Source organism: Pantoea sp. SGAir0418 (assembly GCF_043529865.1).
Genome location: NZ_CP027911.1, coordinates 401,494 through 515,988 on the forward strand (window position 1 = coordinate 401,494; position 114,495 = coordinate 515,988).

Annotated in this window: 107 protein-coding genes, 4 tRNA genes and 1 other RNA gene (2 of these 112 cut by a window edge); 64 read left to right on the plus strand and 48 right to left on the minus strand. The window is 57.7% G+C overall.

Annotation, left to right across the window (positions count from 1 at the left end; all coding sequences use genetic code 11):
• The 3 genes from mscM to rsgA form a co-directional block, all read right to left on the minus strand.
• Positions 1-708 carry the start of a miniconductance mechanosensitive channel MscM gene (mscM, locus tag C1N84_RS01870; protein WP_127834644.1) on the minus strand. 2,628 nt of this gene lie to the left of the window's left edge, so the window shows 708 of its 3,336 coding nt (coding positions 1-708); the start codon lies at positions 706-708; the stop codon falls past the left edge of the window.
• Between the two features lie 17 nt (positions 709-725).
• Entirely contained in the window at positions 726-1,622 is an 897-nt protein-coding gene (gene asd / locus C1N84_RS01875) for an archaetidylserine decarboxylase (protein WP_021508134.1), read from the minus strand.
• Positions 1,623-1,715: 93 nt separating this feature from the next.
• Positions 1,716-2,765 (minus strand): small ribosomal subunit biogenesis GTPase RsgA, encoded by a 1,050-nt coding sequence (gene rsgA / locus C1N84_RS01880; RefSeq protein ID WP_325971535.1) that lies wholly within the window; start codon positions 2,763-2,765, stop codon positions 1,716-1,718.
• Between the two features lie 102 nt (positions 2,766-2,867).
• Here rsgA and orn point away from each other — a divergent pair, with 102 nt between their 5' ends.
• The 4 genes from orn (at position 2,868) to C1N84_RS01900 (ending at position 4,170) form a co-directional block, all read left to right on the plus strand.
• The gene (gene orn, locus C1N84_RS01885) at positions 2,868-3,416 is read left to right on the plus strand and encodes an oligoribonuclease (protein WP_021508132.1); all 549 of its coding nucleotides are present in this window, start codon (positions 2,868-2,870) and stop codon (positions 3,414-3,416) included.
• Between the two features lie 236 nt (positions 3,417-3,652).
• A tRNA-Gly gene (locus C1N84_RS01890) sits at positions 3,653-3,728 on the plus strand.
• A gap of 91 nt (positions 3,729-3,819) precedes the next feature.
• A tRNA-Gly gene (locus C1N84_RS01895) sits at positions 3,820-3,895 on the plus strand.
• A 199-nt stretch (positions 3,896-4,094) separates the two neighbouring features.
• Positions 4,095-4,170 (plus strand) — tRNA-Gly (locus C1N84_RS01900).
• Between the two features lie 431 nt (positions 4,171-4,601).
• Here the strand turns inward: C1N84_RS01900 and queG are convergent.
• Complete coding sequence (gene queG / locus C1N84_RS01905; protein WP_104188193.1) at positions 4,602-5,741, minus strand: tRNA epoxyqueuosine(34) reductase QueG; 1,140 nt, start codon at positions 5,739-5,741, stop codon at positions 4,602-4,604.
• On the opposite strand from queG, the gene nnr reads away from it, so the two are divergent.
• The 15 genes from nnr (at position 5,740) to C1N84_RS01980 (ending at position 23,760) form a co-directional block, all read left to right on the plus strand.
• Positions 5,740-7,257 carry a bifunctional ADP-dependent NAD(P)H-hydrate dehydratase/NAD(P)H-hydrate epimerase gene (gene nnr, locus C1N84_RS01910; RefSeq protein WP_264441921.1) on the plus strand — a complete coding sequence of 506 codons (1,518 nt, stop codon included), beginning with the start codon at positions 5,740-5,742 and terminating at the stop codon, positions 7,255-7,257. The two genes, queG and nnr, sit on opposite strands and share 2 nt — an antisense overlap.
• Positions 7,258-7,260: 3 nt before the next feature.
• Positions 7,261-7,737, plus strand: a complete 477-nt coding sequence (gene tsaE, locus C1N84_RS01915) for a tRNA (adenosine(37)-N6)-threonylcarbamoyltransferase complex ATPase subunit type 1 TsaE (protein ID WP_059012451.1) — start codon at positions 7,261-7,263, stop codon at positions 7,735-7,737.
• Positions 7,734-9,392, plus strand: a complete 1,659-nt coding sequence (gene amiB, locus C1N84_RS01920) for an N-acetylmuramoyl-L-alanine amidase AmiB (RefSeq protein WP_394541703.1) — start codon at positions 7,734-7,736, stop codon at positions 9,390-9,392. The genes tsaE and amiB overlap by 4 nt, the downstream gene beginning before the upstream one ends.
• Before the next feature lie 42 nt (positions 9,393-9,434).
• Positions 9,435-11,294 carry a DNA mismatch repair endonuclease MutL gene (gene mutL, locus C1N84_RS01925; protein WP_264441923.1) on the plus strand — a complete coding sequence of 620 codons (1,860 nt, stop codon included), beginning with the start codon at positions 9,435-9,437 and terminating at the stop codon, positions 11,292-11,294.
• Complete coding sequence (gene miaA / locus C1N84_RS01930; RefSeq protein ID WP_031280158.1) at positions 11,287-12,228, plus strand: tRNA (adenosine(37)-N6)-dimethylallyltransferase MiaA; 942 nt, start codon at positions 11,287-11,289, stop codon at positions 12,226-12,228. The genes mutL and miaA overlap by 8 nt, the downstream gene beginning before the upstream one ends.
• 110 nt (positions 12,229-12,338) lie before the next feature.
• Positions 12,339-12,653: an RNA chaperone Hfq gene (gene hfq, locus C1N84_RS01935; protein ID WP_010618006.1), complete on the plus strand. Its 315-nt coding sequence runs from the start codon at positions 12,339-12,341 to the stop codon at positions 12,651-12,653.
• Between the two features lie 80 nt (positions 12,654-12,733).
• Positions 12,734-14,014, plus strand: coding sequence for a ribosome rescue GTPase HflX (gene hflX, locus C1N84_RS01940; RefSeq protein WP_021509763.1), 1,281 nt, complete (start codon positions 12,734-12,736; stop codon positions 14,012-14,014).
• 79 nt (positions 14,015-14,093) lie between these two features.
• Positions 14,094-15,329 carry an FtsH protease activity modulator HflK gene (gene hflK, locus C1N84_RS01945; RefSeq protein WP_021509762.1) on the plus strand — a complete coding sequence of 412 codons (1,236 nt, stop codon included), beginning with the start codon at positions 14,094-14,096 and terminating at the stop codon, positions 15,327-15,329.
• A gap of 3 nt (positions 15,330-15,332) precedes the next feature.
• Complete coding sequence (hflC, locus tag C1N84_RS01950) at positions 15,333-16,337, plus strand: protease modulator HflC (protein ID WP_021509761.1); 1,005 nt, start codon at positions 15,333-15,335, stop codon at positions 16,335-16,337.
• A 57-nt stretch (positions 16,338-16,394) separates the two neighbouring features.
• Positions 16,395-16,595 carry a DUF2065 domain-containing protein gene (locus tag C1N84_RS01955; RefSeq protein ID WP_031280157.1) on the plus strand — a complete coding sequence of 67 codons (201 nt, stop codon included), beginning with the start codon at positions 16,395-16,397 and terminating at the stop codon, positions 16,593-16,595.
• Between the two features lie 175 nt (positions 16,596-16,770).
• Positions 16,771-18,069 (plus strand): adenylosuccinate synthase, encoded by a 1,299-nt coding sequence (locus tag C1N84_RS01960; RefSeq protein ID WP_104188201.1) that lies wholly within the window; start codon positions 16,771-16,773, stop codon positions 18,067-18,069.
• 195 nt (positions 18,070-18,264) lie between these two features.
• Entirely contained in the window at positions 18,265-18,708 is a 444-nt protein-coding gene (gene nsrR, locus C1N84_RS01965; RefSeq protein ID WP_021509758.1) for a nitric oxide-sensing transcriptional repressor NsrR, read from the plus strand.
• Positions 18,709-18,724: 16 nt separating this feature from the next.
• Positions 18,725-21,163 (plus strand): ribonuclease R, encoded by a 2,439-nt coding sequence (rnr, locus tag C1N84_RS01970; RefSeq protein ID WP_058771339.1) that lies wholly within the window; start codon positions 18,725-18,727, stop codon positions 21,161-21,163.
• 138 nt (positions 21,164-21,301) lie between these two features.
• The gene (gene rlmB, locus C1N84_RS01975) at positions 21,302-22,036 is read left to right on the plus strand and encodes a 23S rRNA (guanosine(2251)-2'-O)-methyltransferase RlmB (protein ID WP_021509756.1); all 735 of its coding nucleotides are present in this window, start codon (positions 21,302-21,304) and stop codon (positions 22,034-22,036) included.
• A gap of 95 nt (positions 22,037-22,131) precedes the next feature.
• Positions 22,132-23,760: an isovaleryl-CoA dehydrogenase gene (locus tag C1N84_RS01980; RefSeq protein WP_264441924.1), complete on the plus strand. Its 1,629-nt coding sequence runs from the start codon at positions 22,132-22,134 to the stop codon at positions 23,758-23,760.
• Here C1N84_RS01980 and bsmA read toward each other — a convergent pair.
• Positions 23,734-24,060: a biofilm peroxide resistance protein BsmA gene (gene bsmA / locus C1N84_RS01985; RefSeq protein ID WP_021509754.1), complete on the minus strand. Its 327-nt coding sequence runs from the start codon at positions 24,058-24,060 to the stop codon at positions 23,734-23,736. The two genes, C1N84_RS01980 and bsmA, sit on opposite strands and share 27 nt — an antisense overlap.
• Positions 24,061-24,115: 55 nt before the next feature.
• Positions 24,116-26,047, minus strand: coding sequence for a methyl-accepting chemotaxis protein (locus tag C1N84_RS01990; RefSeq protein WP_058759865.1), 1,932 nt, complete (start codon positions 26,045-26,047; stop codon positions 24,116-24,118).
• Positions 26,048-26,206: 159 nt separating this feature from the next.
• Here C1N84_RS01990 and yjfP point away from each other — a divergent pair, with 159 nt between their 5' ends.
• The gene (yjfP, locus tag C1N84_RS01995; protein ID WP_021509752.1) at positions 26,207-26,956 is read left to right on the plus strand and encodes an esterase; all 750 of its coding nucleotides are present in this window, start codon (positions 26,207-26,209) and stop codon (positions 26,954-26,956) included.
• A 51-nt stretch (positions 26,957-27,007) separates the two neighbouring features.
• Here yjfP and C1N84_RS02000 read toward each other — a convergent pair whose 3' ends face one another.
• Positions 27,008-27,214 (minus strand): hypothetical protein, encoded by a 207-nt coding sequence (locus C1N84_RS02000; RefSeq protein WP_021509751.1) that lies wholly within the window; start codon positions 27,212-27,214, stop codon positions 27,008-27,010.
• Between the two features lie 386 nt (positions 27,215-27,600).
• Between C1N84_RS02000 and rpsF the strand changes: the two genes are divergently transcribed.
• Genes rpsF through rplI form a run of 4 tightly spaced genes read left to right on the plus strand, consistent with a single transcriptional unit; the run spans position 27,601 to position 29,041 of the window.
• Complete coding sequence (rpsF, locus tag C1N84_RS02005; RefSeq protein ID WP_021509750.1) at positions 27,601-27,996, plus strand: 30S ribosomal protein S6; 396 nt, start codon at positions 27,601-27,603, stop codon at positions 27,994-27,996.
• 6 nt (positions 27,997-28,002) lie between these two features.
• Positions 28,003-28,320 (plus strand): primosomal replication protein N, encoded by a 318-nt coding sequence (gene priB / locus C1N84_RS02010; protein WP_031280155.1) that lies wholly within the window; start codon positions 28,003-28,005, stop codon positions 28,318-28,320.
• Between the two features lie 4 nt (positions 28,321-28,324).
• Positions 28,325-28,552 carry a 30S ribosomal protein S18 gene (gene rpsR / locus C1N84_RS02015; protein ID WP_000135199.1) on the plus strand — a complete coding sequence of 76 codons (228 nt, stop codon included), beginning with the start codon at positions 28,325-28,327 and terminating at the stop codon, positions 28,550-28,552.
• Between the two features lie 39 nt (positions 28,553-28,591).
• Complete coding sequence (gene rplI, locus C1N84_RS02020) at positions 28,592-29,041, plus strand: 50S ribosomal protein L9 (protein WP_021509748.1); 450 nt, start codon at positions 28,592-28,594, stop codon at positions 29,039-29,041.
• A 55-nt stretch (positions 29,042-29,096) separates the two neighbouring features.
• Here the strand turns inward: rplI and C1N84_RS02025 are convergent, their stop codons facing one another.
• Complete coding sequence (locus C1N84_RS02025) at positions 29,097-29,756, minus strand: OapA family protein (protein ID WP_150360361.1); 660 nt, start codon at positions 29,754-29,756, stop codon at positions 29,097-29,099.
• 184 nt (positions 29,757-29,940) lie between these two features.
• Here C1N84_RS02025 and fklB point away from each other — a divergent pair, with 184 nt between their 5' ends.
• Entirely contained in the window at positions 29,941-30,561 is a 621-nt protein-coding gene (gene fklB, locus C1N84_RS02030) for an FKBP-type peptidyl-prolyl cis-trans isomerase (protein WP_021509746.1), read from the plus strand.
• A 34-nt stretch (positions 30,562-30,595) separates the two neighbouring features.
• Here fklB and C1N84_RS02035 read toward each other — a convergent pair whose 3' ends face one another.
• On the minus strand, positions 30,596-32,554 hold the full coding sequence (locus C1N84_RS02035) for a bifunctional 2',3'-cyclic-nucleotide 2'-phosphodiesterase/3'-nucleotidase (protein ID WP_238561435.1): 1,959 nt from the start codon (positions 32,552-32,554) through the stop codon (positions 30,596-30,598).
• 281 nt (positions 32,555-32,835) lie between these two features.
• Here C1N84_RS02035 and cysQ point away from each other — a divergent pair, with 281 nt between their 5' ends.
• Positions 32,836-33,582 (plus strand): 3'(2'),5'-bisphosphate nucleotidase CysQ, encoded by a 747-nt coding sequence (gene cysQ, locus C1N84_RS02040; RefSeq protein WP_021509744.1) that lies wholly within the window; start codon positions 32,836-32,838, stop codon positions 33,580-33,582.
• A 31-nt stretch (positions 33,583-33,613) separates the two neighbouring features.
• Here the strand turns inward: cysQ and C1N84_RS02045 are convergent, their stop codons facing one another.
• Complete coding sequence (locus C1N84_RS02045) at positions 33,614-34,171, minus strand: YtfJ family protein (RefSeq protein WP_058759862.1); 558 nt, start codon at positions 34,169-34,171, stop codon at positions 33,614-33,616.
• A gap of 313 nt (positions 34,172-34,484) precedes the next feature.
• Between C1N84_RS02045 and C1N84_RS02050 the strand changes: the two genes are divergently transcribed.
• Positions 34,485-34,691 carry a DUF1107 domain-containing protein gene (locus tag C1N84_RS02050; protein ID WP_031280153.1) on the plus strand — a complete coding sequence of 69 codons (207 nt, stop codon included), beginning with the start codon at positions 34,485-34,487 and terminating at the stop codon, positions 34,689-34,691.
• 56 nt (positions 34,692-34,747) lie between these two features.
• Here C1N84_RS02050 and C1N84_RS02055 read toward each other — a convergent pair whose 3' ends face one another.
• Positions 34,748-36,091: a hemolysin family protein gene (locus C1N84_RS02055; protein WP_021509741.1), complete on the minus strand. Its 1,344-nt coding sequence runs from the start codon at positions 36,089-36,091 to the stop codon at positions 34,748-34,750.
• Positions 36,092-36,545: 454 nt separating this feature from the next.
• On the opposite strand from C1N84_RS02055, the gene C1N84_RS02060 reads away from it, so the two are divergent.
• Genes C1N84_RS02060 through C1N84_RS02070 form a run of 3 tightly spaced genes read left to right on the plus strand, consistent with a single transcriptional unit; the run spans position 36,546 to position 42,408 of the window.
• A complete protein-coding gene (locus tag C1N84_RS02060) occupies positions 36,546-38,285 on the plus strand; it encodes an autotransporter assembly complex protein TamA (RefSeq protein WP_058759861.1) in 1,740 nt (579 codons plus the stop codon).
• Entirely contained in the window at positions 38,282-42,052 is a 3,771-nt protein-coding gene (locus C1N84_RS02065) for an autotransporter assembly complex protein TamB (protein ID WP_264441926.1), read from the plus strand. Before C1N84_RS02060 ends, C1N84_RS02065 begins: the two co-directional genes overlap by 4 nt.
• A gap of 2 nt (positions 42,053-42,054) precedes the next feature.
• Positions 42,055-42,408 (plus strand): gamma-glutamylcyclotransferase family protein, encoded by a 354-nt coding sequence (locus tag C1N84_RS02070; protein WP_031280151.1) that lies wholly within the window; start codon positions 42,055-42,057, stop codon positions 42,406-42,408.
• A gap of 80 nt (positions 42,409-42,488) precedes the next feature.
• Here the strand turns inward: C1N84_RS02070 and ppa are convergent, their stop codons facing one another.
• The 3 genes from ppa to C1N84_RS02085 all read right to left on the minus strand — a co-directional run bounded on the left by ppa (position 42,489) and on the right by C1N84_RS02085 (position 44,050).
• Positions 42,489-43,019: an inorganic diphosphatase gene (ppa, locus tag C1N84_RS02075; RefSeq protein ID WP_021509737.1), complete on the minus strand. Its 531-nt coding sequence runs from the start codon at positions 43,017-43,019 to the stop codon at positions 42,489-42,491.
• 100 nt (positions 43,020-43,119) lie between these two features.
• Positions 43,120-43,569, minus strand: a complete 450-nt coding sequence (locus C1N84_RS02080; protein ID WP_021509736.1) for a DUF441 domain-containing protein — start codon at positions 43,567-43,569, stop codon at positions 43,120-43,122.
• A gap of 67 nt (positions 43,570-43,636) precedes the next feature.
• On the minus strand, positions 43,637-44,050 hold the full coding sequence (locus tag C1N84_RS02085) for a lysozyme inhibitor LprI family protein (RefSeq protein WP_058759859.1): 414 nt from the start codon (positions 44,048-44,050) through the stop codon (positions 43,637-43,639).
• 172 nt (positions 44,051-44,222) lie between these two features.
• On the opposite strand from C1N84_RS02085, the gene C1N84_RS02090 reads away from it, so the two are divergent.
• A complete protein-coding gene (locus C1N84_RS02090; protein WP_264240755.1) occupies positions 44,223-45,782 on the plus strand; it encodes a methyl-accepting chemotaxis protein in 1,560 nt (519 codons plus the stop codon).
• Between the two features lie 97 nt (positions 45,783-45,879).
• Here the strand turns inward: C1N84_RS02090 and C1N84_RS02095 are convergent, their stop codons facing one another.
• The gene (locus C1N84_RS02095) at positions 45,880-46,170 is read right to left on the minus strand and encodes a helix-turn-helix domain-containing protein (RefSeq protein WP_021509733.1); all 291 of its coding nucleotides are present in this window, start codon (positions 46,168-46,170) and stop codon (positions 45,880-45,882) included.
• A 91-nt stretch (positions 46,171-46,261) separates the two neighbouring features.
• On the opposite strand from C1N84_RS02095, the gene C1N84_RS02100 reads away from it, so the two are divergent.
• A complete protein-coding gene (locus tag C1N84_RS02100; RefSeq protein ID WP_021509732.1) occupies positions 46,262-46,525 on the plus strand; it encodes a helix-turn-helix domain-containing protein in 264 nt (87 codons plus the stop codon).
• A 178-nt stretch (positions 46,526-46,703) separates the two neighbouring features.
• On the opposite strand, the gene fbp is transcribed toward C1N84_RS02100, so the two are convergent.
• Positions 46,704-47,711 carry a class 1 fructose-bisphosphatase gene (gene fbp, locus C1N84_RS02105; RefSeq protein WP_021509731.1) on the minus strand — a complete coding sequence of 336 codons (1,008 nt, stop codon included), beginning with the start codon at positions 47,709-47,711 and terminating at the stop codon, positions 46,704-46,706.
• A gap of 168 nt (positions 47,712-47,879) precedes the next feature.
• Here fbp and mpl point away from each other — a divergent pair, with 168 nt between their 5' ends.
• Positions 47,880-49,235: a UDP-N-acetylmuramate:L-alanyl-gamma-D-glutamyl-meso-diaminopimelate ligase gene (mpl, locus tag C1N84_RS02110; RefSeq protein WP_058759858.1), complete on the plus strand. Its 1,356-nt coding sequence runs from the start codon at positions 47,880-47,882 to the stop codon at positions 49,233-49,235.
• A 248-nt stretch (positions 49,236-49,483) separates the two neighbouring features.
• Here the strand turns inward: mpl and yjgA are convergent, their stop codons facing one another.
• Positions 49,484-50,026 (minus strand): ribosome biogenesis factor YjgA, encoded by a 543-nt coding sequence (gene yjgA / locus C1N84_RS02115; RefSeq protein WP_058759857.1) that lies wholly within the window; start codon positions 50,024-50,026, stop codon positions 49,484-49,486.
• A gap of 115 nt (positions 50,027-50,141) precedes the next feature.
• Between yjgA and pmbA the strand changes: the two genes are divergently transcribed.
• The 11 genes from pmbA to C1N84_RS02170 all read left to right on the plus strand — a co-directional run bounded on the left by pmbA (position 50,142) and on the right by C1N84_RS02170 (position 59,680).
• Positions 50,142-51,482: a metalloprotease PmbA gene (gene pmbA, locus C1N84_RS02120; RefSeq protein WP_058771332.1), complete on the plus strand. Its 1,341-nt coding sequence runs from the start codon at positions 50,142-50,144 to the stop codon at positions 51,480-51,482.
• A gap of 72 nt (positions 51,483-51,554) precedes the next feature.
• The gene (cybC, locus tag C1N84_RS02125; RefSeq protein ID WP_394541704.1) at positions 51,555-51,941 is read left to right on the plus strand and encodes a cytochrome b562; all 387 of its coding nucleotides are present in this window, start codon (positions 51,555-51,557) and stop codon (positions 51,939-51,941) included.
• A 263-nt stretch (positions 51,942-52,204) separates the two neighbouring features.
• Positions 52,205-52,543: a glycine dehydrogenase gene (locus tag C1N84_RS02130; RefSeq protein ID WP_010617110.1), complete on the plus strand. Its 339-nt coding sequence runs from the start codon at positions 52,205-52,207 to the stop codon at positions 52,541-52,543.
• 19 nt (positions 52,544-52,562) lie between these two features.
• Positions 52,563-52,919 carry an SFCGS family glycine-rich protein gene (locus C1N84_RS02135; RefSeq protein ID WP_021509727.1) on the plus strand — a complete coding sequence of 119 codons (357 nt, stop codon included), beginning with the start codon at positions 52,563-52,565 and terminating at the stop codon, positions 52,917-52,919.
• Between the two features lie 2 nt (positions 52,920-52,921).
• Positions 52,922-53,218, plus strand: a complete 297-nt coding sequence (locus C1N84_RS02140; RefSeq protein WP_021509726.1) for a DUF4312 family protein — start codon at positions 52,922-52,924, stop codon at positions 53,216-53,218.
• Between the two features lie 25 nt (positions 53,219-53,243).
• Positions 53,244-54,020 (plus strand): DUF4311 domain-containing protein, encoded by a 777-nt coding sequence (locus tag C1N84_RS02145; protein WP_021509725.1) that lies wholly within the window; start codon positions 53,244-53,246, stop codon positions 54,018-54,020.
• Between the two features lie 12 nt (positions 54,021-54,032).
• Positions 54,033-54,680: a DUF4310 family protein gene (locus C1N84_RS02150; protein ID WP_021509724.1), complete on the plus strand. Its 648-nt coding sequence runs from the start codon at positions 54,033-54,035 to the stop codon at positions 54,678-54,680.
• Positions 54,681-54,772: 92 nt separating this feature from the next.
• The gene (locus tag C1N84_RS02155) at positions 54,773-55,906 is read left to right on the plus strand and encodes an amidohydrolase/deacetylase family metallohydrolase (protein ID WP_264441927.1); all 1,134 of its coding nucleotides are present in this window, start codon (positions 54,773-54,775) and stop codon (positions 55,904-55,906) included.
• On the plus strand, positions 55,890-57,011 hold the full coding sequence (locus tag C1N84_RS02160) for a DgaE family pyridoxal phosphate-dependent ammonia lyase (RefSeq protein ID WP_125309919.1): 1,122 nt from the start codon (positions 55,890-55,892) through the stop codon (positions 57,009-57,011). The genes C1N84_RS02155 and C1N84_RS02160 overlap by 17 nt, the downstream gene beginning before the upstream one ends.
• Positions 57,008-57,745, plus strand: a complete 738-nt coding sequence (locus tag C1N84_RS02165) for a 2-dehydro-3-deoxy-phosphogluconate aldolase (RefSeq protein WP_264441928.1) — start codon at positions 57,008-57,010, stop codon at positions 57,743-57,745. The genes C1N84_RS02160 and C1N84_RS02165 overlap by 4 nt, the downstream gene beginning before the upstream one ends.
• Before the next feature lie 24 nt (positions 57,746-57,769).
• Complete coding sequence (locus C1N84_RS02170; RefSeq protein ID WP_021509720.1) at positions 57,770-59,680, plus strand: BglG family transcription antiterminator; 1,911 nt, start codon at positions 57,770-57,772, stop codon at positions 59,678-59,680.
• Positions 59,681-59,886: 206 nt separating this feature from the next.
• Here C1N84_RS02170 and C1N84_RS02175 read toward each other — a convergent pair whose 3' ends face one another.
• A complete protein-coding gene (locus C1N84_RS02175; protein WP_021509719.1) occupies positions 59,887-60,786 on the minus strand; it encodes a LysR family transcriptional regulator in 900 nt (299 codons plus the stop codon).
• 129 nt (positions 60,787-60,915) lie between these two features.
• Here C1N84_RS02175 and C1N84_RS02180 point away from each other — a divergent pair, with 129 nt between their 5' ends.
• Positions 60,916-61,617 (plus strand): pirin family protein, encoded by a 702-nt coding sequence (locus tag C1N84_RS02180; protein WP_264441929.1) that lies wholly within the window; start codon positions 60,916-60,918, stop codon positions 61,615-61,617.
• A gap of 30 nt (positions 61,618-61,647) precedes the next feature.
• Here C1N84_RS02180 and dolP read toward each other — a convergent pair whose 3' ends face one another.
• From dolP to C1N84_RS02200, 4 genes are read right to left on the minus strand one after another with little or no spacing between them, the layout of a single operon-like run.
• Positions 61,648-62,220 carry a division/outer membrane stress-associated lipid-binding lipoprotein gene (gene dolP, locus C1N84_RS02185; protein WP_021509717.1) on the minus strand — a complete coding sequence of 191 codons (573 nt, stop codon included), beginning with the start codon at positions 62,218-62,220 and terminating at the stop codon, positions 61,648-61,650.
• 14 nt (positions 62,221-62,234) lie between these two features.
• Positions 62,235-62,822: a DnaA initiator-associating protein DiaA gene (gene diaA / locus C1N84_RS02190; RefSeq protein ID WP_021509716.1), complete on the minus strand. Its 588-nt coding sequence runs from the start codon at positions 62,820-62,822 to the stop codon at positions 62,235-62,237.
• 14 nt (positions 62,823-62,836) lie between these two features.
• Complete coding sequence (locus C1N84_RS02195; protein ID WP_264441930.1) at positions 62,837-63,232, minus strand: YraN family protein; 396 nt, start codon at positions 63,230-63,232, stop codon at positions 62,837-62,839.
• A complete protein-coding gene (locus C1N84_RS02200; RefSeq protein ID WP_264441931.1) occupies positions 63,190-65,235 on the minus strand; it encodes a penicillin-binding protein activator in 2,046 nt (681 codons plus the stop codon). The genes C1N84_RS02195 and C1N84_RS02200 overlap by 43 nt, the downstream gene beginning before the upstream one ends.
• Positions 65,236-65,297: 62 nt before the next feature.
• Between C1N84_RS02200 and rsmI the strand changes: the two genes are divergently transcribed.
• The 4 genes from rsmI to mdtI all read left to right on the plus strand — a co-directional run bounded on the left by rsmI (position 65,298) and on the right by mdtI (position 67,798).
• Complete coding sequence (gene rsmI / locus C1N84_RS02205; protein WP_264441932.1) at positions 65,298-66,161, plus strand: 16S rRNA (cytidine(1402)-2'-O)-methyltransferase; 864 nt, start codon at positions 65,298-65,300, stop codon at positions 66,159-66,161.
• Between the two features lie 33 nt (positions 66,162-66,194).
• Positions 66,195-66,571, plus strand: an RNA gene (gene rnpB, locus C1N84_RS02210) — RNase P RNA component class A.
• Between the two features lie 560 nt (positions 66,572-67,131).
• Positions 67,132-67,482 carry a multidrug/spermidine efflux SMR transporter subunit MdtJ gene (mdtJ, locus tag C1N84_RS02215; protein ID WP_394541705.1) on the plus strand — a complete coding sequence of 117 codons (351 nt, stop codon included), beginning with the start codon at positions 67,132-67,134 and terminating at the stop codon, positions 67,480-67,482.
• Complete coding sequence (gene mdtI / locus C1N84_RS02220) at positions 67,469-67,798, plus strand: multidrug/spermidine efflux SMR transporter subunit MdtI (protein ID WP_264441933.1); 330 nt, start codon at positions 67,469-67,471, stop codon at positions 67,796-67,798. Before mdtJ ends, mdtI begins: the two co-directional genes overlap by 14 nt.
• Before the next feature lie 74 nt (positions 67,799-67,872).
• On the opposite strand, the gene C1N84_RS02225 is transcribed toward mdtI, so the two are convergent.
• The 9 genes from C1N84_RS02225 to exuR form a co-directional block, all read right to left on the minus strand.
• Positions 67,873-68,847, minus strand: coding sequence for a glutathione S-transferase family protein (locus tag C1N84_RS02225; protein WP_264441934.1), 975 nt, complete (start codon positions 68,845-68,847; stop codon positions 67,873-67,875).
• An 81-nt stretch (positions 68,848-68,928) separates the two neighbouring features.
• Entirely contained in the window at positions 68,929-69,339 is a 411-nt protein-coding gene (locus C1N84_RS02230) for a DoxX family protein (RefSeq protein WP_010618799.1), read from the minus strand.
• A gap of 206 nt (positions 69,340-69,545) precedes the next feature.
• The gene (locus C1N84_RS02235) at positions 69,546-69,830 is read right to left on the minus strand and encodes a YqjK-like family protein (protein WP_010618800.1); all 285 of its coding nucleotides are present in this window, start codon (positions 69,828-69,830) and stop codon (positions 69,546-69,548) included.
• Entirely contained in the window at positions 69,827-70,222 is a 396-nt protein-coding gene (locus C1N84_RS02240) for a phage holin family protein (protein ID WP_021312955.1), read from the minus strand. Before C1N84_RS02240 ends, C1N84_RS02235 begins: the two co-directional genes overlap by 4 nt.
• Before the next feature lies 1 nt (position 70,223).
• Positions 70,224-70,529, minus strand: a complete 306-nt coding sequence (locus tag C1N84_RS02245) for a DUF883 family protein (protein ID WP_021509708.1) — start codon at positions 70,527-70,529, stop codon at positions 70,224-70,226.
• Between the two features lie 34 nt (positions 70,530-70,563).
• A complete protein-coding gene (locus C1N84_RS02250; RefSeq protein WP_031280146.1) occupies positions 70,564-70,938 on the minus strand; it encodes a DUF1090 domain-containing protein in 375 nt (124 codons plus the stop codon).
• A 173-nt stretch (positions 70,939-71,111) separates the two neighbouring features.
• Positions 71,112-71,480 (minus strand): EnvZ/OmpR regulon moderator MzrA, encoded by a 369-nt coding sequence (gene mzrA, locus C1N84_RS02255; protein WP_031280145.1) that lies wholly within the window; start codon positions 71,478-71,480, stop codon positions 71,112-71,114.
• Positions 71,480-72,154 (minus strand): DedA family protein, encoded by a 675-nt coding sequence (locus C1N84_RS02260; protein ID WP_021509705.1) that lies wholly within the window; start codon positions 72,152-72,154, stop codon positions 71,480-71,482. Before C1N84_RS02260 ends, mzrA begins: the two co-directional genes overlap by 1 nt.
• A 335-nt stretch (positions 72,155-72,489) precedes the next feature.
• On the minus strand, positions 72,490-73,242 hold the full coding sequence (gene exuR / locus C1N84_RS02265; RefSeq protein WP_058776394.1) for a transcriptional regulator ExuR: 753 nt from the start codon (positions 73,240-73,242) through the stop codon (positions 72,490-72,492).
• A gap of 298 nt (positions 73,243-73,540) precedes the next feature.
• On the opposite strand from exuR, the gene C1N84_RS02270 reads away from it, so the two are divergent.
• Both C1N84_RS02270 and C1N84_RS02275 read left to right on the plus strand, forming a co-directional pair.
• On the plus strand, positions 73,541-74,989 hold the full coding sequence (locus tag C1N84_RS02270) for a tagaturonate reductase (protein WP_264441935.1): 1,449 nt from the start codon (positions 73,541-73,543) through the stop codon (positions 74,987-74,989).
• Positions 74,990-74,993: 4 nt separating this feature from the next.
• Complete coding sequence (locus tag C1N84_RS02275; RefSeq protein WP_264441936.1) at positions 74,994-76,484, plus strand: UxaA family hydrolase; 1,491 nt, start codon at positions 74,994-74,996, stop codon at positions 76,482-76,484.
• A 46-nt stretch (positions 76,485-76,530) separates the two neighbouring features.
• On the opposite strand, the gene sstT is transcribed toward C1N84_RS02275, so the two are convergent.
• The 3 genes from sstT to C1N84_RS02290 all read right to left on the minus strand — a co-directional run bounded on the left by sstT (position 76,531) and on the right by C1N84_RS02290 (position 80,208).
• Positions 76,531-77,766: a serine/threonine transporter SstT gene (sstT, locus tag C1N84_RS02280; RefSeq protein WP_346303596.1), complete on the minus strand. Its 1,236-nt coding sequence runs from the start codon at positions 77,764-77,766 to the stop codon at positions 76,531-76,533.
• Positions 77,767-77,994: 228 nt separating this feature from the next.
• Positions 77,995-78,966: a TerC family protein gene (locus C1N84_RS02285; protein ID WP_021509700.1), complete on the minus strand. Its 972-nt coding sequence runs from the start codon at positions 78,964-78,966 to the stop codon at positions 77,995-77,997.
• 255 nt (positions 78,967-79,221) lie between these two features.
• Positions 79,222-80,208 carry a Gfo/Idh/MocA family protein gene (locus tag C1N84_RS02290; RefSeq protein WP_136546458.1) on the minus strand — a complete coding sequence of 329 codons (987 nt, stop codon included), beginning with the start codon at positions 80,206-80,208 and terminating at the stop codon, positions 79,222-79,224.
• Between the two features lie 137 nt (positions 80,209-80,345).
• On the opposite strand from C1N84_RS02290, the gene C1N84_RS02295 reads away from it, so the two are divergent.
• Positions 80,346-82,034, plus strand: coding sequence for a chloride channel protein (locus C1N84_RS02295; protein WP_059009867.1), 1,689 nt, complete (start codon positions 80,346-80,348; stop codon positions 82,032-82,034).
• Here the strand turns inward: C1N84_RS02295 and C1N84_RS02300 are convergent.
• Positions 82,031-82,531: a M48 family metallopeptidase gene (locus tag C1N84_RS02300; protein WP_021509697.1), complete on the minus strand. Its 501-nt coding sequence runs from the start codon at positions 82,529-82,531 to the stop codon at positions 82,031-82,033. The genes C1N84_RS02295 and C1N84_RS02300 overlap by 4 nt on opposite strands.
• A gap of 81 nt (positions 82,532-82,612) precedes the next feature.
• Here C1N84_RS02300 and rlmG point away from each other — a divergent pair, with 81 nt between their 5' ends.
• Positions 82,613-83,731: a 23S rRNA (guanine(1835)-N(2))-methyltransferase RlmG gene (gene rlmG, locus C1N84_RS02305; protein WP_264441938.1), complete on the plus strand. Its 1,119-nt coding sequence runs from the start codon at positions 82,613-82,615 to the stop codon at positions 83,729-83,731.
• Here rlmG and C1N84_RS02310 read toward each other — a convergent pair whose 3' ends face one another.
• The 4 genes from C1N84_RS02310 to C1N84_RS02325 all read right to left on the minus strand — a co-directional run bounded on the left by C1N84_RS02310 (position 83,732) and on the right by C1N84_RS02325 (position 90,658).
• The gene (locus tag C1N84_RS02310; protein WP_264441939.1) at positions 83,732-85,738 is read right to left on the minus strand and encodes an NADPH-dependent 2,4-dienoyl-CoA reductase; all 2,007 of its coding nucleotides are present in this window, start codon (positions 85,736-85,738) and stop codon (positions 83,732-83,734) included.
• A 318-nt stretch (positions 85,739-86,056) separates the two neighbouring features.
• Positions 86,057-86,680 (minus strand): response regulator transcription factor, encoded by a 624-nt coding sequence (locus C1N84_RS02315; RefSeq protein WP_021509694.1) that lies wholly within the window; start codon positions 86,678-86,680, stop codon positions 86,057-86,059.
• 99 nt (positions 86,681-86,779) lie between these two features.
• Positions 86,780-90,457 carry an ATP-binding protein gene (locus C1N84_RS02320; protein WP_264441940.1) on the minus strand — a complete coding sequence of 1,226 codons (3,678 nt, stop codon included), beginning with the start codon at positions 90,455-90,457 and terminating at the stop codon, positions 86,780-86,782.
• Positions 90,458-90,484: 27 nt separating this feature from the next.
• Complete coding sequence (locus C1N84_RS02325) at positions 90,485-90,658, minus strand: hypothetical protein (protein ID WP_158252665.1); 174 nt, start codon at positions 90,656-90,658, stop codon at positions 90,485-90,487.
• A 299-nt stretch (positions 90,659-90,957) separates the two neighbouring features.
• Between C1N84_RS02325 and C1N84_RS02330 the strand changes: the two genes are divergently transcribed.
• The 4 genes from C1N84_RS02330 to C1N84_RS02345 all read left to right on the plus strand — a co-directional run bounded on the left by C1N84_RS02330 (position 90,958) and on the right by C1N84_RS02345 (position 95,033).
• Positions 90,958-91,659 carry a response regulator transcription factor gene (locus C1N84_RS02330; protein WP_058759838.1) on the plus strand — a complete coding sequence of 234 codons (702 nt, stop codon included), beginning with the start codon at positions 90,958-90,960 and terminating at the stop codon, positions 91,657-91,659.
• 169 nt (positions 91,660-91,828) lie between these two features.
• Complete coding sequence (gene idnD, locus C1N84_RS02335) at positions 91,829-92,860, plus strand: L-idonate 5-dehydrogenase (RefSeq protein ID WP_262257050.1); 1,032 nt, start codon at positions 91,829-91,831, stop codon at positions 92,858-92,860.
• 9 nt (positions 92,861-92,869) lie between these two features.
• On the plus strand, positions 92,870-93,634 hold the full coding sequence (idnO, locus tag C1N84_RS02340; protein WP_262257052.1) for a gluconate 5-dehydrogenase: 765 nt from the start codon (positions 92,870-92,872) through the stop codon (positions 93,632-93,634).
• Positions 93,635-93,713: 79 nt separating this feature from the next.
• Complete coding sequence (locus C1N84_RS02345) at positions 93,714-95,033, plus strand: gluconate:H+ symporter (RefSeq protein WP_058771315.1); 1,320 nt, start codon at positions 93,714-93,716, stop codon at positions 95,031-95,033.
• Between the two features lie 31 nt (positions 95,034-95,064).
• Here the strand turns inward: C1N84_RS02345 and C1N84_RS02350 are convergent, their stop codons facing one another.
• Entirely contained in the window at positions 95,065-95,775 is a 711-nt protein-coding gene (locus tag C1N84_RS02350; RefSeq protein WP_264441942.1) for a polyphenol oxidase family protein, read from the minus strand.
• A 109-nt stretch (positions 95,776-95,884) separates the two neighbouring features.
• On the opposite strand from C1N84_RS02350, the gene C1N84_RS02355 reads away from it, so the two are divergent.
• From C1N84_RS02355 to C1N84_RS02370, 4 genes are all read left to right on the plus strand, one after another.
• The gene (locus tag C1N84_RS02355; RefSeq protein WP_132464582.1) at positions 95,885-96,694 is read left to right on the plus strand and encodes a 5'-nucleotidase, lipoprotein e(P4) family; all 810 of its coding nucleotides are present in this window, start codon (positions 95,885-95,887) and stop codon (positions 96,692-96,694) included.
• A 580-nt stretch (positions 96,695-97,274) separates the two neighbouring features.
• A complete protein-coding gene (locus tag C1N84_RS02360; protein WP_159378467.1) occupies positions 97,275-97,916 on the plus strand; it encodes a carbonic anhydrase in 642 nt (213 codons plus the stop codon).
• The gene (locus tag C1N84_RS02365) at positions 97,913-99,388 is read left to right on the plus strand and encodes a SulP family inorganic anion transporter (RefSeq protein WP_201449178.1); all 1,476 of its coding nucleotides are present in this window, start codon (positions 97,913-97,915) and stop codon (positions 99,386-99,388) included. Before C1N84_RS02360 ends, C1N84_RS02365 begins: the two co-directional genes overlap by 4 nt.
• A 292-nt stretch (positions 99,389-99,680) precedes the next feature.
• Positions 99,681-101,105, plus strand: a complete 1,425-nt coding sequence (locus C1N84_RS02370; RefSeq protein WP_394541706.1) for a GGDEF domain-containing protein — start codon at positions 99,681-99,683, stop codon at positions 101,103-101,105.
• Between the two features lie 16 nt (positions 101,106-101,121).
• On the opposite strand, the gene ddlA is transcribed toward C1N84_RS02370, so the two are convergent.
• A complete protein-coding gene (ddlA, locus tag C1N84_RS02375; RefSeq protein WP_264441944.1) occupies positions 101,122-102,216 on the minus strand; it encodes a D-alanine--D-alanine ligase in 1,095 nt (364 codons plus the stop codon).
• A gap of 269 nt (positions 102,217-102,485) precedes the next feature.
• Between ddlA and C1N84_RS02380 the strand changes: the two genes are divergently transcribed.
• Genes C1N84_RS02380 through C1N84_RS02390 form a run of 3 tightly spaced genes read left to right on the plus strand, consistent with a single transcriptional unit; the run spans position 102,486 to position 107,895 of the window.
• Complete coding sequence (locus tag C1N84_RS02380) at positions 102,486-104,798, plus strand: type I secretion system permease/ATPase (RefSeq protein ID WP_394541707.1); 2,313 nt, start codon at positions 102,486-102,488, stop codon at positions 104,796-104,798.
• On the plus strand, positions 104,795-106,036 hold the full coding sequence (locus tag C1N84_RS02385) for an HlyD family type I secretion periplasmic adaptor subunit (RefSeq protein ID WP_058759830.1): 1,242 nt from the start codon (positions 104,795-104,797) through the stop codon (positions 106,034-106,036). Before C1N84_RS02380 ends, C1N84_RS02385 begins: the two co-directional genes overlap by 4 nt.
• A gap of 5 nt (positions 106,037-106,041) precedes the next feature.
• Positions 106,042-107,895: a TolC family protein gene (locus C1N84_RS02390; RefSeq protein WP_264441945.1), complete on the plus strand. Its 1,854-nt coding sequence runs from the start codon at positions 106,042-106,044 to the stop codon at positions 107,893-107,895.
• Here C1N84_RS02390 and C1N84_RS02395 read toward each other — a convergent pair.
• The 7 genes from C1N84_RS02395 to C1N84_RS02425 all read right to left on the minus strand — a co-directional run.
• Positions 107,892-109,037: an MFS transporter gene (locus tag C1N84_RS02395; protein ID WP_264441946.1), complete on the minus strand. Its 1,146-nt coding sequence runs from the start codon at positions 109,035-109,037 to the stop codon at positions 107,892-107,894. The genes C1N84_RS02390 and C1N84_RS02395 overlap by 4 nt on opposite strands.
• Positions 109,034-109,567: a TetR/AcrR family transcriptional regulator gene (locus C1N84_RS02400; protein ID WP_104188237.1), complete on the minus strand. Its 534-nt coding sequence runs from the start codon at positions 109,565-109,567 to the stop codon at positions 109,034-109,036. Before C1N84_RS02400 ends, C1N84_RS02395 begins: the two co-directional genes overlap by 4 nt.
• 127 nt (positions 109,568-109,694) lie before the next feature.
• Complete coding sequence (locus C1N84_RS02405) at positions 109,695-110,021, minus strand: HipA domain-containing protein (protein WP_394541708.1); 327 nt, start codon at positions 110,019-110,021, stop codon at positions 109,695-109,697.
• A gap of 1,210 nt (positions 110,022-111,231) precedes the next feature.
• Positions 111,232-111,951, minus strand: a complete 720-nt coding sequence (locus C1N84_RS02410) for an HNH endonuclease (protein WP_264441947.1) — start codon at positions 111,949-111,951, stop codon at positions 111,232-111,234.
• Positions 111,944-113,131, minus strand: coding sequence for an AAA family ATPase (locus C1N84_RS02415; RefSeq protein ID WP_264441948.1), 1,188 nt, complete (start codon positions 113,129-113,131; stop codon positions 111,944-111,946). Before C1N84_RS02415 ends, C1N84_RS02410 begins: the two co-directional genes overlap by 8 nt.
• Positions 113,132-113,485: 354 nt before the next feature.
• Positions 113,486-113,561 (minus strand) — tRNA-Ile (locus tag C1N84_RS02420).
• A 199-nt stretch (positions 113,562-113,760) separates the two neighbouring features.
• A protein-coding gene (locus C1N84_RS02425; RefSeq protein WP_264441949.1) for an SDR family NAD(P)-dependent oxidoreductase crosses the window boundary here: on the minus strand, positions 113,761-114,495 show its 3' portion. Its footprint extends 48 nt past the window's final position; 735 of the gene's 783 nt are visible here — the last part of the coding sequence; its start codon lies off the right edge, out of view; its stop codon occupies positions 113,761-113,763.

Consider the following 114,495-nt stretch of genomic DNA (forward strand, 5'->3'; position numbering starts at 1 on the left):
GCGCTGGTTGTTGAGCTGATTGCGCAGCGCCTGCAGATAGTTATCCAGCTGGGTGGCTTTGCGCTGATGCACTTCCGCGCGCATGCGCGCCAGCTCCTGACGGTTATTGGCGGACAGCTGCGCCAGCTCCAGCTCATCTACCCGCGCTTTACTGGCAGCGCTCTCGGTCTGACGCGCATAAATCTGCGCCTGTGCCAGCGGGGTAGCGGCAGCCGCCACGCCCTGTGCGCGCCGTTCGCTTTCGGTCATGGCGCGCCGCGCATCGGTCTGCTGCTGCGGCAGCTGCGACAGAGAATCGCTGATTTCGCGGGCGCGATCCTGCTCCTGCTGCGCCTGGCGGCTCTCCTCCAGCAGCTGGCTGCTAACCTGCAGGATCTCCTGATCCAGCTCGGCATTGCTCATGTTGCTACGCACCGGCTTGCTGCTGTCGGTCAGCGTGGCGATTTGCTGACGCAGCTCGCGGGCCAGCCGCGGGAAATCATCGATTACCTGCTGATACTGTTTCGCCCGTTCCAGCGAGTCGTCGCGTTCGGACAGGAAGTTAATTGCTGCTTCCAGCGCCTGCACCTGTTCGGCCTGGCTGGGCGAGCTTTTCGCGGATTTCGCCGTTTCCAGATCTTGTTTCAGCTGGCTGGCGGGTGGAACGGTGGCGGCAAAGACGGTGCTGCTGAGCACCAGGCTCAGCAGCAGAAAAAGAGAGGCGCGCACGGCGGTGTTTCCCGGAATTAGTCGATGAGCGGAGCGCTGTCGCCGGGCTGCGGCAGGGCGATAGCCAGCGGCTGACCCAGGCGGGTTTTGCTTTCGGCTTCAAGGCTTTCAGCCAGCTTAACGCGGTTCGGCGCAAACAGGTTGATCACCGTCGAGCCCAGCTTAAAGCGGCCCATCTCCTGACCTTTCAGCAGCACGACCGCGCCATCATGATCGGCCGATGGGTAGCGCCAGCGTTTGATCACCCCTTCGCGCGGCGGCGTCACGGTGCCGGCCCAGACGGTTTCGATGCTGCCGACGATGGTGGCGCCCACGAGGATCTGCACCATCGGGCCGTGATCGGTATCGAATACGCAGATCACGCGTTCGTTACGGGCAAACAGGTTCGGGATGTTGCGCGCGGTCAGCGGGTTAACCGAGTAGAGATCGCCCGGCACGTAGATCATTTCGCGCAGGATGCCGTTACACGGCATGTGCACGCGGTGGTAGTCGCGCGGCGCAAGGTACGTGGTAACGAACTCACCGTCGACAAATTTTTCCGCCAGATCGTCATTGCCGGCCAGCAGCGCCTGCAGCGAGTAGGTGTGGCCTTTGGCCTGGAAGATCTGATCGCCAGCAATACGGCCCAGCTGGCTGATGGCGCCATCCGCTGGCAAGGCCAGCAGCGAAGCGTCCGGATCGATAGGGCGTGCCCCCTCTTTTAACGGGCGTACAAAGAAGTCATTAAAGGTGCGGTAGCTGCCGGTGTGCGGCTTGCTGGCTTCCGCCATATCCACTTTGTAGAACCAGACAAAAATGTCGATGACCGCTTTGGTCAGCCAGCCAGCGCGGCGGCTGGCGCCCCAACCGGCGAGCTCGGTCAGCGCTTTTTTAGGCAGAATGTGATTCAGGCCGAGTTTAAAACGATCAAACACCGTTGCCTCCTGGCTTAATAACGTTTGGTTTACACAAAAGGGGGCGGATTGTAGCAGCGCCCCGGTCAGTTGGCGAATGTGCCGTTGTACCCGTTAATCTTCGCTGGCGGAAAAGTTTTTACGCGTTTTTACCTGCGCCATACTCTCCAGAATACGGTGGTAGTTATCGAAGCGTGAAATGTCGATGATACCGTTCTCCACCGCTTCGCGGATGGCGCAGCCCGGGTCGTTGTCGTGCTTGCAATCGCGGAACTTGCAACCGCCGAGAAACTCTCGGAATTCGACAAATCCCTGGGTAATTTGTTCCGGCTCCAGATGCCACAAACCGAACTCGCGTACGCCGGGTGAATCGATGACATCACCGCCGTGCGGGAAGTGATACAGCCGTGAGGCGGTAGTGGTGTGCTGGCCGAGGCCGGACACGTCCGACACATCATTGGTCAGGATCTCATCACCTGCCAGGTCGAGGCCGAGCAGGTTGTTCAGCAGGCTGGATTTGCCCACGCCGGACTGGCCGGCAAAAATGCTGACGCGGCCGGTAAGCGCCGCTTCCAGATCCTTCAGTCCGTCTTTGGCGCGGCTCGACACCATCAGTACGCGATAGCCAATGTGGCGGTAGATATCCATCTGCTCGTCGACAAACGCCCGCGCGTCCTCATCCAGCAGATCGGTTTTATTCAGAACCAGCAGCGGCTCCACGCCAAGCGTTTCGCTGGCCACCAGATAACGATCGATAATGTTAAGCGACAGCTCCGGCAGGATCGCCGACACAATAATGATCTGATCAATGTTGGCGGCGATCGGTTTCACGCCGTCATAGAAGTCCGGGCGCGTCAGCACCGTCTGGCGCGGGTGCACGGCTTCAACAATACCTTTGCCACCGTTTTCGCCGGCGGCGCGCCACACTACGCGGTCACCGGTGACCAGCGAGCGAATAGTGCGGCGAATATTACAGCGATGCACCTCGCCGGCGCTGTCTTCCACATCCGCGTGCATGCCAAAGCGGCTGATTACTACGCCCTCAGAGGCTTCACCAAACAGGCTGTCGTCCGGTTCCGGCTTTTCGTTCCGTTGCTGCAGACGACGCTGATGGTTGGCGCTGACGCGACGTTGTTGACCCTTCGACAATTTATTTTTGCTCACGCATCCTCTCACGCTTTCGCCAGGCTTCGCCCCGCTGGGCAAAACGTCTATGATACACCTTAATTCAGGCTAATGACGACTTTGGCAACAGGCGGGAAATGCATGACAGCGGGAAATGAAAACAATCTGATTTGGATCGACCTGGAAATGACCGGACTGGATCCGGAGCGCGATCGCATTATTGAGATCGCCACCATTGTAACGGACGCCAACCTCAACATTCTGGCCGAAGGTCCGGTACTGGCGGTGCATCAGTCCGATGCGCAGCTGGCGCTGATGGATGACTGGAACGTGCGCACCCACACCAATAGCGGGCTGGTTGCGCGCGTAAAGGCCAGCCAGCATGACGATCGTGCGGCGGAGCAGGCGACGATTGCGTTTCTGCAGCAGTGGGTTCCGGCCAACACCTCACCGATTTGCGGCAACAGCATTGGCCAGGATCGCCGCTTCCTGTTTAAGTACATGCCGGAGCTGGAAGCCTATTTCCACTACCGCTATCTGGATGTCAGCACGCTGAAAGAGCTGGCGCGCCGCTGGAAGCCAGAGATTCTGCCAGGCTTTAAAAAGGCCGGTACGCATCAGGCGCTGGACGACATTCGCGAGTCCATTGCCGAGCTGGCCTACTACCGCGAGCACTTCCTGCAGCTGTAAATCAACGCGGGTGCGCAGGAAAGCAGCAGTTTGCCGATTAAAACAGCAAACGCGCGCAAAGCGCAAAATTTTGCTTTGCAACGCTTGCGGCGGGAAGGATTTCTCGTATAATGCGCACCCCGTACCGGTGAAGAATTTACAGCAGGTACGGAGCAGTAAAAGTAACAAATGTTCTGAATCAGGTAGTTCAGTTGCGCTAAGGCGGTCAGCGCCGCAGCAGATTGAAAGACAATGATGCGGGAATAGCTCAGTTGGTAGAGCACGACCTTGCCAAGGTCGGGGTCGCGAGTTCGAGTCTCGTTTCCCGCTCCAGAACGTGCAATAAAAAGTAATGCATCAGAATCAAGGATTTCAGCCGCGTCCAGGCCGTTAACGCCGCAGCGCAATGAAAGACGACGATTATGCGGGAATAGCTCAGTTGGTAGAGCACGACCTTGCCAAGGTCGGGGTCGCGAGTTCGAGTCTCGTTTCCCGCTCCAGTCTCTGTTGCAGTACGCCATCCAAATCACGGATTTAGTCTTTTTGCGGTTGTTGTGACTTAAGAATGCCGGTACATAATCGAGTATTTGAGTTTGCAACAAGGCGGCAACTGAGCGAATCCCTGGGAGCTTACACGAGTAAGTAACCTGGGTGAGCGAAGGCAGCCAACGCCGTGGCAGACTAAAATACGAAGATTATGCGGGAATAGCTCAGTTGGTAGAGCACGACCTTGCCAAGGTCGGGGTCGCGAGTTCGAGTCTCGTTTCCCGCTCCAGATTTTCATATTCACTAAAGTTATTTGCCCCCGGGCACAATCAGACATACAACTGCTGCAGTCGTTTTACCTGTGCGGTTCCGTTTGTTATCTGGAAATTTTGCACGCCGCGTGAGTGCCGAGGATGTCTGCGTCTGTTGCAGTAATCTTACAGGTTATCCACAATGCGCCCGCAACGTGCTGACGGCGTTTTACCCTATCTGCAAAACCGTTTTGAACAGAGTTATCCACAAGCTCTGGACAAGCCCCTGCGCGCAAAACCCGACGTAAATGTTTACAGTAATTATCTAACCCTATGTTTTTTATTGGGTAAATGATATTTCAGACTGTGAATGCCCCTTTTAGACGAAATAACGATCCACGTCACTATTCGGGGAAATAATTTTATTCACAGCATGTGGAAAAGCATAATATCCTGCGCGATTGCTCAATCATGCATCACGCGGTAACCCTTTCTCGACGGCGCGCACCAGCCGCTGCTGCTGTGCCGATTGCACCTCTACCACCTGCGCCGCGCGCTTTTGCCGCTGCTGCGCTATCGCCCAGTCAATGTGCTCATCCAGCAGCGGATGTTCACCGCGCCGCTGTTCTAATGCCGTGAGATTCGCGGGTGCCCAGGGCGCATTACCCAGCGCCACCGCTACGTTACGCAGCCAGCGCAGATGGCCGATGCGGCGAATGGCGGAGCCTTCCGTGACGCGCAGAAAACGGGCTTCATCCCAGCCGAACAGTTCGACCAGCTGCGGCGCGTGTAGCACCGCGCGCGGCGAAAAATCCTCTTCGTCGGTCAGCTGACCATAGCGATTCCACGGGCAGATCAGCTGGCAGTCGTCACAGCCGTAAATGCGGTTGCCGATCAGCGGGCGCAGCGCTTCGGGAATGGCGCCTTCCAGTTCAATGGTGAGATAGGAGATGCAGCGGCGCGCATCGACGACATAAGGTTCGACGATGGCGCCGGTCGGGCAGATGGTCATGCAGGCGACGCAGCGGCCGCACTGCTCTTGCTGCGGCTCATCCACCGGCAGCGGTAGATCAATCAGCAGTTCGCCGAGGAAAAACCACGAACCGGCTTCGCGATTCAGCACCAGCGAATGTTTGCCGGTCCAGCCAAGTCCGGCTTTGACGGCAATCGGCCGCTCCAGAATTGGCGCGGAGTCGACAAACGGACGAAAATTGAGTTCGCCGCAGTGGGCCTGGATTTTTTCTCCGAGCTTTTTCAGTCGATTGCGCAATACTTTGTGGTAATCGCGGCCCAGCGCGTAGCGGCTGACATAACCCAGCTGCGGGTTTTTTAACGTGCTGGCAAACGCGGCTTTGGCCGGAAGATAGTTCATGCGTACGCTGATCACGCGCAGCGTGCCGGGCAGCAGTTCATGCGGACGGGCGCGCATCATGCCGTGACGCGCCATCCAGTCCATCTCGCCGTGATACTGTTTCTCCAGCCACTGCTGCAGTTTCGGCTCTTCGGCGCTCAGGTCGGTATCGCAAATACCCACCTGCTGAAAGCCGAGTTCGCGCCCCCACTGTTTAATCTGTTGAGCGAGCTGTTGAAGATCGAGAGGGTATGACATGAGAGACCAGGCAATTGAAGCAAACGCACGCAGTTTACCACACTCTGTCTGGCCTGCGCAGGCCATGCCGCAACTGGAGTGCGACGCCGCCGATAGCCTGGGCCTGACGCTGTATGAACTGATGCAGCGCGCCGGGCAGGCCAGCTATGAACGGATTCGCCAGCAGTGGCCGCAGGCGCAGCACTGGCTGATTTTATGCGGCCACGGTAATAACGGCGGCGATGGCTACGTGGTGGCGCGGCTGGCGCATGCCGCCGGGCTGAGCGTGACGCTGCTGGCCTGTGACAGCGAACGTCCGCTGCCGGAAGAAGCACAGCAGGCGCGCGACGGCTGGCTGGCGGCGGGCGGCATAATTCATGCCGCCGACGCTGCCTGGCCGGAACACATCGACGTGATTGTTGATGCGCTGCTGGGCACCGGGCTGAATCGCGCGCCTGCCGCGCCTTATCAGTCGCTGATCGAACAGATCAATGCGCACGCCGCGCCGGTGTTTGCCGTCGATATCCCTTCCGGGCTGGTGGCGGCGACCGGCACCACGCCAGGGGCGGCGGTCGTGGCGGACTGTACGTTAAGTATGATTGCGCTGAAGCCCGGTCAGCTCACCGGCAAAGCGCGTGACCACGTCGGCGTGCTGCATTGCGCGACGCTTGGTCTGGACGCGTTTCTGGCTGGCGAGCCGGCGCCGATTCATCGCTACGCTGCAGCGGATTTACCGCGCTGGCTGAAGCCGCGTAAAGCCACCTCGCACAAAGGCGATCACGGCCGTTTGCTGGTGGTTGGTGGCGACAGCGGCACGGCCGGCGCGATCCGCATGACCGGCGAAGCGGCGCTGCGCAGCGGTGCCGGGCTTGTGCGGGTGTTAACGCATGAAGATAATATTGGTCCGATTCTCAGCGCACGACCGGAGCTGATGGTGGATGCCCTGAGCGACGCGCGGCTGGACGACGCGCTGGCGTGGGCGGATGTCATCGCCATCGGCCCCGGTCTTGGCCAGCGTGAATGGGCTCAGAAGGCACTGAAAAAGGTGGCACTGAGTGAAAAGCCGATGCTTTGGGATGCTGATGCGCTTAACCTGCTGGCAATCAATGCAGATAACCGTCAGAATCGCATCATTACGCCGCATCCCGGCGAGGCAGCACGCCTGCTCGGGGTGAAAACCGCAGAGATTGAGAGTGACCGCTTACACGCCGCGCAGACCCTGGCAAACCGCTACGGCGGCGTGGTGGTGCTGAAAGGTGCTGGTACGGTAATTGCCAGCGCGACGGGCGACATGGCGATTGCGGATGTCGGCAATGCAGGCATGGCGTCCGGCGGTATGGGCGATGTGCTGAGCGGTATTATCGCCGCCCTGTTGGGCCAGCAGGCCACGCTGTTTGACGCCGCCTGTGCGGGCTGTGTCGCGCACGGTGCCGCGGCGGATGCGGTAGCGCGACAGCGCGGGACGCGCGGCATGTTAGCCACTGATTTGTTCGCACTGCTGTGGCAGTTTGTTAATCCAGAGATGATCCAACAATAAAGCATGAAGACCTGTGTTATTCCTTTGCCCGATGAGGCGGCAACCCTGAATCTGGGTGCGCAACTGGCCCGCGTTTGCAGCAGCGCGGTGGTGATCTATCTGTATGGCGATCTGGGTGCCGGTAAAACCACCTTCAGCCGCGGCTTTTTGCAGGCGCTTGGCCATCAGGGCAACGTCAAAAGTCCAACCTATACGCTGGTTGAGCCCTATCAGCTGGGCGACCGCAGTCTGTACCATTTCGATCTCTATCGCCTCGCCGACCCGGAAGAGCTGGAGTTTATGGGCATCCGTGACTACTTCAGCGGCGACGCGCTGTGCCTGGTTGAGTGGCCGCAGCAGGGCGCGGGTGTGCTGCCAGAGCCGGATCTGGCACTGACGCTAAGCTACGTTGCCAGCGCGCGCGCAGCGGAAATCAGCGCGCATTCGCCGCTGGGCGATACGCTGCTGCAGCAGTTTCAGCAGGGCAGGGAACCGGCATGATGTCACGCGTTACCGGGATGATGCTCGCCCTGCTGTGTCTGTTCTCCTCGTCGGCGCTGGCCGCGACACTATCGGATATCAAAGTCGATAACGGCGACAGCCAGGCGACGGTGACCCTGAGCTTCAACGGCCAGCCGGTGTATGGCTTCTTTCCGCTGCACAACCCGAACCGGGTGGTGCTGGATATTCGCCAGAGCGGCAATATTCAGGGGCTGCCGCTCAACTTTAGCGGCGAAAACATCGTTAAACGGATTCGTAATAGCCAGCCGAAGGATAAGCAAAGCATCCGGCTGGTGTTTGAGCTGACCCAGGCGGCGAAAACGCGCGCCAGTACGCAGCGCGACGGCAATCAGTACCGCGTGGTCTTCACCATCAGCGGCACCCAGCCGGCCAGACGCACCACCGCGGCGGCACCGGTGACGCGTGCGCGCCAGAGCGACAGCGCCACAACCAGCCAGGGCAATCCGTTCAACGCCAATCCGGTGACGGCGGTGACCAGCAGCAACACCACGGTACGTCCGGGCGGTGCTGTCAGCCGTAATGATGCGGTGATCGTGGCGATTGATGCCGGACACGGCGGTCAGGATCCTGGCGCGTCGGGCCAGCACGGCTTACATGAAAAGAATGTCACCATCGCCATCGCGCGGAAGCTCAAGGCGCTGATGGATCAGGACCCGATGTTTAAACCGGTGCTGACGCGTAACGGCGACTACTTTATTTCGGTGATGGGCCGTTCCGAGGTGGCGCGTAAAGAGAACGCTAACCTGCTGGTATCGATTCACGCCGACGCCGCACCGAATCACTCTGCTACCGGGGCTTCGGTTTGGGTGCTGTCCAACCGTCGCGCCAACAGCGAAATGGCTAATTGGCTGGAGCAGAAAGAGAAACAGTCTGAGCTGCTGGGCGGCGCGGGCGATCTGCTGGCGAACAGCCAGGCCGATCCCTACCTGAGCCAGGCGGTGCTGGATCTGCAGTTTGGCCATTCACAGCGCGTCGGCTATGACGTGGCGGTTAAAGTGCTGCAGCAGCTGCGCGGCGTAACGCCGTTGCACAAACGTCTGCCGGAACATGCCAGCCTCGGCGTGCTGCGTTCGCCGGACATCCCTTCTTTACTGGTTGAAACCGGCTTTATCAGTAACGCCGGGGAGGAGCGGCTGCTAGGCAGCAGCGCGTATCAGGAAAAGATTGCCCAGTCGATTTACAAAGGACTGCGTAACTATTTCCTCGCGCATCCGCTGCAATCGGTCCCAAAGGAGGAAAACCGGCCGCTGGATCGCGCACCAGCGGTTAGCGTCGCCAGCAACCCGGCCACCGGCACCGTGCAGTATACCGGTGCTACCCAGCGCCATACCGTGACGCGCGGCGAGACGCTATCCGGCATTGCCGCGCGATACGGTGTCAGCATGGCAACGCTGCGCGAGCTGAATAACCTGAAGCGCGATGTGGTGTGGGTCGGCCAGCGGCTGAAAGTGCCGGCCGGTTCCGGCGTCAGCACCGCGGCCAGCCGTCCGGCGCGGCACAAAGTGGTGCGCGGTGATTCGCTGACGGCGATTGCCGCGAAGTACGGCGTCAGCCCGAAAGCCATCATGCAGGCGAATAACATGAAGTCGAGCAACGTAATGCTGGGGCAAAATTTAAAGATTCCACAATCCTGATGAGGGGCTGCGCGCAGCCCATACCTGATAAGGATCACCACCATGCCAATACAGATTTTACCGCCTCAGCTGGCGAACCAGATTGCCGCTGGCGAAGTGGTTGAGCGCCCGGCCTCGGTCGTAAAAGAGCTGGTGGAAAACAGCCTTGATGCCGGAGCGACGCGCATTGAGGTCGATATTGAGAAGGGCGGTGCAAAGCTAATCCGCATCCGCGACAACGGCTGCGGCATTGCCAGAGATGAACTGGCGATGGCGCTGGCCCGCCACGCCACCAGCAAAATCGCCTCGCTGGATGATCTGGAGGCGATTGTCAGCCTCGGCTTTCGCGGCGAAGCGCTGGCGAGTATCAGCTCGGTGTCGCGCCTGACGCTAACGTCGCGCACTGCCGATCAGCAGGAAGCCTGGCAGGCCTATGCCGAAGGGCGCGATATGGCGGTGACGGTCAAACCCGCCGCCCACCCGGTGGGGACCTCGCTGGAAGTGCTCGATCTGTTCTACAACACGCCTGCCCGCCGAAAATTCATGCGCACCGAAAAGACCGAGTTCACCCATATTGATGAGGTGATTCGCCGCATTGCGCTGGCGCGTTTCGACGTTGCGATTTCGCTGACGCACAACGGCAAGCTGGTGCGTCAGTATCGCGGCGTGACGCAGGAGGCGCAGCGCGAGCGGCGTCTGGGCGCCATCTGCGGGACGCCTTTCATGCAGCACGCGCTGCGCATTGACTGGCAGCACGACGATCTGGCGCTGCGCGGCTGGGTGGCCGATCCGGCGGGGTCGCGTCAGGTTACCGACCTGCAGTACTGCTACGTTAACGGTCGCATGATGCGCGATAAGCTGATTAATCACGCCATCCGCCAGGCCTATCAAACCCAGCTCGGTGAAGATCAGCAGCCAGCCTACGTGCTGTATCTGGAGATTGACCCGCACCAGGTGGATGTCAACGTGCATCCCGCGAAGCATGAGGTGCGTTTTCATCAGTCGCGTCTGGTGCATGACTTTATCTGGCAGGGCGTGATGAGCGTGCTGCAGGCCAGTCGCAGCGCCGAATTGCCGCTGGCCCATGCCGAAGAGCCGCCGCCGCAGTGGCAGCCAGAGAACCGCCAGGCCGCCGGGGCGAATCACTTTGCCCAGCCGGCAACCGGTGCGCGCAGCGGTGGCAGCGCGGCATCCGGCGGCACGGGCGGCCAGTGGCAGCCGAAAGAGCCGGGCTATCGCGCGCGTGAAGGGGCGGTTTATCAGCAGCTGATAAAAACGCCGGCGGCGGAAGCGCCACGCGCACCGGCCGCTGAACCCGCGCCCGCGCCACGCCCGGCACCCGCGCGTGAAGCGCCGCTGGCCGCCCACACGCAAAGTTTTGGCCGGGTGCTCAGCGTGATACGCGAGCGCTATGCGCTGCTGGAGCGCGGGGAGACATTGCAGCTGCTGTCATTAAGCGTGGCGGCGCGCTGGCTCAAACAGGCCCAGTTGCAACCCGGCGATGAGGGGCTCAAACCGCAGCCGCTGCTGATCCCGGTACGGCTGAAAATCGCTCACGAAGAGTTAAGCGTGATTGACGCCCAGTCGGCGCTGTTAAGCCAGATGGGCATTGATTTACAACGGGAAGGACAGCATGTGACGCTGCGCGCTGTCCCTTTACCGTTACGAACACAAAATTTACAAATCTTGATTCCAGACCTGTTAGGCTATCTCGCCCGGCAGCAAGAGGTTTCTGCTTCCGCACTGGCCCAGTGGCTGGCGCGACGCGACGATGCGGCAGAACCTCACTGGAATCACTCGCAGGCGATCACGCTGCTGGCAGAGCTCGAACGGCTCTGTCCGCATCTGCTGAAATCGCCGCCTTCAGGTCTGTTACAGACCCTTGAGATTGAGAGCGCGCTAAACGCGTTGAAGCATGAGTGAACTGAACCAGGCTAGCCGGCCAAAGGCAATTTTTTTGATGGGGCCGACCGCCTCCGGTAAGACGGCATTAGCCATTGCGTTGCGTCAGCAACTTCCGGTGGAACTTATTAGCGTTGACTCTGCCTTAATCTATCGCGGGATGGATATTGGCACGGCGAAACCGTCGGCACAGGAGTTGGCGCAGGCACCCCATCGCTTGCTGGACATTCGCGACCCGGCGGAGAGCTATTCCGCTGCTGAGTTTCGTCGCGATGCGCTGGCAGAAATGGCGGAGATTACCCAAAAAGGTAAGATTCCGCTGCTTGTTGGTGGAACCATGCTTTACTTCAAAGCGTTGCTGGAAGGATTGTCGCCGCTGCCCTCGGCCGATCCGGAAGTGCGTCAGCGAATAGAGCAAATGGCGGCGGAAAAAGGCTGGGAAGCCCTGCACCGCCAGCTGTGTGAAATCGATCCGGTCGCCGGTAGTCGTATTCATCCGAATGATCCGCAGAGACTTTCGCGAGCACTGGAAGTTTTTTTTATTTCGGGTAAAACTTTAACGGAACTGACAAAAACGGCCGGTGAAGCGTTACCCTACGATGTGTACCAGTTTGCTATCGCTCCGGCGAGCCGTGAACTGTTACACCAGCGCATCGCGTTGCGTTACGACCAGATGTTAGCGTCAGGTTTTGAAGCGGAGGCTCGGGCACTGTTTGCACGAGGTGATTTGCATACGGACATGCCTTCCATTCGCTGTGTTGGTTACCGTCAGATGTGGTCTTATCTGTCTGGCGAAATCGATTACGACGAAATGGTTTATCGGGGAATTTGCGCCACCCGGCAGCTCGCTAAACGCCAGATGACCTGGTTACGTGGCTGGCCCGACGTCCACTGGTTAGACAGTGACGCGCCAGAATTAGCGCGTAATGCGGTGCTTCAGGTTGTTAGTGCGTAGCAGGGATGATTGTGTACAATTGGTCCGTTATCGTGCGCAAATTTTTACGCAGTTTTTCTGAACCACGGTTCACAAAGTAACAAACAACAAGCATATAAGGAAAAGATAGAATGGCTAAGGGGCAATCATTACAAGACCCGTTTTTGAACGCATTGCGTCGTGAACGTGTACCGGTTTCGATCTATTTGGTGAATGGTATTAAGCTGCAGGGACAAATTGAATCCTTTGATCAGTTCGTCATTCTGTTGAAAAACACGGTAAGCCAGATGGTGTATAAGCACGCCATCTCTACAGTGGTTCCTTCTCGTCCGGTTTCGCACCATAGCAACAACGCGGGCGGCAGCGGTGGCAGTAACTACCACCATGGCGGAAGCAACCAGGGCGCTCAGTCGCAGCCACAACAAGACGGCGATAACGCAGAGTAATTCTGCACGGCCGTAAAGCCAGGGCTGGGGAGCGAGTGCGTTTTCCCGTCCTGGTTATTTTATTTTAGCGAGGTTATAGCTTGTTTGACCGTTATGATGCCGGTGAGCAGGCCGTACTGGTACACATCTGGTTCTCCCAAGACAAAGAGCTGGAAGATTTGCAGGAGTTTGAAACTCTTGTCTCTTCTGCGGGCGTCGATGCGCTGCAAGTGATTACCGGCAGCCGTAAAGCGCCACATCCCAAATATTTTGTCGGTGAAGGAAAGGCAGTTGAAATTGCCGATGCGGTGAAAGCGAGTGGAGCATCGGTCGTTTTATTCGATCATGCCTTATCCCCTGCTCAGGAACGTAATCTTGAGCGGCTGTGCGAATGTCGCGTAATCGATCGCACCGGCTTAATTCTCGATATTTTTGCCCAGCGCGCCCGTACCCATGAAGGGAAATTGCAGGTCGAGCTGGCACAGTTACGCCATCTTGCCACCCGTCTGGTGCGCGGATGGACTCACCTTGAGCGGCAGAAAGGCGGTATCGGCCTGCGTGGACCGGGTGAAACCCAGCTGGAAACCGACCGTCGTTTACTGCGCGGCCGCATCAGCCAGATTCTGTCCCGCCTTGAACGCGTGGAAAAACAGCGTGAGCAGGGACGTCAGGCGCGCGCGAAAGCCGATGTGCCGACCGTCTCCCTGGTGGGCTACACCAACGCCGGCAAATCCACCCTGTTCAACGCCATTACTTCAGCCAACGTGTATGCTGCCGACCAGCTGTTCGCCACGCTGGACCCGACGCTGCGCCGCCTCAACGTGGCCGATGTCGGCGAAGTGGTGCTGGCGGATACGGTAGGCTTTATCCGTCACCTGCCGCATGACTTAGTGGCGGCGTTTAAAGCCACCCTGCAGGAAACCCGTCAGGCGTCGCTGCTGCTGCACGTGATTGACGCCGCGGATTTGCGCGTCAATGACAACATCGACGCCGTAAACGAAGTGCTGGCAGAGATTGAAGCCGATGAGATTCCGGTGCTGCTGGTGATGAACAAGATCGATATGCTGGATGGCTTTGAGCCGCGTATCGATCGCGACGAAGAGAACCGGCCGACGCGCGTGTGGCTGTCGGCGCAGAGCGGTGCCGGTTTGCCGCTGCTGTGGCAGGCGCTGTCCGAGCGCTTAGCCGGTGAAGTGGCGCAGTATGATTTACGTCTGCCGCCGGAAGCGGGCCGCCTGCGCAGCCGCTTCTATCAGCTGCAGGCGATTGAAAAAGAGTGGAATGAAGAAGATGGCTGCGTAGGTTTGCAGGTGCGAATGCCGATTGTTGACTGGCGCCGCTTGTGCAAGCAGGAACCGCAGCTCGCCAGCTATATTGTTTGACCGTTGCCCAACTCATTTACCCCAAGACGTGCCCGGCACGTGGCAGGGTAAACTTATATACAATAAATGGAGTAGAGACATGGCGTGGAATCAGCCCGGAAATAACGGACAGGACCGCGACCCGTGGGGAAGCAGCAATAACCAAGGCGGCAACTCTGGGGGAAATAAAGGAGGTCGCGATCAGGGACCTCCTGATCTGGATGATATCTTCCGTAAGCTGAGTAAAAAACTCGGCGGACTGGGCGGTGGCAAACAGAGCGATAACGGCCAGCGCAGCGGCGGCAGCGGTGGCAAACTGGTTGGCATTGTCGCCGTGGCGGCAGTGGTCATCTGGGCAGCCAGTGGTTTCTACACCATCAAAGAAGCGGAGCGCGGGGTCGTGACGCGTTTCGGCAAATTCAGCCATCTGGTTGAGCCTGGCCTCAACTGGAAACCGACCTTTATCGATCAGGTGCGGGCCGTCAACGTCGAAGCGGTGCGTGAGCTGGCGGCATCTGGCGTGATGCTGACTTCGGACGAGAACGTGGTGCGCGTGGAGATGAACGTGCAGTACCGCGTGACCGATCCGGAGCGCTACCTGTATGCGGTGACCAGTGCCGATGACAGCCTGCGTCAGGCTACTGACAGCGCGCTGCGCGGCGTGATTGGCCGCTCGACCATGGACCGTATCCTCACCGAAGGCCGTACCGTCGTGCGTAGCGATACCCAGCGTGAAATCGACGAAACCATTCGTCCTTACAACATGGGTATTACGCTGCTTGACGTCAACTTCCAGGCGGCGCGTCCACCGGAAGAGGTCAAAGCCGCGTTTGACGATGCGATTGCCGCCCGCGAAAACCGCGAGCAGTACGTGCGTGAAGCTGAAGCGTACGCCAACGAAGTGCAGCCGCGTGCAAACGGCCAGGCGCAGCGTATTCTTGAAGAGGCGCGAGCCTACAAAGAGCGGACTGTGCTGGAAGCGCAGGGTGAAGTGGCGCGGTTCGCGCGTCTGCTGCCGGAGTACAAAGCCGCACCGCAGATCACCAAAGAACGTCTCTACATTGAAAGCATGGAGCGCGTGCTCAGCCATACCCGCAAAGTGCTGGTTAACGACCGCGGCAATAGCCTGATGGTGCTGCCGCTGGATCAGCTGATGCGTGGCGGCCAGGCAGGCGGCCAGAGCGGTCAGAACAATGCCAATCTGATGAAGTTACCGTCGTCACCGGGCAGCAATGCCGGCCGCGGCGACACTTCATCCTACAGTCCGGACAGCATCATGGATCAGCGTCGCGCCAATGCGCTGCGTAACGATACCCAGCGCGAAGGGAGGGAGTAATCGATGCGTAAGCCAATCATCGCCGTAATTATTGTTGTTCTGGTGGTGCTGTACGCCTCACTGTTCGTGGTGCAGGAAGGCCAGCGCGGTATCGTGCTGCGCTTTGGTAAAGTGCTGCGTGATGATGAGAACAAGCCGCAGGTGTACGCACCGGGCCTGCACTTCAAGATTCCATTTATTGAAACCGTGAAGTCGCTGGATGCGCGCATCCAGACCATGGATAACCAGGCGGATCGTTTCGTCACCAAAGAGAAGAAAGACCTGATTGTGGACTCTTACATCAAGTGGCGCATCAGCGATTTCAGCCGTTACTACCTCGCGACTGGCGGTGGCGATGTATCTCAGGCGGAAGTACTGCTGAAACGTAAGTTCAGCGACCGTCTGCGTTCAGAAATGGGCCGTCTTGATGTGAAAGATATCGTCACCGACTCGCGTGGCCGTCTGACTACCGACGTACGCGATGCGCTGAACACCGGCAGTGCCGGCAATGACGACGAAGTGCAGACGCCAGCCGCTGACGATGCGATTGCCAGCGCGGCTGCCCGCGTTGAGCGCGAGACCAACAGCAATGAGCCAGCGCCAAACCCGAACAGTATGGCGGCGCTGGGTATTCAGGTGGTCGACGTGCGCATCAAGCAGATCAACCTGCCGACCGAAGTGTCGGACGCGATCTACAACCGTATGCGCGCCGAGCGTGAAGCGGTAGCACGTAGCCAGCGCTCACAGGGTCAGGAAGAGGCGGAAAAACTGCGCGCCCAGGCCGATTATCAGGTAACCCGTACGCTGGCAGAAGCGCAGCGTCAGGCGCTGATCAGCCGTGGTGAAGGGGATGGTGAAGCGGCCAAGCTGTTCGCCGACGCTTTCAGCCAGGATCCTGATTTCTACGCCTTTATCCGCAGCCTGCGTGCCTATGAGAACAGCTTCGCGGACAATCAGGACGTGATGGTGCTGAGCCCGGATAGCGATTTCTTCCGCTATATGAAGGCGCCAACTAACGTCTCGCGTTAATAACTGTTATAACCTTGAGGCCGACACTGATGTCGGCCTTTTTTTTGGGAAAACAGAATGAACACAACCGTCTGGATGGCGCTGGCTTTGGTGCTGGTGCTGGAGGGATTAGGACCGATGCTGCTGCCGCGCCTGTGGCGTCGCATGATTCTGGCGATGACGCAGTTACCGGACCGTATACTGCACCGTTTTGGCGGCGGGCTGGTGGTGGCGGGCGTGGTGATTTACGCCATGCTGAGCACGCACGCGAATGGCTGAGCAAAAATCTGCGCGCTGCCGCCCGGCTAAATTGTGTCTGCTGCAGAGCATTGCCCCCAACATGTTGTAGTGATCAAAACTCAGGCAAAAAACAGCGCAATCGTATGCTAAAAGTGCTGAAAGAGTGAAAATCCGATGGTAGAATCCATTTTTAAGCAATCGGTGATTTTAGAAAATGGGTAAGAACGTCGTCGTACTGGGCACCCAATGGGGTGATGAAGGTAAAGGTAAGATCGTAGACCTTCTGACTGAACGCGCGAAATATGTTGTGCGTTACCAGGGTGGCCACAATGCAGGCCATACACTTGTCATCAACGGTGAGAAAACCGTCCTCCACTTAATTCCCTCTGGCATCCTGCGTGAAAACGTCACCAGCATCATTGGTAATGGTGTTGTGCTGTCGCCTGAAGCCCTGATGAAAGAGATGAACGGTCTGGAAGCGCGCGGTGTGCCGGTACGTGAACGTCTGCTGATCTCTGAAGCTTGTCCGCTGATTCTGCAATACCATGTGGCGATGGACCTGGCGCGTGAAAAAGCGCGCGGTGCCAAAGCTATCGGTACCACCGGTCGTGGTATCGGCCCAGCCTATGAAGATAAAGTTGCCCGTCGCGGTCTGCGCGTCAGCGACCTGTTCAACAAAGAAACCTTCGCCGTGAAGCTGAAAGAGATCGTTGATTTCTACAACTTCCAGCTGGTGAACTACTACAAAGAAGATGCAGTAGACTACGATAAAGTGCTGAGCGATGTACTGGCGGTGGCCGACATCCTGACCGGCATGGTCGTCGACGTGTCTGAACTGCTGGACGGCGCACGTAAGCGTGGCGACCTGATCATGTTCGAAGGCGCACAGGGTACGCTGCTGGATATCGACCACGGTACGTATCCGTACGTGACTTCGTCCAACACTACTGCTGGTGGCGTGGCGACCGGTTCAGGTATCGGTCCACGTTACGTGGATTACGTGCTGGGCATCGTCAAAGCTTACTCCACCCGCGTCGGTGCCGGTCCATTCCCGACCGAACTGTTTGATGAAACCGGCGAGTTCCTCTGTAAGAAAGGTAACGAGTTCGGTGCCACCACCGGCCGTCGTCGTCGTACCGGCTGGCTGGATGCGGTTGCAGTGCGCCGCGCGGTGCAGATCAACTCCCTGTCCGGCTTCTGCATGACCAAACTGGACGTGCTGGATGGCCTGAAAGAGGTGAAAATCTGCGTCGGTTACCGTATGCCGGATGGCCGCGAGATGACCACCACTCCGCTGGCGGCAGAAGGCTGGGAAGGCATCGAGCCGATTTATGAAACTCTGCCGGGCTGGAGTGAAAACACCTTTGGTGTTAAAACACTGGAAGGCCTGCCGCAGGCAGCACGTGATTACATAAAACGTGTTGAAGAAGTGACTGGCGTGCCGATTGATATTATTTCAACCGGTCCCGACCGTAGTGAGACCATGATTCTGCGCGATCCGTTCGACGCTTAATCACGTTTTGCAGGCCGGACACTGTCCGGCCTTCGTTTATCTGCTCTTTGACTCCGCTCACTTCATTTTTTCCTGCTGGTTTCGGGAGTTGCAGGAAAAAAGCGCTCCGGGTTTTCCACACTGGTTTATCATCAATGTTAATCGAAGCGCTCACGGGCGTTATAACAACAATATCGATGATTCACTGAGGTACATGTGCAGCTAACAAGTTTTACCGATTTCGGTCTGCGCGCCCTGATTTACATGGCGACATTGCCGCAAGGTCAGCAGACCAACATTACCGAAGTCACCGATACCTACGGGGTATCGCGTAACCATATGGTTAAAATCATCAATCAACTGAGCCGGGCCGGCTTTGTTGCCGCGACACGCGGTAAAAACGGCGGAATTCGTTTAGGCATGGACCCGGAAAAAATCGTCATTGGCGATGTCGTGAGAAAAATGGAGCCTTTGCAGCTGGTAAACTGTAAAGAGTGTGCGATAAATCCCGCCTGTCGCCTGCGTAGCGCGCTGAATAATGCGGTCCAGCTGTTCCTGCAGGAACTGGATAAATATACGCTCGCCGACCTGGTGCAAAACAACGATTCGCTTTACCACATCTTATTGTCCGAACCGCCGGTGGCAATTCCACATAAATGACATCGGAGGAACCGTAATGTCAAAAGATCCCTTTCAGGATAGAGAAGCTGAAAAGTACGAAAATCCTATTCCCAGTCGGGAATTTATCCTCGCGCTATTAGAAAAGCGTGAAAAGCCGGCGAGCCGCGAAGAGATCGCCGAAGAGTTAAACATCACCAGCGAAGATCAGCTTGAAGCGCTGCGTCGCCGCCTGCGCGCCATGGAGCGTGACGGCCAGCTGGTGTTCACCCGTCGCCAGTGCTACGCCCTGCCGGAGCGTCTGGATTTACTGCGCGGTAAAGTGATTGGCCATCGCGATGGCTACGGCTTCCTGCGCGTTGATGGTCAGAAAGATGACTTCTACCTCTCGGCTGAGCAGATGAAGTTCTGCCTGCACGGTGATGTCATCCTCGCCCAGCCGGGCGGCTCCGACCGCAAAGGGCGGCGTGAAGCGCGCGTGGTACGCGTGCTGGAACCGCGCAACAGCCAGATTGTTGGCCGCTACTTCACCGATGCCGGCACCGGCTTCGTGGTACCGGACGACAGCCGTCTGAGTTTTGACATTCTGATCCCGGCGGAAGAGACGCTGAATGCGCGCATGGGATCGGTGGTTGTGGTGGAGATCGTGCAGCGCGCGACGCGCCGCAGCAAAGCCATCGGCAAAATTACTGAAATTCTCGGCGACAACATGGGCACCGGTCTGGCCGTGGATATGGCGCTGCGCACCCATGAAATTCCCCACTCATGGCCGGAAGAAGTCGAGAAAGAGATTTCCAGACTGAAAGAGCAGGTACCAGAATCGGCGAAAAAAGGCCGCGTCGACCTGCGTGAACTGCCGCTGGTGACCATCGACGGTGAAGACGCGCGTGACTTCGATGACGCCGTTTACTGCGAGAAAAAACGCGGCGGCGGCTGGCGCCTGTGGGTAGCAATTGCCGACGTCAGCTATTACGTGCGTCCCGGCACCGCGCTGGATAACGAAGCGCAGCAGCGCGGCACCTCGGTCTACTTCCCGTCGCAGGTGATACCGATGCTGCCGGAGATCCTCTCGAACGGCCTGTGCTCGCTCAATCCGCAGGTGGATCGCCTGTGCATGGTGTGCGAGATGACCATCTCGGCCAGCGGTAAACTCACCGGCTTCAAACATTACGAAGCGGTGATGAACTCACATGCGCGTCTGACCTACAACAAAGTGTGGAGCATTCTGCAGGGCAACCCGGAGCTGCGTGAACAGTATGCGGCGCAGGTGAAGCACCTCGAAGAGCTGCACCGCATGTATGAGGTGCTGGAAACCGCCCGCGAACAGCGCGGTGGCATCTCGTTTGAAACCGACGAAGCCAAATTCATCTTCAACGCTGAGCGTCGCATTGAGCGCGTGGAGCGCACCGTACGTAACGATGCGCACAAGCTGATTGAAGAGTGCATGATTCTGGCCAACATCGCCTCCGCGCGTTTCGTTGAGAAACATCAGGAGCCGGCGCTGTTCCGCGATCACGATCGCCCGAGCGAAGACAGCATCACCAGCTTCCGTACCGTGCTGGGCGAGCTGGGCCTCAGCCTGCCGGGTGGGTCGAAACCGCAGCCGATCGATTATGCCGATCTGCTGACGCAGATTGCCGACCGTCCGGATGCTGAAATGCTGCAAACCATGCTGCTGCGTTCGATGAAGCAGGCGGTGTACGATCCGGAAAACCGCGGTCACTTTGGCCTGGCGCTGGCGTCGTATGCGCACTTTACCTCGCCGATCCGTCGCTATCCGGATCTGCTGCTGCACCGTGCCATCAAGTACCTGCTGGCTAAAGAGCAGGGCACGGTAAAAGGCAACACCACGCCAACCGGTGGTTATCACTACGATATGCAGCAGATGCTGCAGCTGGGTCAGCACTGTTCGATGACCGAACGCCGTGCCGACGAAGCGACGCGCGATGTGGCCGACTGGCTGAAGTGCGACTTTATGCAGGATCAGGTGGGTAACGTATTCAACGGCGTGATCTCCAGCGTGACCGGCTTTGGCTTCTTTGTTCGCCTCAACGATCTGTTCATTGATGGCCTGGTGCACGTCTCCACGCTGGACAATGATTACTACCGCTTCGATCCGGTGGGCCAGCGTCTGATTGGCGAATCCGGCGGTCGCACTTACCGTCTGGGTGATGCGGTGGAAGTGCGCGTTGACGCGGTGCACATGGATGAGCGCAAGATCGATTTCGCGCTGATCTCCAGCAAACGCGTACCGCGCGGTGAAGGAAAAACCGCGCGCGAGCGTGAGAAGCGTGGCGGCAAGCCACCGGCGAAGCGGCGCCGCGACGCGGGTCGCAAGGGCAACTTTGAGCCGGACGCCGCTTTCCGCGGTGAGAAGCAACCGCCTGCGGCGAATAAAAGCGAGAAAAAAAGCAAAAAAGTCTCCGAAAAAACCCGTAAAATCGCCGCCGCAACCAAGGCGAAGCGCGCAGTGAAGAAGAAGGCCAGCGAAGCCTGATGGCCTCTTCACCCGCCAGCGGCCAGGTGCGTCAGCGCTGACGCACCTTGCTCAACCCTGTTTCGCAGGCTGCGCCCCAACGCGCAGCCTGATTAATGTTCTGTATTCAACGATTTACATCCAACCTTGAGCAAAGTAATGAGTGAAATAATTTTTGGCATTCACGCCGTGCAGGCGCTGCTGGAGCGTGATCCCCAGCGTTTTCAGGAAGTCTTTATCCTTAAAGGCCGCGATGATCGCCGCCTGCAGCCGCTGATCGCCGCACTGGAAGCTCAGGGAATTGTGATTCAGCTGGCCAACCGCCAGTGGCTCGACGGCCAGGTCGAAGGCGGCGTGCACCAGGGCATCGTGGCGCGCGTTAAGCCGGGTAAAAACTATCAGGAAGGCGATCTGCCGGATCTGCTGGCCTCACTGGATCAGCCGTTCCTGCTGATTCTGGATGGCGTCACCGATCCGCATAACCTGGGTGCCTGCCTGCGCAGCGCCGATGCGGCGGGTGTGCATGCGGTGATCGTGCCGAAAGACCGTTCGGCACCGCTCAACGCCACGGCGAAAAAAGTCGCCAGCGGGGCGGCGGAAAACGTGCCGCTGATTCGCGTCACCAATCTGGCGCGCACCATGCGTCTGCTGCAGGAGTACAACGTCTGGATCGTCGGCACGGCCGGTGAAGCAGACCACACGCTGTATCAGAGCAAAATGACCGGCGCGATGGCGCTGGTGATGGGTGCGGAAGGAGAAGGCATGCGCCGCCTGACGCGCGAACACTGCGATGAGCTGATCAGCATCCCGATGGCCGGCAGCGTCTCTTCCCTCAACGTTTCGGTGGCCACCGGCGTTTGTCTGTTCGAAGCGGTGCGTCAGCGCCAGGCGTGATCGCCGCCGCAAAACCTCAGCTGTACCAGGCATAACTGCACATCCTCTCCATACTTATAGCCACATCAGTACGGGCAACAGGAGAGGAGAGTGCCATGGCCTGGACCACTCACAGCGTATTCAATCAACCATCTCCGCTCAGCAACAGCAATCTCTTCACCGGCGACAGCGCGCTGTGCGATGCGGTAGTGCGTGAAGGGGCCGGCTGGGACCGCGAATGGCTGGCGTCCGTCGGCCTGCAGCTCGGTAGCGCGGAGTCACTGGAATTAGGTCGCCTGGCCAATGCGCAGCCGCCGGAGCTGCTGCGTTACGACGCGCGCGGTGAGCGACTCGACGAGGTGCGCTTTCATCCTGCCTGGCATCTGCTGATGCAGGGCGTGTGCGCCAGCCGGTTACATAACCTGAGCTGGCAGCCTGACGTGCAGGGCAGCGCCATGGTGGCGCGCGCGGCGCGTTTCATTCTGCATGCGCAGGTGGAAGCCGGTTCACTTTGCCCGGTAACCATGACTCACGCCGCGATCCCGCTGCTGCAAACCCATCTGCCCGCTCCCTACGCCGACTGGCACGATCGGTTGCTGAGCGATCGGTATGATGCGCATCATCTGCCCGGCAGCCAGAAGCGCGGCCTGCTGATTGGCATGGGCATGACGGAGAAGCAGGGCGGCACCGATGTGCTGAGCAACACCACACGCGCCGAACCGCCTGGCACGCGTACGCCGGGCGAACCCTGGCGCATCACCGGCCACAAATGGTTCTTCTCGGTGCCGCAAAGCGACGCGCACCTGATTCTGGCGCAGACCGCCGCCGGGCTGAGCTGCTTCTTTCTGCCGCGCCTGCTGCCGGACGGCACGCGCAACGCCATTCGTCTTGAACGCCTGAAAGACAAGCTGGGCAACCGCGCCAGTGCCAGTGCCGAAGTGGAGTTTCAGGATGCCTTCGGCTGGTTGATGGGTGAGGAGGGCGATGGCGTGCGGCTGATCCTGAAAATGGGCGGTATGACGCGCTTTGACTGTGCGCTCGGCAGCCACGGCCAGATGCGACGCGCGCTGGCGATAGCGCTGCATCACGCCGGTCAGCGCCAGGTGATGGGCAAAAACCTTAGCGATCAGCCGCTGATGCGCGCGGTGCTGGCGCAGCAGGCACTGCAGCTGGAGGGACAAACCGCACTGCTGCTGCGTCTGGCGCGCGCCTGGTCAACGCCAGCCAGCGCGCATGAACGGCTGTATGCACGCCTGTTCACTCCGGCGGCCAAGTTCGTGATCTGCAAAGCCGGTATGCCGTTTGTGGCTGAAGCCATGGAGGTGCTGGGCGGCATTGGCTACTGCGAAGAGAGTGAACTGCCGCGCCTGTATCGCGAGATGCCGGTGAACAGCATCTGGGAGGGCTCGGGTAACGTGATGTGCCTGGATGTGCTGCGTGTACTGGGACGGCATGCGGAGGTGCTTAGTATGCTGCAGGATGAGTTTGATGCAGTGAAGGGCAGCAATCGCCACTTCGATCGCTGCTGGCGTCAGCTGCGGTTGCAACTCGGCAACCTGCGCGAAGAGCAGGGACGGCAGGTCAGCGATATGCTGATTCGGCTGGCGAGTGCCGCGGTGCTGCTGAAAGCGGCAGAACCGCCGCTGGCGGACAGCTGGTGCGCGCGTTATCTTTCATCGCGCCCGGCACAGGCGCTGAGTGATGATCTGAGCGCACGCTTACTGCAGCGTGCTACTGCCGCCTGAGGGCGCGCCGTACAGAATGGCGGTGGCATACCAGAAGCCAGGCATGGTGGTCTCATCGACCATCAGGATCTGATAGTAAACCGCACCGCTCTGATTGGCGCGTGCAGCGATTGCACGCTGCACATCATCCGGCGAGCCGCGTGAATGGGCGCTGACGGTGCCAAGCTTCGGCAGGCCATAGCTTTGCGCGCGGGTGATCTCCTGCGCCTGAGTGGTGGGCGCTGGCGGGGGTTGTGGCGTGGTGTGCAGTGCGGCACAGCCGCTCAGCAGCAGGCCCAGCAGCAGAATAAGCGTACGCATGGTGGCTCCGGAAAACAGGCAGATGACTCAAGTGTAAGCCATCTGCCCCGGCTCATCAGTCGTTGAGGCGGAAAATACTCACCAGCTGGGTCAGATGATGGCCTTTCTGACTCAGGTGCTGCGCCGTGTGCTCGGACTGGTTAATCATGTCGCTGCTCTGATGGGTCGCATGGCTGATGTGGTTCATCGCCAGATTGACCTGACCAATGCCCGCGGCCTGCTCCTGGGCGGCGATATTGATTTCCCCCATCAGGGTTTTCACCTGTTCGATATGGCTGACAATATGGCTCATGGCGTCACGCGTTTGTTCCGAGAGCGCATGGCCGGCGGCCACTTTGTCGATCGAACTGGCGATCAGCCCGTCAATCTCCTTCGCCGCATTGGCGCTGCGCTGCGCCAGTGCACGCACTTCCGCAGCGACAACCGCGAAGCCTTTGCCGTGCTCACCGGCGCGCGCCGCCTCAACCGCAGCGTTGAGTGCCAGAATATTGGTCTGGAAGGCAATCGACTCGATCACGTGGGTAATGTCGGCGATGCTCTGAGAGGCAATGCGAATCTCCGCCATGGTCTCTACCGAGCGCGCCACGGTGCTGCCGCCCTGGCTGACGGTGCTGGCGGCTTCACCGACCAGCGCCATCGCCTGACGCACGTTAGCGGCGGTTTGCGCCACGGTTGCGCCAAACTGCTCCATGCTGGCCGAGGTCTCTTCAACGCTGCTCGCCTGGCGGCCAATCTGCTCGCTGATGCTGGAACTGCTGGCCGCAATGGTGTCGGTGCCGTCGCTGATCTCACGCGCGGCGGCGCGTACCTGGCCTACCACTTTCTCCAGGCCGTCGCCAATGCCGTTAATCGCGCTCACCAGCTGGCCGATCTCGTCGCGGCGTGCTGAGTCGAGGTGCGCCTGCAGATTACCTGCCGCATATTGCTCGGCCAGATGGATCACCTGCTGCAGCGGCCGGGTAATGGCGCGCCGGCTATACAGCACAAAGCCAATGGCAAAGGCGAGCACCAGCGCCAGGCCAATCAGCATAAACAGATTGCGGCTGTGGGTGATCGGTGCCAGCAGGCTGGCGCGGCTGACTTCACCGGCGATAATCCAGTTCCAGCCCGGCAGTTGCTGCCACGCCAGCAGGCGGGTTTCGCCCTGATGCGCGATCTCCAGCAGGCCGTGCGGCTGCGTCAGGATCTGCTGCTGTACGCTGCGATCCCAGTCCGGCAGCTTGCCTTCTGACTGACGGGCAAACAGATACTGGCCCTGTGCGCTGCCCGGCGTGCCGTTCAGCACGAAGAAGCTGCCGCTGTCGCCGAGACGTCGCGCCAGCACTTTCTCTCGCATCAGCGCGTACTGTTTATCAATCTGCACGCCAACAAACAGAATGGCGATCACTGCGCCGCTGTCGTCCTGCACCGGCTGGTATTGGGTGATGTAGCGATGGCCGAACAGCGTCGCCAGGCCGCGATACACTTCGCCCTTATTCACGCTGCGCCACGCCGCGCTGCTGCGATCAAGCTGGGTGCCCACCGCGCGGCTGCCATCCTCTTTCTTTAGTGAGGTCGCGATGCGAATGTAATCCTCGCCGTCGCGCACAAAAATGGTGGAGACTGCACCGGTACGATCGAGAAAATCGTCCACGGCGATCTGATCGAGGTTGAGGGTTTTCAGCCCGGCACGCAGCGTCGGCGTGCTGAACGATCCCACCTGAATGCGTGAGCTGTCGTCACGGCTGAATCGCTTGGGTAAAAAGCTCTGAAACAGCCGGGTATAGTTCGCCACTTCTTCCGATAAGGTCGCGTTAAACATCGTGGCCATTTCATTAATGCCGAGCACCTGGTTTTGCATATCGTCGACAGCCAGCTGCTCCAGCTGGCGCGCGGCGTTATGGCTGAGCGTTAACGTCAGGGCAAACAGCACGATTGCCACACTGAAAGACGTCAATACAGACAGCTTAATTCCGAGACTCATGGCGCTGAGAGAGAGACGCTTCATAAAGTACCTTTAATAAATAACTGGAGGGGTACAGGATCAACGGCAAAATGCGGCAAATGTTTAGGGCAGAAATTAATCGAAATAAATGTGATGTGGCTCGCGTTTTGGCCGGCAGCACGTACACTGAGACCAGTGATAATCATTCTCAACGGAGACGGTATGATTGAGTTGGCAACGGAGAACCTGGCGGGCATTGAGTGTATTCACGCGGCACCGGCCGGACAGCGGCTGGCGCGCTTACCCACCATCCTGTTTTATCACGGCTTTACCTCATCGAAAGAGGTGTACAGCTACTTTGCCGTGGCGCTGGCACAGGCCGGTTTCCGTGTGGTGATGCCGGATGCAGAGATGCATGGCGCGCGCTACAACGGTGATACCGACGCGCGCATGACGCACTTCTGGGAGATTTTGCGCCAGAACATCGATGAAGTGCCGCTGCTGGAAGCAGCGCTGCGCGACAACGATTGGGTGGCGGATGAGCGTTTCGCCATTGCCGGCGCCTCAATGGGCGGCATGACCGCGCTGGGCGCGATGGCGCGCTATCCACACCTGCACAGCGTTGCCTGTCTGATGGGCTCCGGCTACTTCATGCAGCTCAGTCAGACGCTGTTCCCGCCGCTGGTGGCGCACACGCCAGAGCAAAAAGCGGCGTTACAGGCGCGGCTGGCCCCGCTGGCAGCCTACGATCCCTGTCAGCAGCTGGCGCAGCTGGCTAACCGGCCGCTGCTGTTATGGCACGGTGAAGCGGATGAAGTCGTACCGTTTGCCGAAACGGTACGACTGGAGAAGGCGTTGCGCGAGGCGCAGCTAGACAGTCGGCTCACTTTTCTGGCAGAAAAGCAGATCGGGCACAAAATCACGCCGCCAGCGCTCACCGCGCTGGTCAGTTTCTTTAAACATCATTTGTAAAACGGAACGGGCTGGCGGCGCGGAGCACGCCAGCCCTAAAGACAGGCCGGACTACAGTTGTGACGACAAGCGGTCGGCGGCGCTGGTGTTCGCGCTGACCGGGTTACCGCCTGGCGCATCCAGCCGGTTAACGTAGACATAGCCTGAAGCCGCTTTGCTGCTGTTACTTCTCATCTGCAGCGCCTGGTCAGCGGAGCTGGCAAGAGCGGGGGTAGACAGGAAGAGACCCAGTAAAGTGGCGATAATGACAGCTTTCATAATCGACTCCTCACTCCAGGGATTTCACTCTCAGGCGCGCTGATTAAGCCAAACCGTTGCGCCTGTAGAGAGTTTAGTTCTTCACCAGTACGACGCCAGATCGTCATGCTGAACGCCTCGTTCAGGGATTTTGAACAATCTCTGACTAACCTGCTGAATCTCAATCCTTAGCACGAAAGGTGTCCCCGCCTGGCACGGCAGCGACAATTTGATGAATTGTGCGCTTGAGTTTCCCCGGCGAGGTCAGTATGATTACGCGTCAATTTTTCAGCTGCATTCAGAGGTGTGTTTCATCTTTTGGGTGATTCGCAACCTATAACGTTCCTTGCTTCCGTGGGCCGCAGCTGACCCTGACAGGAGGCTGAATAATCCGTAAGGAGCTATCGATGCGTCATTACGAAATCGTATTTATGGTCCATCCTGACCAGAGCGAGCAGGTTCCGGGCATGATCGAGCGTTACACTGGTGCTATCACTGGTGCACAGGGCACGATCCACCGTCTGGAAGACTGGGGTCGCCGTCAGCTGGCTTACCCGATCAACAAACTGCACAAAGCACACTACGTTCTGCTGAACGTAGAAGCACCGCAGGAAGTGATCGACGAGCTGGAAACTAACTTCCGCTTCAACGACGCCGTTATCCGCAGCATGGTTATGCGCGTTAAGCACGCGGTAACTGAAGCTTCTCCGATGGTTAAAGCGAAAGACGAGCGTCGTGAGCGCCGCGAAGACTTCGCTAACGAATCGGCAGAAGACTCAGATGCTGGGGATTCTGAAGAGTAATCCACGATGACGGCCAATCGGCTGCGCCTGTCTGGCACCGTGTGCAAGACGCCAGTTCGAAAAGTCAGTCCGTCAGGGATTCCTCACTGCCAGTTCGTGCTTGAGCATCGTTCTGTGCAGGAGGAAGCCGGGTTTCACCGGCAAGCCTGGTGTCAGATGCCGGTGATTATCAGCGGCAGCGCCCATCAGGCGATTACTCAACATATAACGGTCGGCACGCAACTCACACTCGAAGGTTTTATTAGCTGCCATCAGGCACGCAATGGCCAGAGCAAACTTGTGTTACATGCCGAGCAGATTGAATTGATAGATTCTGGAGACTAGCCAAATGGCACGTTATTTCCGTCGTCGCAAGTTCTGCCGTTTCACCGCGGAAGGCGTTCAAGAGATCGATTATAAAGATATCGCAACGCTGAAAAACTACATCACTGAAAGCGGCAAGATTGTTCCAAGCCGTATCACCGGTACTCGTGCAAAATACCAGCGTCAGCTGGCTCGTGCTATCAAGCGCGCGCGTTACCTGTCTCTGCTGCCGTACACTGATCGTCATCAGTAATCGGCAACTGTCCATTAACGACTTTAAGAGGATAAGGTAATGCAAGTTATTCTGCTTGATAAAGTAGCAAACCTGGGCAGCCTGGGTGATCAGGTTAACGTTAAAGCGGGCTACGCTCGTAACTTCCTGGTTCCACAGGGTAAAGCTGTTCCTGCTACAAAGAAAAACGTTGAGTTCTTCGAAGCGCGTCGCGCTGAACTGGAAGCCAAACTGGCTGACGTTCTGGCTGCTGCTAACGCACGTGCAGAGAAAATCAATGCACTGGGCACCGTTACTCTCGCGTCTAAAGCAGGCGACGAAGGTAAACTGTTCGGTTCCATCGGTACCCGCGACATCGCTGATGCAGTTACTGCAGCTGGCGTTGAAGTGGCGAAGAGCGAAGTTCGCCTGCCAAACGGCGTTCTGCGCACCACCGGTGAGCACGAAGTTGACTTCCAGGTTCACAGCGAAGTATTCGCGAAACTGGTTGTGAATGTAGTAGCTGAGTAATTTTTTACTTAGTTTGAAAGCGCCGGCCTTGTGCCGGCGTTTTTGTTTCTGTTGCTTACTGCGCGCGGATAAAGCTGCCGTCCGGCTGGCGGGTAAACAGCACCGGACCGTTACTGCTCTCGACCGTTAAGCCGGTCACCACGCCCTGCGCGTTCTGACGAATCTTCACCTGCTGACCACTCTGCAGCGCGCTCAGCGGCTGCCCATCGCCTTCCACCCGCGCCATGGCAAACACATCATTGACCGGCAGATTATTGTCACGGAACAGCTGCGCCAGCGTCTGGCCCGAGGCCACGGTATAGCTGTGCCATTCGCCCTGGGCATCACTCTTTGGCGTCGTATTCTGCGGCGGCTGCGCATTGTTATCGTAGATTTCCGCCTGCATCGGCACCTCTTTGCCGCTGCTCTCTGCCGGACGTTCCACCGGATACTGCGGTGTGCTGGCAGGCCAGAGAAACGCCAGCAGCATCACCAGCAGGGCAATAACGATACCGCGTCGGTGCAGCGGCGGCAGCGGATCCATCCAGCGTACGTTATCCAGCAGATGCCAGATGCGCTGCAGCACAGCGGGTATACGCGACGGGGTTTCAGAAGCCATTCTTTCCTCCTCCTCGCTGGCGGTCGTGACGCGCCTGTCAGGCAGCCAGCGTTGCAACCGGGAAAATAAGGTACGCGGTGCGCGCGTCCTGCGACGTCGTGGGGCGATTTGGCCCATGGATGCTCTCTTGTTCTATAGTATTGGCAAAGCGGGCGCGAAGTGCCTGCCAGCATTGAAAAATTTGACCTGCATATTGTTTCTCTTTCCCCGGGAAATGTCATCCGCGGCGCGCGAGATTTTACGCCAGCCGCCTGCGCTGTTATGCTGCCGGTTCTATTTTCTCCGGGATTAAGGAAACAAGATGACGACCCCTTCATTTGACAGCGTCGAATCACAAGCAAGTTACGGTATCGGTTTACAGGTTGGTCAGCAGCTGCAAGAGTCTGGACTGCAGGGTCTGCAGCCAGAAGCGCTGCTTGCGGGCCTGCGCGACGCGCTGGAAGGGAACTCACCGGCAGTTCCGGTTGACGTGGTACACCGTGCGCTGCGTGAAGTCCACGAGCGTGCCGAAGGCGTACGTCGTGAGCGCGTCGAAGCCATGGCGGCCGAAGGTCAGCAGTTCCTCGAGCAGAATGCACAGCGTGAAGGCGTGAGCAGCACCGAATCCGGCCTGCAGTTCAGCGTCATCACCCAGGGCGATGGTCCGATCCCATCACGTCAGGATCGCGTACGCGTGCACTACACCGGTAAGCTGATTGACGGCACCGTGTTTGATAGCTCCGTTGCCCGTGGCGAACCGGCTGAATTCCCGGTCAGCGGCGTGATTGCTGGCTGGATTGAAGCGCTGACCCTGATGCCGGTTGGTTCGAAGTGGGAGCTGGCCATTCCGCACAATCTCGCTTACGGCGAGCGCGGCGCGGGTGCCTCTATCCCGCCATTCAGCACCCTGATTTTCGAAGTCGAGCTGCTGGAAATCCTGTAATAAACAGCGGGCGCCGTGTCTGGCGCCCCTGTCACTACTTCTTCTCTGCCTGCTTCTGTAAATCCACCTGCCAGATTGCAAAGCCCGTTTCATCACTGCCGACGGCTTTCATCGGATAATCAGCATACTTCTCAATAAACTGCGTGGCTTTTGCGCCCGGCGCGGTCTCAAAGCGAATATCCAGCGGCGTTGCACTGGCGATCGGTGCCAGCCGCCAGTTGTGATCGGCCTGTGGCTGCACCGCGCCGTGGGCGCGGGTTTCGCTGCTGATGTAGGCGGCCACCACCGAGCGGTTCTCATCCGGCGAGGCAAAGGCGACATACTGCTCGCCGGTACCGGCAAATTTGCCGCCCCAGGCACGGTAATTATTGGTGGCAACGAGGAAGGTCGCTTTGGGATCGATCGGTTTGCCCTGCCAGCGCAGATCCTGAATACGTGATGCCGCCGGGTTAATCAGCTGGCATTCGGCGTCGTAGCGCGCCGGTTGCGTCACATCGATCTGATACTGCACGCCGTCGATCACATCAAAATTGTAGGTGCGGAAATCCCAGTTGATCAGCGACTGCGGCTGACGACGATGCACGTCGATCTGATTAAACTGCGCCGCCGAGCACTCCAGCCACTCTTTCACCTGCGCGCCGCTGACTTTCATCACCACCAGCGTATTCGGGTAGAGATAGAGATCGGCGGCATTACGGAAGGTAAGATCGCCTTTTTCCACTTCAACGTAGCTGGCCGGATCGTTCTTACGGCCGCCGGCTTTAAACGGTGCCGCTGCCGAGAGCACCGGTAAGCGGCCCAGATCGGGATCGCCCTGAATGAAGCGTTCGACGTAAGCACGCTGCGCATTATTGACGATCTGCACGGTGGGATCGTCCTGCACCAGCGACAGATAGCTGTACATCACATCCGCCGACTTGCCGATCGGTTTTGCCACAAATTCACGCGTAGCGCGATGATCGTCGGCCAGCACTTTCACCAGATCGGCATCTTCCGCCGCCAGCGATTTTTTCGCTACCGCATCGTAAACTGGCCGTGCCTCGGCTTTACCCTGGGTCACCTGCCAGTTGCCGCCGTCATTTTTCAGCACCAGGTCAACCACGCCGAGATGATCGCCCCACATGCCGGGCATCACCGCCGGTACGCCGTTAAGCGTGCCCTGAGCGATATCCGCGCCTTTAATCGCCGCAAACTCTTTGCCGGGAAACACCGCGTGCGCATGGCCGAACATGATGGCATTGATACCTGGCACCTGACTGAGGTAATACACCGAGTTTTCCGCCATGGCATGGTACGGCTCACTGCTCAGACCGGAGTGCGGAATAGCGATGATTATTTCAGCACCTTTTGCGCGCATTTCCGGCACATAGCGCTTCGCTGTCTCGGTGATGTCATCAACGCGCACTTTACCCTGCAGATTGTTGCGATCCCACACCATAATCTGCGGTGGTACGAAGCCGATATAGCCGATTTTCAGCGTATGCGGCTTGCCGTCGCGGTCTTTTACCGTGGTTTCTTTAATTAAATAGGGGGTAAACAGCGGTTTGCCACTGGTTTCATCGATAACGTTGGCGTTGATGTAGGGAAAACGTGCCCCGGCAATCGCCTGCTGCAGATAGGGCAGGCCGTAGTTAAATTCGTGGTTGCCGAGATTGCCTACCGCGTAATCCAGCGTATTAAGGGCTTTATACACCGGATGGATTTCACCCGGCTGCAGGCCTTTGGCCGCCATGTAATCGCCCAGCGGGCTGCCCTGAATAATGTCGCCGTTATCCACCAGCACGCTGTTTGCTACTTCGCCGCGCGCCTGCTGGATAAGCGTGGCGGTGCGCACCAGGCCAAACTTTTCGGTCGGCGTGTCTTTGTAGTAATCGAAATCCATCATGTTGCTGTGCAGATCGGTAGTTTCCAGAATGCGTAAATCCACCGTGGCAGCCTGCACCGTGGCGGCTGCAACGCACAGTGCCAGTAACGACATGCTCGCTTTGAACATGGCTTGCTCCTTGTTCGCTTTAATGGGCCTCTCAAAATAATGTAAAACCATGACGAATTATCATTTCAATTTGTGATGGGGCTCGGGATTTTGCCTCTTTCCTGCGTAAGCTGACGGAGTGCCTGCCATTCAGCATTGCGCCATAGCCGCCACGACCGAACTATGATATTGATAATCAAAGCGAATACGCTTAGCTGCGGCTGTCACAGCGCACCTGCTAAAATATCTGGAGACGGGCTGCCGGGGTTTCAGCGGCAGCATCAGCCGAAATGAGGTGAACAATGTTAGATAAAATTTGCCAGCTGGCGCGCAGCGCAGGCGATGCCATTATGCAGGTCTACGATGGCGCACAACCGCTGGACGTGACGCGTAAATCGGATGATTCACCGGTCACGGCGGCCGATCTGGCGGCACATCAGGTTATCGTGCAGGGCTTAGCGGCGCTGACGCCTGACGTGCCGGTGCTGTCGGAAGAGGATCCACCCGGCTGGGATGTGCGTCAGCACTGGCAGCAATACTGGCTGGTCGATCCGCTCGACGGCACCAAAGAGTTCATCAAGCGTAACGGCGAGTTCACGGTCAATATCGCGCTGATTGAGCACGGCAAACCGGTGCTGGGCGTGGTGTACGCGCCGGCGCTGGGGGTGATGTATTCTGCGGCCGAAGGCAAAGCGTGGAAAGAAGAGGGCGGCCACACCACGCAGATCCACGTACGTGAAGCGCGACCGCTGCTGGTGGTAGTGAGCCGTTCGCACGCTGATAAAGACGAAGAGCTGAAAGAGTATCTGACCCAGCTGGGCGAGCACCAGACCACCGCTATCGGCTCCTCGCTCAAGTTCTGCCTGGTGGCAGAGGGCAAGGCGCAGCTCTATCCGCGCTTCGGGCCGACCAATATCTGGGATACCGGTGCCGGCCATGCGGTAGCCATTGCCGCTGGCGCGCACGTGCATGACTGGCAGGGCAAAACCCTCGACTACGCGCCGCGCGAGTCGTTCCTGAATCCGGGCTTCCGCGTCTCGCTGTTCTGATACGCTATGCGCGCCACCCGCTGTGGCGCGATCACGCCTGCAGCAGCTGATGGATCAGTTTCATCGCCTGCTGCACTTCATCCTGCGTCAGCGGACCGTCTTTGGCGTAACGCACATGGCCGGTCTTATCCAGAATCACAATTGCCGAACCGCCTTTCTCCAGCTGCCACGCCTTGCGCGCGTTGCCGTTGCTGTCGACAATGAACTGCGACCACGGATATTGCTGTTTATTGCTCTCAATGCTGCTGCGCACAAACATCCCGGTGCCGGGAATGGCATCATCGGTATTGACCACCGTGGTGGTCTGATAGCGGTCGTGCGGCAGCTGGGCGGCTTTGATGGCTTCAATCAGCGCGGCGTTCTGTTCTTTGGCTGACGAGCGTCCGGCAATATGCAGGATGACCCGCACTTTGCCACTCAGCTGGGCGCTGTTCCAGGGCTGGTAGCGAAACTTCTCCTGCTGATACAGCAGTTCTCCTTTGTCGTTAACGCCGACTGCCGGTACGCGTTCGCCAACCTTAAACGCGTGGGCTGAGGCAAGGCTGGGCAGCAGCAGCGCCAGGGCTATCACGGAATGTGCCAAACGCATGGTAATGCTCCTTAGTGATCCGACCAGTTATTCATGTTTTTGCAATATTAGGCGTGGATGATGCGCCTGTCGCGATGAGATAGCAGCTTTGTAACCCATGCCACAATTCCTTAACCAATGAAGGTTTATACTGGATTTTGTGATCGTTATGACAGAGTTCTCTGTAATGATGTGTCAATTCAGTAAAAAATCCATTTTTTCGGAACATCGGCAAGGAATCATGTTCTATAGTTATGCCTCATTTGCGCTTCAAGGGCTCGTACCGAATTTGGCAATGGCGAAGCGTATTACATCTGTTCAGGAGTTAAACAGCATGAAGATCTTCCAGCGCTATAATCCGCTGCAAATTGCGAAATATGTAAAGACGCTATTTAAAGGAAGGTTGTACATCAAGGATGTTGGCGCGTTTGAGTTCGACAAAGGCAAAGTCATGTTGCCGCGCGTCAAGGATAAACAGCACCTTAGCGTGATGTCAGAAATCAACCGCCAGGTGCTGCGGCTGCAAGCCGAGTACAACTAAGCAAAAGAAAGGGCGCCGCTGGCGCCCTGAATCTTTCTGTAACCGCACGATCACTGCTATGCGGCAGGCCCTTCAGACTCATCCAGCGTACTCTTCGACACATTCAGCACCGGCGGGCGGTCATCAATGCGCGTCACCAGCAGCTGGTCGATGCGGTAGCTGTCGATATCCACCACCTCGAATTTGTAGCCGGAGAATTTGACGAAATCGGTGCGTTTGGGGATCTTACGCAGCATATACATCATGAAGCCGCCGATGGTCTCGTAGTTGCCGGACTGCGGGAACTCGTCGATATCCAGCACGCGCATCACGTCATCAATCGGCGTACCGCCTTCCACCAGCCAGGAGTTCTCGTCACGCGCTACAATCTGCTCTTCCAGCCCCTGACCGACCAGATCGCCCATCAGCGTGGTCATCACGTCGTTAAGCGTGATAATCCCGACCACCAGCGCATATTCGTTCATGATCACCGCGAAGTCTTCGCCGGCGGTTTTAAAACTCTCCAGCGCCTCTGACAGCGTCAGCGTATCCGGCACAATCAGCGCCGAACGAATCTGCACGCCGCTGTTGAGCGTCATGCTCTGGTTGCCCAGCACGCGCAGCAGCAGCTCTTTGGAATCAACGTAACCGACGATATGGTCGATATCGCCGTCGCACACCAGAAACTTCGAATGCGGGTGTTGCGCGATTTTGGTTTTCAGGCTGGTTTCGTCTTCGTGCAGATCGAACCACACGATATTTTCACGCGAGGTCATGGACGAAGGCACGGTGCGTGATTCCAGCTCAAACACGTTCTCGATCAGCTCGTGCTCCTGCTTGCGCAGCACGCCGGCCAGCGCGCCCGCTTCTACCACCGCGTAAATGTCATCTGAGGTGATGTCATCTTTACGCACCATCGGCAGCTTAAAGATGCGAAAGAACACGTTGGCCAGGCCATTGAACAGCCATACCAGCGGGCGGAAAACCAGCAGGCAGAAGCGCATCGGATTGATGATGCGCAGCGCGATGGCTTCCGGCGCGATCATGCCGACGCGTTTTGGCGTCAGGTCGGCAAACAGAATAAACAGGCTGGTGACGATGGTGAAGGAGCAGATAAAGCTGAGCTGATCCGCCAGTTCCGGCTCCATAAAGCGGTTGAACAGGCTGCTGAAGGCGGGCGAAAACGCCGCATCGCCGACGATACCGCCGAGAATCGCGACGGCGTTGAGGCCAATCTGTACCACGGTGAAGAACATGCCAGGCTGTTCCTGCATCTTCAGCACGCGCTGCGCGTTGATGTTGCCTTCATCGGCCAGCAGTTTCAGTTTGATCTTGCGGGCAGCCGCCAGCGAGATCTCCGACAGAGAAAAAAATGAACTGATTACGATCAGTAAAAGAATGACAAGCAGGCTATCAAGCATAAAAGATCCGTTGGGTTAATCACTTGTCATTTTTGGCCTGGGCAGCGCGAAGAGGCGTACATCCGGTACTTACCCGTCAAACAGGGCTATCCGTGCCAAAAATGTCTGCGCCAGTTCGACAAAGTCACGTTAACGTCGGGGCAGAAATGCGTGCAGGCGAGGCCTGCTGGTCGCTGATTATAGCAGCAGCGCTATTGCTGCCGCCAGCGGCGTGATTGGCCGGCTCGGATTAATCCGAGTGGCGGCTGGCGGTGCGCAGAAGCGCGGCTTCGTTGTTGTATCGGTCCGCACATTTACCGACAATAGCAGTCGATTTGGCTTAGCGGCCGTTTTTACGCAGCCGCTCGCAAAAAAGAGCGGCTATGCTGATGGGTATGCAAGGTGTGGTGATACCCTTTCCACCAGAGTTAACGCCCCTGCGGAATAGGGGCAGGCATTATTAACAGGAGTACGCGTGCCGCGATTTCATGCTTATTGCTTGGCCAGCCTGCTGCTTGCCGCACCTGCTGTTGAGGCAGCCAAAGTGCGACTGCAGCTGGAAGGCCTGACCGGGGAGTTACAGAAAAACGTCAGGGCGCGCTTGTCCACTATCGGCAGTGACGAGGTGTCGAACGATGGCCGTTTCCAGGCGCGCGTGGCTGCCGCGATCAAAGAAGGCCTGCGCGCGCTCGGCTATTACGAGCCGCAGATCGACTTTGAATCACGCCCGGCACCGCCGCAGGGTGGCCGTCCGGTGCTGATTGCCCGCGTCACCGCCGGTGAGCCGGTGAAGATTGGCGGCAGCACCATTGTGGTGGAAGGTGCCGCAAAAGACGATCCTGATTATCAGGCGTGGGTGAAGCAGGGCAGGCCGAAAGTCGGCAGCCAGCTCAATCACGGCGACTACGATAAATTCAAAAACGGCTTCTCCAGCCTGGCGCTGCGTAATGGTTACTTCGACGGTGACTTTAAGCAGAGCCAGCTTGGTGTCTCGGTAGAACGGCGCTTAGCGTTCTGGGATATCGACTACGACAGCGGCCCGCGCTATCGCTTCGGCGATGTCAGCTTTGAAGGCTCGCAAATCAATGAAGCCTATCTGCGCAACCTGGTGCCGTTCAAAAAGGGCGATCCCTATAGCTCACGCGATTTGGCCGAACTCAATCGGCGCCTCTCCGCCACCGGCTGGTTTAATTCTGTCGTCGTGGCACCGGAGTTCGATAAAGGGCGCCAGACCAAAGTGCTGCCGCTCAGCGCCGCCGTGTCGCCGCGCGTGGAGAACACCATCGAAGCCGGTGTCGGTTACTCGACGGACGTCGGACCGCGGCTGAAAGGCACGTGGAAAAAGCCGTGGATCAACGACAGCGGCCACAGCCTGACCTCCAGCGCCTATATCTCCGCGCCGGAGCAGCAGCTTGATCTCAGCTATAAAGTGCCGCTGCTGAAAAGTCCGCTGGAGCAGTACTACACCTTCTCCGGCGGCCTGAAACGCACCGATCTCAACGACACCAAATCGGACACCACCACGCTGGCGATGTCGCGTAACTGGGACAGCAGCTCCGGCTGGCAGCGCGCGATTAACCTGCGCTGGAGTCTCGACCACTTTACTCAGGGCAGCGTCACCAACACCACCATGCTGCTCTATCCGGGCGTCAGCCTGAACCGCACCCGTTCGCGCGGCGGCCTGATGCCGACCTGGGGCGATTCACAGCGCTACTCGGTAGACGTGTCGGACACCACCTGGGGCTCGGACGTCGACTTCCTGATCTTGCAGGCGCAGAACGTGTGGATCCGCACGCTGGGCGAAAAGCATCGCTTTGTGGCGCGCGGTAACCTTGGCTGGATTGAAACCAACGACTTTGAAAAAGTGCCGCCCGATCTGCGCTTCTTCGCCGGCGGTGACCGCAGCATTCGCGGTTACAAATACAAAGATATCTCGCCGCGCGACGACGAAGGCAAACTCACCGGTGCCTCAAAGCTGGCCACCGGCTCGCTTGAGTATCAGTACAACGTCTCCGGCAAATGGTGGGGTGCGGTATTCGTCGACTCCGGTGAAGCGGTCAACGACATCAAGCAGAGTAACGTTAAAACCGGTGCAGGCTTCGGCGTGCGCTGGTCTTCTCCGGTAGGGCCGATCAAGTTTGATATCGCGCGCCCGATTGGTGACGACAAGGAGCATGGATTGCAATTTTATGTAGGACTGGGGCCTGAACTATGAAGCTGTGGAAAAAGGTCCTGATCGGTATCGGTATTTTCCTGCTGGTGCTGCTGGCCAGCGTGGCGTTTCTGGTGGGCACCACGCCCGGATTGCATCTGTTGTTTAAAGGTGCCGATCGCTGGGTGCCGGGCCTGTCGATCAACAAGGTGGAAGGCGGCTGGCGCGATCTGACGCTGAGCGGCGTGAAGTACCAGATGCCGGGCGTCAGCGTGGATGCCGGGCGCTTCCATCTGGCGCTCAACCTCAACTGCCTGCTGCACTCCTCGGTGTGCGTGAACGATATCGCGCTGCAGGATGTCAGCGTGGTGGTCGACAGCAAAAAAATGACGCCCGCCAGTGCGCCGCCGCCGGAAGAGGAGAGCGGCAGCAGCAATCTCAGCACGCCATACCCGATTACGCTGAGCCGGGTCAGCCTGCATAACATCAACGTCAAAGTCGATGACACCGCCATTTCGCTGCTCGACTTCACCAGCGGCCTGCAGTGGCAGGATCGCGCGCTGACGCTCAATCCCACCCATATCCAGAGCCTGCTGATCGCGCTGCCGAAGGCGGCGAAAGTGGCGGACGAACAGGTGGTGCAGCCTAAAGTGCAGCAGCCGCAGCCGGATGAGAAACCGCTGGGCGAAACGCTGCAGGCGATGTTTGCCGAGCCGCTGCTGCCGGCACTGCCGGATTTCCAGCTGCCGCTCGACATCAATGTGCAGCAGCTGTTGGGTGAGCAGTTGCGCATCACTGGCGATACGGATGTGGCGATTACGCGTCTGCTGCTGAAGGCCAAAACTACCGACCGGCATGTGCAGCTGGAGACCTTTGACGTCGACTCGCCGCAGGGACAGATCAACGCCAGCGGCGATGCCCGGCTGGCGGATAACTGGCCGGTCAATTTTGTGCTCAACGGCTCGCTGAATCTCGATCCGATTAAAGGCGAGAAGATCAAACTGAACCTCGCCGGGGCAATGCGCGACGAGCTGAAGCTGGGCCTGAATCTCTCGGGGCCGGTGCGTGCCCAGCTGGACGCCGCCGCGCAGCCGGCGGTCGCCGGTCTGCCGCTGTCGCTCAAACTCACCAGCCCGCAGCTGCGCTGGCCGCTGACCGGTCCGGTGCAGTATCAGGCGGATAATCTCGACTACCAGTTCAGCGGCAAAGCCACCGACTATGTGATGTCGCTGCGCACCGCGGTGAAGGGCGAAGCGGTGCCGCCGGCCACCATTGCGCTGGACGGTAAAGGCAACGTGCAGCAGTTCAGCCTGGATAAACTTCGCGTGGCGGCGCTGCAGGGCAACATTGACCTTAGCGCGCTGGTGGACTGGAGCAAAGCCATCAGCTGGCGCAGCGAACTGACGCTGGCGGGCATCAATACCGCTAAACAGTATCCTGACTGGCCGGCAAAGCTCGACGGTAAAATCACCACGCGCGGCAGCCTGTACGGCGGTAGCTGGCAGCTTAGCGTGCCGCAGCTGGCGCTGAAGGGCAATGTGAAACAGAACGCGGTGAGCGCCGAAGGCTCGCTGACCGGCAACAGTTACAATCAGTGGAAAATCCCCGGCATTGACATCGCGCTGGGGCGCAACCATCTCGACGTGAAGGGCGAACTGGGCGACGCGCTAAATCTGGATGCCAGTGTCGATGCACCGCATCTGGATAACGCGCTGCCGGGCCTCGGCGGCGTAGCCAAAGGCACCATCAAAGCGCGCGGTACGCTGCAGGCGCCCCAGCTTCTGGCCGATCTTACCGCCAGCGGCCTGCGCTGGCAGCAGTTGCAGATCCGCCGTGTCACGCTGCAGAGCGATGTGAAATCCAGCGATCAGGTCGCCGGTAAACTGCAGCTGCGCGTGGAGCAGCTACAGCAGGACGCGCTTAAGATCGGCCTGCTGACGCTCAACGCCGACGGTAACGAGAAGCAGCATCAGCTGAAACTCAACGTGCAGGGCGAGCCGGTCTCCGGCCAGCTGGCGCTCAACGGCAGCTTTGACCGCCAGACGCAGCGCTGGCAGGGTAATCTCAACAATACGCGTTTTGACACGCCGGTGGGCGAATGGCGCCTGACGCGCGCGATGACGATTGACTACCTGAACAGCAAACAGAGCGCCACCATCGGGCCGCACTGCTGGCAAAACCCCAACGCGCAGCTGTGCGTGCCGGAGCCGATCGAGGCCGGTGCCAGCGGCCATGCGCACGTGGTGCTGAACCGCTTCGATCTGGCGATGATCAAGCCGTTCCTCACCGATGCCACCCAGCTGAACGGCGTATTCAGCGGTGATGCACGCGTGAACTGGACCGCCGACGGCGCGCTGCCGACCGGCACGGTATCGCTTAAAGGAAACGGCGTAAAAGTGGTGCAGGATGTGCAGGGGAATAACCTGCCGATCGCCTTCGACACGCTCAACCTGAATGCGGCGCTGCGTAATGGACGCGCGCAGCTCGACTGGCTGATTCACATCGTGAATAACGGTCAGCTGAGCGGTAACGTGCAAATCGCCGATCCGGAGAATCGCCGCCAGCTGTCAGGCAACATCGGCATCAGCAACATTTCACTGGCGATGCTCAACCCGGCGCTGATGCAGGGCGAGAAGATCAAAGGCAACCTCAACAGCAATCTGCGTCTCGGCGGCACGCTGCAGCAGCCGCAGATCTTTGGTCAGCTGGGGCTGAGTGATGTTGATGTGGATGGCAGCTTTATGCCAGTCGATCTCACCTCGGCTAATCTCAACCTGGTGTTTAACGGCATGAGTTCCACGCTCAACGGCCTGATCCAGACGCAGCAGGGTAACCTCAATCTGGGCGGCAACGCGGACTGGAGCCAGCTGGATAACTGGCGCGCGCGCGTCACTGCGCAGGGCAGCCGTATTCGCGTGACTGTTCCGCCGATGGTACGAATGGACGTTTCGCCGGACCTGGCGTTTGAAGCCACACCGGCGGCGTTCAACCTTGACGGCAAGGTTGATATTCCGTGGGCGCGCATCACGGTGCAGGAAGTGCCGGAGAGCGCTACCGGCGTGTCGTCGGATGAGGTGATGCTGGATGAGAACCTCAAGCCGATTCAGCCGAAAACCGCCGCGATCCCAATCAACAGCAATCTGGTGATCCACGTCGGCAACGATGTGCGCCTCTCGGCCTTTGGCCTGAAAGCGCGCCTCAACGGCGATCTCAAACTGGTGCAGGATAAAACCGGCCTGGGCTTAAACGGACAAATCAATATTCCTTCCGGCCGTTTCCACGCGTATGGTCAGGATCTGATTGTGCGTAAAGGCGAGCTGCAGTTCGCCGGTCCGCCGGATCAGCCGTACGTCAACCTGGAGGCGATTCGTAACCCGGAAGCCACCGAGGATGATGTGACAGCCGGTCTGCGCGTCACCGGGCTGGCCGACGAGCCGAAAGTGGAGGTCTTCTCCGACCCGGCGATGTCGCAGCAGGAGGCGCTGTCTTACCTGTTACGCGGTCAGGGACTCAGCAGCGATGGCGACAGCAATGCCTTAACCTCGGCGCTGGTTGGACTGGGGGTTGCACAAAGTGGTCAGGTTATGGGTAAAATCGGCGAGACCTTCGGCGTCAGTAACCTTGCGCTTGATACCACCGGTGTCGGCGACAGCCAGCAGGTGCAGGTGAGTGGTTATGTGCTGCCGGGTCTGCAGGTAAAATACGGTGTTGGCATATTTGATTCACTGGCGACGCTCACTTTGCGTTATCGCCTGATGCCCAAACTCTATTTGGAAGCCGTGTCGGGTCTCGATCAGGCACTGGATTTGCTCTATCAGTTTGAGTTTTAGCAATGCGAATAATTGTCTACGGCAGTTTACGGCGCAAACAGGGAAATAGTCATTGGATGACCAATGCGCAATGGCTCGGCGACCATCAGATTGAAGGGTTTGCGCTCTACAATCTCGGTCACTATCCGGGCGTGGTTGAGGGGGACGGCACGGTGTACTGCGAAGTGTATCGCATCGACGCCAGCACCCTCGGCGAACTGGATGCCTTGCGCAGCAAGAACGGCGAGTATAAGCGCCAGCTGATCCAGACGCCCTACGGCAGCGCCTGGCTGTACGTGTATCAGCGTTCGATTGCCGGTCGCACCCGCATCGCGAGTGGCGACTGGTTACGGCGCGATGACGCCGCAGAAGCGTAAATAAAAACACCGCCCAGTGGGCGGTGTTTTTTTATCTGCCGATCGCCATACATAGCGATGCGACAGCGCTGACAGAAAACTTACTTCTTCTGTGCGCGCTCGAAAGAGGAGATGATTTCAGCTTTAGCCGCTTCCGCGTTGTCCCAGCCGTCAACCTTCACCCATTTGCCTTTTTCCAGATCTTTGTAGTGCTCGAAGAAGTGGGTGATCTGCGCTTTCAGCAGTTCTGGCAGGTCGTTCACATCTTTAATGTGATCGTACTCTTTGCTCAGCTTGGTGTGCGGAACCGCTACCAGTTTGGCATCTTCACCTGATTCGTCGGTCATCTTCAGCACGCCCACTGGACGGCAGCGGATCACTGAACCTGGCTGCAGCGGATACGGGGTTGGCACCAGTACGTCAACCGGGTCACCATCCAGAGACAGCGTGTGGTTGATGTAACCGTAGTTGCACGGATAGAACATGGCGGTAGACATGAAACGGTCTACAAACAGGGCGCCAGACTCTTTGTCCACTTCATATTTGATCGGATCGGCGTTGGCCGGGATCTCGATGACGACATAGATATCTTCTGGCAGATCTTTACCTGCAGGCACCTGGTTCAAACTCATCTGGCTTTCCTTCATTAGTCGTAAGTTGAGTGACGGCTATTATAGCCAACTGACTCTGAAAGTATGCCCCCTTTTTGGCGTTTCGGAATGGTCCAGCAGGCTACTTCGTGGTGACAAACAGCGACACAATCCCTGCGGCGATTAGCGGCCCGACCGGCACGCCGCGAAAGAACGCCACACCAATCACCGTGCCAATCAGCAACCCGCCAATCACCGACGGCTGCACGCTCATTAAACTGACGCCGCGACCGCCGAGCCAGGCAACAAATACGCCAACGATAATCGCCACAATGGATTGCCAGTTAGCAAAGGATTTCAGCAGCGACGAGGCCGGCAGCGTGCCGCTTGCCAGCGGTGCCATGACGGCCACGGTGAGAATAATGATACCAATCTGGATGCCTTGCTTTTCGACGTAGGGAAAGAACTGTGCCAGCGGCGTGAGCTTAATCACCAGCAGGATGAGAATCGAAATGGTAACGGCGCTGTTGTGGACGAAGTAGCTCAGGATGGCGAGGCAGATAAGAATGAGGGTCGAGGCGTAGGCAGCCATGGTTTCTCCGTGAATAATGGGCGCGCTGACCGTGGCCAGCGCTAAGCGTGTTTAACGCCCCCATTTATCAACAATCATCGGGATTGGCGCAACTGCCTTTGTTGATTGATTGCAGCATCAGTGCCTGGTTGCGCACCAGACTGACGCCCTGCGCGCCCACTGACAGCGCCGCCATGGAGCCCTGACTGCTGAGGAAATAGCTGCGGCTGGCATCGGTCCAGCTATCACGGTAGGCCAGCCAGGCGCGCTGCGCATTGCGCAGTTTGTCTTTGGGCTCACCGGTTAATTTCTTCATCAGCTGGCTATATTGCGCATTCATCTCTTTGTCCCACGCCTTATTGGCCGAGCTGTAGCACTGCGACATGCCGGCGGTGCTGGACTCTTTATTCAGGCATTGATTGAGCTGCTGATCGATAGGGTTTTGCTGTGCCATTGCCACGCTGGACGCGAACAGACAGGCGAGCGGAAGCCATTTTTTCATCGTTACATTCCTTGCTTTAAGCGCTACGAACTTCAGGAAATCTGAAGCGTAGATGATCGTAATCAGGTTGACCATCAATGAAGGATAAAGTTTCCCCCGGTCACTGCCGATAATCTCTCCGTTTTAGGGCTACTGGATTCTCCCTTTTTTAAAGCGCACGGGAATTATCATGATCACACAGCTATCTATACGCACGGCTTTACTCTCTCTTCTGGCCTTTATGACGCTGCTGCTGCTGGCAGTGAGCGCTATGGGCATCTACGCCATCAATTCCGGCAACCAGTCACTTGACGCCATCAACCGTATTCAGGGCATTGAACTCAACAGCCTGTATCAGAGCAACGCCGATCTGATGCGTGCCCGCGCCAGCGCCGCGCTGGCGGTGCGCAAAATCGAAATCGGCCTGCTGGATGAGGGCGCCACAGTTACTAAACAAGCGCAGGCAGATGTCGCCAGCTCGCAACGCCATCTGACCGCGTTTATTGATGCCGGTACCGTCACCGCGCAGGGCAAAAGCCTCGCCGATGCGGTCGCGGCCGCGTTCAACGCGTATCAGAAAGGTGCCATGGCACCCATGATGGATGCGCTGCAAAAGCAGTATACCGATGAGTATTACCAGGTGCTGGAAGGCAACCTGTCGCAGCTGGCGGCTAACTATTCGAAGGCAGTGAACGACTTCAGCCTGTATGCCGACGAAGTCTCTGCCGCACGTCTGGCGGCAGCGGCGCACAATGAACTGCAGATGAAGATCATGATTGGCGTCGCCGTCGCGCTGACCCTGTTGCTGATTGCACTGGCCTGGCTGCTGCTGCGCCGCGCGCTGCTGCGTCCGCTGGACGGGGCGATCCAGCATCTGGAGCAAATTGCAGCCGGCGATCTGTCGCAGCCGCTGCCGGCAGCGGCCAATAACGAAATTGGCCGTCTGAATCAGGCGCTGACGGGAATGCAGCTGGCACTGCGCAACTCGGTCAGCCAGGTGCGTGAAGCCAGCCTGCAGATTGACGTCGGCAGCCGCGAGCTGTCCGCGGGCACGGTGCATCTGTCGCAGCGCACGGAAGAGTCGGCGGCCTCGCTCGAGCAGACTGCTGCCAGCATGGAGCAGCTCACGGCCACCGTCCGGCTTAACGCCAGTAACGCACAGCAGGCCAATCAGCTGGCCAGTAGCGTGTCCGATACCGCCGATCGCGGTGCAGAAGTGGTGTGCTACGTGATGGAGAAAATGCGTGAGATCACCCACAGCTCCGATCGGATCGCCGATATTCTCAGCGTGATCGACGGCATTGCGTTCCAGACCAACATCCTGGCGCTCAACGCTTCGGTGGAAGCGGCGCGTGCCGGTGAGCAGGGGCGCGGTTTTGCCGTGGTTGCCAACGAAGTGCGCACCCTGGCCGGGCGCAGCGCCAGCGCCGCCAAAGAGATTCGTGAGTTGATCAGCGAATCACAGACGCGGGTCAAAGAGGGCAGCGACATGGCCACGCGCGCTGGCGAAACCATGGATGAGATCTCCAGCGAAGTGATGCGGGTCACCGCGCTGATGAAGGAGATCTCCATCGCCTCGGAAGAGCAGAGCCGCGGTATTGAACAGGTTAACCAGGCGGTGACGCAGATGGATGAAGCCGCACAGCAAAACGCCGCGCTGGTGGAGCAGGCCAGCGCCGCTACGCAGTCGCTGGAAGCGCAGTCGCAGCAGTTGCAGGCATCCATGGCGCAGTTCCGCGTGGCGACAGCATAATCAGGGTGGGGTCAGGGATGACCGGTAACGTTGCCTGCGTTCGCCCTGATGGATGGCGACGCGGGAGAAGATAACGCGGTAATTTACGCGGTGCGTCTTATGGTGCACCGCTGTTCAGACCGGCGGGAAACGCCAGAATCATGGCGGCCAGCCGATCATCTTCCGCCAGAAAATAGGCTGCCGGCACTTCCAGCACCTGCGCCAGTAATTGCAGCGTTAATAAGTCCGGTTTATGCACGCCCAGTTCATAGCGATTAATACGCGCGCTGGCAGAAAACTCTTCGATCCCTGCGGCAATACCCAATCCTTTCTGCGACAAACCTTTCGCCAGACGCGCTTGTTTCAGGCGTCGACAAAAAGTGTCTTGCAGCGAGGAGGTCGGTTTCATGACTACGAGAATCGTAGATTTAGCGCTTGTCAGATACTACGAGTAACGTAGTATCGTTACGGGAATGGATAAGCGAACTAAGGAGAGTTGCGTGAATAATGCGAAGTCAGACTGGCATCCGGCCGATATCATTGCGGCGCTGCGTAAAAAGGGAACCTCAATGGCGGCGTTATCCCGACAGGCGGGATTATGTTCCACCACGTTAGCCAACGCGCTGGCGCGTCCGTGGCCGAAAGGGGAATTAATTATTGCCGAAGCAATTGGTATTTCGCCGGCTGAGATCTGGCCGAGTCGTTATTATGCGGAGAATGGTGAATTAATTAATCGTCAGGCAAGAATCAGAAATAAAAAATAATTAAGCCTGGGCGCCGGCGTAATGCCGATTAAGTGGCAATTAATTTCTGTATGCCGGTGCGCATTCATGCGCACCCAACATAAACCGTGCCATCGACCTGTAGGGTCGCCATTAATGGCGACCGAAAATCATTTACTGACAGGCATCACACACGCAGGCATTTTAACTGCCCGCTTACTTACGCCTGATGTTCGTCCGGGAACTCACGCATAAAGCGTTCAACGTCGTCGACCATCGCATCATTACCGCAGAAGAACGGGCAGCGCTGGTGCAGCGTTTCCGGCTGAATATCAAGGATACGGTTTTTACCGTCGCTGGCTTTACCGCCCGCCTGTTCGGCGAGGAAGGCCATCGGGTTGCACTCATACAGCAGGCGCAGCTTGCCTTTCGGGTGGCTGGCGGTGCTGGGATAGAGATAAATGCCGCCTTTCAGCAGGTTACGGTGGAAATCCGCCACCAGCGAACCGATGTAGCGCGAGGTGTAAGGGCGCTTCGTTGAAACATCTTCTTCCTGGCAGAACTTCAGGTACTTTTTCACGCCCTGCGGGAAGCGGATGTAGTTCCCTTCGTTGATCGAGTAGGTGTAGCCTTTTTCCGGGAAGGTCATGCGTTCGTGGCTCAGGCAGAACACGCCGAGCGACGGATCGTAAGTGAAGGCATGAACGCCCACGCCGGTGGTGTACACCATCATGGTTGAGGAACCGTACACCACGTAACCTGCGGCAACCTGCTTGTGGCCTGGTTGCATGAAATCGGCTTCAGTGATTGGCGTGCCTGGCTCACTAATACGATGATAAATCGAGAAAATGGTGCCGACGGAAACGTTAACGTCGATGTTCGAGGAACCATCCAGCGGGTCCATCAATACTACGTACTTACCGTTCTCCGAACCTTCAAAGATGACAAACTCATCTTCTTCTTCGGAAGCAATCCCCGCGACCACACCGCGCGCCTTCAGTGCCGCTTTCAGCTTTTCGTTAGCGAACAGATCCAGCTTCATCTGCTGCTCACCCTGCACGTTCTCTACGCCGCTGGCACCGAGAATATCCACCAGACCCGCTTTGTTGATGTCGCGGTGGATGATTTTTGCGCCCAGCTTGATGGAGGAAATCAGCGCCGTCAGTTCACCTGTGGCGTGAGGAAAGTCGTGTTGCTTCTCGACGATGAATTCGCCTAACGTTTTCATAACACATTCCCTGAATCTACGATGGAGTGGCAGCAGCTGTAACAAGCTACCAACGTATGCGTACGCAGTTTAGCCGATTGAACTTCAAAAACCATAGTCCTAATCCGTTTCTTCCCTCCGGACTCGGCGTTACACTGTGCGCCGAACTTTTGAGTAATGGATCTTTTTATGCGCATTCACATCCTTGGGATTTGTGGCACTTTTATGGGCGGACTGGCGATGCTGGCCCGCTCGCTCGGACACGAAGTGACCGGTTCAGATGCCAATGTCTATCCGCCGATGAGCACGCTGCTGCAACAGCAAGGCATTGAATTAACTGAAGGTTACGACGCCTCGCAGCTGGAGCCGGCACCGGACCTGGTGATCATCGGCAACGCCATGACGCGCGGCAACCCGTGCGTGGAAGCGGTGCTGGAACGCAACATTCCTTACCTCTCCGGACCGCAATGGCTGCACGATTTCGTGCTGCGCGATCGATGGGTACTGGCGGTGGCCGGTACCCATGGCAAAACCACCACAGCCGGCATGGCAGCGTGGATTCTCGAGGCCTGCGGCCTGGAACCAGGCTTTATTATTGGTGGGGTGCCGGGTAACTTCGACGTATCGGCAAAATTAGGAAAAAGTCCATTCTTCGTCATCGAGGCGGATGAGTACGACTGCGCGTTTTTCGACAAGCGTTCCAAGTTTGTACACTACTGCCCGCGCACCCTGATCCTCAATAATCTTGAGTTCGATCATGCCGACATCTTCGACGATCTGCGGGCGATCCAGAAGCAGTTCCACCATCTGGTGCGCATCGTGCCGGGTCAGGGCAAGATCCTGCTGCCGGAACACGATCACAACATTAAGCAGGTGATGGCGATGGGCTGCTGGAGCGAGCAGGAGAGCGTGGGCGACAATGGTCGCTGGCAGGCGAAAAAGCTGGTGCCGGATGCCTCGCGCTGGGAAGCCTGGCTCGACGGTGAGAAAGTGGCGGAAGTGAACTGGGCGCTGGTCGGCGAACACAACATGCACAACGGCCTGATGGCGATTGCCGCCGCACGTCACGTTGGCGTGAAGCCGTGCGATGCCGGTGAGGCGCTGAACAGCTTCATTAACGCGCGTCGTCGCCTCGAGCTACGCGGCGAAGTGAACGCGATTAAGGTGTATGACGATTTTGCCCATCACCCAACGGCGATTCTCGCTACGCTGGCGGCGCTGCGCAGTAAAGTCGGCGGCACCGCACGCATTCTGGCGGTGCTTGAGCCGCGCTCTAATACCATGAAGATGGGCGTGAGCAAGAACGAACTGGCCCCTTCGTTAGGGCGTGCCGATGAGGTATTCCTGTTCCAGCCGCACCACATTCCGTGGCAGGTCGCGGACGTTGCGGACGCCTGCATTCAGCCGGCGCACTGGAGCGCGGACATTGATACGCTGGTGGAGATGGTGGCTAAAGCGGCGCAGCCGGGTGATTCGATTCTGGTGATGAGCAACGGCGGCTTTGGCGGGATTCATCAGAAACTGCTGGAGCGGTTAGGTAAGTAATGCGTGGCCGGTTAAGGCCGGCCCTGGGCCGAGAGGCGATCTGCCCTCATCCCAGCCTTCTCCCGCAGGCGGGAGAAGGGGCCGTCCGGTGCGGACGTCACATTCAGCGCTCGTCCTCCGCTACCTCAGCACAATGCTTCAGCTACCCCAACACTGCGCTTCAGCTACCTCAGCACTGCGCTTTATATCCCCTCTCCCGCCTGCGGGAGAGGGTTAGGGTGAGGGCAGGGCAACCGTCCGCAGCGGACTTACGCTTCAGCCAGCTCGCGCAGGTACTGGAAAATCTGGCGGGCGGCTTTTGGCGGCTTACTGGCGGCTTTCTCTTTCTGCGCGTTGCGGATCATACTGCGCAGCTGCTGACGGTCGGCGTGCGGATAGAGATTCAGCACTTCCGCCACCGCGTCATCACCCTGTTCAATCAGCCGATCGCGCAGCTGCTCCAGCTTATGGAACAGCGCAACCTGCTGGTTGTGGCGGTTCTTCAGCTTATCCAGCGCCAGGCGGATTGGCTCTTCGTCGCGCTGACGCAGCATTTTACCAATCAGCTGCAGCTGGCGGCGGCGGCCTTCCTTCTTAATGCGCTGCGCCAGTTCAATGGCGTCACGCAGCTGTTCATCAAGCGGGATCTTATCCAGGGAGTTTTTCCCTAAATCCACTAACTCGGCGCCCAGGCGTTTCAGCTCCTCGGCGTCGCGTTTAATTTCACTTTTACTGACCCAGATAATCTCTTCGTCTTCTTCTTCCTGATTATCCGGCACATCGTCGAGCCAGTCTTCGGGCTGCTTCGTCATCTGTTGGCTCCCTAAAAAAAGAGGCTAATCCTACCAGTTTATCGGGCGACTGCGAAATTGTTCTCTGAGTCTGATAGACTCAATAAATTCATACTTAAGATTAGACGGCAGGTCGATGAACGTATCTACTCAGGTTGCAGAACAACGTAAAGTGTTGGAACAGGCTGTCGCGCAGGCGCTGGAACTGGCGCAAGCCAGCACCGACGGAGCAGAAGTGGCGGTCACCAAAACCACCGGAATCGGTGTCAGTACCCGCTACGGCGAAGTGGAAAACGTCGAATTCAACAGCGATGGCGCGCTTGGCATCACCGTCTATCACCAAAACCGCAAAGGCAGTGCTTCCTCGACCGATCTCAGCCCGGACGCGATTAAACGCACCGTGCAGGCGGCGATCGATATCGCGCGCTACACCTCGCCCGATCCCTGTGCTGCGCCGGCCGAGCGCGATCTGCTGGCGTTCGAGGCGCCGGATCTCGATCTCTATCACCCGTGGGAGATCGACGCCGATCGCGCCATTGAGCTGGCCGCGCAGGCCGAGCAGGCCGCGCTGCAGGCTGATAAGCGCATCACCAATACTGAAGGTGGCAGCTTTAACAGCCACGTCGGCATCAAAGTCTTTGGTAACAGCCACGGCATGCTGCAGAGCTACTGCTCGAGCCGGCATTCGCTGTCGAGCTGCGTCATTGCCGAGCACAACGGTGACATGGAGCGCGACTACGCCTACACCATCGGCCGCGCGATGGGCGATCTGCAAAGCGCCGACTGGGTGGGCGCGGAGTGCGCGCGCCGCGTGCTGTCACGTCTTTCGCCACGTAAGCTGCCGACCATGAAAGCGCCGGTGCTGTTTGCGCCGGAAGTGGCCACTGGCCTGTTCGGCCATCTGGTGGGCATGATCAGCGGCAGCAGCGTTTACCGCAAATCCACCTTCCTGCTCGACGCGCTGGGCCAGCAGATTCTGCCGTCGTGGCTGACGATTGAAGAGAAGCCGCACCTGCTGAAAGGGCTGGCCTCGACGCCGTTCGACAGCGAAGGCGTACGCACCGAAGCGCGCGAAATCGTGAAAGATGGCGTGCTGCAGAACTGGCTGCTGACCAGCTATTCGGCGCGTAAGCTTGGCCTGCAAAGCACCGGCCACGCGGGCGGCATTCATAACTGGCGCATCGCCGGTCAGGGCCACAGCTTTGACGATCTGGTGAAGCAGATGGGGCGCGGTTTGATCGTTACCGAGATGATGGGTTCCAGCGTCAGCGCCATGACCGGCGACTACTCACGCGGTGCGGCTGGCTTCTGGGTTGAAAACGGTGAAATTCAATACCCTGTGAGCGAGATCACAATTGCGGGCAACCTCAAAGATATGTGGCTCAATATGGTAACGGTCGGTAACGACATTGAAACGCGCAGCAATATACAATGCGGATCGGTGCTGCTGCCGGAGATGAAAATCGCCGGACAATAAAGACATCGCTTGATGAAAGCAGCCCACAGCGGCTGCTTTTTTTTCGCCTGATAATAATTAAAGGAAAACGTTATGCGTAAGCATGTGATTGCTATGTTGTCTTTGTCGTTGCTGTTCTCTTCAGCCAGCCTGTTCGCGGCTGACCTGGAGCAGGATATGGATACCCTGAAAGACGGGCTGAGTGTCGTTAAGAAAACCTCTGACGCCCAGGAAATGCACGCTGCACTGGGCAAGATGCGTGCCGCTGCGCAGGATGCAAAAAAATCCACGCCGGAAAAACTGGAAGGTCAGGGCGCTGACAGCGCACAGATCAAGGATTACCACGCCGGTCTGGACTCACTGATTGCCCAGATCGACGTTGTCGACCAGCTGGCGCAGGCTAACAAGCTGGACGAGGCGAAAACCGAAGCGAAGAAACTGGAAGGCATCCGTAACGCCAACCATAAGAAATTCCGTTGATAAACCGGGCCAGCCTGCAGGCTGGCCTTATTCCTGCCGCGGCCTCGCGTCATTCCACCGTTTTTATCCCGCTTTTTACCTCATTTCATGCATTTCGTGAGCGAACTCGCATAGTTCGTGCATCGTGCGATCTGGCGCACAGTCGCCCGTGGGATTTCCACTTTGAGGTGGAAATGTTGCGTCTCCACACTCCCAGGCAGACAGCGTAATTTCTTCTCAACGCGAATTATCTGACATTGTCCGCTGTAAACAGGAGTAACAAGGTGAGGAGTGATGCTGTCCCGCTGAAACCGAGCACGCCGGAGGCAATCCAGGCGCTGGCGGATAAGGTGATGAATCAAATCGCGGCGCTGTATGCCGCGCACCACATTGCAGCCAATGCGGTGCAACAGCAAATGCTGGCCTCACATGTCCGCGCCATGGCGGCTCGCTCTCTCACCGGAGAGGCGCTGCCGGACGTCGAAGCCGAACTGTTTGAGGACATCTCGCCTGAGACCATGGCGCTGGCGCAGCAGGTGGTGGATCTGTTTGGCAATTTGCCTGTCGAAGAAGCCTGGCTGCTGTCGGTGCATATCGAAGTGGCGAAATCGAACGAAGCATGAATTGAGAGAGGAACGGAATATGGTAACGGTAGTGATTGGCGATCGTCTGGGTAAAGGACAGAAAGTGGCAGCTGGCGTGGAAAAAGCCGGCGGCCGGGCAGTAGTGGTGCCGGGCGTGGCGGCGGATATGAAACTGGGCGATGTGATGAAGGCGGAAAACGCTGATTTCGGCATCTCCTTCTGCGGCAGCGGCGGTGCCGGTGCCATCACCGCGCAGAACAAGTACGGCTACAAAGCCAAACACGGCATGCGTTCGGTTGACGAAGGGGTAACCGCCATCAACGAAGGTGCCACCGTGCTCGGTTTTGGCTTCATGGATAAAGAAGAGCTGGGTGAGCGTCTGGTGCAGGCCTGGAATAAAAAACACGGCAGCTAAGCATGAAACAACAGTATGAGACGCAGGTCACGGTGCAGGGCAAAGGCGACAGCAAAGCAAAAGCCTTCGCCGATGCGCTCAGCAAGGTGCAGCAGCAGGTGCTGCGCACCAGCCAGAAAATTCTGTTGCGCATTGAACCGCTCGATGTGCGGGTGCTGCGCGCGCAGGAGAGCGTGCGGAAGGAGAAATTTCTGTTCTTCTTCCTCGCGCGTGAACGGCGGAATTACAGCGTGGAGCTGGAAATTACTGTCAGCGTCACTGTGATCGACACCGAGAGCGTGACCTTCACAGCAACGTAAGAATAACGACAACAAGGGTAACAATATGTTTTTAATCATTTTGTTTAAGTCGTTGATCATCGGTGGATTAGTCGGCGTGGGCGTTGGAGCGGGCGCGGCGCGCATGTTCCACGCGCCCGTCACGCAGGGGATGGGTGCCTTCCGTACGCTGGGCGAGCTCAACTCCTGCGAGGGCGATCCGGCTTCGCACTTCTCCTTTGGTCTCGGCTTCTTCTTTAACGCCTGGGCATCCTCCGTTGCCGCGGGCTCCTTCACGCAGGATGTGGATCACCGCATTCTGCCGAACTGGGGCGCGGCCGCACTGATGGTAAAGAACCGCAACGTCGCGGAAACGCTGCATAACCCGAAGCGCATGGCGATTGCCTGCGGCATCATCGGCATGATCGTGGTGGCCTTCCTGAACAGTACCGCTTCTGCCGTACCGGCTGCGCTGCAGGTGACCGCGGTAAAAGTGCTGGTGCCGGCGGCGAATCTGCTGGTGAACACGGTGATGCCGGTGATCTTCTGGCTGGCGGCGATAGATGCCGGTAAGAAATCGGGCTTCTGGGCAACCATTTTTGGTGGTCTGGCGCAGTTGATCATGGGTAACGCCGTGCCGGGTCTGGTGCTGGGCATTCTGATCGGTAAAGGCGTGGAAGAGAGCGGCTGGAACAAAGTCACCAAAGTGATGATGGCTGCGATTGTCCTGCTGTTTGTGCTGAGCGGCTTCTTCCGTGGCTTCGATGTGAAACTGCTGCAATCCTTCCAGCTCGGCATCCCTGGCTGGCTCGACATGATCCACAACAGCCTGAGTGGCAAATAAGGAGCCTTCAGTATGAACGAGAACGAAAACAAAGGGTTCTGGTACGCCGACTGGTCTTTTCCGCTGTTTGTCGGCCTGCTCTCCTCCGGCGTATTCGCCGGGACGCACATGTACTACCTGTACGGCATCGGTGCTTTTAACGAAGTGGCATTCGTTTCGATGCTGCGCTCCGGCATGGAGACCGGCGTGTACGGTGCGGTGGCGGCGTTTGGTGCCAGCTTCTTGTTTGCGCGCATCATTGAAGGCTCGCTGGTAGGGATTCTGGATATCGGCGGCGCGATTCAGACCGGCGTCGGCCTCGGTGTGCCAGCGCTGCTGCTGGGAGCCGGTATCGTGTTTCCGGTGGCGAACTTTGCCGCCTCGCTGGCAACCGGGCTGGTGATTGGCGTGGCGATTGGCTACGTGATTATCCTTGCACGCAAATTCACCATCAACCAGAGCGATTCCACCTACGGCGCGGACGTAATGATGGGCGCCGGGAATGCCTCCGGTCGCTTCCTTGGTCCACTGATTATTCTGTCCGCTATGGCGGCGTCGATTCCGATCGGCCTCGGTTCGCTGGTCGGTGCACTGCTGTTTTACCTGTGGAACAAGCCGATTACCGGCGGCGCAATTCTCGGTGCCATGGTGCTCGGCGCTATCTTCCCGGTTTCGCTGTAAGCGCGAAATGGCTGCACAATCCCGTAGCGGCGCGATTTATCGCGCAATAAATTGCGCCGCTACGGCATGTGCGCTCTGTAAATGGGGGTTTTATGTTTGATCTGATTCTGCGCCGCGCGCGTCTGTGTGATGAACAGCTGGTGGATATCGCGATTCGCGCCGGCAAAATCGCGGCGGTCGGTAAGGTGGACGGCGCCGCGCAACAGGAGCGCGATCTCGGCGGCCGTTACTACGTCAGCGCCGGCTGGATTGACAGCCACGTACACTGCTATCCCAAATCACCGATTTACCACGACGAAGCCGACGCGATTGGCGTGGCGCAGGGCGTCACCACCGTGGTGGATGCGGGCAGCACCGGTGCCGATCACATCGACGACTTTTATCAGCTGACGCGCAGCGCGAAGACCGAAGTGCGCGCGCTGATCAACATCTCGCGCACCGGCATCGTCACGCAGAACGAACTGGCCGACATGGCACAGATTGATGGCGAAGCGGTGGTGCAGGCGGTACAGCGTCGCCCGGACTTTATTGTCGGCCTGAAGGCGCGCATGAGCAGCAGCGTGGTCGGCGACAACGGCATTCAGCCGCTGGTGCGCGCCAAAGCCATTCAGCAGGCGGCGGGCAATCTGCCGCTGATGGTGCACATCGGTAACAACCCGCCGGTGCTGGAAGAGATCGCCGCGCTGCTCACTTCCGGCGACATCATCACTCACTGCTTCAACGGCAAGCCGAACCGCATTCTGTCACCGCAGGGCGAGCTGAAAGCGGCGGTTAAGCAGGCGATCGCGCGCGGCGTGAAGCTGGATATCGGCCACGGCAGCGCCAGCTTCAGTTTTGCGGTGGCGCGCGAGGCGATTGCCCAGGGCATTCTGCCGGACACCATCAGCTCCGATATCTATTGTCGCAACCGCATCAACGGCCCGGTGCACAGCCTGGCGCACGTGATGTCGAAATTTTTCTCCATCGGCATGACGCTGCCGCAGGTGATCGCCTGCGTCACCGTTAATGCCGCAGCGGGTCTGCGTCTGGCCGGTAAAGGTCATCTGACCGCCGGTTATGACGCCGATCTGACCATTTTTACCGTCAAAGAGGAAGCCCGCCCGTTCGTCGATGCTGAAGGCGAACGGGTCACGGGTGAGCAACATTTGCTGTCGCTGGCCGTGGTGATCGCGGGCCAGTGGCATCTGACTGAGGAAGGGAAAGCGCATCATGTCTTCGATTTATGAGAAATATGACCTGAAACAGGTGATCAACGCCTCCGGCCGTATGACCATTCTCGGCGTGTCGACGCCGTCCGCCGACGTGGTGGATACCGTCAGCTACGGCCTCAATCACTACTTTGAGATCAAAGATCTGGTCAACAAAACCGGTGCCTACATCGCGCGCCTGCTGGAAGTCGAAAACGCGGTGGTGGTTTCCTGCGCCTCGGCCGGTATTGCCCAGTGCGTAGCGGCGGTGATCGTCAAAGATAACGACTGGTTGCTGGATAACCTGCACGCCGCGCCGCTCAGCGTGCCGCACGACATCGTGGTGCCGAAAGGCCATAACGTAAACTACGGCGCGCCGGTAGGCAGCATGGTGGCGCTGGGCGGCGGACGCCTGATTGAAGCCGGTTACAGCAATGAGTGCTCGCCAGAACAGCTGGCGGCGGCCATCACGCCGACCACCGCTGCGCTGCTGTACGTCAAGTCACATCACTGTGTGCAGAAAAGCCATCTCAGCGTCGAACAGGCTGCGGTAGTCGCGCGCAAACACGGTATTCCGCTGATTGTCGATGCGGCGGCCGAAGAGGATTTGCAGTGCTATTACCAGATGGGAGCCGACCTGGTGATCTACAGCGGTGCCAAAGCGATTGAAGGGCCAACCAGCGGCCTGGTGATTGGCCGCAGCCAGTACGTCGAGTGGGTAAAACGCCAGAGCAACGGCATTGGCCGCGCGATGAAAGTCGGCAAAGAAGGCATTCTCGGTCTGACTCAGGCGATTGAAAACTACCTGCTGCAGAACAAAACCAGCGGTGCCGACATGGTGGCGAAGATGACGCCCTTTATCGATAACCTCAACACGCTGAACGGCGTCAGCGCGCGCGTGGTGTGGGATGCCGCTGGTCGTGACATCGCCCGCGCCGAGATCAAATTTGATGAAGCGGTGACGGGCTGGCCAACCGGCGAGCTGGTGCAGGCGCTGAAAAACGGCGACATCGCCATCTATTTCCGCGGCTATAAAGCCAACGAAGGCATTATCGAAGCGGATGTGCGCAGCGTCAGCGCGGAACAGCTGCACATCATCTTTAGCCGCATCCAGGCGCTGCTCAGCGGAGGAAAACGCGCATGAATCTCAACCCCAATTTCTATCAGGGCCGTCTGTGCCTCAACGTGCTGGCCGGTTCAAAGCAGAATGCGCAGGCGATCTGGCAGGCGGCAGAAGGGCATGTGCTGGTCGGCGTTTTGTCGAAAAACTACGCCTCGAATGAGGCCGCGATTGCCGATATGCGCGAGTACGCGGCGCTGATTGATAATGCGCTGTCGGTCGGGCTGGGCGCGGGCGACCCGAATCAGTCGGCGATGGTCAGTGAAATCTCGGCAGAACTGCAGCCGCAGCACGTTAATCAGGTCTTTACCGGCGTGGCCACCAGCCGCGCGCTGCTCGGACAGCCACACACTATCGTGAACGGTCTGGTTTCACCAACCGGCACGCCGGGCAAGGTGAAAATCTCCACCGGTCCGCGCAGTTCGCAGGCGGCGGACGGCATTGTACCGATCGCCACGGCGATCGCCATGCTGCAGGATATGGGCGGCAGTTCGGTGAAGTATTTCCCGATGGGCGGCCTGAACGCGGTGGAGGAGTATCGCGCGGTGGCGGACGCCTGTGCGCGCCATGATTTCTGGCTGGAGCCGACCGGCGGTATCGATCTCAATAATTTCGAAGAGATCGTGCGGATTGCTCTGGAGGCCGGGGTCAGTAAAGTCATCCCGCACGTTTACAGCTCAATTATTGATAGCGCCAGCGGCGACACGCGCATTGACGATGTGCGTCAGCTTCTGGCAACGTGCAAGAAACTGCTGTAACAAATGAGTAACAGGTGAGGCTCCGTGAGATTTCCCAATCAGCGTTTAGCTCAACTCTTCGCGGCGCTGCAAAGCGAAACGCTGCCACAGGATGAGCTGGCGCGGCGTTTTTCCGTTTCAACGCGCACGGTGCGCACCGACATCACCGCGCTCAATGCGCTGCTGGAACAGCACGGCGCTCAGTTCGTGCTGGCGCGCGGCGCGGGCTATCAGCTAAAAATCGACGACGCGGTGCGCTTCGGCCGCCTGCAGCAGGAGAGTGCGGCACCGCTGCGGGTGCCGCGCACCTCGCAGGATCGGGTGCGCTATTTGCTGAGCCGCTTTCTCACCGCCGCGTATTCGCTCAAGCTGGAAGATCTGTCGGAAGAGTGGTTCGTCAGCCGTGCCACGCTGCAGAGCGATATGGCGGAAGTGCGCGAGTGGCTGGGCCGCTATCATCTCAACATCGAAACCAAGCCGCGCTACGGTATGAAACTGTTTGGCAGCGAGGCGGCGATTCGCACCTGCCTGACCGATCTGCTGTGGCAAATCGACCAGCAGACGCCGGACAGCCCGCTGCTGACGGTCGAGGCGCTGCACAGCGGCATGCTGGCGCAGCTGCAGCCGCTGCTGGCGCAGTGCTTCACGCAGCATGCCATCCGGCTGAGCGATGAAGGCGAGCGCTATCTGCTGATTTACTGCGCGGTGGCGGTGCGCCGCATCAGCGAAGGCTTCCCGCTCAGCGATCCCGGCGCGGAGGATGTCGGCGAGGAGATACGCGAGGCGGCGCACGATCTGGTTAACCTGATGCGCCCGCTGGTGGGTAAAGGCATCTCGCAGGCGGAAGAGAACTGGCTGCGCGTTAACATTGCGGCGCGGCAGATTCAGGCGCTGGCCCCCAGCACCATCAACGCCGATGACGCGGATGCGCTGGTGGATTACCTGCTTAACTACATCAACACCCATTACAACTACCGGCTGCAGCAGGATGAGCAGCTGCGCGCCGATCTGCTCACGCACATCAAAACCATGATCACCCGCGTGCGCTATCAGATCCACATCCCTAATCCGCTGCTGAGTAACATCAAGCAGCACTATCCGATGGCCTACGATGTAACGCTGGCGGCCGTCACCAGCTGGGGCAAATACACGCCGTATACCATCAGCGAAAACGAGATTGGCTTTCTGGTGCTGCACATTGGCGTCGGGCTGGAGCGACATTACGATGTCGGCTATCAGCGACACCCGCAGGTGTTGCTGGTTTGCGACAGCGGCAACTCCACGCTGCGCATGATCGAGGCGCTGCTGCTGCGCAAATACCCGCAGCTGGTGGTGACGGCGCGGCTGTCGCAGCGTGACTACGAAGTGCGTGCGCACATTGATGAAGATTTTGTTATTTCAACCGCGCGGCTCAGCGAGAAGAACAAGCCGGTAGTGATGATGTCGCCGTTCCCTACGGAGTTTCAGCTGGAACAGCTCGGCAAGCTGGTGCTGGTGGATCGCACCCGGCCTTACATGCTGGAGAAGTACTTCGACGCGCAGCATTTCATGGTGCTCGACCGGCCAATGAGCCAGTCTGCGCTGTTCCGCCTGCTGTGCGATCGGCTGGAGGCGGAGGGCTATGTTGACGCGGATTTTTATCCTTCGGTCGAAGAGCGTGAAGCGATTGTCAGTACCATGCTGGGCGAAGGGATCGCGCTGCCACACTCGCTGGGATTACTGGCTAAAAAAACCGTGGTTTATACCGTGCTGGCGCCGCACGGCGTGAGCTGGGGCGATGAGACGGCTTCGGTAATTTTTCTGCTGGCGATCAGTAAGAGCGAATACGAGGAGGCGATGGCGATTTACGATCTGTTTGTCACCTTCCTGCGCGAAAGGGCGGTGACAAGATTGCGCGACTGCGCTGATTTCGTCAGCTTTAAAGCGGTGGCGATGGATTGTCTGAGCCGGTTGTGAGGGGGATGGGTGCGGTTTGTCCCTCACCCTAACCCTCTCCCGCAAGCGGGCGAGGGGACCGACCCAGCGGCGTGTGAGTTCAGGCGCTGATTCTCAGCGCCCGGTGGATTGACTGAATTCTGGCCCTCAAACCATGCCCGGACGGCTCCCTCTCCCGCGTGCGGGAGAGGGCTGGGGTGAGGGCGAAAGGCCGCCAGCACCAGAAATCAGCCGCGTTTCGCCAGCAGTTTCGGAATCTCACGCAGGCACCAGGCTTTGGCTTCACCCATGCTATCGCGGCGCCACGCCATAATAATATCCACCTCACGGGTATACTCGGCGCTAACAACGCGCAGGCGGCCTTCGGCGATATCTTTCTCTACCATCGGATAGGGCATGGTCGCTACGCCGAGACCGGCCAGCAGCGCGCGGCGTTTATCATCCATGCTGCTTACCGTCAGGCGCTGCTGTTTGTCCAGCAGCTGCACCGTCAATACCGGACGTTCGCGCGCGGTGTCCGCCACAGCGATGCCGCGATACTTAACGCGCGTGACCTCGGACAGCGGCTCGGCTTCCTGATGAATCGGGTGATCCGGACTGGCAACATACACGCTCATAATGCTGTACAGCTTGCGTGTGTTGATCTCGGTGGAGGCGCGAAAATGCAAATCCGGCGCGATCACGATGTCGGCGCGGCCCTGCTCCAGTCGCTCCCACGCGCCCGCCAGCACTTCAGTGACCAGCGAAATCTGCGTATTGGCTTTCTCGGCCAGCTTCTCTACCAGCGGGAACAGCAGCTCGGTCGGGATCAGCGCTTCGGCCACGATGGTCAGATGGGTTTCCCAGCCGCGCGCCAGCGCTTCGGCATCGGTGGTGAGTTTATCGGCGGCTTCCAGCAGCACGCGGCCGCGTTCCAGCAGCATCCGCCCGACGTTGGTGAATTTGGTGCGATGGCCGGAGCGGTCAAACAGCACCACATCCAGCTCCTCTTCCAGCTTCTGCATGGTGTAGCTCAGCGCCGATGGCACGCGTCCCAGCTCGTCGGCCGCCGCGGCGAAGCTGCCGCGACGGTCAATAGCATCCATCACACGTAAAGCTTCCAGGGTTAACGCGCGCTCTTTAGCCATGCCGACTCTCTGTCAGTAAATTTGAATATGCCAGGCAGATTAACTGGCTAACAATCCGGCGTCCAGCCTTTTACCATTGACGTATAAAGCCTGTGGTGGATTCTCACCGCAGTGCGTCGGAGGTAAAGCATGATGACAACCCGCTGCGCGTCCGCATGTGGCCAGGCCGATTTCGGTTGGTTGCAGGCGCGCTATAGCTTCTCATTTGGCCACTATTTTGATCCCCAGCTGATGGGCTACGCCTCGCTGCGCGTGCTAAATCAGGAAGTGCTGGCACCCGGTGCGGCATTTCAGCCGCGCACCTATCCGCAGGTGGATGTGCTCAACCTGGTGCTGCAGGGTGAAGCCGAATACCGCGACAGCGAAGGCAATCACCTAATGGCGCGCGAGGGCGAAGCGATGCTGCTGTCGGCCCGCCAGGGCGTCAATTACAGCGAACACAATATCAGCAAGGATCGCCCACTGACGCGCATGCAGCTGTGGCTGGCCGCCTGTCCGGAACGGGAAAATCCGCTGCTGCAAAAACGCGCGCTGCCGCAGCAAACCCATGTGCTGATTGCGTCACCGGATGGCGCGGACGGCAGTTTGCAGCTGCGCCAGCAGGTGTGGGTACATCAGGTCACGCTGGCACCGGGCGAGCAGTACAGCCTGGTGCTGCACGGACCGCGCGCCTATTTGCAGTCGATTCACGGTGCGCTTGAGGTACGGGCCAGCAGTGCGCATCAGGAGCAGCTGCGCTGTGGCGATGGGGCGTTTGTCAGTGAAGAGGCGCAGATTACGCTGCAGGCGGAAACGCCGCTGCGTGCGCTGGTAATTGATATTCCGGTGTAAAAAAGGCGGCCCTGTTGGCCGCCTGTGGCATTATTTCAGAATGGTAAAGGCGGTGGTGACGTGCTTCACGCCGCTGACACGGCTGGCGATATCCGCTGCTGCCTTGGCTTCTTCCTGCGTTACCAGACCCAGCAGGAACACTTCCCCGTTCTCAGTGGTGACTTTCACGTTGGACGATTTCACCTGATCGCTGCCCAGCAGCTGCGAGCGGATTTTGGTGGTGATCCACGTATCCGATGAAGACGTGCCAAGGCTCACTTTCTGCCCGGTGCGAATCTCGTTATACACCTCTGTCGCGCCATCAACGCCCATGGCGATCTGTTTTGCCCGGCTGGCGAGATCGGCTGACGGTGCCTGACCGGTCAGCAGTACTTTGCCCTGATACGCGGTCACGACCACGCGCGCCTGATTTTTGATCTGCTCATCTTTTGCCAGCGCGTTAGTGACGCGCAGCTCCAGCGTGCCGTCATCAACCTGCGTGCCCACGGTACGTGGGTCGGTGGCGGTTTTGGTGGCGACCGCAGCGCCGCCGGCGACAACCGCCACGCAGCCCTGCAGCAGCATGGCGGTTAACAGAATGGCGATAGCGTTCAATGCTTTCATTTGAGCTCCTTCAGTCATTCCTGGTGTGGGAACAAGGTGTTATCAATCAAATCGCACAGGCAGTTCAGCGTCAGCATATGCATCTCCTGAATGCGTGCGCTGCGATGTGACGGAATGCGAATTTCCACATCGTGCGGACCGAGCAGGCCCGCCAGCTCACCGCCGTCATGGCCGGTCAGCGCGACGATAGTCATATCGCGGGTAACCGCAGCTTCCACCGCTTTAACAATATCGCGGGTGTTGCCACGGGTGGAGATAGCCAGCAGAACGTCGCCGGCCTGTCCAAGCGCACGAACCTGCTTGGCATAAATTTCGTCGTGCAGACGGTCGTTACCGATTGCCGTCAGCATCACATTGTCCGCACTCAGCGCCAGCGCCGGCAGGCTGGGACGCTCGGTCTCAAAACGGTTAATCATGCTGGCGGCAAAATGCTGGGCGTTAGCCGCCGAGGCGCCGTTACCGCAGCTGAGGATTTTGTTGCCGTTCAGCAGTGACTGCACCAGCGTCATCGCGGCGCGGGAAATCGCATCTGGCAGCGCTTCGGCTGCGGCGATTTGCGTCTGAATACTTTCGGTAAAACACGCTTTAATTCTGTCCTGCACAAGACCACCTGGTTCTATTCATCCGCACGAAAGGCATCGGCCAGCCACACCAGTTCGCGCCCGGTGATGGCGATGATGTCAAAACGGCAATTCACCGTATCAAAACTGCCGCCGCGTGCCAGCAACCACAGCGCAGCGGTACGCAGCAGCTTTTGTTGTTTCTGGCGCGTCACGCTGGCAGCCGCGCCGCCAAAACGTGCATCGCGCCGATAGCGCACTTCAACAAACACCCAGCAATCCGCGTCGCGCATAATCAGGTCGATTTCCCCGCTGCGGCAGCGCACATTGCTGGCTTCCCACTGCAGTCCGGCGCGCTCAAGGTAGCGACGCGCCTGCTGCTCCTGCTCAGCGCCGAGGCGCTGGCGGTTTACTGCACCGGAACGATTTGTCCCTGACGATACTGGTTCCATGCCAACTTCCTGTTGATCACGCAATCCGAGTCGGCGCTCAGCTTGCCGGTGTTGCCATCAATGGCGAAGCCCGGTACCTGACGCATCTGGTTAAACTGGTTCGCCAGCGTCCAGGCATCAATGCCCATCGCATAGAGGCGTACCAGCGAATAGTCGTTGTTGAAACTGCGCGCCGCCTGCTGCATCAGGCCAGGATTGGCGCCGGACAGCAGCGGAATATCGCTGAACTGCAGGCCATCCATCTCCAGCCGGAAGTCCGGACCGGCACCGGCCTGCGCACTGCGCGAGCTGGCATACAGGGCGATGTTATTGCGGCTGCTGGTGCGCATGGCAATCATCGGCTTGATCAGCTGCAGTTCGTCCTGAGTGGCAATAATGTAAACCGCATCAACGCTGCCGCTGCTGCTGGCGCTCTCAGGTGCCGGAGCGCTGGTATGCGGTGCCGGAATCGTCAGACCGGCGACCGCCACGCCCTGCGGCTGGTCCGGCTGCACCGTCAGCGGTGTGCCGCTCAGTGCAATACCGGCACCGCTGTTGATGCCCTGTTTCAGCTCGCCCACGCCGCCGAAACGCTGCTGCAGCACGGTTGCGCCGCCCAGCTTCTGCCACTCCTGCGCAAACGCTTTGCCCACGCGGTCGCCATAGCTACTGCGCGGCATCAGCAGCAACGGCTGGCGTTTGCCCTGATCCCAGATATGGTGCGCGGCATCGCGCGCTTCGTCTTCAGGAGAAAGCGCAAAATAGCAAATATTCGGATGGTTCTGGATCTGCTCTGGTTCGTTGAGCGCCAGCACGTTCAGCGGTGTCTGGCTGTTGGCGACCTGTTCCACGTTATTTTTCAGCAGCGGACCAACCACCAGGGTGGCACCATCCTGCTGCGCCTGCTGCATCACCTGAGCAATCGGCTGGCTGCTGGTGTCATACACTTTCACCTGGGCGCTGCTGGCAGGCTGCGCGACGGCTGGCTGTGCGGCGGGCTGCTGCGGCTGTGCGCTGTCTGACGGCGTGATGGCCGCGGCCGCCGGACTGACTACCGCGTTGGCATCGCCATTGGCTGGCGTTGCCGTGCTGGCGGGCTGTTGCGTGGAGGCGCTGGCATCGCTGCTGGCCGGTGCGGCAGGGGCTGCTGGCGCAGTCAGCACACCGTTTTTTGCATCGTTAAAGCCTTTCTGGATGGCACTGGCGAACACCTGCGCCTGACCATTAAGCGGCAGCAGCAGCGCGATTGTGCTGGTCGAGGCTTTAGTGAAGTTCTGCACCTGGCTGAGCTGGGTCGGCAGGGTTTTCGCGCCAGGGTTTTGCGGATAGCGCGTCTGCCAGTCGCTAATGGCGGCTTTCAGCATCTGGGCATCCTGGCTGTTGGCGTGCCAGGTATTCAGCAGGTCAAGCCAGCCCTGCAGCGTATTTTCGTCGGCGTTGATCACCACGCTGTTGAGCTGATCCTGGGTTAGCTGGGTCAGCGCCTGCCAGGTGGCGTCAATATTGCTCTGGTGATCGGCGCCTTTCAGCAGCGTTTCCTGAGCAATATAGGCGCGCAGCAGCGCGAGCGACGGACGATTTTGCGCAGCGGCAATCTGCAGCGCGTAGTAGCGCACCTGCTGATCCTGCGACAGGTCAGCGGCTTTTATCTGTCCCAGCAGCTGCTGAGCACCGTTGAAATCCTGCTGGGCAATCTGCAGCTGGGCGCGCAGCAGCAGCAATTCCTGCTGTTGTACGTCAGAGAGCTGCTGTGGCAGCTGACCGAGCTGATTTTGCGCCTGCGGATACTTTCCTTCCTTCAGCAGGGCACGGATGGCAAGTAATTGCCAGTCGGTCTTGCTATCATCGCTGCTTTGCTGCACCTGCTGCAGATAATAGTCAGAGCGGCCCGTGGCAGGACCCTGCACGTTTACGCTTGAGGTTTGCTGCGGTCCCTGGCCGCTACAGGCGGCCAGAATCAGGCCCGCGAGCAAAACAGGGACCAGGCGTCCTGCTTTATGACGTACGACTTTCGAAGGAAGCATACTGTATCCAGTGATGTTTTTTTCAAGATGCTCAATATTAAATCGGCAATTCGGATGAAACAATGAAACAACTCGATCGGGCAGAGATTTCTGCCAGCACGCTCTATATCGTTCCTACCCCGATCGGTAACCTGGGTGATATCACGCAGCGTGCGCTGACGGTGCTTGCGAGCGTCGATCTGGTCGCTGCGGAAGATACACGTCATACCGGGCTGTTGCTACAACATTTCGCCATCAATGCGCGACTGTTCGCACTTCACGACCATAACGAACAGCAGAAGGCCGACGTGCTGTTAGCGAAGCTGCAGGAGGGCCAGAGCATTGCGCTGGTTTCCGATGCGGGCACGCCGTTAATCAACGATCCGGGCTACCATCTGGTGCGTCGCTGCCGCGAGGCCGGGGTGCGCGTGGTGCCGTTGCCCGGCGCCTGCGCGGCGATCACAGCATTAAGCGCGGCGGGATTGCCGTCCGATCGTTTCTGTTACGAAGGGTTTCTGCCGGCCAAAAGCAAAGGGCGCTGCGATGCGCTGCGTGCGCTGAGCGAGGAGCCGCGCACGCTGATTTTCTACGAATCCACCCATCGCGTGCTGGATACGCTGCAGGATATGGTCAGCGTATGGGGCGCGGCGCGCTACGTGGTGCTGGCCCGTGAGCTGACCAAAACCTGGGAGTCGCTGCACGGTGCGCCGGTCGGCGAGCTGCTGGCGTGGGTACAGGCGGATGAGAACCGCCGCAAGGGCGAGATGGTGCTGATTGTCGAAGGCCATAAAGCGGATGAAGAGACGCTGCCGGCGGAAGCGCTGCGCACGCTGGCGCTGCTGCAGGCCGAGCTGCCGCTGAAAAAGGCGGCGGCGCTGACGGCGGAAATTCATGGGGTTAAGAAAAACGCCCTGTACAAGTACGCGCTGGAGCAGCAAGAGGCGTGACAAATGCCGGCGGATCGCCTATCATCCCGCGCCGAAGCTGACCAGACAGTCGCCGCTTTGTCGTCGTCCCTTTCGGGGGAGACGGGCAGAGGGGAGGAAAGTCCGGGCTCCATAGGGCAGGGTGCCAGGTAACGCCTGGGGGGCGTAAGCCTACGACCAGTGCAACAGAGAGCAAACCGCCGATGGCCCAGTAATGGGATCAGGTAAGGGTGAAAGGGTGCGGTAAGAGCGCACCGCGCGGCTGGCAACAGTCCGTGGCACGGTAAACTCCACCCGGAGCAAGGCCAAATAGGGGTTCACATGGTACGGCCCGTACTGAACCCGGGTAGGCTGCTTGAGCCAGTGAGCGATTGCTGGCCTAGATGAATGACTGTCCACGACAGAACCCGGCTTATCGGTCAGTTTCGACTTTTTTATAAAGACGCCCGCAGGTGAAAATCTGCGGGCGTCTTGTTTTTGGGGGAGGGTGCGTGCTGCCCCTCATCCTAACCTTCTCCCGCAAGCGGGAGAAGGGACCGATTGTGCGTGGGATGAGTTGAGTATTCGGCCTCCAACACCACACTTAACTATTCCCTCTCCCCGTGGGAGAGGGTTAGGGTGAGGGCTGAAAACCGCACGTAGCCAGATAAAACAGCACAAAACCCCCATTTCTCTGCGTAAAGAAACGCAAATCCGCAAAAACATTCTTTTCCCTGTGCCAGAATAGGCGCGTGTTCAACTACTGAGGACAATTTTTCATCCACACCGGGAAAAGCAACAACGTGGATAAGTTGTAAAATTATGGATAACCATTTCGTTACACTTTACGTATTAACCTCTTCACCCACCTGCGTTTTCTCCTGCTCACTGAGCGATCGGCACTGGCGCTTCGCGCTGTAGTTTTTTCTCTCCTTATTAGCTTTTTATCTTTTTCAGCTATCACGCTGCTGTTTGCGCGTGGATGGCGTTTATTTCTCACAGGAGAGAAATCATGCTGTACTGGATTTTATTAGCGTTAGCGATTGCTGCCGAAATTACAGGCACCGTGTCAATAAAATGGGCCAGCGTCAATGGCGGCAGCGCCGGCTATATTTTTATGCTGTTGATGATCGCCCTGTCATACATCTTCCTCACCTTTGCCGTTAAACGTATTGCCCTTGGCGTGGCTTATGCCATGTGGGAAGGTGTCGGTATTCTGTTTATCACCCTGTTCAGCGTGATGCTGTTTGACGAGGCGCTGTCGGTGATGAAGGCGGCGGGTTTGATCACGCTGATCGCGGGTATCGCGCTGATCAAAGCGGGGACATTCAGCCGTAAGGAACTGCGTCATGACCACGCTTAACGTCGTGCATCTGGCCTGGCTGGCGCTGGCCATCGTGCTGGAAATTGTGGCGAACATCGCGCTGAAATACACCAACGGCTTCCGTCGTCCGCTGTATGGCGTGGTATCGCTGGTGGCTGTCCTGGCGGCATTTAGCGCCCTGTCGCAGGCAGTGAAGGGGATCGATCTCTCGGTGGCCTACGCCTTGTGGGGCGGTTTCGGTCTGGTGGCTACCGTAGCGGCAGGCTGGATCCTGTTCGGACAACGCCTGAACACCCGCGGCTGGCTGGGCGTGGCGCTGCTGCTGGCCGGGATGGTGTTGATCAAATTTGCCTGAGGCAGCGCAATACTGCCTGCCTTGCTTTCCCAATAGTGGGAGAGAAGGGCAGGCATGCGTAAGCCAGTCAGCGCTTAACCGCGGCCGTGCGGCTCATCCCAGTCAAAAGCCGGTCCCAGCGAAATAACGCCGTTCGGATTGATGGTCTTGTGGCTGCAGTAGTAGTGATGGCGGATGTGCGGCAGGTTCACCGTATCGGCAATGCCCGGCATCTGATAAATATCGCGCAGGAAGCCGTTCAGGTTACGGTAATCGCTGATGCGGTGACGATCGCACTTAAAGTGGGTCACGTAGACCGGGTCAAAGCGCACCAGCGTGGTCCACAGGCGCAGATCGGCTTCGGTGAGGCGATCGCCGGTCAGATAGCGATGCTGACCCAGAATCTGCTCCAGCCGTGCCAGCGAATGGAACAGCGCGGTTACGGCTTCATCATAAGCCGACTGTGACGTGGCAAATCCGCTTTTGTAGACGCCATTATTGACGGTGTCATAAATCCAGCCGTTGAGTTCGTCGATCTTGTCACGCAGCTCGGGCGGGTAGTAATCGCCGGCGCGAGCGCCCTGCGCGTCGAAGGCGCTGTTAAACATACGGATGATATCGGCGGATTCATTACTGACAATAGTGTGCTGCTTTTTATCCCACAGCACCGGCACGGTCACGCGCCCGCTGTAATGCGGATCGGCATGCAGATAGAGCTGATAGAGGAATTCGTTCTGATACAGCGAATCGCCGGTCGCGGCGGGGAAGTCATCGTCGAAGGTCCAGCCGTTCTCCAGCATCAGCGGGTGCACCACTGACACCGAAATCATCTCTTCTAACCCCTTCAGCTGACGCATCAGCAGGGTGCGATGCGCCCACGGGCAGGCCAGTGAAACGTATAAATGGTAACGATCGCGCTCGGCGGCAAAGCCGGCTTTCCCGGTTGGCCCGGCGCTGCCGTCTGCCGTGATCCAGTTACGCCAGACTGCTTCTGTGCGTTTGAAGCGGCCACCGGTTGACTTCGTATCGTACCAGGTGTCATGCCAGACACCGTCAATCAGTTGTCCCATAAGCCCTCCATAAAAAAAACGGGGCGAGGAAAATCCCCGCCCCTGCTATTCAGTATATGTGCTGTTGCACGGCTTGTGTGCTTAGCGTGCGGTAGCAGGCATAAAGCGCTGACGAATCAGGCGGTCAATGCTGTAGGCGCCCGGACCCACCAGACCCAGCACCAGGAAACCACCGGCGATGGACAGGTTTTTCATGAACATCAGCTGGTTAACGCCTTCCGCAAAGTTACTGTGGAACAGGAACGCGGTCAGCAGCGTGAAGCCAGCGGTGAACAGCGCGGTGAAGCGCGTCAGGAAACCGAACAGAATCGCCAGGCCGCCGCCCAGTTCCAGCAGAATCACCAGCGGCAGCAGGAAGCCGGGCACGCCCATCGCCTGCATGTACTGTGCGGTGCCCGCATAGGCGGTGATTTTGCCCCAGCCGGCAGTAATAAACAGGATGGTCATTAATACGCGTGCCAGCAGCAGGCCTGAGTCTTCGAATTTTTTCATCATTTACTCCAACAAGGTTTTTGGCGCAGGTTGTTGGCCTGCCGGTTTATTTTCCCGCTAAACCGCGTAAAACAGTTCGTCGGGCTGATGGAGGGAGATGATAGTCGCGCGCAGCAATAGTTGTAAGCGAGATAAACTGTCGATGTTATTCAGGAATTCTGAAGGAGGAAAACCGAACCTTTTCGATCCGGTTTAAGGTGAGGAAGTTAGCGTGGCGGCATCGCCGATTTGATCATGCGCCAGGTGCTCCACAGGCCGAGTCCGCGTTTGGCCCAGCGCATGATGCGGTTGGGGCTGCGGATCGACCAGATGGCCAGCGCGCTGCTGCCAATCGCCAGATAGCGGCGCAGGCTGAGAAACGTCAGCCAGCCGCGATCGTACTGCGCGGTGCTTTCCAGCCAGTCGCGGCGAGCAGCGCTGAGATCCAGCCGCTGCTGCTGTACCTGATTAAGCAATTCATGAATGCGTGCTTCTCGTTCACGCTGACTCATGAGCGATGCTCCTCGAGTAAGGTGCGATCGGTGTCCAGCTCTTTGCGCGTATGGCGCAACAGCGTGGACTGCCGGGATTTACGCAACGTCCATAAACCAAAAATCAGCGCCAGCGCGAATAGCACGCCGGTGGTGATGGCAATCGCCATCAGCCGGTACTGCGCATCCACCGCCCAGATAATCAGCACCATCAGGCTCATCAATCCGAAAGCGGTAAACAGCATGGTCAGGCCTATCATGATCAGCATCTGGATCAGATTGGCCTTTTCCTCTTCCAGCTCGGCAACGGCCAGCCGCACGCGTGTCTCGACCATGCCAACCAGCGTTGTCACCACGCGCTGACCTACATTGAAGACCCCTTTGCCTGGGCCGTGGCTCTGATTCTCGCTCATATCAACGACGTGAAATCAGGATGCCGATCAGCACGCCGACTGCTGCGCCGATACCCACGCCGTGCCACGGATTTTCACGCACGTAGACGTCCGCTTTCTCCGCCGCTTCACGCGTGGTCTGCGCGATGCGTTCGCCGGATTCGCCCAGCCGCTCGCGTGAACTCTCAATGGCACCGCGTGCTTTGTGACGCAGTTTATCCAGCTCGCTTTTCGACTTATCAGCCGAGCTGCTCAGCACTTCTTCCAGGGTGTCGGCAAGGTTTTTCAGTTCCGCACGCAGATGTTCAGATGTGGTGTCTTTAGCCATGGTGTTCTCCATTACATCATTTATTTAAGTCCGATTAATAAGGCTCGGCCTGCAGCTTTTTCAGCTCCTGGCGTGCCTCTTCCAGCTTCCGTTCGCGCTTACCGATCTTCTCCTGGTCTTTGCCTTCCTGGCGATCCTGCTGCAGTTCGTGCTCGCGCTCAGCCACTTTATGCTGCTGGGCTTCAATGCGTTCAGCGTGGGCGGATTTCAGTTTCTCGTCAGTGCAGTTGGCGCGGACTTCAGTCAGCGCGCGTTCCAGTCCGGTGACCCGGCGCTGGTTGTCGTGCTGTTTCGCCATCTCAATTTCGCGCTGAATATCCTGCTGTTTTTGCTGACACAGCGATTCCGCTGCCAGCAGTGAACCCGAGAGAGAGAAAAGAATCGCACCCAGCAGTAGTTGTTGTTTCATCAGGTTTTTACCTTCCATTGTTGACGACCTGTCGCAAACCGGACAGGAGGGGCATCCCAGCTTGTCGTCTGCTCGCGCTTACTTAAGAATAGACAGCAGACGAAAAAATTCAAAAAACACGCGGGGATAGCGAGGATTGAGGTGCCGCCGGGCGGTGAACCCGACGGCGGGGATCAGCTATAGGTGGGGCGATTAGCGTCCACCACCTGCTGTGACGCCTGCGGACCCGCCGCCACGACAAAGCCCTGTGGCAGCAGGCGGCGCAGTACTTTCTGCGCGGCCAGGCTCTGCTCTTCATTCTCAAAATGAATGACCAGCGCATCGCCTGCCGAGGTAATGCTTTTAATCCGCACGCCCTGCGCCGAAAGCTGCTGGTAGAGATAAAAGCCGTCCGGCAGATTGGTGCCGCTGTGTGCCACGCGGATCTTCACCACCGTTTCATGCTGCATCAGTTTGGGCACAATGCCGATAGCCAGCAGCGCCAGCACACCAGCGCACAGCCAGGGGAGTAAACGCCTGGGGAAATTACGCAACCCTGTCATTACTGTGACTTCCCGTTCTGACCCGCCTGACGTTTACGCCACAGCACTACCAGTGAACCCACCAGACCGATGACCAGCAGCACCAGCGGCAGCAGCATCAGGCAGAACATCAGCTCATCTTCATAGCGGCGGAAAATGGGGGTTTTCCCCAGCGCAAAGCCGAGCACGGTAAGAATCAGCACCCACAGGAAGCCGCTCATCCAGTTAAAGAACTGGAAGCGGGCATTGCTCAGGCCAGAGAGGCCGGCAATGGTCGGCAGCAGGGTACGGACAAAGGCGATAAAGCGGCCAATCAGCAGCGCAGACAAGCCGTGGCGGTGGAACAGGCTGTGGGCGCGCTGATGATACTGCGCGGGCAGATGGGAGAGCCATTTCTGCACCGTCGGCGTATTGCCAAGCCAGCGGCCCTGAATGTAACTGACCCAGCAGCCGAGGCTGGCACCGGTGGTCAGCACCAGCAGGGTCAGCGGGAAGCTCATGGTGCCTTTCGCGATCAGCACGCCGACCAGAATCAGCAGACTGTCACCAGGCAGAAACGCGGCGGGCAGCAGGCCATTTTCGAGAAACAGAATCATGAACAACACGCCATAAATCGCCCACACCAGCGTGGGGTCGGAGAGCATTTCGTAATCCTGCTGCCACAGGGCATGCAGCAATGCTTGCAAAATATCCATCAATCATTCCTGAACATCATTGTTAAACGTGCCCGTGAGGGGCTTAGGCGCAGGCGGGTTAAGTTATACATTTTAGGTATGCCACCTGAGCAGGATTTCCGGATCCATCCAGAATTGATTGTTAAATCAGCGACTTTTTATAGCCCTGTCGCAAAGGGTAAGAAAAGGGCGATAACTGTAACAAAAATCGCGGGATTCAGACAGTGTAAAGTCGCGGTCGCACAGGAGTTTTACCTTTTGACGCAGATGGTCAAAAGGAGCTTTACACGAGCTGACACTATTGCAGATTAACTGACTTTTTAGCCTGAAAATGCAGCGTTTCTGCCATCGTGGCTTCAGGGCAGGATCACCGGATTTTCTGCGAACATGTAGCGGTCGACGTTGAATTCAAAGTCATCGGCGGTGGCGTCGAACAGCATCTGTTTAGTATTTTCCAGATGCTGCCACATCGCCAGTTTGCTGGCGGCGGGATCTTTACGCATTAACGCTTTTAAAATCTGATCGTGATCGTCGCACCAGCTGGTGATATGGCGTGCGTCAATGTGCTCGTGCAACTTGAGCCAGTAAGGATTATGCAGCCGGTGCCGCCACATTTTCTCTACGATGGCGGCCAGCGCGCTGTTTTGGGTGGCCTGGGCAATGCGCACGTGAAACTCCATGTCCCATGTCGAATCGCGCGCGTGATCTTCCTGCCGGGCTTTTTCCTGAATTGCCAGCAGCGCCACGATGTCCTGTGGACGGATCTGCGTGGCGGCAAATTCGGCGACATTGCTCTCAATCAGCTGGCGCGCCTGCAGCAGTTCAAAGGGGCCATAGCTGGCAAACTCCAGCTGATCGGCGGCGCTGTCGCGCGGTTGTGGCTGGTCGCTGATCACATGAATGCCGGACCCTTTGCGCACCTCCACGTAGCCTTCCACCTCCAGCATGATGATCGCTTCCCGCACCACGGTGCGGCTCACATGGTGCGCCTCCGCAATCATCCGCTCTGCCGGTAACTTTGCCCCCACGGCATAACTGCCCGCTTCGATGCGCTGCTTAAGTTCGCTGGCGAGTTGCTGGTAGAGGCGGCGTGATTCGTTCAGGTCCATGATTATTCGGTTCTGTGAAAGACGGTAAGTTGTTATACCACTTACCCTGCGATGTCGCAAAGCGCTGAAGCTGTTATACCATCTGGCAAGTTAAGAACCTGCGCGCCTGCTCAGGTTTGATGTTTAATTGATAGAATATACATATAGTTAAGCTGGTGGGAATAAGAGGCACGCCGGCTTTCGCCGTATGGCAATGATGGATAATGTGACGCAGTTGGCAAACAAATCTCCCTTTCGCTGAAATTGGTATGATAACTTTTGCGCATTAGCTGACCGATTTCATCTTCAAGGAAGCGACATGTTGCGACTCAACCGCCGCGATTTCCCCGGCGCACGCTATAGCGAACGCGTGATCCAGTTCGGCGAAGGCAACTTTTTACGTGCCTTTATCGACTGGCAGCTCGACTGGCTCAATGAACATCAGGGCACCGATGCCGGCGTGGTGGTGGTGCGACCGCGCAACCGGATGCAGACGGAGACGCTCAATCAGCAGGATGGCCTCTACACCACGCTGCTGCGCGGCCTGAATGAAGCGGGGCAACCGCTCAGTGAAACCCGGCTGATCCGCAGCCTTAATCGTGAAATCCAGCCTTATCAGCAGTTCGATGAATTCCTGGCTCTGGCACGCGCGCCGCAGATGCGTTTTGTGTTCTCCAACACCACCGAGGCCGGCATCGCGTATGCCGAACAGGATCGGCTGGAGGATCAACCCGCGTCGTCGTTTCCCGGCAAACTGACGCAGCTTTTGTGGGCGCGTTATCAGCACTTTGCCGGTGCCGCCGATAAAGGCTGGCTGATCGTGCCGTGTGAGCTGATCGACCATAATGGCGACACGCTGCGCGCGTTAGTGCTGCGTTATTGCCAGCAGTGGCAGCTGCCAGCGGCCTTTGCGCTGTGGGTGACGCAGCACTGCGCCTTTTACAACACGCTGGTGGATCGCATTGTCAGCGGCTATCCGCCGGATGGCGCACAGATTGCAGCGCAACTGGGCTATGTCGACCGCTATCTGGTGGCCGGGGAGCGCGACTATCAGCTGGTGCTTCAGGGACCGGATACGCTGATGCACGAGCTGCAGCTGACGGCGCTGGCACCTGCCGTCAGGCGGGTGGATGACATCACGCCGTACAAAGCGCAGAAGGTGGCGATCCTCAACGGGGCGCACACTGCGCTGGTGCCGGTGGCGTTTCAGGCCGGGCTGGCGAGCGTGGGCGAGGCAATGAACGATGCGCAGCTGGCCGCTTTTGTCGACGCCCTGTTGCGCGAAGAGGTGATCCCGACGCTGGATTTGCCGCGCGCCGAGCTGCACGCCTTTGCCGATGCGGTGCAGCGCCGCTTTCGCAATCCGTTTATTCACCATGCGCTGCTGGCGATTGCGCTCAACGGCATGACCAAATTCCGTACGCGCCTGCTGCCGGCGCTGTTGCAGGCGCAGCAGCAGCGTGGCGACTGGCCGCCGCGCCTCACCTTTGCCTTTGCCGCGCTGCTGGCGTTTTATCGCGGCCAGCAGGATGACCGGCAGTGGCCGCTGCAGGATGACGCGCACTGGCTGCAGCGTTTTGCCCGGCTGTGGCCGGCGGTCCTCACCGATCAACTCACCCCGCAGCAGCTGGTGAGCGACGTACTGAGCGACGCGCAGCACTGGGGCGAAGATTTAACCCAGCGGCCCGGCCTGGTCCCGGCGGTCAGCCAGCAACTGCACAACATTCTCGTCCACGGCATGCGGACGGCCCTTAGCCAACTGAGATAACGCGATGCAACAGGCAATCAAAATACATTCACGCGACAACGTCGCCGTCGCGCTGCAGGATCTGGCGGCTGGCATCCAGGTTATCGTCGCAGAACAGCGGATTACGCTGCAGCAGGATATCGTGCGCGGCCACAAGTTTGCGCTGCAACCGCTCAACAGTGGCGAGCAGGTGATTAAGTATGGGTTGCCGATTGCCCATGCCACTCAGCCGATCGCCGTCGGCGAGCTAATTCACTCCAGCAACGCGCGCACCAATCTGAGCGATGTTGATAAGTATGAATACCAGCCGGAACACATTGCGCTGCCGGCGCAGGCGGCGGATCGTGAGGTGCAGATTTATCGTCGCGCCACGGGCGAGGTTGGCATTCGTAACGAGCTGTGGATTTTACCGACCGTCGGCTGCGTGAACGGCATCGCCCGGCAGATTGTGTCACGTTTTCTGCGGGAAAGTGACGACGCGGCCGGCATCGACGGCGTGCACCTGTTCAGTCATCCCTTCGGCTGTTCACAGCTGGGGCAGGATCACGAAAATACCCGCACCATGCTGCAAAATATGGTGCGTCATCCCAATGCCGGCGCGGTGCTGGTGATTGGACTCGGCTGCGAAAACAATCAGGTCGATATCTTTCGCGACACGCTGGGCGACTTCGACAGTCAGCGCGTGCAGTTTATGGAGTGTCAGAAACAGGATGATGAAGTGGAAGCCGGCCTGCAGCGGTTGCATGCGTTGTACAACGTGATGCGTCACGACCGCCGCCAGCCGGGCAAACTGAGCGAGCTGAAGTTTGGTCTCGAATGCGGTGGCTCGGACGGCTTTTCCGGCATCACCGCCAATCCGCTGCTCGGCTGTTTCTCTGACCAGATGATCGCCAACGGCGGCACCACGGTGCTGACCGAAGTGCCGGAGATGTTTGGTGCCGAGCGCATCCTGATGAGCCGCTGCCGTGATGCGGCGATTTTCGACAAAACGGTGGCGATGATTAACGATTTCAAGCGCTACTTTATCGATCATCAGCAGCCGATTTATGAAAATCCATCGCCGGGCAACAAGGCGGGCGGCATCACCACGCTGGAGGAGAAGTCGCTGGGCTGTACGCAAAAAGCCGGGCAGAGTCAGGTGGTGGATGTGCTGAAATACGGTGAGCGGCTGCGCACGCCGGGGCTCAATTTGCTCAGCGCGCCCGGTAACGATGCGGTCGCCACCAGCGCGCTGGCCGGAGCCGGCTGCCATATGGTGCTGTTTACCACCGGACGCGGCACGCCGTATGGCGGCTTTGTGCCCACCGTGAAAATCGCCACCAACACGCCGCTGGCGGAGAAAAAGCCGCACTGGATTGATTTCAATGCCGGACGGCTGCTGGAGGGCACCAGCATGGAGGCGCTGCTGGCGGAGTTTGTTGAGACTATTGTGGCGATTGCGAACGGCCAGCCGGCGCGCAATGAAGATAATGATTTCCGCGAGCTGGCGATCTTCAAGAGTGGCGTGACGCTTTAAAGCGGCAGCGGTTAAAGCGCGGCACCGGTGGGTGCCGCGACGCGGGTTAACCGGCGGTACGCGGCTGACGTTCCGCTTCTGCCTGACATACGGCGGCGGTAAACAGAATGTCGGTCGAGGAGTTGAGTGCGGTTTCGGCGGAATCCTGCAGTACGCCGATGATAAAACCGACCGCAACCACCTGCATCGCCAGATCGTTAGGAATGCCAAACATGTTGCAGGCAACCGGAATCAGCAGCAGCGAACCGCCCGCCACGCCGGATGCGCCACAGGCACACAGCGAGGCGACAAGGCTGAGCAGAATAGCGGTGGGGACGTCCACGGCAATGCCCAGCGTGTGCACCGCGGCCAGCGTCAGTACGGTAATGGTGATTGATGCGCCCGCCATGCTGATGGTCGCGCCCAGCGGAATCGATACCGAATAAGTGTCTTCATCCAGATTCAGGCGTTTGGCCAGCGCCATGTTGACCGGAATATTCGCGGCCGAGCTGCGGGTAAAGAACGCCGTTACGCCGCTTTCGCGCAGGCAGGTAAACACCAGCGGATAAGGATTGCGGCGGATTTTCTGAAACACCAGCATCGGGTTGACCACCAGCGCCATAATCAGCATGCAGCCAATCAGCAGCGTCAGCAGGTGGGCATATTGCCACAGCGCGCCGAAGCCGGTTGAGGCCAGAATCGATGCCACCAGGCCAAAAATGCCCAGCGGCGCGCAGCGAATCACACAGCGCACCACCCAGGTCGCGGCATTCGACGCGTCATTCAGAAAGGCTTTGCTGCTCGGGCTGGCATGACGAAACGCCAGGCCAAGACCAACCGCCCACACCAGAATGCCAATGTAGTTGGCGTTCATCAGCGCTTCAATCGGATTGGCGACCATGCTCATCAGCAGGCCGTGCAGCACTTCGGTGATGCCGGACGGCGGGGTGATTTCGGTCGCGCCGACGTCCATCGACAGCGTCTGCGGGAACAGATGGCTGAAAATCACCGCGACCACCGCCGCGAAGAAGGTACTGAGCAGGTACAGCATAATGATCGGGCGAATATTGGTTTTTTGCCCCTGCTGATGGTTGGCAATCGAGGAGATCACCAGCACCAGTACCAGCAGCGGTGCCACGGCTTTCAGCGCGCGCACGAACAGTTCACCCAGCAGGCCCACGGCCAGCGCGGCATCGCGTGAAAGCCACGCCAGCGCCACGCCGGCAATCAGGCCGATCATGATTTGTTTTACCAGGCTTCCTGAGAACAGCGCACCCAGCGGTCGAAGAAGATTATTTAGCATATTACGGTCTTTTTATCGCGGTATGAGTGTTGTGCGCGGTTGCTCCGCGCCAAACGGTTTGCCCGGCGGAGTATAAGGAAAAGAGCTGACGAGAAAAGAGATAATTCTGCCGGTGCGCGCCAGATCGGTTTTTTGATCTGCTGATGACGGGAAGTGTGACAGAGATATGAAACGCGAAGGTTGGCACTGGCGAAACAAAGCAGGGGCGATTAGCGCCCCTGCAGAAGATTATCGTGAGATGCCTTTCTGGTCGTTTCTGTGGTTTACCCAGGCATTGATCAGCAGCGTACCGCCGAGAATCACGCCGACCACCGTCAGCGAGATCGCCACCGGAATGTGGTAGAACTCGACGATCAGCATCTTGATACCGATAAACACCAGCACGATCGCCAGACCGTACTTCAGCATCGAGAAGCGCTCTGCCACGTTGGCCAGCAGGAAGTACATAGCGCGCAGGCCAAGGATGGCGAACAGGTTAGAGGTCAGCACGATGAACGGGTCGGTAGTGACGGCAAAAATAGCCGGAATACTGTCGACAGCGAAAATAACATCGCTCAGCTCCACCATAATTAGCACCAGCAGCAGCGGTGTGGCAAACAGCACGCCGTTTTTGCGGGTGAAGAACTTTTCGCCGTGCAGTTCATCGGTCATGCGCAGATGCTTACGCAGCCAGCGCACCACCGGCTTATCGCCGACGGCAGCGTCATCGCCCTCTTTAGCGAAGGCCATTTTGATGCCGGTAAACAGCAGGAAAGCGCCGAAGATGTAGAGGATCCAGCTGAACTGTGTGACCAGCCAGCTGCCGGCAAAGATCATGATGGTACGCAGCACAATCGCGCCCAGCACGCCGTAAATCAGCACACGGCGCTGAAGATTAGACGGAATGGCGAAGTAGCTGAACAGCATCAGCCAGACGAAGACGTTATCGACCGCCAGCGCTTTTTCCAGTACGTAACCCGTCAGGAAAGCCAGGGTTTGCGCCGTCGCGACTTCGCGCCCGGCGCTGCCGTCGAGATACCACCAGAACGCGGCGGCAAACAGCAGAGAAACGGAGATCCACACCAGCGACCAGACGGCAGCCTGTTTGAATGACATGGTTTGTGCGCCGCGTCGTCCCTGTAAGAAGAGATCGATCGCCAGCATGATGAGCACGACGACAGCGAAGCTGCCCCAGAGTAACGGTGTGCCTACAGAGTGCATAGTCGTATCCTGTCCTGAAAATGAAAAAACGGCTGAGTCAGAAGACGTCAGCCGCTTTATAGAGCTGCAAGCAAACCTCGCCTTCCGGCAAGGTCTCACTTACAACACAGAATCAATTCCGGGTTGCCTGACGACCGGATGCGCTACGCATCGTAATGACGATCGGTCAGCTTACAAGTTACTCCCCTTTGCTGCGGCCAACATACGTGCAAGCGCGAGCAGATTCAATGGGGGAGCTGTAATATTTTGCAATATTTACACTTCTTTCCGATCCGCCGGAAACACCACGCCGGTCTGGCGACGAATCTCTGTCAGCAACCGGGCGGTAATGCGTGACACCTCCAGCGCAGGGTGCTCCACCTGGCGCGTTTCCACCAGCCGGGCGAAGGTCTCTGCTTCATACAGCATAGTATTGATGTGCTGTGGCTGCGTCAGGTTCTGGCTCTCGCCGCCGCGCGGAATCAGGCGCAGCTGCTGGCACTCAGAAATTTTTTCTATCACCAGCGAGCCGGCTTCGCCCTGGATTTCGCTGGGAATCAGGGAATCACTGACTTTCGAGTGCAGCAGCGTGACGTCGAAATCGCCGTAGTCCAGCACTACCACGCCGTGCGCATCGACGCCGCTTGCCAGCAGCGAGGCCTCAGCTTTCGCCTGCTGCGGCGCGCCCCACAGAGTAACGGCAGCGGCGAGACAGTAGTAGCCAATGTCCATGATCGAACCGTTGGACCAGCGCGGGTTGAAGGTATTCGGGTTCTCACCGTCGAGATAGCGCTGATAGCGTGACGAGTACTGACAGTAGTTGAACAGCGCTTTGCGCAGTGTGCCCAGCTGCGGCAGCGCCTGTTGCAGGCGCAGGAACGTCGGCAGACTGGCGGTTTTGAACGCCTCAAACAGCACCACCTGATGCTGACGCGCACAGCCAATCATCGCCTCAGCTTCACGCAGGTTAGAGGCCAGCGGTTTTTCGCAGATGACGTGTTTGCCGTGCGACATGAACAGCAGCGCCTGCTCACAGTGCAGCGCATTGGGGCTGGCGATATACACCGCGTCGATTTCCGCACTTGCCGCCAGCGCCTCCAGTGAGGTAAAGGTCAGCGGACAGGGATAATCCGCGACAAAGGCGTCGGCCTGCTGCTGGCTGCGTGAATAGACGGCGCTCAGTTTCATTTTGCCGCTCTCATGCGCGGCGTCGATAAACTGGCGGGTGATCCAGTTGGTTCCCACAATGGCAAAACGTATCACGGCTGGCTCTCCTGCACTCTGAAAGCGGCAGAGTAGCATGTTCCCTGGCGGCGCAGGCAGGCGAAATTTGATCCTGCGATCCGCATTCCAATATGATGATGCCAAACCCTTTTTTAACCGACATGCGGGGACGCCGGGTGAGCGGAAGCAAACACGCACTGAACTGGACCACACTGCTGATCGCCATTCCGGTGGGCCTGGTGGCCTCACTGGTCACGCTGGCGTTTCGCGGCATCATCGATCTCATCAATCATTTGCTGTTTCACAGCGACAGCGAAATCACGGTCGCGATGCACGTCTGGCCGTGGATCTTCTGGCCGCTGCTGGTGGGTGCGGGCGGGCTGCTGGCCGGCTGGTTCCTGCGCTACGCGGTGGCGATTGAGCAGCAGGAGACGGTGAAAACCGATTACCTTGAAGTAATTAACGCGCGGCTGGATGCGGTGCCCACCAAAACCTCGCTGTTTCGCGCGCTGTCGTCGATTGCCAGTATCGGCAGCGGGGCGTCGATTGGTAAAGAGGGGCCGATGGTGCAGCTGTCGGCGCTGAGCGGCAGCCTGCTGGGGCGCTGGCTGCCAGCGTCCCTCAATATGCGCAACAGCGACATCGTCGCGATGGCGGCCGCCGCCGGTCTGTCGTCGGTGTATCACGCCCCGCTGGCGTCGGCGATTTTTGTCGCGGAAATTGCGTTTGGTATCTCTGCGCTACAGCGGCTGATTCCGCTGATTATTGCCTCGGCAGTGGCGGTGATGACCATGTGGTCACTGGGCTTTCGCAGCGCGCTCTATCCGCTCTCCGACACGCTGTTTCAAATGGATCTCACCAGCCTGCTGATGACGGTAATCATTGGTTTTGCTGCGGGCGTGGCGGGCTGGCTGTTAATCAAGCTGATTGCACGCAGCAAAGCGTTGTTCAGCCGCGTGCGCTCGCTGCCGCTCAGGCTGGGCGCGGGCGGCTTTGCGGTTGGCTTACTGGCGCTGATCTCCACCGATATCCTTGGTAACGGCTATGAAGTGATCGTGAAAATCATTGAAGGAAATTATCTGCTGGCCGGTTTGCTCGGCCTGCTGGTGCTGAAAATGCTGGCGACCACGCTCTCGGTCGGCTCCAACGCGGTAGGCGGCCTGTTCACGCCCTCATTATTGATTGGTGCGCTGCTCGGCGTGGCGCTGGCGCAGACTGGCGTGCTGCTGCATCTGCCGGTGGGCAATACGCTGCTGTATGCGGCGGTGGGTATGGCGGCGGTGCTGGCGGCGGTCAGTCAGGCGCCGCTGATGGCGATGCTGATGGTGCTGGAGATGACGCTCAACAGTAGCCTGCTGTTCCCACTGATGATCGCTTCGGTACTGGCGTCAATGCTGGTCTACCGGCTGCAGTCCGCCAGCACCTATCCGGTGGTAAGCCATCACCTTAATCGTTCAGAAGCGAAATATGATTTTGATAATATGCGGGTTGATCAGCTGATCATCCCCGGCGCGGCGCTGCAGCCGGCGGAATCGGTCGGGCAGGCGCTGGCGGTGAGTTCGCTCAAGCGCGAGCGCTACGTCTACGTCATTAATCAGGCCGGTCAGTTTCTTGGTGTGGTATCAATTCATGACATTTCGCGCAAAGTGCTGGCACAGGAGATCACGCTGGATTCGCCGGTCAGCAGCGTGATGGATGATAATTTCCCCTGCATTTACCAGCACCAGAGCATGCGTGAAGGCTGGGAGGCGTTTGCGCGCGTGACGCTGGAGCGTTTACCGGTGCTGAATAATGCGCAGGAGCGTCGCTTCCTCGGCGCATTGACCAAAACCAGTCTGATTCAGAAAGCGCAGGAGTTTCTTTAGGCCGCGTTGCCGCGCAGCGCCTGTTCGGTCATCCACAGGCGCGCGTCGAACTCCAGCTGGTGGTAGTCCGGTTCCATGTGGCAGCACAGCTGATAAAAGGCTTTGCTGTGATCTTTCTCTTTCAGGTGCGCCAGTTCGTGCACCACGATCATGCGCAGAAAGGGTTCCGGCGCGAGGCGGAAAAAGGTCGAGATGCGAATTTCGGCCTTGGCTTTCAGGTTACCGCCCTGCACGCGGGAAATGGCGGTGTGCAGGCCAAGAGCATGCTTCATCACTTTGATTTTATTATCCCAGATGACCTTGCTCACCGGCGGCGCGCTGCGCATATAGCGGTTTTTCAGCGCCTGCGTGTAGTCATAAAGCGCGCGGTCGCTGACGACGTCGTGCGTATCGGGATAGCGCTGCTGCAAAAAGGCGGCTAATCGCTGATTATCAATCAGCACTTGCACCTGTTCGAGGATGTTTTCAGGGTAACCCTGCAGATAGATTAATGACATTGGGATTCCCGACGAAAGACAGTATACTGCGCCCCCTTTTCAGGGCGAAAATCGCGCAAAGTGTACCACGCCGGAGATTCCATGAGCCAACTTGAACTGACCGATCGCACGCTGACGCTTCAGCGCTTCCCGCCGATGCGCGAAGAGAGCCCGCTACAGGCGTGGGACGCCGCAGATGAATATTTGCTGCAGCAGGCGCTGCCGGCAGGCCCGGTGCTGGTATTCAATGACAGCTTTGGCGCGCTGACCTGCGGGCTGAACGATCGGGAAATCTGGCACGTCAGCGACTCGTGGCTCAGCCAGCAGGCCGCCCGGCAGAATCTGCGTCTCAACGGTCTGGATGAAGCGTCGGTACACTTTCTTGATAGCCTGGCGCCGTTGCCGGCTGCCCCGGTGGCGGTACTGATTAAGCTGCCCAAAGCGCTGGCGCTGCTTGAACACCAGCTGCGTGCGCTGCGGACGGTCGTCACGCCGGATACCCTGATTCTGGCGGCCGGTAAAGCCAAAGATATCCATAATTCCACGCTGCAGCTGTTTGAACGCATTCTCGGTGAGAGCAAAACCTCGCTGGCGTGGAAAAAAGCGCGTCTGATTTACAGCCATTTCAGCGCCCCGGCGCTGGCGGACGTGCCGGCGACCACCGTGTGGCCGCTCGACGAGACGCCGTATCACATCCACAACCACGCCAATGTGTTCGCCCGTGCCGCGCTGGATATTGGCGCGCGCTTCTTTCTGCAACATCTGCCGCACGATATTGAGGGCGAAATCGTCGATCTCGGCTGCGGTAACGGCGTGATCGGCCTGCAGGCACTGGAACAGAATCCGCAGGCCGAGGTGCTGTTCGTCGATGAATCTTACATGGCGGTGGCTTCCAGCCAGCTTAACGTTGAGCTCAACCGGCCACAGGATCTGGCGCGCTGCCAGTTTCGGGTTAACAACGTGCTGAGCGGTTTTCCGTCGGACCGGCTGCATGCGGTGCTGTGCAATCCGCCGTTCCATCAGCAGCACGCGGTGACCGACCACCTGGCGTGGCAGATGCTGCGTGACGCCAAACGCTGCCTGCAGTATGGCGGCGAGCTGCGCATCGTCGGCAACCGCCACCTTGGCTATCATCAGAAAATGAAGAAGCTGTTTGGCAACTGCGAGCTGGTGGCCTCTAACGCCAAATTTGTGGTGCTGCGTTCGGTCAAGCTGCGTTAATCACAGGCTGAGCGCCAGTTCGGTGGCCTGAGCAATGGCGCGCCGTGCATCCAGCTCCTGCGCGACGTCGGCACCGCCGATCAGCCGCACGGCTTTGCCGCGTGCGGCCAGCGCCTGCGCCAGCGTACGCAGCGGTTCCTGACCGGCGCAAATCACGACGTTATCTACCGCCAGCGTCAGCGCTTCCCCCTGATGGCGCAGGTGCAGCCCGTCATTATCAATCTTCAGATACTCGACATCGCCCCACATCTGCACGCCGTGCGCCTGCAGGCTGGCGCGATGGATCCAGCCGGTGGTTTTCGCCAGTCCGGCGCCCGGTTTGCCGGATTTACGCTGCAGCAGCCAGATCTGGCGGTCGGCAGGAGCCGGCTGTGGACGCACTAAACCGCCGCGCGCCTGCAGGCTGCGATCGATGCCCCAGCTTTGGTAGAAGTCTTCCTCGCGATCGGCGTGCTGCAGCAGAAACTCCGCGGTGTCGAAACCAATGCCGCCGGCACCGATAATCGCCACGCGCTGGCCAACCGGTTTTTTGTCGCGTATCACCTCGAGATAGCTCAGCACGCTGGGGTGATCGATGCCCGGAATCGCCAGCTGGCGCGGTGTGATGCCGGTCGCGATGATGACTTCATCCGCCTGTTCCAGTTCGTCGGCGCTGACGCGATGATTCAGGCACAGCTCAACACCTGCGGCTGCCAGCTGATGGCGGAAATAGCGCAGCGTTTCGCTGAACTCCGCCTTGCCGGGGATCTGGCGGGCAATATTAAACTGGCCGCCAATCTGCGCATCGGCTTCATACAGGGTGACGTGATGGCCGCGCTGCGCCGCCTGCAGCGCGAACGCCATACCGGCCGGACCGGCACCTACCACCGCCAGGCGTTTTGGCTGCGCGGCGGCGATGACCGGCATCAGCGTTTCATGACAGGCGCGCGGATTGACCAGGCAGGAAGTGACCTTGCCGGCAAAGATTTGATCGAGACAGGCCTGATTACAGGCGATGCAGGTATTGATGGCGTCGGGCTGGCCCGCCTGCGCTTTGCTGACAAACGCGGCATCGGCAAGAAATGGCCGCGCCATCGACACCATGTCGGCAATACCGTCGCGCACAATCTCCTCCGCTACCTGAGGATGATTGATACGGTTGGTAGCGATAACCGGTACGCTGACGTGCTGGCGCAGATGCTGCGTGACCCAGGCGAAACCGGCACGCGGCACGCAGGTGGCAATGGTGGGAATGCGTGCTTCATGCCAGCCAATGCCGCTGTTGAACAGCGTCACGCCGCGTTGCTCCAGCGCCGTGGCAAGCTGCAGCGTCTCCTGCAGTGAGCTGCCGTTATTCACCAGGTCGAGCATCGACAGGCGAAAAATAATGATGAAGGCTTCGCCGACGGCGGCGCGCACCGCCTGCGTCACTTCCAGTGCAAAGCGCTGCCGCCGCGCCACATCACCGCCCCAGCCGTCGTCGCGCTGATTGGTATGGGCGACCAGGAACTGATTAATCAGGTAGCCTTCGGAACCCATGATTTCGACACCGTCGTAACCGGCCTGCTGCGCCAGCCGGGCGCAGCGCGCGAAATCCGCGATGGTTTGTTCAATCTGCGCTTCGCTCAGTGCCTGCGGTGTAAACGGGTTGATGGGCGCCTGTAACGCCGAGGGCGCCACCAGATCGCGCTGATAGCTGTAACGTCCGGCGTGCAGGATCTGCAGCGCAATTTTGCCCCCCTGTGCATGTACCGCATCGGTTATCTGGCGGTGCCAGCCGCACTGGGTTTCGTCTGTGAGCATGGCTCCGCCCTGCGCCACCACGCCCTGCGCATTGGGCGCGATGCCGCCGGTCACAATCAGCGCAACGCCTTCCCGGGCGCGCTCGGCGTAGAAGGCAGCGAGGCGCTGAGCGCCATCAGCATGCTCTTCCAGACCGGTGTGCATTGAGCCCATCAGGAAACGGTTTTTCAGTTGCGTAAAGCCCAGATCCAGCGGGGCAAACAGATGCGGATAACGCTCAGTCATGATCACTTACTCAGTGAGTGGTCGGATGAGTGAACTCTAGCGGGAAAAGTGCGGGCTGGAAATTTGCGGCGCTCAGCCTGTGAGAAACATCAAAAAAAAGCAGGGCGGCAAGTCGCAGACGAAAGTATCGGACCACTTTCGCCAGGCACGGGAAGAAACCTGCGCGCCCTGTAATGGCATGAAGATTGGGCTAATAAATTAGCTCTGTGGTTATAAATTCCTGTATGACTCAATCTCTATAACAATCCCGGGTGAGGACGAGGTGATGATGCCATGCCTCAGTCGAATTAATCCGCAAGACTGGTCTTGATTTTGGCTTCAGCAGGCACCGTTTCGCCGTGCCAGTTCGATAATATCGACCAGATTCTTTGATTCGAGCTTTTGAAAAATTTTAGTTTTATAAGTACTGATAGTTTTGTTATTTAATCCTAATTCACAGGCAATGATTTTATTGGATTTTCCCTGCGCCAGCTGACGTAAAATAAGCGTTTCCCGCTCGGTCAGGCGCGACAGCATATCCTGTTCATTAACATAACGCTGGCGCCGGTCAAGAATATCGCCGGGCAGATAATTTACATTGTTAAATACGCAGCCAATGGCGGCGATCAGCGTCTGAATCGGATCGTATTTCGACACGAAGCCGTTAGCACCCTGACTAAGCGATTGTATAAGCAGGTGATTGTTACTGCTCTGACTGAGCAGAATGACTTTCATCCAGGTTTTAGATTTTACGATATCGCGTAAAAAGGCGATGCCATTTTTCTCTTTGAAATCAGGATCTAAAATCAGGATGTCGATGTGCTGATGAATAACATCGTCAATACCATCATTAATTGTGTTTGCTGTAGTGACACAATTAAAGCCATTCATTAATAATAAAGCCTGCACCCCAGCCGCAACAAGGCGATGCTCATCAACGATGAGAATTTTTGCATTAAACATAGATCTCCCTTTTACGACACCGATATGATGGCGCTGGCGGACATTATGTCTGGCGGCTTATCCCGGCGAACCGAGAAATGTCTTGATAAGATTATGTTTTTATAAAACCTGCTGATTTTTCAGCCGATATTGTTCAAAGATAATTAATGTTTCATTGACGGCGTTAATTTCGCACGCGATGGCGGCAATCAGCTGCGCGACATCGTGTCCTTCCTGCTGGTGTTTCTCCAGCTTGCGCCCCAGCTCCATCAGCGCGCTGGCATTAAGAATACTGGCACCGCCTTTCAGCTTATGGCCAAGCTGTGACAGCGCGTGAGCATCAGTGGTTTGCTGCAGCGCCGCCAGCAATTCATCGTGGCTGGTGCGAATACTTTCCAGCAGGGTGATGCAGCTGGCGGGATCGCGCTCAGCCAGCTGCATCAGCAGCGGCGCAAAAGTCGGAACCGCCACAGGGGCCGGCAGCGCGGCGACGGCGGTATCAGCAACAGGTTGCCCGGTTACGCCGGCTGCAGCCTCGCTGTCAGGAGCGTTTGGCGTGCGGCGCGGACAGTGGGTGATTTGCGCCAGCAACGTATCCAGATTCAGCGGCTTGAACAGACAGTCGTTCATGCCAGCCTGCAGGCAGCGCTGCATGATGTGCTGCTCGGCGGAGGCGGTCAGGCCGTATAGCGTGATCGGCGGCAGATGATGGTGGCGTTCATGCTGGCGCAGCGCCTGGGCAAATTCAAACCCGTTCATACCGGGCATATTGCAGTCGGTAATGATCAAGTCAAAGCGCAGCGGATCCTGCTGCCACAGTTTCAGCGCTTCGACGGCGCTTTCGCTCACCACCACCTGATGGCCCGCCAGCTCCAGCTGTTTACCCAGCAGCAGGCGATTAGGCGCATGATCATCAATCACCAGCACTGACAGCTTGTCGGTGACCAGCGGCTGTGACAGATGCGGTTGGGTTTGATCGCGCGGTTCGCCGGCCGGCGCGCGGAAGTAGAAGGAGAACACCGATCCTTCACCTGGCGTACTCTCCACAATCAGTTCGCCATCCAGCAGCTCTGCCAGATTGCGGCAGATGCTCAGGCCAAGACCGGTGCCAATCTGCTGCTGCTGACGTTCACCGACCTGGACAAATGGCTCAAAGATCGCCTGCTGCTGCTCCTCAGTCATGCCGCAGCCGTCATCGCTCACTTCTATGACGAACTCACAACCTTCCTCTTCCTGGCCAATCCCCTGCATCAGCACCACGGTTACGCTGCCGCGATCGGTAAATTTAATGGCGTTACTCAACAGGTTAGACAGGATCTGGTTGATCATCAGCGGATCGGTCTGTACCCAGTAGGCCGCGATGTCCATCTCTACGCGCAGATCGATCCCTTTGCTTTCGGCCTTGTTGCGGAACAGCGTCACCGCCTGATCGATCACATCCGGCAGGTAAACGGTTTCCGGCGTGGGTTGATACTGGCCAGATTCGATCTTTGACAGATCGAGGATATCGCCGATCAGCGACAGCAGCGCACGCGCCGAACTGTAGGCGACGCGAATATTCTCTGACAGCGTCTCACACGGCTGCGAGCGGGTTTCCAGCTCCAGCAAACCAATGATGGCGTGCAGCGGCGTGCGGATCTCATGGCTCATGCTGGCGAGAAACTCACTTTTGGAGCGGTTGGCTTTGTCTGCGGTGTCCTTGGCCAGCTGCAGCTCCTGCAACAGCGCGTTACGTTCGGTGACATCGACCCAGCCGCCGATCACCCCGGCAACTTCCCCCAGCCGATCGCGAAACGGCAGCGTCCAGTGGTACAGATGGAAGGCCTGCTGGCCAAACATCAGCTGGACGTCGCGCATTACCGCTTCACCATCCAGCAGCGTTTGCTGGTAACCATCTTCAATGGTATGAATGCTGGCGTTATTGGTGTTGAACACGTCCGACAGTCGTTTACCGATTACCTCGTCGCGTTTGATGTGCAAAAAGCGCAGATAGGCATTGTTACAGTCCACCAGCCGCGTTTGCTTATCGCGGATGTACATTGCCACCGGCGAGTCATTAAACAGCGTGTGGGTAAAATTGAGCTGATTTTTTAGCGCATTCTCTGCCTGCATACGCTGCTGAATCACTTTGCGCAGATGGTGGTTCCACAGCAGGATCAACAGAATCAATCCCAGCGATACCGAAACGATCAGCAGAATCGTTTGCTTATAGTTCTGCCACGAGCTACTGAGAAACGGCGGTTCCGCCTGACGCCACTGCGCCATCAGCTTAAACAGCGTTTCCGGCGGGATGGCCAGCAACGCTTTATCGAGAATGCTGATCAGCGTCTCATTGCCTGGCTCTACGCGCATCACAAAGCGTGCGGGATCGGCGCCCAGCGTACCCTCGACGATCAGCCCGCTGCCAAAATGGTTGCGCAGATGATAGTCGGCAAAAATTTTCGGCACGATCACCGCATCGACCTTGCGCGCCAGCAGCTGGCGCAGCGCATCCAGCGGACGATCGGTATCGCTGACCGACAGGTGCGGATAGTGCTCCTGCAGCCAGCTTTTCATTAGCGGATTTTTTAGCATCAGCGCCGAACCAAACGGAAAGGTGTCGCGCGCCATAATGTTTCCCGGCTGCTGATTGCGGATGATCACCCAATGCGAAACCAGCCACGGACGCGTAATCAGAGCCGGTTGTGCTTCGAACTGTGGCTCCAGAATTTCCAGCGGAAACAGCTTTGGCAGAGGACGTCCGCCGGGGTGTTCATTACTGGCGTGCGCCACAAAATTCAGGCCGGTCTGGCTGGTGATCAGCTCCAGCACGTCCGGCGCCATGCCGCGAAACTGCTCTGCCGGCGTCCGGCTACTGAGCGGTGCCTGTGCCAGCGGCAAGGTGGTCTCGATGTGTATGTTGTTTTGCAGCCACTGCTCTTCGTCGGCGGTCAGCGCCAGCGGATTGCGTTGTAGTACATGATGGGGATCGAGCTGCCAGCGTTTGGCAATCTGCATGCGGATAGACAGCGGAATCTGCGGCAGCGCCTGGTTGATGGCGTCGGCCAGCGCAGGATACAGCGGACTGATGCCGAAACCGACGTTGAGCGGAATCGTATGCTCATCGGCCAGAATAGTAAGCGCGTTGGCAAACAGATAGCGGTTGAGGTGTGTCAGCGTCGCCGCATTTCCCCAGACGCGCGCCGTCTGACCATAAACGGTGGCGGCGACGGCATCATAGTAGCCCGGGAAACGCACCAGCTGCGCGTTTTCGTATGTCTCTTCCAGGTACTGGCGCTGCAGCGGCGTGCCTGACCAGGCGATTTGCTCGGGCATGCCGTTATTGAGAAAAAGGTCGCTGTCGGTCTTCAATCCCATCACGCTGTAATCCAGCATCCACGGGGCGCTGGCCAGCAGCGGCTGCGACTGTGACGATGGCTGGGCGACGTAAATCGCCAGCATATGCATTTCGCCTTTCAGCACCGCCTGCTGCGCGGCGCTATGACTCGGGAAGTGATAAAGCTCAATACTGGTCTCCAGCATGCTTTGAATCAGCGACAGGTAGTCGGCGCTCAGGCCTTCGAAGCGGCGCGTATCGGTATCCATATATATTGGTGGCTGTGATTTACCGGCCACTGCGACTTTAATCACTTTATTTCGAAAGGCAGAAGAGATGGGCTCAGCCAGCTGCAGCGCGGGCTGTGCGGTATCGTAACGCGCTAAAAGCTGCAATGGTTTGACCTGCGCCTGCAGCGCGCCGGCAAAAAAAATAAACAGGACCACGCCCGTCAGACGGATGAAATTAACAGGATTAAACACCGTGCGTTCCTGAAGAAAATAAAGTCATTAATGCCGATAAGGGAAAAGGAGTATAAAGAGATTTTTCCCGCCTGCCTGATCTAATGCCGCATTAAGGATATTTTGCGACCATTCTCGAATGTTTAACTTATTATTAACATCCGTGGTTTTTTTTAGATATTGCTTTTGCTTTGATTTCAAATATTTCAACGGTTTATCCATAAAATGACCTTTCAAGACAATTCTTATGTGGTCCATTCGCAGAGTTACGTCAGAATTTTCGCAGTTTTTCCGGGGCCGCTAACCGCTGCTGTCCATTCATCTGGTAAAACTACCTTTTAATTAGCGGTAATAAGTTAAACGCGTAAGCAAAATTCTAATTTTTGTTAACCTGGTGACGTTTGGTTTAAACCGTTGCAAGCGATTTTCCCGGCAGCGGTCAGCGCATACTTTCAGGTCATTTTCACTGGTGTGGTTATCAGTACTGGACAAAATTGAGACTGTAATAAAGGAATAAAAGAATGGTATATGCACATAATAAACAGGTGCGTGTCGCTGTCCTTGATGATCACCCGATGGTTCGTACCGTTTTCGAGTTATGCCTGAAACACGAACCCGATATTCATCTGGTCGGGACCTGGTCTTCAAGTAATGAATTGTTTAGTCAGCTGCGCAGCACTACGGTGGATGTGCTGGTGCTGGACTTTTTGCTGGGCGAGCGGGAACTGGATGGCCTGGCCCTGGTGAAACAGCTGCGAAATCACTATCCGCAGCAAAAGATATTGATCTCATCGTCCATGGAGAGTCCGGCGATTGTCAAAATGGTGCTGAGCGCCGGCGTTAAGGGCTTTATTGGAAAAAGCCACAATATGCAGGAGATCGTCCAGGCGATTCGTCAGGTGGCGCAGGGGCGGCTATTCCTGTCACAGGAAGTGGCGTACGAGGTGGAAAACCTCTACGTGATGAATGAAGACGCCATCAACGAAAACCTCGATCTCTCCAGCAAAGGCAATATGTATGAGAAGGTCAAAACCCTCAGCCCGCGCGAAGTAGAAGTGGTGCGCTGTTTTCTGGATGGGCTCAGCGTGTCGCAAATTGCCGTGAAGTTTAAACGCAGCCGCAAAACCGTCAGCGGACAAAAGCAGTCGGCGCTGAAAAAGCTCGGCCTGCGCTCAGATTCGGAATTGTTCAAATACAGCCACGACCTGATGTCGGGCAGCTAATCCTTCTTTAAGGCGGTCAGGGATGGCCGCCGTCTGCTTTTCCGCCTCTCTGCATCACGTTCCCGGTAACAGCCGTTTTGTAACATCGCTTTGAGTGATGTTCGTCACAGTTTCGCCGGCCGTATCCCGCTGTGATAGCCCCCATTGCTACAGCACTGAAGGGGCTACGATGAACATTGAAACGCAATCCTGCGTCATTACCGGCAAAAAACAGGTCAGCGTCGCACAGCAACAGGTGCAGTGGGACGGCACCGGCACGCTGGTGCGCATCACGCGCGGCGGCATCTGCGGGTCCGATCTGCACTACTATCAGGAAGGTAAAGTCGGCAGCTTTGAAGTGAAGATGCCGATGATCCTCGGCCATGAAGTGATCGGCTACGTGGTGGAGAGCGACGATCCGCAGCTCCAGCCCAATCAAAAAGTGGCGGTCAATCCCTCAAAGCCGTGCGGCAGTTGTAAATACTGTCTGCGCGAGCAGCAAAATCAGTGCACCTCAATGCGCTTTTTCGGCAGCGCCATGTATCTGCCACACGTGGATGGCGGCTTCACGCAATACAAGGTGGTCGATAGCGTGCAGTGCGTGCCGTTTCCGCAGGAGGCCGATGACAGCGTAATGGTGTTTGCTGAACCGCTGGCCGTGTGCATCCACGCCACGCAGCAGGCGGGCGATCTGAGCGGCAAAACCGTGTTCATTTCCGGCGTCGGGCCGATTGGCTGTCTGATTGCCGCCGCTGCCAAAGCCCGTGGAGCTGCAGAGATTATTTGCAGCGATATCAGCGAACGCTCGCTCAGCCTGGCGCAGCAGATGGGCGCGACCGGGGTGATCCACGCTGCTGACGGTGATTTCATGCCTTACCTTGCAGATAAAGGCTTCTTCGATGTCGCTTTCGAGGCTTCCGGCCATCCATCTTCGCTGCAGCGCTGTCTCGACGTGGTGTGCGCCAAAGGCACGCTGGTACAGGTTGGCATGGGCGGTACGATTCCGGATTTCCCGCTGATGATGCTGATCGCCAAAGAGATCAATCTGGTCGGTTCTTTCCGTTTCACCCACGAATTCAACACGGCGGTTGACTGGCTGGCAGGCGGCGTGGTCAATCCGCTGCCGCTGTTCAGCGGCGAGTATGACTTACAGGATATCGACGCGGCGCTGCAGTTTGCCGGTGATAAAACCCGGGCGGCGAAAGTCCAGTTAACGTTTTAAGGAGTCAGTATGAGTCAGCTATTTTCCCTGGCGGGCAAGCGTGTGCTGCTCACCGGTTCGGCGCGCGGCATCGGTTTTCTGCTGGCGCGCGGTCTGGCGGAGGCGGGCGCGGAGGTGATCATCAACGCCACCACCGAGTGCGGCGCAGAGCAGGGCGCGGCGAAACTGCGCGAGCTGGGTTATCACGCACGGGCGAAGGCCTTTGACGTCACGCAGTCGGCGCAGGTTCAGCAGGCGGTGGAGGAGATTGAAAGTCAGTGGGGCGCGATTGATATCCTGGTGAACAATGCCGGCATTCAGCGCCGCCGGCCGTTTCTCGAGTTTCCCGAGCAGGACTGGAACGACGTGATTGCCGTCAACCAGACAGCGGTGTTTCTGGTGTCACAAACCGTGGCGAAAAGAATGGTGCAGCGTCAGCGCGGAAAAATCATCAACATCGGCTCAATGCAGAGCGAACTGGGCCGCGACACCATCACGCCCTATGCCGCCTCCAAGGGCGCGGTCACCATGCTGACGCGCGGCATGTGCGTGGAGCTGGCACGCCACAATATTCAGGTTAACGCCATTGCGCCGGGCTATTTCGTCACCGAGATGACCCAGACGCTGGCTGACGATCCGGCCTTCACCGGCTGGCTGACCAAACGTACGCCGGCTGCGCGCTGGGGCAAGCCGGAAGAGCTGATTGGCGCGGCGGTGTTCCTGGCGTCGGGCGCATCTGATTTCGTCAATGGCCATCTGCTGTTTGTTGATGGCGGTATGCGCGTCGCCGTGTAATGGCGTGGCGCGGCTGGCGTAATTGCCGGCGCGCGCCTAAACCTTAAACACCCCTCTGTATTCCTAAGGATAATAAAAAATGCCAATAACCATAATTGTGCTGGGTGTGATACTGCTGCTGGTTCTGATGATTGTCTTCAAGGTCAACGGCTTCATTGCGTTGGTGTTTGTCTCGGCGGTGGTAGGTATCGCCGAAGGCATGACGCCGCTCAATGTGATGGCCTCGATTCAGAAAGGTATTGGTTCCACGCTTGGCGGCCTGGCGATGATCCTCGGCTTTGGTGCCATGCTCGGGCGGCTGGTGTCCGATACCGGCGCTGCCCAGCGGGTGGCCACCACGCTGATTGCCGCGTTCGGTAAACAGCGGCTGCAGTGGGCGCTGGTGGTCACCGGACTGATCGTCGGTCTGGCGATGTTCTATGAAGTCGGTTTTGTGCTGCTGCTGCCGCTGGTGTTCACCATCGTGGCGGCAGCCGGACTGCCGCTGCTGTACGTCGGCGTGCCGATGGTGGCAGCGCTGTCGGTGACGCACTGCTTCCTGCCGCCGCATCCCGGTCCAACCGCCATTGCCACCATCTTTGGTGCCAATCTCGGCACCACGCTGCTGTACGGCTTAATCATTACCATCCCGACGGTGATCATTGCCGGCCCGATCTTCTCAAAATTCCTCAAAAGCTTCGAAAAGTCGCCGCCGGAAGGGCTGTATAACCCTAAAATTTTCACCGAAGAGGAGATGCCGGGCTTCTTTATCAGCATCTTTGCTGCAGTGATTCCGGTGGTTTTGATGGCGATTGCGGCAGTTTGCGAACTGACGATGCCGAAAGAGAATGCGCTGCGCCAGTTCTTTGAATTTATCGGCAACCCGGCGGTGGCGCTGTTTATCGCCGTGGTAATTGCGGTGTTCACCCTCGGTCTGCGTAACGGGCGCAAAATGGAGCAGGTGATGGATATGTGTGGCGATTCGATTGCCGCCATCGCCATGATCGTCTTTATCATTGCCGGCGGCGGCGCCTTTAAGCAGGTGCTGGTAGATAGCGGTGTCGGTAATTACATTGCCGATCTGATGAAAGGATCGTCGCTGTCACCGCTGCTGATGTGCTGGACGGTGGCGGCAATGCTGCGCATCGCGCTGGGATCGGCCACCGTCGCGGCGATCACCACCGCCGGCATCGTGACGCCGATCATTGCCGCCACCCATACCGATCCGGCGCTGATGGTGCTGGCCGTTGGTTCGGGTAGCGTGATCGCCTCGCACGTGAACGATCCGGGTTTCTGGCTGTTCAAAGGCTATTTCAACCTGAGCGTGGTTGAAACGCTGAAAACCTGGACGGTAATGGAAACGCTGATCTCCATCCTCGGCCTCGCCGGTGTGCTGGCGCTCAACGCCATCATTCACTAAGGCCCGCGCTTCACAGGGAGGTGAAGCGTGCTTACGCGCGGCGGCGAATCCACGAGAAACGTGACTGATAGCCGCTGTCAAAATGGGTGTTATAACGATAGCTCGATCCCGCCTCCGCCATGCAATAAGTACACACCGCCACGCGATCAATCTGCGCCGCCGGGATGCCGCGCTGTAACAGCAGGTCCTGCGCCAGCTGAGGCAAATCAAACCATACTCCCTGATGATGCCCCCGCGCCTGAGGTCGGATTGCCTGCGGATTATGCGGCTGTTGCTGTGACCAGCTTAGCGCCGGCAGGTCCGGGCGCTGCTGCATCTGTGCGATGCGATCAACGCCCAGCTCATAGCAGCACGGGCCGATTGCCGGACCGATCGCCACCAGCAGGGATGCCGGTGTCGCGCCACCCGCCAGCAGCTGATCGAGGGCACTGCTCAGCACGCCGCCGAGCGTACCCTGCAAGCCGGCATGTACCGCCGCCACCTGATGCGTTTTCACATCGGCAAACAGCACCGGCAGACAGTCAGCGGTGTAAACCGCAACCGGCTGATGATCGTCACTGATCACCCCATCGGATTCACAACTTTTCGGCGGCCGGTTTTGCCCGGCCAGCACCACTTTTGCGCTGTGCCGCTGCTGTCCGTACGCCGCAGCGGCCGGTGCCGGCTGACCGGCAGGCTGAAAGGCATACTCCAGCCAGCGTTGACTCTCCAGCAGCGCCGAGCGCGGCCCGCGATTATCCATAAGTGTCTCCTGTGACCTGACCCCGGTTTTCCTCTGCCCACAGCTTACGTTAACTGCTACATTTTTAAAGCTTTACAAAAACTGACCATAATCACTTAAGGACGACATGATGAAAAACACCTCCTGGCTGGCCGCGGCAGGCTTGATTGCCCTGACGCTCACCGGCTGTGCCCAACCGCAAAAACAGCAGGCTCAGCAGCAACTCGGTCAGCAGTCAGTGCTGGCAGTCAACTGGTTCCAGCAGTCTGGCGAGTATCAGGCGCTGAGCTGGCAGGCGTTCAACACGGCACGCATGGCGTTCGATAGCGCCCCTTCGCTCACCGGCAAACCCAAAGCGGTGATTGTTGATCTGGATGAAACCATGATCGATAACAGCGCCTACAGCGCGTGGCAGGCAAAAAACGGCCAGCCGTTCTCCGGTAAAACCTGGTCAGCGTGGACGCAGGCGCGCCAGGCGACCTCGGTGCCCGGTGCCGTCGAATTTGCCAACTACGTGAATAGCCACGGCGGCACCATGTTCTACGTCTCGAACCGCGATCAGAAAGACTACGCGGCCACGGTCGATAACCTCAACAAGCTGGGCTTCAGCGGCGTAAGCGACAAAACCGTGCGTCTCAGCACCGGCAACTCCAACAAACAGGCGCGTTTCGACGCGATTAAAAACGCCGGCTACAACGTGGTGCTGTACATCGGCGATAACCTGAATGACTTCGGCGGTGCCACCTGGCATCAGGGCAACGCGCAGCGCCAGCAGTTTGTCACGCTCAACCATCAGCGTTTTGGCACCCAGTTCATTGTGCTGCCAAATCCACTGTACGGCGACTGGGAGAGCGGCATGGCTGAAAACTACAATAAGTTAACCCCGGAACAGCAGCTGCAGGTGCGTGAATCCCGCATGAAAGCCTGGAACGGTAAATAATTCGTCAAGCGAAATAGCGCCTGCCCTGGCGGGCGCTTATCGCAGGCAGTCAGCGCCAGTGATATTTACGTTTCTTTGTAATTATTATTCTGCTTATCATTTTCCCGATCTCTTACTTAATCCTTCCGCCGCCTTCAGTGAAATATCATCGCAAATAACGTTAAAACCAGCTGATAACACTATTCATAAATTTAGTAATTAGGATTTTTCTCAGCGAGCAGAGCATAATCCACCATACCAGCGTAAAGGCGCAAAAGTTTTACGTGTATATATTTGTCAGCGCATCCGAAAGGCGTTTTAAAAATTAATTTTAATAATCTGATTATATTGATTTTTAATAAGGGACTCTCTTTTTGCGTCACTTGCATTAACTTACTTTGCCATGACATTTGCTGACACTTATTTTACATAAGGTCGCTTCTTCTGCCTGGCTGAAATATTCCTGGTGCAAATAAATTCATAAGCGTCTATAACCAATTTCTGTGAGAAAGCGCCGTATTCACCTGCCACAGAACGCTAAAACCGTGCTGCGCCATGCATTTATTTGCCCGGAAGCGCTATTTGCGGATACAGAGAGAAGATAATTGTGACGACCCTTAAACCCTTATTAGCGAAAAATCGCAGTTGGGCACTCCAGCGCCGCGAGCGTAATCCAGATTACTTTGAACAATATCTGCATCAGCAGAAACCCCACTCCCTGTGGATTGGCTGTTCCGACAGTCGCGTACCGGCAGAAGTGCTGACCGGCTCGCATCCGGGCGAGCTATTCGTGCACCGCAACATCGCCAATATGGTGCTACCGGACGATGACAACTTTCTCAGCGTACTGCAGTACGCGATTTTTTATCTCGGCGTCGAGCGCATTGTGCTGTGCGGTCACTACGGTTGCGGCGGCGTGCAGGCGGCGCTGGGTCTGCCTGCCAGCCCGTTAGCGCAGGAGGATTCGGCGCTTGCCCGGCGCATTGCCGCGCTGCGCCGCGCGTTGCAGCACGGGCTGGTGGCCTACCACGCCAGTCCCGCGCAGGAAGAGGAGAGCAGTAAGCTTAACCAGCTGGTTGAAGCCAATGTCATCGCCCAGTTTAGCCAGCTGGTGCGCTGCGAGCCGGTGCAACAGGCCTGGCAGGCCGGACAGCAGCTGGATGTATTTGGCTGCGTGTATGACCTGCAGTCCGGCCATCTGAAAGAGTTAATCCAGCAATCGTCAGAGGAACCCTCATCATGAATCTGCAAACGCTTCGTCAGGATATTCCTGCTGGTCTGGTGGTGTTTCTGGTGGCGCTGCCACTGTGTCTGGGCATCGCGCAGGCCAGCGGTCTGCCGCCCTTTGCCGGTCTGCTCACCGGAGTGATCGGCGGTCTGCTGGTTACCGCGCTCAGTCCCTCGCGCTTTGCCGTGAGCGGCCCGGCGGCGGGGCTGGTGACCATTGTTGTGGCCTCAATCCAGACGCTCGGCAGCTTTTCCGCGTTTCTCACCGCGCTGATTCTGGCTGGCGTGCTGCAGTGCATGCTCGGCCTGCTGCGCGCCGGTCGTTTTATCTCACTGGTGCCAGGCAGCGTCATCAAAGGGATGCTCGCGGCCATTGGCCTGCTATTGATTATGCAGCAGATTCCGGTGGCGCTGGGCGCAGCAAGCGATGCCGGTCTGCTGTCGCTGGTCAGCGGGGAGTTTTCGTTTTCGCTCAGCGCAATGCTGGTGGCCGGTAGCGGGCTGCTGATTCTGTGGCTATGGACCACGCCCGCGATCAAAGCGGTTAAAGCGCTGAGCTGGATGCCCGGACCGCTGGTGGCGGTGCTGTTTGGTTGCCTCGCCACGGTGTTGGGCGATCGCCTGTTTCCCAGCCTCGGCGAAGGCCTGCCGCGTATCGTTCTGCCGGCGTTTGACAGTATGTCGGCGCTGGTGGCGGAGCTGGAAACCCCTGACTGGCTGGCGTGGCAGAATCCGTCGGTGTGGGTGGTAGCGATTACGCTGGCGCTGGTGGCCAGCCTTGAAACGCTGCTCAGCCAGGAGGCGCTGAAAAAACTGCGTCCGCAGCACCCGGCGCCGTCACCGAATAAAGAGATGTTCGCGCAGGGCATCGGTAACCTGACCGCCGGCTTGCTCGGTGCGATGCCTATTACCGCGGTGATTGTGCGCAGTTCGGTCAACGTCAGCGTTGGTGCCCAAACCAAACTGTCGATTCTGCTGCACGGCGTGCTGCTGCTGATTTGTGGCTTGTGGTTCAGCGCTCTGCTTAACGCGATTCCGCTCGCCAGCCTGGCGGCGGTGCTGCTGTATACCGGCTATAAGCTGGCAACGCCGCGCCTGTTCGTCGAACAGATTCGCATGGGCGCGCAGCAGTACGTGCCGTTTCTTGCCACCATCGGCGGTATCATTGTGTTTGGCATGCTGGCCGGGATTGGTATCGGTATCGCGACGCAGATTCTGTGCAGCATCTACCAAAGCCATCGCAACGCGCTGCAACTTACCCGCTATGACGACCATTACGTGCTGCGCTTTCAGCAAAACCTGACCTTTATGCACAACCCGAAGTTGCAGGGGCTGCTGGCGGAGATCCCGGAAAATAGCGTGGTGATTGTCGATCACGATAACGCCGAGTATATGGATCCGGACGTGAAAGCGGTGCTGCAGGATTTCGGGGATAGCGCCGGTGAGCGCGGCATCCGGCTGAGCCAGTGGCCGGTGGCGGTGAAATAACGTTCCCGCGCGCAGTCATGCAGTTTTTTTCGCCAGAATCGGATATCCCGGATATCCGATTTTTTTATTTATACGGCATAATTGCCGATCACAGCGCCTGCCTGTTTCACTCCCTTTTGGCAGGGCTGGTAGCTCGTCTCTGGCTTTCATGGCAGAGTGAGCGCCGCTCAGTCGCAGAGCAGGGCGACGAACACCGGTTTAATTAGCGAATTATCGCACGGATTTTTCAGGTTAAATGATTGCTGATGCCAGCGACGGATGGCAGCGATTTCAGGTTACAAGGTTCAGACGTATGCGCGTTAAGCTGTTTGAAGAGAATAATGTTAAAAAGAATGCTCTTTCGCTGTGTCTTATTACGCTGTTCTTCTGCTTTATTGGCAGCCACCTGCGTATTCCCGAAGAGTTTTCCCTGTTCTGGCCAGTGAATGCCCTTATCGCCGGGTTGATGGTGCGCAACCCGTTTTTACACACCACCTCCAGTTATCTGGTGTGTTTTGCCGCCATGATTTTCAACGATACGGTTTTTTCCGGCTGGGCACTGCCAGCGGTGACGATTAATTTTGCCAATATCCTGTTTATCCTGGTGTCAGTCAGCATGCTGATTAAGCATCTGCAATCGCCAACCGCAAACAGCCAGGTGTTCAACGCCATGCGCATCTTTCCGGCGTGCCTGCTCGGCGCGGCAGCGTGTGCCACCTGGGGTGCGTGGGCGCAGGATATCGACTTCAACGCGCGCTTTGTGGTGGCGTGGGCCGACTGGTTCAGCGAGCAGTTCTCCACCTCGCTGATGCTGCTGCCGGTGATGCTGACGCGTCCGTTGCGCAGCGTGCCGCTGCGGACGCTGGTACACCCGGCCAGGCTGCTGCCGCTGCTCGCCGTGGCGCTGTCGCTCACGGTGGGGGCGCTGATTGGTGGCGCGGGCAGTCTGACTTTCCCGGTGCCGGCGCTGATCTGGTGTGCCATTGTTCTGCCGATTCCGATCACCAGCCTGGTGATTCTGTTCACCGGCATCACCGAGATCGTGCTGGTCTCGCACGGCGTGATGAATATTCAGGGCGATGATTCGCTGCTGCCCATCAGCCATCTCACTTCCGCACGGCTCGGTGTGGCCACCGTAGCGCTCAGCCCGCTGCTGGTGGCGGTGAGCATGGACGCCATTCGCCAGCTTAACCATCGCCTGGCATTGCGCGCCAATTATGATTTCCTCACCCAGCTACTTTCGCGCTCCGGCCTGTATGAAAACCTGCGTCAGCAGCCGTTTTCCCTGCAGCGTGAGGCCGGCGTGATTATGCTGGATGTCGACTACTTCAAAGCCATTAATGACAATTTCGGCCATGATGCCGGCGATAGCGTGCTGGAGGAGATTGCGCGTCGTATTCAGCACGTGGTCGGCAGTCGTGGCCTGGTGTGCCGCTTTGGCGGCGAAGAATTCGTGGTGGTGGTGTTTGATTACACCCACAGCCAGCTGTTTCAGCTGGCTGAAGTGATTCGTCAGGCAATGGTGAAAGAGAAGTTCTGGATTCAGGGCAACACCGTGACCGTGACGGTCAGCCTCGGCCTGGCGCGCGGCGGTGCGGTTAACGAACGTGAATGGCCGGGGGTAATCAACCGGCTGGTGTCAGCGGCTGATAAACACCTTTACGTTGCCAAGCGCAACGGCCGCAATCAGACCTCACCGGCAATCGCGCCGCGCAGCATGGCGCATGACGTGGCCTGAGCCACGCCATCGCAGGTTACACGCTGCTTTTCAGCTGGCTGGATTGCTGATGCCGCTGCTGCGCCAGCTCAATCAGGCGGGTAATCAGATCGCTGTAGCTCAGGCCGGCCGCCTGCCACAGTTTGGGATACATGCTGATGTTGGTGAAGCCGGGTAAAGTATTCACTTCGTTGACAATAATGTCGCCCGTTTCGGTGAGGAACACATCGACGCGCGCCATGCAAAAGCACTCCAGCGCCTGAAACGCGGTAATCGCTACAGCCCGAATGGCCTCGCTGGCTTCCGCACTGATGTCAGCCGGTACCACCACCTGCGCGCCGCTCTTGCTGATATATTTGGTGTCATACGAGTAGAAGGCGTCGTGCACCACAATTTCACCGCACGGGCTGGCTTCTGGCGCCTCGTTACCCAGCACCGCACACTCAATCTCACGGCCGCTGATGCCCTGTTCAATCAGCACCTTGCGGTCAAAGCGGAACGCCAGATCCAGCGCCGCGTCGAATTCGTCCGGCTGCGTCACTTTGCTCACCCCAACGGATGATCCCTGATTGGCTGGCTTGATAAACAGTGGCAGGCCAAAGCGCGCGATCACCGCCTGCACATCCAGCGCTGCGCGCTGCGTCTGGGTGACGCTCAGCCACGGTGCCACTTTCAGGCCGGCATCGCGCAACAGGCGTTTAGTGAAATCTTTGTCCATGCTGACCGCGGAGCCCAGCACATCCGACCCGACAAACGGCAGATTGGCCATGCGCAGCAGTCCCTGCAGCGAGCCATCTTCGCCCAGCGTGCCGTGCACAATCGGGAAGATGACATCCAGCTGCGACAGTGGCTGCGCCTGCTGCCGCGTAATCAGCTGTTCCGCGCGGCTGCCGGGCACCAGCGCCACGTTTTCACCGGAGCGGTTCAGGGCAATCAGCGCCGGATTGTCGGCGTTGAGCAGAAAGCCTGAAGCGTCATTGAGATGCCACTCGCCCTGTTTGTCGATCCCCAGCAGGACCACGTCGTATTTGTTTTTATCGATCGCCTCAAGAATATTTTTGGCCGACTGTAACGACACTTCATGTTCGGCCGACTTGCCGCCAAATACGATACCTACCCGCTGTTTTGCCATTGCTCTTTGTCCGGTTGCAGTAAAGCGAGCAGCTAAGATAACACGCCCAGGACAGCGCTCAACAGCGCCGCGATTATTCTGCAATCGATCGGTCGCCAGACCGCATTCAGTCGGGCTTTCTCCGCTTTATTCATAAATATTCTCCACCGTTTGAGACAAGTCTTGGACGGCCTGAAAGCTGCCTTCTGTCAGAATTTTCCCAATTCAAAGAAAAGTCTGCGGTGGACGATGCGTCCACCGTTTTTTGTCAGGTTTACAGGAGTCGGGAAATGATGGACCAGAAGCAGAATGCCGTGGAGCAGGATGCGCGTTCTGTTGCTCGTATCGAAACCACCGTGGATGACACGCTGTTAAAAAGCGTGGCGTGGATTTGCAAACACTACAAACGCGAGAAGAGTGAAGAGGCGCTGGTCGCCGGTCTGCCAAAAGCGACGCTGCTGTCGCCGTCGCAGGCGATGACCGCTCTGGAGAACGCTGGCATTACCGGCGGCATGGTCGAACGCCGCCTGCAGGATCTGCCCGAGCAGCTGATGCCGATGATACTGCTGCGGCAGAACGGCGGCGGCTGCATTGTGCTGTCGCGGCGCATTCACACCAATGAGGACAATCAGCGCGAGCTGCGCTTCCAGCTGATCATGCCGGAGGTGAGTGATAAAGCGGTGGAGATGAGCCTGGCGGAGCTCAACGAGATTTACGCCGGCTTTGCGGTGATGGCGAAACCGGCGGCGGTACTGGATGAGCGCGCCAGTGAAATGCTGCCGGAGGTCAAAGGTCACTGGCTGTTCAGCACCCTGTGGCGCTACCGCCGTTACTACCGCAGCGCCGCCATCGCCGCCGTGCTGATCAACGTACTGGCACTTTCCAGCATCTTCTTCACCATGAACGTCTACGATCGCGTGGTGCCGAACCAGGCGTTTGTTACGCTGTGGTCGCTGGCGATTGGCGTCACCATCGCCATGATCTTCGAAGCCATTACCCGCTTTGTGCGGGCGCATCTGCTGGACATGGCGGGCAAAAAGGCCGACCTGGTGCTGGGCAGCATGCTGTTCCGTCAGGCGTTGTCGATCCAGATGGAGCACAAGCCGGCCTCATCAGGCACTTTCGCCAACCAGATCCGTGAATACGAATCGGTGCGCGATTTTGTTGCTTCGGCGACGCTGGCGGCGATTTCGGATCTGCCGTTTATCCTGATGTTCGTCGGCGTGATCTTCTTTATCAGCGGTCCGCTGGCGATTATTCCGTTGATGATGATCCCGCTGATCATCATCGTCAGCGCCGCGATCCAGTGGCCGCTGGCGCGCATCATGAAAGAGAATCTGCGCGATGCGTCGCTGAAACAGGGCGTGCTGATTGAGTCGGTTGAAGGCATGGAAACGCTGAAAGCCGTGGGCGGTGAAGCGCATATGCAGCGCCGCTGGGAGAACTTCAGCGCGCTGCAGTCGGCTAACTCAATGAAGTCAAAACGCTATTCGACGCTGGCAACCGGCGTGGTGACCTTTCTGCAGCAGTTTCAGACCGTGATGCTGGTGGTGGCCGGGGTTTATCTGATCAACGCTGGCACCTTCACCATGGGTGCGATGATCGCCACCGTGATGCTGGCCAGCCGCGCCACTGGCCCGCTGGGTCAGGTGATTGGTCTGGCGGTGCGTTATCAGCAGGCCAAAGCGGCGCTGACCTCGCTGAATAAGCTGATGAAGATGCCGGTCGATCGCGACAGCAGCAAAACCTACCTGACCGATCCGCCGCTGACCGGCGAGATCTCGCTGAGCAATGTCAGCTTCTCCTATCCGGCACCGCCGATGAAGCCCAATCCGGAAATCCTCAAAGATATCTCGCTGACCATTAAGGCCGGTGAGCGCGTGGCGATTCTTGGCCGCATCGGTAGCGGTAAATCGACGCTGTTACGCGTGATGGCGCGTCTGTATCAGCCGGTGAAAGGGCAGATCTCCGCCGACGGACTCGATGTTAACCAGATCGATCCGGCCGACTGGCGCAAAGCAGTGGGCTTCGTCAGCCAGGATGCGCGCCTGTTCTACGGCACGCTGCGCGAGAACGTGATGATTGGCCGGCCGGATGCCACCGCGAATGAACTGCTGCGTGTGCTGAATCTGACCGGTCTCGATCACGTGGCGGCGCGCCATCCGAGCGGCATCAACCTGTCGGTCGGTGAGGGCGGTGAAGGGCTGTCGGGCGGTCAGCGTCAGTTAGTGTCGCTGGCGCGAACCCTGCTGACGCGGCCCAAAGTGCTGCTGATGGATGAACCGACCAGCGCCATGGACAGCATGACCGAAAGCCAGTTCCTTGCGCATCTGCGTCGCGCCAGCGAAGGCCACACGCTGATCGTCGTGACGCATCGTCCGTCAATTCTGGCGCTGGTCGACCGCATCATCGTGGTTGAGGAAGGAAAAATTGTCGCGGATGGCCCGAAAGAGCAGGTGCTGGCCGCGCTGGAAGGTAAAGGTAAAACCCGCCAGCCGCCGCGTCAGGCGGTAGAGCAGGCGGCGCGCGCACCCGCGCCGGCTAACGATGCTTCGGCAACGTCAGAGCCCGCCGTCGCCGCGGCAGAGGAGGCCGCAGTATGATCAAGTTAATGCCATGGCGCAGCCGCAGCAAAAATCTCTCAGCTGCGGATGCCGAATTCATGAATGACGTGCAGGCGTCCCTGCTGTCGCAAACCACGCCGGGATCGAAACTGGTGATGTGGATCATCATCGCGGTGATTGGCATCGGTCTCACCTGGGCAAACTATGCGCGGGTAGAGGAGATCACCAAAGGCGACGGAAAAGTGATTTCCCGCAGCCGCGAGCAGGTGATTCAGAGTCTGGAAGGTGGCATTCTCGCCGAAATGAACGTGCGTGAAGGCACGGTGGTCAACCGGGGCGACGTCCTGCTGAAAATCGATCCGACGCGTGCGCAATCAAGCTATCGTGAGGCGCTGAGCAAGGTGATTGGCCTGAAGGGCAGCATTGCGCGTCTGCGTGCCGAAGCCTACGCGCAGCCGCTGACGTTTGACGAGCAGGTGAAGAGCGATCCCGCCGTGGTTGCGCAGGAGACCAAAGCCTATGAATCACGCAAGCGCGCGCTGAACGACAGCATTAACTCACTGCAGCGCAGCTATGCCCTGTCGATGCGTGAAATTCGCCTGGCGGAGCCGCTGGCGGCGAAAGGATTACTGTCTGAGGTTGAACTGCTGCGCATGCAGCGCCAGGCGAACGACATCCAGGCGCAGATTGTCGAGCGGCGTAACCGTTACCAGTCTGATGCCAACACCGAACTGGCGCGGCTGGAGCTGGAGCTCAGCCAGGTAAGCGAAAACCTGATTGGCCGCGCGGACGTGGTCGAGCGCACCACCATTACCGCACCGGTGCGCGGCACGGTGAAAAACGTGCGCGTCAACACCATCGGCGGCGTCATTCAGCCCGGTGAGCACATCCTGGAAATCGTGCCGCTGGAAGAGCAACTGCTGGTGGAGGGGAAAATCCGTCCTTCTGATGTCGCCTTCCTGCGTCCGGGGCTGCCGGCCAAAGTGAAAATCACCGCCTACGACTTCGCCATCTACGGTGGACTGGATGGCCATGTGGAATACATCAGTCCGGATACGCTGAAAGACGATCAGAAAGCCGCTTCCGGCCGCCCGGATGACACTTATTACCGCGTGTTGATCCTCACCGATAAAAGCACGCTGCACGCAGGCAATAAAGATCTGCCGATCATTCCCGGCATGGTGGCCACGGTGGAAATCCGCACCGGCGAGAAAACCATCCTTGATTACCTGCTGAAGCCGGTACTTAAGGCGAAAGAAGCCTTCCGCGAGCGTTAATAACCATGAAAAATAATAATATGCACCGTCGCGCAGCGGCGCGGCGCCTCTCTTTGCTTGCCGGTTGCATTACGGTCATGATGGCTCCGGCCATCAGCGTAATGGCCGATTCGACCAGTGAACTGATGATGTTTGCCGAGATGAGCGGACATCGCCCGGCCGCCCCCGCTGCGGCACCGGTACGCAGCGTGCCGGTACAGCGCGTGCCCGTTGCGCCAGCCCAGCGCTTTGCAACCGCGCCGGCACCGCAACCGATGTTTACGCAACCTCAGGCCGCGCCGGTTGCACCACCGGTCGCCGCGCCACGCGCTCAGCCGGCACCAGCGCCGGCACCTTCACCGGCCCCAGCGCCAGCAGCGCCGATTGCACCACCGCCAGTGCAGCCGGTACAGGGCGGCGGTTTTCTGACGGAGGAGCAGCGCCAGCCGGAACCCAGGCAGACGAATCCGCTGCTGAAATCGGTACGCACTTTCAACCCACAGCAGCCTGCGCCGGTGCCGGTGAATGAAGCAGAAGTAAAAGCACAGAGCGAGTTCAGTTATGTCAGTCCGCCAGTAGCGGAAACCAGAACCACTGCCGCCGATGCCGCCGTGGCGCGTTCACCGGTCAGCCTGAGCGGCGCGGTGGATGAAACCGTGGCTGAATCCGAGCTGCGGCAGAAATTCCTCTCGGCCGCGCGCATCACCTGGCGCATCAGCCCGGCGCTGAAATCGTCCGTGGCGCAGACCGATGCCGCCGCCGCCAGCGTGGATGAGGCGAAAGGGCAGCGCTGGCCGCAGCTGGATGTCAGCGCCAGCTCGGCGACCAAAGAGTTTGGTGGCGGGGTAAAAAGCGACGGTAGTCAGAGCAACGTGCCGGCGCTCGGCGTGTCGATGGCGACCAACCTGATTGATTTCGGTCAGACCAGCCGCACCATCGAGAGCCGCGAAGAGCGCGTGACCTCGGCGCAGCAGGCGGCGCAGGCGCAGCGTGAAGAGCTGGCGATGCAGGTCAGCAACGCGCTGATTGAGTGGAACAAGCAGCAGCGGATCATTGCCATCAGCCAGCAGTACGTGGCGCGCATGACCGAACTGACTACCATGCTGAGCGGCATTGTGCAGTCGGATACAGGCCGCCGCAGCGAGCTGACGCAGGCCAAAGGCCGATTGCTGCAGGCGCAGAGCTATCTGGAGAATGCCGAGTCGCGCGCGCGCGATGTCGAGATCACGCTGAACCGCCTGATGGGCAACAGTCGCGTGACGCTGCCAGCCAGCGATCGCTGGGCGATGAATTTTGGCGATCTCAATCGTCAGCTGGCCAGCCTGGATTATCATCCGCTGATCCTGCGCGCCAGCGCGGAAACGCGAGCGGGGTTTAAAGAAGCGGAGGCGATTAAAGCTTCCGGCCTGCCAAAACTCAACTGGACGGTAACCAAAAGCACGCGTGAGGATCAGCTCGGTCGCCAGCAGGCGTGGCAAACCGGCATCAACGTTAGCTGGGGCCTGTTCCGCGGTGGTTCAACCAACGCGCAGGAGATTGCGGCGATTAAACGCGCCGAAGCCAGCCGTCAGCAGGTACAGGAGCAGCGACGTGATCTGGAAAATCGCGTGCGCGCCGCCAGCCAGGATGCACACTCCATGGCCGATCGCGCCGCGCTGTATAAGAGTCTGATTGTCGAGTCTGACCGCATCCGCAAAGACTTTTTCGATCAGTGGTATCACCTCGGACGCCGCTCGCTGCTGGATGTCCTGAGCGCCGAGAGCGATCTGTATAACAACCAGGTGAGCGAAGTGAGCAATCGCTTTGACAGCTACGCGGCGATCATTCGCGGCTACTCCAGTGCCGGCATCCTCAGCCGCTGGCTCACCACCGGACGTTAAGCGTCAGCGCGCTGTGGCGGGTTAGCCGGTATCAGAAACAGCAGCGCAACCGGGATGGCAGCGAACGGCAGCAGGGCTGTGGCGGCGCTGCTGCTGTAGATCTGCGCAAAGAGTATCGCCCCGACAATTTGCCCAATCGCCAGCGTCAGAAACGCCGCCGCCACGCCAGAGGCCGCATTCTGTGGCGTGGCGGCGGCACCCGCAACCAGCAGAATACCCGACAGCGTGACATATCCCGCGCCGCACAGTGCCGCCGCCGGTACCAGCCAGTAGCTAAAGTGGGTGAGTGCCGCCAGCAATAGCAGCGGAACGGCCATCGCCAGCTGCGCCAGCCAGTATACCTGACGCATACCGATGCAGCGTGCCAGCGGGCCGGTCAGCGCGCCGAGAATGCCGGCCGCGCCGCTAACCAGCCACAGCATACTGGCGTGGCTCTCGTTCAGGTGGCTGTGCTGGCGTAACACATCCGGTCCAAAACACCACCACGCCGCGCTGGCGACACCGCTAAGAAAAGCGATGATAATCACCCGCTGCAGCGCATGATTGTGCAGCCGATCGCGCCAGCCAACCGGCGATCCCGGTGGATCGGCACGACCGGCGGGCAGGCAATAGCGTGCCAGCAACAGGCTGATTAACGCCAGCGCGGCAAAACAGCAGCAGGCCGCGCGCCAGCCGCCGGGCATCAGCATAAAAATGGGCACTGACACAATAATGCCCGCGCCGGTGCCGGCGTTGATGAGCGTATTAGCGGCGGTTTGCCGCGACGCGTCAATTTGCCGGCTCACGGCACTGGCGAGCGCCGGCGAAGCCAGTCCGGCACCGAGACCGGCGATAAGCAGCCCACCGGCAATCAGCCATGCGCTGCTGGCAGCGGCCAGCAGCAGTAAGCCGAACATAGCCGTCAGCGCTGCCAGTATGGCGGTGCTGCGCACGCCCCAGCGCGCCAGCAGCAGCGTGGCGCCGGGCGTGGCCAGGCAGTAAGCCAGATAGCTGCAGGCGGCCAGCATGCCCGATGCGCGCGGGCTGAAGCTGATCTGCTGCGCCACCTGCGGCATCATCATTCCCCAGGCAAAACGTGCCAGTCCGTAGGTCACGGCGATCAGCATAAAGCCGCTTAGCGTCAGGCGGAGTGAAGCTTTCATGGCGTATTCGCCATCAGTTGCTCAGCCGCCAGACGCGCAGTGACCGCGGCCTGCGGACCGTCAACCAACCCGGCCATAATCGCCCCTTCAAACAGTATCCAGATGGCATCGGCCAGCGCTGACGGCGAATTTCTGTGCGAGTGCGCCACGCAGGCACGGATGTAGCCGCGCTGCCAGTAGCGATAATCCAGCGCCTGCGCCGCCAGCTCAGCATCCTGCTCCGCATACTCACCGTACGCTTTGGCAAAAAAGCAGCCGAGCGATCCTTCCGCCTGCATCCACTGTTCCAGCACCGAAAACAGCTGGCTGATGGCTACCGGATCGTCTGGCTCTGACAATAAATCGGCAAAGCGCTGCCGGCGCGCGGTCATCACCGCGGCAGTTAACCGCTCGCGCGACGGAAAGTGCTGATAGAGCGTACGCGTGGAGACCTTCGCCTCACGGCAAATGTAATCGGTGCTGGTGGCATGAAAACCGTTGTTGTAGAACAGCCGCTCGGCAGCGTTCAGGATGTGTTGTTTTTTACGCATACCTTAAAAAGTAAACCGATCGTTTTACTTTTGCAAAGTTGCGGGAGCGAAAAACGGGTGCGAGGCGGTTAATCACCGCCTGTTTCGAGGATGCAGCTTTGAAGAAATTATCAATCAGGAAACGCGCTTAGCCCAGTCGGGCGATGCGCGATCGGGCCTCATCCAGATGCTGTTGTAACGCGGCTAGGCAGGGCACAAAATGATCGGAGAAGCCATCGCAACTGTTCGCCAGAGACAAAAATTCCTCCGCCAAAGCCAGCGCTTCCCGCCATATATCGCTGCTGACCACTTCCGGCAGGGACGCAGGCCGCAGCGTATTCACGATGGCGCCGCCCGCTCTGGGCGCAAAGCCCATCGGCAGAATGTCGTAAGCTGGCGCGAGGTGATAAGGACGGCCATGGCGACTGATGAATGACAGGTTACCGGCGTGCATGTCGGTATTGCCGATCAGCATGCCGAATGCCCAAAGCCGGGCCGTGCTATTAGCGGCCTCACGCACCCGTCTACCGGGCAGCCAACCAACAGTGCCGCAATCGGACAGTGTGCCACGCAGGCCACGGCGCTGGCCGCGAAATACTCGCCCGCCATAGGTTAATCACCATCACTTTTAGCCCGCTAACTCAGCGGGTTTTTTTATGCCTGTCACCAGACCGCACAGAACGCCTTCAGAGCGCCGCACAGACGCAACCATTCGACGTATTACCCTCAAATGGATCACCCGCACAGCGTGGCGCTGGTGCAGCCACAGCCCGACAAAATAAAAGTCTCACCGACTAAAACGGCGCTACATCGCACCCGCCTGCGGGTTTTGCATCATAAAAATTTTTCAGTTTTATTTTTCTACAAACCGATACGGCTGAGCGCGCTGCTTCTGGCTTTCTGTCGGAGTTCCGCAACTGAAAACTTTGAAAGGAATTTCAGGACTTTTCAGTTTTTATGCATCACCGATGGATCTAAATAAAAATGTATGATCATGAAATTAAAGGGTAATTTATATATTGCGTCGCGCATTGGATCTTAAATGGATCTCAGTTGGTGGAAAGTTATTATCCAAAAAATCCAGCTTTGGCAAGGAGTTGGGGAATTTCAGAGCGCTAGGGGCAACTGAAAAGCATGAAAGCAAATTTCTGTTATTATATACAGTTGTTAGTTTTGTAAGAGGGCAACAGAATGAAGAGGATTTCCATCAACGGCGGACTTTTTTTGTTCATGTCGCGAGGTGAAAACTAACTTAAGATGCGATCTGGAATGAAGCATTGGGGCCACACAACAGGTACGTGCTTTGGCCACGGGGTGATTACTGGGATGTAAGATTCAAAAAAGTTGAAAATGGTAAACTGGAATGGTTACCCGTTGCAAATGAACCATTTGAGAATGAAAGTGAGGCTTGGCAAGCAGCTTATTCACATTCCAATGAGCTGCCCTTATATCATCAAATAAAGATTTTATAGTTAACTATTGATGGCTGGTTGCTTTTTCAAAGTCTTTATAACAGTACTCTCTGGTTTTTATTGCACTTAGATTCACTAGCCACGCGTAATGTGTTGGATGACCGATGAAGTCAAGTAAGGCTGGCAATTTGTATGATTTAAGTGACTATCGAATACTGAAAAATAAACCCACCGCAATAGGGTGGGTTGAAAAAATACACATAAACTAAATCTCTATCTAGGTTCTAAAAACAAAGCTAGTGATTTATTATGTAATTCATTCATTTCATGATCCCATTTAGATTGACTTTCTAATATGGTTTTTAGGTCAGCGTAATCTTGATTAGAATGCAACGCAAAAGAAACAAAAGCAGAATAAGGTTTATCTGATTGGCACGACTCTAACAAATTAGCTATCGCATTTCTTAAAGCAGTTAAATCATGCGTGTTATTAGCTAACTCTGCTAACTGCCTAGTAATTTCATTTGATGCTAAAAATCTTGGGTAAACAACTCTTCTGTCATCATTAAGATGTAGTTCTTTTATAGTAGTCTTTCCCTTAGTATCTTTGCCGTATAGCCTGAACGCTTGCTGCTTTAAGTGAAGCTTAGGCTTATCTTCATAAGGATTAATAATTGGGTTAACAATAACATCAAGCGTCCCTTTTTTACCATTGCACCGTTGACATGAAGGAAGAAGATTATCCCAATTAACCACGTCATCTTGGTATCTATCTTTATCTTTGAAATGTTCAACTTGCATATATGAATCTTTAATTTGCAATTCGCACTCGCAATATGCACATTTATAAGCACTGCTTTCTAAAAGGCTACCTCCAATTGATCGCGCCTTCCAAACAGTCTTAGTATTATCTTTTTTGAACTTTTCAGTTAATTCTTTGACTTTTGAGTCTGTAAGAAATTTTGGCTTCACTCCTCTTTCAAGTTTAATCATTTCTACCATCCTGAATCTGATTAAGTTGAATTTCAAATACAGGTCGGAGGGGATGCTGAGGATGAAGCATTTTATCTAGTTCTTGATAAGCTTTTGTCGCTTCGACTTTATCTTCGTTCTCGAGGGCAATATCGAATAAGCTCTTCGCAAAATTAAAGTTTTTAGTCCTTAAGTCTTGCATCCCCATTATATCTTCAAGTATTTCTTCGATAGTCCAACCCTGATAACCATATCTTGAAGTTGGAAGCGGCCTTTTTATAACATTACCATTAATTTTCTCTAAAGCAATAACTTCACCGTAAGCGGCTGTCTGAACTACATGAGGGCTGTGAGTTGTAATAAAAAACTGAGCTTTAGGGAATATTTCTTTTAATATAGAACAAATTCGGCCTTGCCATTCTGGATGTAAATGCAATTCTATTTCATCAATTAAAATGAGCCCCTCGTAATCCTCTGCAGCTATTCTGTTATTTTCATAACGATAGTCTATTTCTTTAATTATACCTAAGAGAATGAAAATGCTGGATTTGAACCCAGAGGATAGGTATTCAAAATAAATTTCACCACTAGGTGAATTAATAAATATTTCATTTTTAGTATCTAACCTGCTGAAACTGTAAGTGGAGTCAAAAACACTAAAGCATTTCTTAGATAACTCGAGGTTTTTTAATTGAGTATCTGTCAAATGATTTTTATGCATGCTATGCAAGACCCTATTTAACAACCAATCCTTAATGTCTTGGTTATCTAAACCGGATGTATTATTTCTCGCTCGATTAGAAGCATCAGGGTCTGAGTTTATCGCGGGAACTTTTTTATAATTGATGTTTCTATTTGTTTTAAGATACAGAATTTTATTTTTATTATCTTTAATTGCGTTAGGGTTGAGATATGAATCTACATTATTTGGTTCAAATCTTTTTATTTCAACTTTGAGATTGAATTTCAATGGTGCTATGTCTTGTGTTGCAGTAAGTAGTACTGAACCAATCTCAGAACCTGACTTTTTACTTACTACGTTTTTGTCCCACTCACTAAAACACGCACAAATTGAATCTAATAAATTGGTTTTACCAACACCATTCTCACCACAAATTATATTAATCTGTGGGTTAACCTCTCTCAAAACGAGGTGTGAAATCCCACCAACATTAGTTATTTCAATACTTTCAATTTTCATGTCGATCCTTTTTATTTTAAGCGACTTTTAAATCACTAAAATTTTCATCGAAAAAAACTACTAACAATTCATTAATAATGATAATTCGGCATGATTTCATAAAGCGTAACTCATATGACACGTAAAAAAAACATACTCAAATAGCTACAACCCCTGCGTCAAACCATAGGTATTAAGATAAACCCTAAAAAAGAAAGTGTGAAGTTTAATCGTAGGAGGTGAGATTTGGGGCGTTTAGTGGGTGCTAACGTACTGTAAAAAAAAGCGTGCGACAATTTTGCGACACTTTAGAAATGAGAAACAAAAAAGCCACCGTCGTTGGTGGCTTAACTGCATGATTTAAATCACTAAATTTGGTGGCCCCTGCTGGGTTTGAACCAGCGACCAAGCGATTATGAGTCGCCTGCTCTAACCACTGAGCTAAGGGGCCAGCGGAGCGGGGATTATAAAGTATCTCGGTGGGGCGATCCAGCGTTGCTCAATCGGTTGGTGAAAATTCCCGCAATCACTGAGTCCTTGATCTCACAGCAAAAAATCCCGGAACCCTGGCAGATGCGGGCAATAAGCGCTCGGCGTTGGTGTGTTTTTGAGACAAGGCTTGCTGCTGCCTTGTCTCAGGATGCGCAGGCTCAGCGATAGCGAGAGGCAGGCTTATTCAGCGAGATAAACGGCAGGATGGCGCCGCGCGCCTGCTCAAAGCTTTGCCACAGGCCCATATCTTCTACCGAAGGAATGGTGATCGCTTCGCCGTCATCAAGACCGCGCAGCGCGGCGGCGACTAAGTCGTCGACCTCCATCACCATCTCTGCCGGCAGGTCATCCACCGAGCGCCCGGTGCGCTGAAAGATCTCGGTGCGCGTCAGGCCCGGCAGCAGCGCCTGCACGCGTACGTTGTGGCCCGCCAGCTCACGCTGCATGTTACGCGTCAGCGAGAGCACAAAAGCTTTCGTCGCATTGTAGGCCCCGTTTGCCTGCTCGTTGACCAGCGCCAGTACCGACGCCACGTTCACGATGGTGCCCGCGTTGCGGCTGCGGAAAACCTGCGCAGCCGTGTGAGAGAGCTGCGTCAGCGCCACCACGTTCAGTGTCAGCATGGTTTGTGTCTGGTCGATGCTGGCGTCGATAAACTCGCCTTCCACCGTCATGCCCGCATTGTTGATCAGCGTGGTAATACGCGTATTGTTCCGCAGCTCGCTATCAATACGCGCCAGATCCTCATGGCGCGTCAGATCCGCAGCCAGCACGCTGACTTCCACGCCGTGCGCTTCGTGCAGCGACTGCGCCAGCGCGCTCAGACGTGCAGCATCGCGCGCCACCAGAATCAGGTCGTTGCCGCGTGCGGACAGCTGTTTAGCGTAAGTTGC

Bases quoted from the DNA above. Each gene is read 5' to 3' on its own strand.
- C1N84_RS02385 (WP_058759830.1), top strand. From the start codon at position 104,795: ATGATCAAGTTAATGCCATGGCGCAGCCGCAGCAAAAATCTCTCAGCT.
- C1N84_RS02395 (WP_264441946.1), bottom strand. From the start codon at position 109,037: ATGAAAGCTTCACTCCGCCTGACGCTAAGCGGCTTTATGCTGATCGCC.
- C1N84_RS02035 (WP_238561435.1), bottom strand. From the start codon at position 32,554: ATGTTCAAAGCGAGCATGTCGTTACTGGCACTGTGCGTTGCAGCCGCC.
- C1N84_RS02315 (WP_021509694.1), bottom strand. From the start codon at position 86,680: ATGTTTAATGCAAAAATTCTCATCGTTGATGAGCATCGCCTTGTTGCG.
- orn (WP_021508132.1), top strand. From the start codon at position 2,868: ATGACAGCGGGAAATGAAAACAATCTGATTTGGATCGACCTGGAAATG.
- tsaE (WP_059012451.1), top strand. From the start codon at position 7,261: ATGAAGACCTGTGTTATTCCTTTGCCCGATGAGGCGGCAACCCTGAAT.
- mutL (WP_264441923.1), top strand. From the start codon at position 9,435: ATGCCAATACAGATTTTACCGCCTCAGCTGGCGAACCAGATTGCCGCT.
- rsmI (WP_264441932.1), top strand. From the start codon at position 65,298: ATGAAACAACTCGATCGGGCAGAGATTTCTGCCAGCACGCTCTATATC.
- C1N84_RS02080 (WP_021509736.1), bottom strand. From the start codon at position 43,569: ATGGCTGCCTACGCCTCGACCCTCATTCTTATCTGCCTCGCCATCCTG.
- pmbA (WP_058771332.1), top strand. From the start codon at position 50,142: ATGAACGTATCTACTCAGGTTGCAGAACAACGTAAAGTGTTGGAACAG.
- C1N84_RS02135 (WP_021509727.1), top strand. From the start codon at position 52,563: ATGGTAACGGTAGTGATTGGCGATCGTCTGGGTAAAGGACAGAAAGTG.
- C1N84_RS02150 (WP_021509724.1), top strand. From the start codon at position 54,033: ATGAACGAGAACGAAAACAAAGGGTTCTGGTACGCCGACTGGTCTTTT.
- C1N84_RS02230 (WP_010618799.1), bottom strand. From the start codon at position 69,339: ATGAAAAAATTCGAAGACTCAGGCCTGCTGCTGGCACGCGTATTAATG.
- C1N84_RS02155 (WP_264441927.1), top strand. From the start codon at position 54,773: ATGTTTGATCTGATTCTGCGCCGCGCGCGTCTGTGTGATGAACAGCTG.
- fbp (WP_021509731.1), bottom strand. From the start codon at position 47,711: ATGAAAACGTTAGGCGAATTCATCGTCGAGAAGCAACACGACTTTCCT.
- C1N84_RS02410 (WP_264441947.1), bottom strand. From the start codon at position 111,951: ATGATTAAACTTGAAAGAGGAGTGAAGCCAAAATTTCTTACAGACTCA.
- priB (WP_031280155.1), top strand. From the start codon at position 28,003: ATGACGGCCAATCGGCTGCGCCTGTCTGGCACCGTGTGCAAGACGCCA.
- C1N84_RS02070 (WP_031280151.1), top strand. From the start codon at position 42,055: ATGCGAATAATTGTCTACGGCAGTTTACGGCGCAAACAGGGAAATAGT.
- C1N84_RS02065 (WP_264441926.1), top strand. From the start codon at position 38,282: ATGAAGCTGTGGAAAAAGGTCCTGATCGGTATCGGTATTTTCCTGCTG.
- C1N84_RS02165 (WP_264441928.1), top strand. From the start codon at position 57,008: ATGAATCTCAACCCCAATTTCTATCAGGGCCGTCTGTGCCTCAACGTG.
- C1N84_RS02270 (WP_264441935.1), top strand. From the start codon at position 73,541: ATGTTGCGACTCAACCGCCGCGATTTCCCCGGCGCACGCTATAGCGAA.
- C1N84_RS01955 (WP_031280157.1), top strand. From the start codon at position 16,395: ATGAACACAACCGTCTGGATGGCGCTGGCTTTGGTGCTGGTGCTGGAG.
- C1N84_RS02365 (WP_201449178.1), top strand. From the start codon at position 97,913: ATGAATCTGCAAACGCTTCGTCAGGATATTCCTGCTGGTCTGGTGGTG.
- mdtI (WP_264441933.1), top strand. From the start codon at position 67,469: ATGACCACGCTTAACGTCGTGCATCTGGCCTGGCTGGCGCTGGCCATC.
- yjfP (WP_021509752.1), top strand. From the start codon at position 26,207: ATGATTGAGTTGGCAACGGAGAACCTGGCGGGCATTGAGTGTATTCAC.
- fklB (WP_021509746.1), top strand. From the start codon at position 29,941: ATGACGACCCCTTCATTTGACAGCGTCGAATCACAAGCAAGTTACGGT.
- C1N84_RS02055 (WP_021509741.1), bottom strand. From the start codon at position 36,091: ATGCTTGATAGCCTGCTTGTCATTCTTTTACTGATCGTAATCAGTTCA.
- mdtJ (WP_394541705.1), top strand. From the start codon at position 67,132: ATGCTGTACTGGATTTTATTAGCGTTAGCGATTGCTGCCGAAATTACA.
- rplI (WP_021509748.1), top strand. From the start codon at position 28,592: ATGCAAGTTATTCTGCTTGATAAAGTAGCAAACCTGGGCAGCCTGGGT.
- sstT (WP_346303596.1), bottom strand. From the start codon at position 77,766: ATGCTAAATAATCTTCTTCGACCGCTGGGTGCGCTGTTCTCAGGAAGC.
- C1N84_RS02145 (WP_021509725.1), top strand. From the start codon at position 53,244: ATGTTTTTAATCATTTTGTTTAAGTCGTTGATCATCGGTGGATTAGTC.
- mzrA (WP_031280145.1), bottom strand. From the start codon at position 71,480: ATGACAGGGTTGCGTAATTTCCCCAGGCGTTTACTCCCCTGGCTGTGC.
- C1N84_RS02380 (WP_394541707.1), top strand. From the start codon at position 102,486: ATGATGGACCAGAAGCAGAATGCCGTGGAGCAGGATGCGCGTTCTGTT.
- C1N84_RS02325 (WP_158252665.1), bottom strand. From the start codon at position 90,658: ATGGATAAACCGTTGAAATATTTGAAATCAAAGCAAAAGCAATATCTA.
- C1N84_RS02370 (WP_394541706.1), top strand. From the start codon at position 99,681: ATGCGCGTTAAGCTGTTTGAAGAGAATAATGTTAAAAAGAATGCTCTT.
- C1N84_RS02345 (WP_058771315.1), top strand. From the start codon at position 93,714: ATGCCAATAACCATAATTGTGCTGGGTGTGATACTGCTGCTGGTTCTG.
- C1N84_RS02400 (WP_104188237.1), bottom strand. From the start codon at position 109,567: ATGCGTAAAAAACAACACATCCTGAACGCTGCCGAGCGGCTGTTCTAC.
- C1N84_RS02350 (WP_264441942.1), bottom strand. From the start codon at position 95,775: ATGGATAATCGCGGGCCGCGCTCGGCGCTGCTGGAGAGTCAACGCTGG.
- C1N84_RS02095 (WP_021509733.1), bottom strand. From the start codon at position 46,170: ATGAAACCGACCTCCTCGCTGCAAGACACTTTTTGTCGACGCCTGAAA.
- cybC (WP_394541704.1), top strand. From the start codon at position 51,555: ATGCGTAAGCATGTGATTGCTATGTTGTCTTTGTCGTTGCTGTTCTCT.
- C1N84_RS02175 (WP_021509719.1), bottom strand. From the start codon at position 60,786: ATGGCTAAAGAGCGCGCGTTAACCCTGGAAGCTTTACGTGTGATGGAT.
- miaA (WP_031280158.1), top strand. From the start codon at position 11,287: ATGAGTGAACTGAACCAGGCTAGCCGGCCAAAGGCAATTTTTTTGATG.
- C1N84_RS02180 (WP_264441929.1), top strand. From the start codon at position 60,916: ATGATGACAACCCGCTGCGCGTCCGCATGTGGCCAGGCCGATTTCGGT.
- C1N84_RS02355 (WP_132464582.1), top strand. From the start codon at position 95,885: ATGAAAAACACCTCCTGGCTGGCCGCGGCAGGCTTGATTGCCCTGACG.
- C1N84_RS02195 (WP_264441930.1), bottom strand. From the start codon at position 63,232: ATGGAACCAGTATCGTCAGGGACAAATCGTTCCGGTGCAGTAAACCGC.
- C1N84_RS02310 (WP_264441939.1), bottom strand. From the start codon at position 85,738: ATGACTGAGCGTTATCCGCATCTGTTTGCCCCGCTGGATCTGGGCTTT.
- C1N84_RS02260 (WP_021509705.1), bottom strand. From the start codon at position 72,154: ATGGATATTTTGCAAGCATTGCTGCATGCCCTGTGGCAGCAGGATTAC.
- amiB (WP_394541703.1), top strand. From the start codon at position 7,734: ATGATGTCACGCGTTACCGGGATGATGCTCGCCCTGCTGTGTCTGTTC.
- C1N84_RS01980 (WP_264441924.1), top strand. From the start codon at position 22,132: ATGGCCTGGACCACTCACAGCGTATTCAATCAACCATCTCCGCTCAGC.
- C1N84_RS02245 (WP_021509708.1), bottom strand. From the start codon at position 70,529: ATGGCTAAAGACACCACATCTGAACATCTGCGTGCGGAACTGAAAAAC.
- queG (WP_104188193.1), bottom strand. From the start codon at position 5,741: ATGTCATACCCTCTCGATCTTCAACAGCTCGCTCAACAGATTAAACAG.
- C1N84_RS02250 (WP_031280146.1), bottom strand. From the start codon at position 70,938: ATGAAACAACAACTACTGCTGGGTGCGATTCTTTTCTCTCTCTCGGGT.
- C1N84_RS02025 (WP_150360361.1), bottom strand. From the start codon at position 29,756: ATGGGCCAAATCGCCCCACGACGTCGCAGGACGCGCGCACCGCGTACC.
- hflK (WP_021509762.1), top strand. From the start codon at position 14,094: ATGGCGTGGAATCAGCCCGGAAATAACGGACAGGACCGCGACCCGTGG.
- C1N84_RS02300 (WP_021509697.1), bottom strand. From the start codon at position 82,531: ATGTCATTAATCTATCTGCAGGGTTACCCTGAAAACATCCTCGAACAG.
- idnD (WP_262257050.1), top strand. From the start codon at position 91,829: ATGAACATTGAAACGCAATCCTGCGTCATTACCGGCAAAAAACAGGTC.
- idnO (WP_262257052.1), top strand. From the start codon at position 92,870: ATGAGTCAGCTATTTTCCCTGGCGGGCAAGCGTGTGCTGCTCACCGGT.
- C1N84_RS01960 (WP_104188201.1), top strand. From the start codon at position 16,771: ATGGGTAAGAACGTCGTCGTACTGGGCACCCAATGGGGTGATGAAGGT.
- C1N84_RS02140 (WP_021509726.1), top strand. From the start codon at position 52,922: ATGAAACAACAGTATGAGACGCAGGTCACGGTGCAGGGCAAAGGCGAC.
- yjgA (WP_058759857.1), bottom strand. From the start codon at position 50,026: ATGACGAAGCAGCCCGAAGACTGGCTCGACGATGTGCCGGATAATCAG.
- mpl (WP_058759858.1), top strand. From the start codon at position 47,880: ATGCGCATTCACATCCTTGGGATTTGTGGCACTTTTATGGGCGGACTG.
- C1N84_RS02390 (WP_264441945.1), top strand. From the start codon at position 106,042: ATGAAAAATAATAATATGCACCGTCGCGCAGCGGCGCGGCGCCTCTCT.
- exuR (WP_058776394.1), bottom strand. From the start codon at position 73,242: ATGGACCTGAACGAATCACGCCGCCTCTACCAGCAACTCGCCAGCGAA.
- C1N84_RS02000 (WP_021509751.1), bottom strand. From the start codon at position 27,214: ATGAAAGCTGTCATTATCGCCACTTTACTGGGTCTCTTCCTGTCTACC.
- C1N84_RS02085 (WP_058759859.1), bottom strand. From the start codon at position 44,050: ATGAAAAAATGGCTTCCGCTCGCCTGTCTGTTCGCGTCCAGCGTGGCA.
- C1N84_RS02415 (WP_264441948.1), bottom strand. From the start codon at position 113,131: ATGAAAATTGAAAGTATTGAAATAACTAATGTTGGTGGGATTTCACAC.
- C1N84_RS02200 (WP_264441931.1), bottom strand. From the start codon at position 65,235: ATGCTTCCTTCGAAAGTCGTACGTCATAAAGCAGGACGCCTGGTCCCT.
- dolP (WP_021509717.1), bottom strand. From the start codon at position 62,220: ATGAAAGCATTGAACGCTATCGCCATTCTGTTAACCGCCATGCTGCTG.
- ppa (WP_021509737.1), bottom strand. From the start codon at position 43,019: ATGAGTTTGAACCAGGTGCCTGCAGGTAAAGATCTGCCAGAAGATATC.
- C1N84_RS02160 (WP_125309919.1), top strand. From the start codon at position 55,890: ATGTCTTCGATTTATGAGAAATATGACCTGAAACAGGTGATCAACGCC.
- C1N84_RS02275 (WP_264441936.1), top strand. From the start codon at position 74,994: ATGCAACAGGCAATCAAAATACATTCACGCGACAACGTCGCCGTCGCG.
- C1N84_RS01990 (WP_058759865.1), bottom strand. From the start codon at position 26,047: ATGAAGCGTCTCTCTCTCAGCGCCATGAGTCTCGGAATTAAGCTGTCT.
- C1N84_RS02330 (WP_058759838.1), top strand. From the start codon at position 90,958: ATGGTATATGCACATAATAAACAGGTGCGTGTCGCTGTCCTTGATGAT.
- C1N84_RS02285 (WP_021509700.1), bottom strand. From the start codon at position 78,966: ATGCACTCTGTAGGCACACCGTTACTCTGGGGCAGCTTCGCTGTCGTC.
- rlmB (WP_021509756.1), top strand. From the start codon at position 21,302: ATGAGTGAAATAATTTTTGGCATTCACGCCGTGCAGGCGCTGCTGGAG.
- rnr (WP_058771339.1), top strand. From the start codon at position 18,725: ATGTCAAAAGATCCCTTTCAGGATAGAGAAGCTGAAAAGTACGAAAAT.
- C1N84_RS02240 (WP_021312955.1), bottom strand. From the start codon at position 70,222: ATGAGCGAGAATCAGAGCCACGGCCCAGGCAAAGGGGTCTTCAATGTA.
- ddlA (WP_264441944.1), bottom strand. From the start codon at position 102,216: ATGGCAAAACAGCGGGTAGGTATCGTATTTGGCGGCAAGTCGGCCGAA.
- nnr (WP_264441921.1), top strand. From the start codon at position 5,740: ATGAGAGACCAGGCAATTGAAGCAAACGCACGCAGTTTACCACACTCT.
- rpsF (WP_021509750.1), top strand. From the start codon at position 27,601: ATGCGTCATTACGAAATCGTATTTATGGTCCATCCTGACCAGAGCGAG.
- cysQ (WP_021509744.1), top strand. From the start codon at position 32,836: ATGTTAGATAAAATTTGCCAGCTGGCGCGCAGCGCAGGCGATGCCATT.
- rlmG (WP_264441938.1), top strand. From the start codon at position 82,613: ATGAGCCAACTTGAACTGACCGATCGCACGCTGACGCTTCAGCGCTTC.
- C1N84_RS02045 (WP_058759862.1), bottom strand. From the start codon at position 34,171: ATGCGTTTGGCACATTCCGTGATAGCCCTGGCGCTGCTGCTGCCCAGC.
- C1N84_RS02225 (WP_264441934.1), bottom strand. From the start codon at position 68,847: ATGGGACAACTGATTGACGGTGTCTGGCATGACACCTGGTACGATACG.
- C1N84_RS02050 (WP_031280153.1), top strand. From the start codon at position 34,485: ATGAAGATCTTCCAGCGCTATAATCCGCTGCAAATTGCGAAATATGTA.
- rpsR (WP_000135199.1), top strand. From the start codon at position 28,325: ATGGCACGTTATTTCCGTCGTCGCAAGTTCTGCCGTTTCACCGCGGAA.
- hflC (WP_021509761.1), top strand. From the start codon at position 15,333: ATGCGTAAGCCAATCATCGCCGTAATTATTGTTGTTCTGGTGGTGCTG.
- C1N84_RS02235 (WP_010618800.1), bottom strand. From the start codon at position 69,830: ATGAGTCAGCGTGAACGAGAAGCACGCATTCATGAATTGCTTAATCAG.
- bsmA (WP_021509754.1), bottom strand. From the start codon at position 24,060: ATGCGTACGCTTATTCTGCTGCTGGGCCTGCTGCTGAGCGGCTGTGCC.
- C1N84_RS02405 (WP_394541708.1), bottom strand. From the start codon at position 110,021: ATGCTGATCGGCAATACCGACATGCACGCCGGTAACCTGTCATTCATC.
- hfq (WP_010618006.1), top strand. From the start codon at position 12,339: ATGGCTAAGGGGCAATCATTACAAGACCCGTTTTTGAACGCATTGCGT.